Raw genomic sequence first — 112,077 nt, forward strand, 5'->3', positions numbered from 1 at the left:
GCTCGTCACCGGCATGAAGAGCCAGGGCATCGCGCTGGTCGGCGCGACCTACGACCTGAAGCTCGTGAAGCTGTTCGGCCAGTACATGTATACGAAGAACGACCAGGTCGCGGGCAGCTGGCACGTGAACACCGCGCAGGGCGGCGTGTCGGTGCCGCTCGGCGTGGGCAACGCGATGGCGTCGTACGCGTATTCGCGCGATGCCGGCGGCCTCGACCAGACGCGCCAGACCTGGGCCGTCGGCTACGACTATCCGCTGTCCAAGCGCACGGACGTCTACGCCGCGTACATGAACGACCACATCAGCGGCCTGTCGACCGGCAACACGTTCGGCGCAGGTATCCGCGCGAAGTTCTGACGCGCACGCGCGATCGGTGCGCCGGCCGCGCGCGAAAATCGCGTGTTCCGGCTGCATGTTTTCCCGCCCGAAACGGCGCCGCCACCCGCGGCGCCGTTTTGTCTTTGCGTTTTGCCTTTGTTGACCTTTCTGTTTCCTCGCCTTTGTTACCCTATCTCGTAATTGGACCATTCCCCCGTCATTACGAGCTAGTTCGATGGATACCCTCGTCAGCATGAATGTGTTTCGCTACGTCGTCGAAGTGGGCAGCTTCGTCGGCGCGGCCGAGCGCATGCAGATGTCGGCTGCGATGGCGAGCAAGCACGTGATGCATCTCGAGCAGCAGCTCGGCGCGCGGCTGCTGCATCGCACGACACGACGTGTCGCCCCTACCGAGGCGGGACGCGAATATTACGAGCGCCTCGTGCAGGCGCTGTCGGAACTCGACGAAGCCGGGCAGGCTGTCGGCGCCGCGAGCGTGGTGCCGCAGGGCCGCCTGCGCGTGACGTCGTTGTCCGCGTTCGGGCTGCGGCATGTGATGCAGGCAGTCACGGATTACGCGGGCCGGTTCCCGGACGTGACAGTCGACATGACGCTGTCCGATCGCGTGGTCGACCTGATCGAGGAAGGCTACGACGTCGCGGTGCGCGCGGCGCCGAACGGATTGAAATCGTCGTCGCTGGTCGCACGGCAGATCGCGACCGCGCACATCCTGCTCGTCGCGTCGCCCGAATATCTCGACAAGCACGGCACGCCCGAAACGATCGCCGATCTCGCGCGCCACAACTACCTGCGGCGCGACTCGAATTCGACGATGCTCGACTCGCTCGTGATCGATGCGGCAGCGGCGTCGCGCGTGACCCTCAACGGCAACCTGATCGTGAACCATCTCGAAGGGCTGCGAGCGGCCGTGCTCGCGGGCGCGGGCATCGCGCTGCTCGGCACCGAGGTGGTCGGCGACGACATCGAATCCGGCCGGCTGGTGCCGGTGCTCCTCGATGTGGTGCCGCCGCACGAGGCGCCGATCTATGCGGTCTACGCGAGCCGCCGTCACGTGTCCGCGAAGGTGCGTTCGTTCGTCGATTTCCTCGCGGCGCGTTTCGAAGGGCAGTCGCTGTGCCCGTCGATCGAATCGCGCCTGCGCGTGCTGCCGATCACGCGGATCAAGCGCGCGGGCTGAGCCGCGTGTCCCGTCCGGCGGGGCGATGAAAAAAAAGCGCGGGCCGCATGCGGTTCGCGCTTTTTGTTTTGTCCGACGGAATTTGCGTCGGCGGTGGCGAGTGCGGCGGCTGTGACCGCCGCATCCGTCAGCGTGCGATGCCGAGCCGCTCCTTTGCTGCGTCGTACTCGCCCTTCAGCCGCTCGACGAGTGCGCCCACGCTCGGCAGGTCGTCCATCAGGCCGACGCCCTGGCCGGCACCCCAGATGTCCTTCCACGCCTTCGTCTTGTCACTGCCGAAATTCATCTTCGTCTTGTCGGATTCCGGCAGCGCTTCCGGATCGAGGCCGGCTTTCTCGATGCTCTCGCGGATGTAGTTGCCGTGCACGCCGGTGAAGAGGTTCGTGTAGATGATGTCCGAGGATTTCGCGTTGACGATCGCGCGCTTGTAGTCCTCGACCGCGTGCGCCTCCTGCGTCGCGATGAAGCGCGTGCCCATGTACGCGAAATCGGCGCCCATCGCCTGCGCGGCGAGGATCGAGCCGCCGTTCGCGATCGAGCCGGACAGCACGATCGGGCCGTCGAAGATCTTGCGGACTTCGCCGACGAGCGCGAACGGCGACGTCGTGCCCGCGTGGCCGCCCGCGCCGGCCGCGACGAGGATCAGCCCGTCGACGCCGGCTTCGAGCGCCTTCTGCGCGTGGCGCAGGTTGATCACGTCGTGCAGCACGATGCCGCCGTAGCTGTGCACCGCGTCGACGATCTCGCGTGCCGGCGCGCGCAGGCTCGTGATGAAGATCGGTACCTTGTGCTCGACGCATACGCGCACGTCGTGCTCGAGCCGCGCGTTCGACTGGTGGACGATCTGGTTGACCGCGATCGGGCCGATCACCGCATCGGGGTGCTTCGCCTTGTGGTCGGCGAGTTCGGACTGGATCTGCGTGAGCCACTCGTCGAGCAGTTCGGCCGGACGGGCGTTGAGCGCGGGGAACGAACCGACGATGCCCGCCTTGCATTGCGCGAGCACGAGTTCGGGGTAGCTGACGATGAACATCGGCGACGCGATGACAGGCAACGTCAGGTTCTGCAGGACAGTGGGCAATGCCATGTGATGTCTCCAGTCTCCAGGGGGCGGCCGGCGCCGGCGCGGTCGCGCCGATACCGGCACCATGCTTTGCGGTCGAACGGTGATTCGAGTGTAGCTGTGGACGAAGTCGTTCGTCGATATTAATACGAACGGTCGTGCGATTCTACGCGAGCTTAACAAAATGCGCGGTGTGGCGGCAATCGAGTGAGTGTTCTCTTTCTACGGAATCTGGCTGTTGCCCCGCTGTGCAGACGCGCGAGCGCTCCTAAAATAGCCGCCATAACAAACCAACGAGAAATAAACCATGTCGTTTGAGGCGTTTGCACCGTTTCGCGTGATGGTGCAGGACACCGACATCTTCGGTGTCAAAGGAGGCGCGGGCCCGCCGCTCCTGTTGCTGCACGGGCATCCGCAAACCCACATGATCTGGCATCGCGTTGCCGCGACGCTCGCGAATCACTTCACGGTGATCGCCACCGACCTGCGCGGCTACGGCGCATCGGGCCGGCCGCCGAGCGACGCGCAGCACGTGCCGTATTCGAAACGGGCGATGGCGGCCGACCAGGTCGCCGTGATGCGGCATTTCGGTTTCGAGCACTTCCATGTGTGCGCGCACGATCGCGGCGCGCGCGTCGCGCACCGGCTCGCGCTCGATCACCCGGACGCCGTCGAGCGGATGATGCTGCTCGACATCGCGCCGACGCTCGCGATGTACGAGAAAACCGACCGCGCGTTCGCGACCGCGTATTTCCACTGGTTCTTCCTGATCCAGCCGGAGCCGCTGCCCGAGACGCTGATCGGCGCGCATACCGATGCGTACATCGAGCGCGTGATGGGCAACCGGTCCGCCGGGCTCGCGCCGTTCGCGCCCGAGGCGCTCGACGCGTACCGTGCCGCGCTCGCGCAGCCGGGCGCCGTGCATGCGATGTGCGAGGACTACCGCGCATCGGCGACGATCGACCTCGAGCACGACCGTGCGGATCTCGAGCGCGGCAACAAGGTCGCGTGCCCGCTGCGCGTGCTGTGGGGCGAGCACGGGATCGTCGGGCGCTGCTTCGATCCGCTCGACGAATGGCGTCGCGTCGCGCGCGATGTCAGCGGCCGAGCGCTCGAATGCGGGCACTACATTCCGGAAGAGGCACCCGTCGCGCTGATCGACGAACTGCTCGCGTTCTTCGAGGCGCGCGACCCGTCCGCATGAGGGCGCGCGCGGGCGGCGCGGGCCGGCCGCTCAGCGGTGCACGCTGTCGTCGTCGGCGAGCGGCGGCAGGCGGCGCGGCACGGGCGTCGATTTCACGATCGCGGTGCTCGTCTCCGCGCGCTCCGTCACCTTCGACAGGATGTCGTCGAGGTGCGCGATCGTGCGCAGGTAGAGCCGGCAGATGAAGCAGTCTTCGCCGGTCACCTTGTCGCATTCGACGAATTCGGGGATCCGCCGCAGCAACTCCTCGACCAGATGCAACTGGCCCGGCAGCGGCTTCACGCGGACGATTGCCTGCAGCGTATAGCCGAGCGCGCGCGGATCGAGCTCGACGGTGAACGCGGCGATCACGCCTTGCGCCTCGAGCCGCCGCACGCGGTCGGCGGTCGCGGGCGCCGACAGCCCGATCTGCCGCGCGAGTTCGCTGGTCGCGATGCGCGCGTCGTCGGCCAGCGCCGCGAGGATCGCGCGGTCGGTCGCGTCGAGCGACGCGACGGCGGGTGGGGGAAGGCGTTTCGGCATGATCGCTTTGCTTTCGAAGGTGAATCGGCTGATTCGCTTCAGTTTAGCCATGGTTGCGGCGAAAGCAAGTTTCTAGAATCGAAGTCATCACTCTCATCAACGGAGTTCATGATGGCCTCGAATGAAATGCGCCGCGGTGCCGCCGAAATGGTCGTCGCGATGATGATGTCCGGCACGATCGGCTGGCTCGTGATGTCGTCGCGGCAGCCGCTGACGAACGTCGTGTTCTTCCGCTGCCTGTTCGGCGCCGCGACGCTCGCGATCGTCTGCGCGGCGTTCGGCTTCCTGCGCCGCTCGCTGTTCTCGCCGCGGATGCTCGCGCTCGCGACGCTCGGCAGCGTCGCGATCGTCGCGAACTGGCTGCTGCTGTTCGCCGCCTATTCGCGCGCGTCGATCTCGATGGCGACCGCCGTCTACAACACGCAGCCGTTCATGCTCGTCGCGCTCGGCGCCATCGTGTTCCGCGAGCGGGTCACCGCGTCGACGGTCGCGTGGCTCGCGCTCGCGTTCGCCGGGCTCGTCTTCGTGGTGCGCGTCGAGCCGGCCGTGCTCGCGGTGCCGGGCGAATATCTGGAAGGCGTCGCGCTGTCGCTCGGCGCGGCCTTCCTGTATGCGATCTCGTCGATCGTCACGAAGCACCTGAAGGGCACGCCGCCGCATCTGCTCGCGCTGCTGCAGGCCGGCCTCGGCATCGTGCTGCTCGCGCCGTTCGCGCACTTCGATACGCTGCCCGCGACTGCCGGGCAATGGCTCGACCTCGTCGTGCTCGGCGTCGTGAACACGGGCCTGATGTATGTGCTGCTGTACGGCGCGATCCAGAAGCTGCCGACCGCGATGACCGGCGCGCTGTCGTTCGTCTATCCGGTCGTCGCGATCCTCGTCGATCACGTTGCGTTCGGGCAGACGCTCGCGTGGACGCAGGTGTTCGGCGCGCTGCTGATCCTGCTCGCGGCGGCCGGCGTGAATCTCGGCTGGCGCATCGTGCCCGCGCGTCGCGCGGCGGTCGGCAACTGAAACGGTCGTATGATTCGACGCCGCTGCGGGGCGCCGCAGCGGCTCGCCGGGTGCGGATTTCGGGCACGAGGTTTGCGCACGAAAAGGGCCCGCACGCACGCGCGAAAGACGCTGTAAGAAGTTGTAGGGAAACACCCGATGCGATGCGGCCGCGTCGCTCGTATGATGCGGGCTGTGACGTTGATCACGTTCACAGGATTCCGATCTCGACGCCGTTCGCCCGTGAGGCTGAACGGCTTTTTTTTATGTGCCGCTCCCGGCGAGCATGCGCCGCCGCGCATCGAGCCGTGCGAGCAGCGCGCGCCTCGCGTCGTCGTCCGACGCACGCCAGCCCTTGATCTCGTCGCGCGTGCGCAGGCAGCCCGCGCACCAGTCGGTGCGCGGATCGATCCTGCAGACGTCCGTGCACGGCGATGCGACCGTGCCGACCGGCACCGACACCGGCACGTCGCTCATGCGTTGTCCCGCAATGCGACGTCCGCGACCGGCGCGCCGGTCAGCGACACGAGTTCGTGCGGCGACAGGTTGAACACCGCGTGCGGATGGCCGGCGGCCGCCCACAGGCTGTCGAGCTCGAGCAGGTCGGCGTCGATCAGCGTGACGGGTTCGACGAGATGGCCGATCGGGCAGACGCCGCCGATCGCATAGCCGGTGTTGTCGCGCACGAACTTCGCGTCCGCGCGGCCCACCGCGCCGACCTGCGCGGCGACCTTCTTTTCGTCGACGCGGTTGACGCCGCTTGCGACCACGAGCACGGGCGCGCCGTCCGACTGCCGGCGAAACAGGATCGACTTCGCGATCTGCGCGACCGAGCAGCCGAGCCCGGCTGCCGCCTCGGCCGACGTCTTGCCGGTGTCGGCGAGCATCACGATGCCTTTTGCATGGCCGCGCTCGCGCAGCAGCAGCGCGACGCGTCGTGCGGAATCGGGGAGGGAATCGAATGAAGCAGGTGTCGTCATGTCGGGGAATCCATGGAATGCCGGGGTCAGACGCAGGTCGCGGCGTCGTCCGCGCTCTGCGCCTTGGCGAGCAGCGCGCGACCGGCGCGCGACACGTTCGTGCGGCCGATTGCGCTCGAGATGAAGTCGCCGGCGGCGACGACCTGCGCGAGATCGACGCCGGTGTCGATGCCGAGGCCCTGCATCAGGTACAGCACGTCCTCGGTCGCGACGTTGCCGGTCGCGCCCTTCGCGTACGGGCAGCCGCCGAGGCCCGCGACCGACGCGTGGAAGATCTCGATCCCTTCGAACAGCGCCGCGTAGATGTTCGCGAGCGCCTGGCCGTAGGTGTCGTGGAAGTGGCCCGACAGGCGTTCGTGCGGGAACACGCGCGTGACGGCCGAGAGTACCTCGCGCGTGCGCTTCGGCGTGCCGACGCCGATCGTATCGGCGATGTCGATCTCGTCGCAGCCGAGCGCCGCGAAGCGTTCGACGACGTCGACGACCGACGCGACCGGCACCTCGCCCTGGTACGGGCAGCCGAGCGTGCACGACACGCTGCCGCGCAGCCGCAGGCCCGCGTCCTTCGCGGCCTTCGCGACGGGCTCGAAGCGCGCGATGCTCTCGGCGATGCTGCAGTTGATGTTCCGCTGCGAGAATGCCTCGCTCGCCGCGCCGAAGATCACGACTTCGTCGGCGCGTGCGGCGAGCGCGTTCTCGAAGCCCTTCAGGTTCGGCGTGAGCACCGAGTACACGGTGCCCGCGCGACGCTCGATGCCGGCCATGACTTCGGCGCCGTCTGCCATCTGCGGCACCCATTTCGGCGAGACGAACGACGCGGCCTCGATGTTGCGGAAGCCGGCGCGCGACAGCCGGTCGACGAGCGCGATCTTCACGTCGGTCGGCACGAAGGTCTTCTCGTTCTGCAGCCCGTCGCGCGGGCCGACTTCGACGATCTTGACGGCGGTGGGGAACGTCATGGTTGTCTCCTGGTATCTGTGTAGGGCTGAACTCAATAGCCGCGCGCGTAGTCGACGATGCCGCCGACGCGTTCGCCACGTTCGAACGCGCGGATCTTGCCGGCGATCTGCTCGGCGGCCTCCGCACGCAGCGTTTCGGCCGAGCTGTGCGGCGTGATCGTGATGCGCGGCGCGCGCCAGAACGGATGATCGTCCGGCAGCGGTTCGTGCCGGAACACGTCGAGCGTCGCCGCGGCGATCCGGCCGCTCGCGAGCGCGTCGAGCAGGTCGGCCTCGACGAGATGCGCGCCGCGCGCGACGTTGACGACGTACGCGCCGGGCGCGAGCCGCGCGAACGCACGCGACGACAGGATGCCGTCGGTGTCGGGCGTGCTCGGCAACAGGTTGACGAGCACCTTCGCGCCGTCGATGCACGCGTCGAACGCGCCGTCGCCGGCGAAGGTCGCGATGCCGTCGAGCTGCTTCGCGCTGCGACTGTAGCCGCGCACCGGCAGGCCGAGCGCGGCGAGCGCGCGCGCGACCTGCGCGCCGAGCACGCCGAGGCCGAGCACGGCGACGGTGAACGTTGCACGCGGATGCGGTTCGAGCGGGTGCCAGCGGCGCTCGCGCTGCTGCGCGTCGTATTCGTCGAAACGGCGCAGGTAGCGCAGCACCGCGTGCGTCACGTATTCGACCATCTGCTGCGCCATGCCCGAATCCTCGAGCCGCACGAGCGGCACGCGCGCGGGCAGCGTGCCCGGATGCGCGCGGTCGAGCGCGAGCAGCGCGTCGACGCCCGCGCCGAGGTTGAAGATCGCGCGCAGGCCGTCGCGCGGCGCGAAGAACTCGCGCGGCGCGCGCCACACGAGCGCGTAGTCGGCGGCGGCCGTGTCGCCCGGCTGCCATGCGCGCAGTTCGGCTTCCGGCAGCGCGTGCGCGATCTCGTCGCGCCACGCGCCGGCTTCCTGGTGCGGGGAATAGAACAGGATCTTCATTGCGTGACTGCGCGCGCGCCGGCGAGGCTCGTCACGGGAACGGCGATAGGGACCGGGCGCAGCGCGCCGGCGGGCGTAGCGGACATCGGGCGTCTCCTGACGACCGGGCCCGGCGCGTCGGCGCCCAGCCCGGTTCCGTTTGAAGCTGACGGGAAGCCCACATTCTACGGTTTCGCGGCGCATTGCGCCGCCGCGCGGGCCGGCCGCCCGGCGCGGGCCGGAGCCGGGTCGCCGGCGCAATGCGGCCGGCCCGCGCAAAAGCAAAGCACAAAATATTGGTTCGGCCGCCGCGCGCCGCGCGCCACAATCGAACCCCGTCTTCAAGCAAGCGAGGGCAATCATGCGCGCATGCAGCAAATCGGCGTGGCCGCCGCGGCTCGTCACCGTTCCGGGCCTGCACGGCAGCGAGGGTGCTCACTGGCAGACCTGGCTCGAACGGCAGTTCCCGCGCTCGCTGCGGGTCGAGCAGGACGACTGGGACGCGCCCGATCTCGCGCGCTGGGCGCAGTCCGTGCGCGCGCTGCTCGATCGCGAGCGCGGCCCGTTCGTGCTCGCCGCGCACAGCTTCGGCTGCCTCGCGACCGCGCATGCGCTTGCGCAGGGGCCGCATACGGGCGATGTCGCGGGCGTGCTGTTGGTCGCGCCCGCCAGTCCGAAGAAATTCACGTTTGCCGGGCCGTTCGACGCGCGCCGGCTCGCGGTGCCGTCGATCGTGATCGGCAGCGAGACCGATCCGTGGATGCCGCTCGCCGATGCGCGCATGCTCGCGCAGCGCCTGGGCAGCGCGTTCGTGAACCTCGGCGACGCCGGGCACATCAATACGGCGGCCGGCTTCGGGCCGTGGCCGCGCGCGAAGTACTTCATCGACACGCTGGTCCATTGCGCGGCGCCGCTGCGCTTTCGCGAGGCGGACGACGGCTTCGAGGCCGCGCTCGTCGACCGCGCGCTCGCGCACGCGGTCTGACGGGCGCGGCGGGCGGCGAGGCGGCTGCCCCGCCACGCCGCGTTGTCGCGCTTACGACGCTGAGACGGGCTGCACCGCGGCCGGGTCCGAGTAGCTCGGCCGGCCGTTCTCGACGTGGCCGGCGAAACGGCGGGAGAACGTGCCGTTCGCACCGTCGCTGACCGTCACGTCATACCATTGGTGGCTCGACGCGAGCACCCACTGCTCGACCTGTTCGTCGCCAGCGTGTCCAGCCGGAAGGCAGCACAGGGCTGGTCGGATCGGCCTTCGACGGCGGGTACCGCACCGGTTTGCCGTTCGGCAGCGGGATCGGGAGGCGGTCGTTGTAGCCGCGCACGCCGCGCAGGTGTCCGAAGTAATGATCGAACGAGCGGTTTTCCTGCATGAACACGACGATGTGCTCGACATCCCGGATCGTGCCGGTGCCGCGCGCGGGCGGGAATTGCGAGTGCGCGGATCGATTCGGGAAAGGCGTTGAGCGCGACGACGGCGCCCGCGGATTGTGCAACGGTATGCAGGAAACGGCGGCTCGATGACCGCATGTTGTTCACCTCGGTTCTGCGGTCAGGGGGACGGAAACGTCGCGATCAGCTTGGCGAAGATGCAGCGGTGGCCGACGCGGCCGCGTTCGTCGCGGGCTTCGTGTCGTCGTCGTCGTCGGGCGGGTAGTGCACAACGGGCGGCGCGAGCGGCGCGGCATCGGACGCGGCGGCGTTCGCGGCGGCATCGTGGTTGAACGCGCTGGCCGAGCCGCTCGATGCGCCGGCTTGCTGCGAGGCGTCGGTCGCGTGCGCGTCGTGCGGCGCGTCGTCGCTGCAGGCGGCGACGAAAGCGGCGGCACAAAGAACGATGACGACGGAAACGCGACGCATGACTTCTCTCCTGGCAGGCTGATCGGGAAACGTTTTCGAGTATGCCGACGCGATGCGACGTTTCGGTGAATCGTTTGCGATCGGTGCGTGATCGCGAAATGCTTTCGTCACGCTAACGAATCGCTTTCGCGTGCGTGCGGCCATCGCCGACCGCCGCCTGTCAGCGCCGCGGTGTCCTGCGCCGCACCTCGCTGCGCAGCCAGTCGAGCCAGGTGCGGATCGCCGCTTCGTGCGGATGGCCGGGGCGCCACACGACGTAGTGCGCATACACGTCGGTCACGCGCACCGTCGAGACGCGCACGAGCGTGCCGGCCGCGAGTTCGGGCTCGATCAGCGAGCGGCGCGCAAGTGCGACGCCGCGTCCTTTCAGCGTCGCGTCGATCAGCGCGTTCGCATCGGTGAAGCGCGGCGCGCGTGCGGATTCGGTGAGGTCGAGCCGCGCGGCCTGGAACCACGGTTCCCACGGCTGCGCGGGATGGCGCAGCAGCGTTGCGCGCACGAGATCGGCCGGCGTGCGCGGCGCGATGCCGTCGCGATTGCGGTATGCGGGGCTCGCGACCGGAAAGATCGTCTCGTTCATCAGCTTCGCGGCGACGACGCCCGGCCACGTGCCGGGCCCGTAGCGCAGCGCGACGTCGATGCGGTCGCGCTTGCGCAGCGGCGCGAGCGCCGCGTCCGGGTGCAGCGCGATCGCGATGTGCGGATGCGCGGCCGAGAAGCGCGGCAGGCGCGGCGCGAGCCAGCGCTCGGCGACGCTCGGCAGCACGCTGACGTTCAGCGTGACGTCGCAGGTGCGCGGGCGGCTGCGCACGGCGAGCATCGGTTCGAATGCGCGTTCGAGCACGCTCAGGCCCTGGCGCACCTGCAGTGCGAGCGCGTGCGCGGCGTGCGTCGGTGTCGCGCCGTTGCGCTCGCGCGTGAAGAGCGGATAACCGAGCTGCGCCTCGAGCGTGCGGATGTGCTGGCTGACGGCGCCTTGCGTGAGCGCGAGTGCGTCGGCCGCGCGCGTGAAGCTCTGCAGCCGCACGGCGGTCTCGAACGCGCGCAGCGTCTGCAATGGAGGGAGGTGGATGCGTCGCATGCGGGTATTAGTAACACTAATGTCCGAGCACGACAATTCATCGTTTGCGGTGCCCGGCCACGCGTTCCTACACTCGGCTCCGTCTTCCACAGCCCCGTCGGGCCACACCATCATGAACGCATATCGTCTCTATCTTTCGCCGGGCTCCTGCTCGCTTGCCGCTCACATCGCGCTGGAGGAAACCGGCGCGCCGTTCGACGTCGAGATCGTCTCGGTGCAGAAACAGCAGAACCTCGAAGCGCGCTATCTCGCGATCAACGCGAAGGCGCGCGTGCCCGTGCTCGCGATTCCGGGCGAGCCGCGCGTGCTGACCGAAACGCCCGCGATCCTCACGTATCTCGCGCGCCGTTATCCGGACGCGCAATTGCTGCCGCTCGACGATCCGCTGTGCGAGGCGCGGTGCCACGAATGGCTCGCCTGGCTGGTTGGCTGGGTGCATGGCGTCGGCTACGGCGCGCTGTGGCGGCCGGGCCGCTTCGTCGGCGATCCGGCCCTGCACGGTGCGGTCAGCACGCATGGGCGCGGCACGATCGATGCCGCGAACGAGACGATCGAAGCCGCGCTCGCCGACGGCCGCACGTGGGCCGAACCGGGCGCGCATTCGATCGTCGATCCGTTCCTGCTCGTGCTGTATCGCTGGGGCGTCGCGATCGGCCTCGACATGACGCGGCATCCCGCGTGGACGGCCCATGCGCAGCGCGAAGCCGAGCGGCCGGCCGCGCGGCGTGCGCTGGCACGCGAGGCGTCCTGACGGACGCGCGGGCGTCGTTGTCTGCGCGGCGACGCCCGCGTCCAACGCGCGGCCGCTATCGCACCGCGAACAGCGGATAGGTCGCGCCGGCGATCAGCGCGGTCGCGAGCCAGACCACGCCCCACGAACTGACGGCGAGCAGCGGGGGAATCGCGAGCGGCGTCGCGAACAGCCCGAGGTAGACGATCGTGTTCGCCATCCCGAGCGCGGTGCCCGCGTGGTTCGCGCCCGCGAGCGTCGCGAGTTCCGTGTACGCGACGCCGTGCCACGCCGACACGCAGATGCCCGCGAACACGAGAATCGCGACGATTGCCGCGAGCGGCACGTGCGGGCTGCCGGCCGTCGCGGCTGCCAGCAGCGTGAACGATCCGGCCGCGACGAGCACCGAACCGCGCAGGTACGCACGGCGGTTGCCGTGCCGGTCGGTATGGCGGCCGCTCCAGACGCGCATCACCATCGCGCCGAGCTGCAGCGCGACCATCGCCGCGCTGATGCCGGCGAGGCCGAGCCGGCCGAAGTCGTGCAGGAACACCGTCGCGAACGTGAGCACCGCGAACTGCGGCGCGCACAGCAGGCCCATGCCGAGCACGATGCGCCACACGCGGCCGCTCGCGAGCGGGCTGCGCGTTTGCCGGGCGGGCTGCTGTTGCTGATGCTGCTCGACGGGACGATGCACTGCGCCGTGCTCGGCGGCCGGCGCGGCGGGCGGCTCGTGCAGCCAGCGCCAGGTCAGCGCGGCCGATCCCGCGCACAACAGCATCAGCGCACCGAACACCGCGGCGAAGCCCAGATGCGACGCGAGCGACGGCAGCAGCGCCGCGCCGACGCCGCCGCCGAGCGGCACGGCCGTCTGGCGGATGCTCATCGCGAGGCCGCGTTCGCGCTCGCCGAACCAGCGCATCACCGCGCGCCCGCTCGACCCGTTCACGCTGCCGCCGAGCAGGCCGACGCAGCTCATCGCCGCGACGACGCGCATCAGCGGCGGTACCGCGTGCGCGGTCGGGACGATCGTGCACACCATCAGCGCGAGCATCGCGGCCGTCGCGACGAGCCCGGTCAGCAGCACGTGGCGATCGCCGAAGCGGTCGGCGGCGATTCCCCACGGCAGCTCGGACAGCGCGACGCCGAAGCCGAGCGCGCCGAGCACGAGGCCGAGCGCGCCGTTGTCGAGGTGATAGGCCGTGCGCATCCACACCGCCGTGGTCGGAATGCCGGCGGCGGCGGCCGAAAAGCTCATGTTCGCGGCGATGCCGGCCGCCAGCACGCGCCAGCGATGGGCCGGGCCGCGCGCGTCGCGGGCGGGCGAGGAGGGGGAAGCGATGCAGGAGGTATCCATGGCGGCAGGCCCGGTTGGAAATTGACATCGACAGTCTGGCGGCCTACATTCATCCTGAAAATCGGAAAATTTTTGATAAATCGTTCGATAAAACAGGATGATTGACGTGCCCGGACAAGACCTTCCCCGTGGCGGCGGCGAGCCGCTCGCAATGGCCGATGCCGCAGTGGCCCGGCCCAACTTCGACGTGGCGGCGCTGCGCAGCCTCGTCGCGGGCGTGGATCTCGGCAGTTTCGCGAAGGCGGCCGACCGCGTCGCGCGTTCGTCGTCGGCGGTGAGCGCGCAGATCCGCAAGCTCGAGGAGCAGGCCGGCACGCCGCTGTTCGTGAAAGCCGGGCGCGGGCTCGCGCTGACCGACGCCGGCGACGCGATGCTGCGCTATGCGCGGCGGATGATCGAGCTGAACGACGAAGCGGCCGCGGCCGTGCGCGGCGTGAATCTCGACGGCTGGGTGCGCGTCGGGCTGCAGGAGGATTTCGGCGAGGCGATCCTGCCCGATGTGCTCGGGCGGTTTGCGCGCGCGCATCCGAAGGTGAGGATCGAGGCGCGCGTGGCGCGCAATGCCGATCTGCTCGACCGGCTCGATGCGAACCAGCTCGATCTCGCGCTCGTGTGGGGCGATCCGGTGTCGGCGGCGTTCGTGTCGCGGGCGGGGATCGACAGCGAGGCGATCGCGCAGGTGCCGATGCAATGGATCGGCGCGGTGGGCGCGGGCGGTTTCGGGATGCCGGACGGCGGCGGGGAGGCGGGCGCGGAAGACGGTGCGGGCGAAACGGGTGGCCGTGCCGTGCGCGCGGCGGGCGAGCCGCTGCCGCTCGTCGTGTTCGACCGGCCGTGCCGGTTCTTCGGCGCGGCGACCGATGCGCTCGACCGTGCGGGCGTGCCGTGGCGCGTCGCGTTCACGACGCCGAGTCTTGCCGGACTATGGGCCGCGGCGGCGGCCGGCCTCGGGCTGACGGTGCGCTCGCACTACGGGCTGCCCGCGTCGGTGCGCGTGCTCGACGCGGCGGCGTCCGGGCTGCCGGAACTGCCGAGCCTGCCGCTGATCCTGCTGCGGCGCACGTCGTCGGCGACGCCGACCGTCGACCGGCTCGCGCGGATCGTGACTCAGGCGGTGCGGGATGCGGCGGAGGGGGCGGTGGCGGCACTGGCGGCCTGATACCGGTCGATAGGCACGCCGTCGGCTGGACGTTCGGCCTATTGGAGCAACGGCGCGAATGTCGCGACAATAGTGATCACTCAATGGATGGAGCTCATCATGCAAGTCACAAACCTCCAGGAAGCTTCGCTCGATTTGCAGCGGCTGGTCGATGCCGCGATCGCCGGCGAACGCGTCGTGATCATGCAGGACGGCAAGCAGTCGGTCCGGCTCGTGCCGCTCACACCTATCCACAGGTATGGCGCTCTCGAAGGGCAGATATGGATCGCCGATGATTTCGACGCACCGCTTTCCGCCGAAGAGCTGGCTGCGTTCGAAGGGAAGTAATGCGGCTGCTGTTCGACACGCACATCTTTCTCTGGGCGGTGGCGAATGATCCGAAACTGAGTGTTCGTGCGCGCGGCTGATTGCCACTGCCGATGAAGTGTTCATCAGCAGTGCGAGCATCTGGGAATTGGCGATCAAGGCCGGCAAGGGAAAGCTGAACGTCGATGTGGATCGGCTGGTCGATGAGATCGAGGCGAACAAGTATCGGGAACTGCCGGTTCGGGCGACGCACGGCGCGGCCGTGCGCCATCTGCCTCATTATCATCTCGACCCGTTCGATCGGTTGCTGTTCGCGCAAGCGTGGTGCGAACCGCTGCTGCTTGTCACCGCGGACGGCCATCTTTCGCAGTATGGCGCGTCGCGGATTCTGACGGTCTGAAACAGTTTTCGGAGCGAAACCCTACGCTGCCGCGACAGCTTGCGCAGACGCTTCCAGTTCCGCACAGAGCTTGCCCAGCCGCTCCCGCACCCCCTCGCTCGCCGGCACGAACGGCAACCGCAACCCGTCCTCGCACCATCCTTGCGCGGCCAGCACGGCCTTCACCGGCGCCGGGTTCGGCTCCGCGAACAGCGCCGCGACGAGCGGCTGCAGCGCGACCGACAGGCGCCGCGCATCGGCGAGCCGCCCGTCGCGCAGCAGCGCATGGATGCGCACATGCCATTCGGGCAGCACGTGCGCGCTGCTCGCGATCGCGCCATGCGCGCCGGCGCACAGTGCCGCGAAGTTCTGGTTGTCGTCGCCGGACAGGATCGCGAGCGGCGTGTCGTGCACGAGCCGGCTCATCCGGTCGAGCGTGCCGCCGCATTCCTTGATGCCCACGACGCGCGGGTCGCGCGCGAGCGCCTGCAGCGTTTCCAGTTCGACGGTCACGCCGGTGCGGTACGGGATGTTGTAGACGAGCACCGGCAGGTCGGCCGCATCGACGATCGCCTCGACATGGCGGCGGATGCCGTCCTGCGTCGGCCGCAGATAGACGGGCGGCGTGACGAGCAGCCCGTCGGGCCGCAGCGCGGCGAGTTCGCGCGCACGTGCCGCCGCGAAATGCGTCGCGCTCGCGGTCAACCCGACGACGATCGGCAGGCCAGGCGCCGCGTCGCGCAGCGTCGCGAACACGGCGTCCTGTTCGCGCGCGTCGAGCAGCACGCCTTCACCGGTCGTCGCGCCCGCGACGAAGCCCGCGATGCCCGCTGCCGCATAGTGGCGCGCGAGCCGCGCGAGTGCCGCATGGTCGACTTCGCCGTGGTGGAACGGCGTGATGATCGGCAGCCAGATACCTTCGAAACGTGTGTTCATGCAAAGCCTCATGGTGGAAACGGAGTGGGAAGGAACCGTTCCGCCGGCGGAGTGCCGGAACGAGGCATGCGGGCAAGGAGAAAGAAACGACCTGCGGGCATCCCGTCCGGCATTCGCCTGACGGGACGCGACGTCCCCGTCAGTCGAGGAGTCGTTTTTTCAGTTTCAGCCCGGCCGCGCGCGCACCTGCCGCGACGGCGGCGAGGATCGAAAGCGAGCGCAGGGCAGCGGACATGGATGAACCGTGAAGTGGGCTGAACGGCGATCTTAACACCGGATCGGACGCGTGCGCGAGCGTCCGCCGCCGTTTAGCAGGATTCGAGATTTGCTTTCCACGACTGATTGGAAAGCGTGCCGCGCCCGGCCGCTAGAATGCCCGCTTACGTTTCGATGACAGCGCGTACGCGTGCCGTCACGCACATTCATCACCACTGGAAACGGGGCATATCACGATGGCAAGCATCAAGGAGATCGGCCGCTGGCTGCACACGGGCGCGGCGGCGGCGCTGGTCGTGGCGGCGACGGCTGCGCACGCGGACACGTCGATCCTGAACGTGTCGTACGACGTGACGCGCGAGCTGTACAAGGACATCAACACGAGCTTTGCCGCCGCCTACAAGCAGAAGACCGGCGAGACGGTCGCGCTCAAGCAGTCGCACGGCGCGTCGAGCGCGCAGGCGCTGTCGGTGCTGCAAGGGCTGCAGGCCGACGTCGTGACGATGAACCAGCCGAACGACATCGACCTGCTCGCCGAGCGCGGCCAACTGCTGCCGAAGGACTGGCGCGCGCGCTTCCCGGACAACAGCTCGCCGTATTCGACGACGATGGTGTTCCTGGTGCGCAAGGGCAACCCGAAGGCGATCAAGGACTGGAGCGATCTCGCGAAGCCCGGCGTCCAGGTGATCATCGCGAACCCGAAGACGTCGGGCAACGGCCGCTACGCGTATCTCGCCGCATGGGGCTTCCAGAAGCAGAAGGGCGCGACCGACCAGCAGGCGCTCGACTTCGAGAAGGCGATCTTCCGCAACGTGCCGGTGCTCGACTCGGGCGGCCGCGGCGCGACGACGACGTTCACGCAGCGCGGCATCGGCGACGTGCTGGTCACGTTCGAGAACGAGGTCGCGCTGATGGACACGGGCGTGTCGGGCGCGCAGTTCGACGCCGTGTATCCGTCGGCGAGCATCCTCGCGGAGCCGCCCGTCGCCGTCGTCGACAAGGTCGTCGACAAGAAGGGCACGCGCAAGGTCGCGCAGGCGTATCTCGAGTACCTGTACACGACGGAAGCGCAGGAGATCATCGCGCGGCACCATCTGCGCCCGCGCGACGCGAACGTGCTGAAGAAGCATGCGGCCGAGTTCAAGTCGCTGAAGACGTTCAGCGTCGAGCAGGTTTTCGGTAGCTGGGCCAACGCGCAGAAGACCCATTTCGCCGATGGCGGCACGTTCGACCAGGTGATCGTCGACCGGAAGTGATAGCGGCGCGTATCGCGCGCCTGTCCGCACGATGACGATGCAGCCGGCCGCCTTCATGCGGCCGGTTTTTTTTCGACGCTTTGCGGCCGCACGCGTCCGGCCGCGCGGCAAATTTCCATTCCGAATCGGCATGCATTCCCGGCCGCCGCCGCGCGTGCTACGCTCATCGCCTCCCTGCTTCCGGCACCGCGCGATGAACGTCGATTCGTCCTCCCCAGCCTCCCGCGGCCGTGGCCGCAAGATCTGGTCGGGCACCCGCCCGGTGATCGCGTACGGGATGCCGCCGCTCGGCTGGCGCGACTTCTATCACCGCGCGCTGACGGTGAGCTGGCCCGTGTTCTTCCTGTCGCTCGCGGTGCTGTTCCTGCTGCTCAACGGCGGCTTCGCGACGCTCTACCTGCTCGGCCACGAGCCGATCGCGAACCAGTCGCCGGCCGGGTTCGGCGGCGCGTTCTTCTTCAGCGTCGAAACGCTCGCGACCGTCGGTTACGGCGACATGCATCCGCAGACCATCTATGCGCACCTGGTCGCGACGTTCGAGATCTTCGTCGGGATGTCGGGCATCGCGCTGGCCACGGGGCTCGTGTTCGCGCGGTTTTCGCGGCCGCAGGCGAAGATCCTGTTTGCGCGCTACGCGATCGTGCGGCCGCTGAACGGCCGGATGACGCTGATGGTGCGCGCCGCGAATGCGCGCCAGAACGTGATTGCCGAGGCGCAGGCGAAATTGCGGCTGATGCGCGTCGAAGGCACGCACGAGGGCTACTCGCTGCGCAAGATCCACGACCTGCCGCTCGTGCGCAGCGAGCATCCGATTTTTCTGCTCGGCTGGAACCTGATGCACGTGATCGACGAATCGAGCGCACTGTTCGGCGAGACGCCCGAATCGCTCGCCGCGCGCGACGCGTCGTTGCTGATCACGATCGAGGGCTCGGACGAGACGACCGCGCAGGTCATGCAGGCGCGTCACTCATGGGCGCATGGGGAGATCCGCTGGCGTCACCGCTATGTCGACCTGATGCACGACGAAAACGGCATCACGCACATCGACTACACGCATTTTCACGAGGTCGTGCCGGTCGACGCCGACACCGACGAGCGCGGTTCGCCGGGCGTGGTGGTCGAAGCCGGCGCCGCGGTGCAGGGCCCGGCTGCGTAGGTGTGCTCGACGGGCGGCGGGCGCGTCCGGCCGGCGCCGCCGCGCACGCGTCACGCGTGCAGCAGGCGCGCCGCCTCGCGTTGTTCGATCGCGACCGCGCGGCGGAACGCGTCGCGGTCCTCGGCTCGCGCGACGTAGTCGCCGAGCACGCCTTCGTGCGGCAGCAGATGCGCGTCGAACGCGATCTTCAGCGTGCTGGCGAGCAGCAGGTCGGCCGCGGTGAAGTGGTCGCCGACGAGCCAGGGGCTATGGGCGAGCGCCTGCGCGAGCGCGCGCTGCACGCGCGTGATGTTGCCCCAGCCGAACGCGACCGGATTGCCCGACGCGCCCGTGAACTTCTCGGCCATCGCCGGTTCGAGGCAGGTCGGCGTGAAGAACATCCATTGGAGGAACCGGCCGCGCAACGGATCGTCGGGTGCAATGCCGAGCCCGGCGCCCGGGCAACGGTCGGCGAGATAGAGCAGCACGGCGCCCGATTCGGCGAACGGCACGCTGCCGTCGTCGAGTGCGGGCAGCTTGGCCATCGGGTTGACCTGCACGAACGCGTCGCTGCCCTGTTCGTGCGAGCGCAGGTCGATCGGCACGAGTTCGTACACCACGCCGATTTCCTCGAGCATCCACAACGCCCGGAATGCCCGGGTCTTCGGCCAGTAGTAGAGCTTCATCGCGCCTCCGCGTTCGGGTGCAGGTAGGGTCCGGTGGATGCTCAAGCGTACCCGAGCGCAGGAGGTTCGGACAGGGGCGCCCGGCTAGGGGCGCCCGGCCAGGGGCGGACCGCTGCGCGTGTCTCGTCCGGTGGGGTGTGGCGGACGTGAATCGGGCGGAGGGCCGGGCGAAGCCTGCTGGCGCTAGGATTTATTGAATAACTAGTCATATACAAACTAGTTATGAATGATATCGAAAAATTCCGATGTAAGCCTGCATCACTACAATGCACCGCCTGTCCTGCCGCACTCGCGCGCATGGCAGTGCAAGCATGCAGCCGCGATCGCCGATGCCGCGCGAAACGCGGAAATCTTCAAACCCGGTGCCGCCGTCGCGCGCCGACCGGCGGTTCGACCGTACAGGGAGACAAGCAACAAATGGCAAACGACGATCGCACCACGATCATTCCGCGAAGAACGCCGCAATCGGCGGCCATGGTGGCCGAGGTCAAGCGCGCGATGGCGATCACCGCGCGGCTCAATCGCCTGACGTTCGACGATGCGGCCGACGTGCGCGCATTGTTCAGCGAACTGATCGGCACGCAGGTGGACGACGGCTTCGTGCTGATCCCGCCGTTCCATGCAACGGGCGGTGCCGGCATGAAGATCGGGCGCAACGTGTTCGTCAACCAGAACTGCACGTTCTACGACCTGGGCGGGCTCGCGATCGGCGACGACGTGATGATCGGGCCGAACGTCAGCCTCATCACGTCCGGCCATCCGGTCGAACCTTCCCGCCGGCGCGATTTCGTTGTCGCGAAGCCGATCGTGATCGAAAGGAACGTGTGGATCGGCGCGGGTGCGACGATCATCGGCGGCGTGACGGTGGGCGAGCATTCGGTCGTCGCGGCCGGGGCCGTCGTCACGAAGGACGTTCCGCCGAATACGCTGGTCGGCGGCAATCCGGCAACGGTCATCCGTTCGATAGCCGAGTGAGGTCGCCCGGGAGCGTCTGCCGGCTTGAGAGAGCGCAATCGGACGGATGTGGACAACTCACCGCCAAGGCGACTCGAAACGCTGTGCATTTGAATGGTGAGGGTGCTGCCGAGTCCGTCTGGACAAGGCTTTCCGGCTATCGCCAGATTGTTGCAAGTTGATGTGAAGACCGCTTCCGCCGATGTGCCGATGAACGTTTCTTCGCGCGATCCGTTGTGGATATCTGCGCACCGAAACGACTCGCCGCCCTGTGTATTTCACAGGTGAGGATGACCGGATGCCGCGTCATGCATGAAGAGGGGTGTGGATAACCGACCCACTGAACGACGCGAAATGCTGTGAAATTCAGCGGTGAGTGTCGGCGCCCGATCGCGCGACGCGCCTGCTCCGGCGCGGCTTCCCGACCTCTGGTGTGATTCGGAGCGCCGCGCATTCTAGCCGAACGCGCGCATGCGTGACCGAGCCGCGAGTGCGTGGCGATGTGGATTCCGGCTCCGGAAGCCAATCGAAGGGCCGTGCATTTTAACGGTGAGCGCGGGCGTGCGGTCCGCAACGTGCAGATTTCATTGCGCGTACCAACCTTCTCAAGCGACTCGAAGCGCTGTGCAATTCAATGGTGAGCGTGAGTGCGCTGTCGGCGGGCAGCCGGTCAAGACGCGGCCGTTCGGCCGACAACGCTGTCTAAAGCGCCGCGTATTTCAGGCTCGCTTGAGAGCACGCGATCGAAGGCAACGCGGATTCCAGTGTGGATATCCGGCTAACGAAACGACTCGCGGCACTGTGTATTTCGAAGGTGAGTGTCGATGCCCGATCGGACAGCGGGCCGATGCGGGCGTGGACTCCCGGCCGTCGCGGCCCTCGGAAACGCACTTCCACGGCCGACCCACGGATTCTCGTCCATGTGGATATCCGCCTCTCCAAGCCACTCGAAGCGCTGTGTTTTTTGACGGTGAGGGTGTGCGCGAGACAGGACGGCAGCGCGGGGCAGGGCATGGACAACTGCCGCCGCAGCCACTCGAAGCGCAGTGGTTTTCAACGGTGAGGGTGCGCGTGTGGCTGGACGGCAGAGCCGGTTCGGGCGGTGGACAACTGCCGCCGCAGCCACTCGAAGCGCTGTGGTTTTCGACGGTGAGGGTGCGCGCGAGACAGGACGGCAGTGCCGGTTCGAGCGTGGACAACTGGCACCGCAGCCACTTGAAGCCCCGTGAATTTCAACGGTGAGTGCGGGCCTGCGATTGCGCAGCGTGCGTGTTCCTGTGTGAATATCCGGCCGGCGCACCCGCTCGCGATCCTGTGTATTCGATCGGTGAGGGTGAATCGCGGATTGACGAAATCAGCCGATCCGATGTGGATATCCACCGTCGAAATCCACTCGCCACGCTGTGAATTTCAACGGTGAGCGTAGGCGCCCGAGCGAATCGGATACCGATTACGGATGTGGGCATCCCGGCCCCGACGCCACTCGAAACGCTGTGCATTCCAATGGTGAGGGCGAACCGCCTGCAGCTGCCGAAACCCTTGTCACACGGGGCGCGAGCGCCCGCCGCCGCGCCGGCCGGTTGCCTGCGGACCCGCATCGGTTGTTCCGGCAAACCACCCGGCCGTCCCGACACCCCGCCCATCCCGCTCCGCCATCGTGCGCGAAAACTCTCTCAAATCCCGGTAAAAAGCTGCGCAGTTTTTCTCGCTACGGGCCAGTCCGAGCAAGATGAGAAAAAACATTCTCGCCTGCGCGCGAAAAAATAGAGCCATTCGCTGCCGCCGGTCACGCGTCGCCCGACGCCCCGCCGCGCAGCCCAGAACAGCACAATCAGGAGACATCCCCCATGACCGCCCGCTTGCCCGTCGACGGCCCGCCCGCCCTGTCCGACTACCGCCTGACCGACAACCTGACCGCGACGCGCGGCAGGATCTTCCTGACCGGCACGCAGGCGCTGGTCCGCCTGCTGCTGATGCAGCGCACGGTCGACGCAGAACAGGGGCTCAACACGGCCGGCTTCGTCAGCGGCTACCGCGGCTCGCCGCTCGGCATGGTCGACCAGCAGTTGTGGAAAGCGCAGAAACTGCTCGACGCCGGCGGCGTGCGCTTCCTGCCCGCGATCAACGAGGAACTCGGCGGCACGGCCGTGCTCGGCACGCAGCGTGTCGAGGCCGATCCCGAGCGCACGGTCGAGGGCGTGTATGCGATGTGGTACGGCAAGGGCCCGGGCGTCGATCGCGCCGGCGACGCGCTGAAGCACGGCAACGCATACGGTTCGTCGCCGCACGGCGGCGTGCTCGTCGTCGCGGGCGACGACCATGGCTGCGTGTCGTCGTCGATGCCGCACCAGAGCGACTTTGCGATGATCGCGTGGCACATGCCGGTCGTGAACCCGGCGAACATCGCCGACATGCTCGAATTCGGCCTGTACGGCTGGGCGCTGTCGCGCTACTCGGGCGCCTGGGTCGGCTTCAAGGCGATCTCGGAAACGGTCGAGTCGGGCTCGACCGTCGACCTCGACGCGCTGCAGACGCAGTGGCCGGCGCCGGCTGGCTTCACGCCGCCGGCGGGCGGCCTGCACAACCGCTGGCCCGACCTGCCGAGCCTCACGATCGAGGCGCGCCTCGCCGCGAAGCTCGACGCAGTGCGTCATTTCGCACGCACCAACAGCATCGACAAGTGGATCGCACCGAGCGCGCAGGCGAACGTCGGGATCGTCACGTGCGGCAAGGCGCACCTCGACCTGATGGAAGCGCTGCGCCGTCTCGACCTGACGGTGGCCGACCTCGACGCGGCCGGCGTGCGGATCTACAAGGTCGGCCTGTCGTATCCGCTCGAGATGACGCGCATCGAGACCTTCGTCGACGGCCTCGCCGAAGTGCTCGTGATCGAGGAGAAGGGCCCGGTCATCGAGCAGCAGATCAAGGACTACCTGTACAACCGCACGGAAGGCGCGCGGCCGCGCGTGCTCGGCAAGCACGACGCGCAAGGCGCCTGCCTGCTGTCCGAGCTCGGCGAACTGCGCCCGTCGCGCATCCTGCCGGTGTTCGCCGAATGGCTCGCGCGGCACAAGCCGGCGCTGGACCGCCGCGAACGCGTCGTCGATCTCGTCGCGCCGCAGATCCTGTCGAACGAGGCCGACGCGGTGAAGCGCACGCCGTACTTCTGCTCGGGCTGCCCGCACAACACGTCGACGAAGGTGCCGGAAGGCTCGATCGCGCAGGCCGGCATCGGCTGCCACTTCATGGCGTCGTGGATGGAGCGCGACACGACGGGGCTGATCCAGATGGGCGGCGAGGGCGTCGACTGGGCCGCGCACGCGATGTTCACGAACACGAAGCACGTGTTCCAGAACCTCGGCGACGGCACCTACTTCCACTCGGGCATCCTCGCGATCCGCCAGGCGGTCGCCGCGAAAGCGAACATCACGTACAAGATCCTCTACAACGATGCGGTCGCGATGACGGGCGGCCAGCCGGTCGACGGCAGCATCTCGGTGCCGCAGATCGCGCGGCAGGTCGAGGCGGAAGGCGTGTCGCGCTTCGTCGTCGTGTCCGACGAACCGGAGAAGTACGACGGCCATCACGGGCAGTTCCCGACGGGCACCACGTTCCATCACCGCAGCGAGCTCGACGCGGTGCAGCGCGAGTTGCGCGAGACGCCGGGCGTCACCGTGCTGATCTACGACCAGACCTGCGCGGCCGAGAAGCGCCGCCGCCGCAAGAAGGGCGAGTTCCCCGACCCGGACAAGCGCCTGTTCATCAACGATGCGGTGTGCGAAGGCTGCGGCGACTGCGGCGTGCAGTCGAACTGCCTGTCGGTCGAGCCGCTCGAGACGCCGCTCGGCCGCAAGCGACGCATCGACCAGTCGTCGTGCAACAAGGACTATTCGTGCGTGAACGGCTTCTGCCCGAGCTTCGTGACGGTCGAAGGCGCGGCGCTGAAGAAGGCCGCGGGTGCCGCGTTCGACGAAGCGGCGCTCGCCGCGCGCGTCGACGCGCTGCCGGTGCCCGCGACGCATCTCGATGCGGCGCCGTTCGACATGCTCGTGACGGGTGTCGGCGGCACGGGCGTCGTGACGGTCGGCGCGCTGATCAGCATGGCCGCGCACCTCGAAGGCAAGAGCGCATCGGTGCTCGACTTCATGGGCTTCGCGCAGAAGGGCGGCTCGGTGCTGTCGTTCGTGCGGATCGCCGCGAGCGACCGATGGCTGAACCAGGTGCGCATCGACACGCAGCAGGCCGACGTGCTGCTCGCGTGCGACATGGTCGTCGGCGCGAGTGCCGAAGCACTGCAGACGGTGCGTCACGAGCGTTCGCGGATCGTCGTCAACACGCACCGGATCCCGAACGCGTCGTTCGTGCAGAACCCCGACGCGAACCTGCATGCGGACGCGCTGCTCGAAAAGATGCACCACGCGGCCGGCGACGGCTACCTGTCGAGCTGCGACGCGCAGGCGCTCGCCGCGAAGTTCCTTGGCGATTCGATCGGCGCGAACATCCTGATGCTCGGCTACGCGTGGCAGCTCGGCCTCGTGCCGGTGTCGCTCGCCGCGATGATGCGCGCGATCGAGCTGAACAACGTCGCGGTGCCGATGAACAAGCTCGCGTTCTCGATCGGCCGGATGGCGGCCGGCGATGCGGCGGGCCTCGATGCGTTGTGGAATGCGCGTCACGCGGTGGCCACGCACGCCGCGCCGGAAACGCTTGCCGAACTGGTCGCCGATCGCGAAGCGCGTCTCGATGCGTACGGCGGCGCGCGCTACGTCGAGCGCTACCGTGCGCTCGTGAACGCAGCGGCCGCGAAGGGCGACGACGCGCTGACGCGTGCGGTCGCGACGACGTTCTACCGGCTGCTCGCGGTGAAGGACGAATACGAGGTCGCGCGGCTTTACACCGACGACGCATTCCGCACGGCGCTCGAAGCGCAGTTCGAAGGCGTGCCGGGCCACGCATATCGCGTGAAGTTCAACCTCGCGCCGCCGACGATCGCGAAGGCCGGCAGCGATGGCGGCGTGCCGAAGAAGCGCGTGTTCGGCCAGTGGATGTGGCTGGTGTTCGGCATGCTGGCGCGCGTGCGCAGCCTGCGCGGCACGTGGCTCGATCCGTTCGGCCGCACTGTCGAGCGCAGGATGGAGCGCGCACTCGCCGACGACTACGAGACGACGCTCGCACGTGCGCTCGCCGCGATGACGCCCGGCAATGCGGCGCAGGTCGCGCAACTGGCCGACCTGCACGCCCGTGTGCGCGGCTTCGGTCACGTGAAGGTGCGCAACCTGGCCGGCGTGAAGCGCGCGGAGCGCGAACTGGCGCTGCAGCTCGGCATCGACGCGGCGACGAGCGCGGCCGTGCAGCACGCGCTCGACGAGATGAAGGGGGCGGGCATGCTGAAGGGGATTCCGGTCGTCGTCGCGAAGTAACGCGAACGCGGGCGGATGTAAAAACGGCGATGCTGCGGCGTCGCCGTTTTTTTTTGGGCGGTTGCTTCCGGGCATCGAGCGCTCGTCAGAGAATGCCTTTCTTGCGCGTCGACAGCGCGGTTTCCGACAGGTCGATTTCGCGGATCAGCTTCGTCAGCGTCTCGTCGGAAATCTTGCTGTCGCTGCGCAGCCGGTACAGCACCGAGCGCTCCGCGCGGATCGCGGCGATCCGCATCTGCAGTTCCATCGTTTCGCTCTGCTTTGCTTCGGCGCGCGGCGTGGGGCCGTCCTCCGCGAGCGCGGCGAGCCGGCGGCGGTACTGGTCCATCACGCGCGCCGAGATGTCCGCGCAGCGCGCCGCGCCCGATTCGTCGAGATCGGCCGAGATCGCGTCGTGCGACAAGTCGATCGCGCGGATCGCGGCCTGCGCGGCGGCCGAGCGCGCGGTGCGCTCCTCGTCGGCGAGCGGGTTGCGCGACGAGCGCACGCCGCGCAGCAGCAGCGGCAGGCCGACCACCGCGACGATGAGCGAGCCGAGGATCACGGCTGACGCGACGAAGATCGCGGTGTCGCGCCCCGGCAGCGGCGCGCCGTCGGCGAGCGCGACCGGGATCGACAGCACGCCGGCGAGCGTGACCGCGCCGCGCACGCCGCCGACCGTCATCACCGCGATCGTGCGCACGCCGGCCATCGTGCCCGCGAGGCCGTGGCGCGCGGCGCGGCGGCTCGCGATCCAGCGCAGCAGCCAGACCCACAGGAAGCGGATCGCATACAGCGCGAGCATCATCGCACCTACGTTGAAGATCATCCGGCCGACGAGCGCGTCGCTCGTATGGTGCGCGTCGACGAGCGCGCGGCCGATGATGTGCGGCAACTGCAGCCCGAGCATGATGAACACCATGCCGTTGAACACGAACTCGATCATCGCCCACGTGCTTTCGGCGCGCACGCGCGACGCGACGGTGCTTTTGCGCGAAAAGCTCGTGTAATTCATCATCATCCCGGCCGACACGGCCGCGAGCACGCCCGACAGATCGAGGTGCTCGGCGAACAGGTAGGCCGCGAACGGCACGAGCAGCGTCATCACGATGCCGGGGGCCGGATCGCCTTCCTGCTCGGCGTTCAGGAAGCGGGTCGACAGCGCGCTGAACACCCACGACACGATCGCGCCCGTCGCGAGCCCGCCGGCGGCGACGATCACGAACGTGACCGACGCGGCGCGCAGCGAGAACATGCCGGTCAGCGCCGCCGCGATCGCGAACTTCAGCGCGACGAGGCCCGACGCGTCGTTCATCAGCGCCTCGCCTTCGAGGATGTGCATCAGTTGCGGCGGGATCCTGCCTTTGCCGGCGATGCCCGACAGCGCGACCGCGTCGGTCGGCGACAGCACGGCCGCGAGCGCGAACGCGATCGGCAGCGGCAACTCGGGAATCAGCCAATGCGCGAAGTAGCCCACTGCGAGTACCGTCATGAACACGAGCCCGAACGCGAGCATCAGGATCGCGCGGCGCTGCAGGTACAACTCGCGTTTCGGAATCCGCCAGCCGTCCGCGAACAGCAGCGGCGGGATGAACAGCAGCATGAAGATTTCGGGATCGAACGTGACGTGCAGGTTCAGCTTCGGCCACGCGAGCATCGCGCCGAACGCGATCTGCATCAGCGGCAGCGGCAGTTGCAATGGCAGGATGCGCGTGGCGGCGCCGGACAGCGCAACGGTCAGCAGCAGGATCAGGACTGTGAAAACGATTTCCATCGATACGGCGGATACGGGAAATGAAACGATCGTACGGAGTGTAGCGTGCTCGCGTGACGGGTGCGCTCGAGAGGCCGGTGCGCGCGCACGAAAATGGTGCGTCGGGCGTGTGCCACGGTGGTGCGGCGGCCCGGCGCGCCCGCGCGGCGCATGGGTTGTTCGCGCCTTGCACGGAGCTTGCTTGATGCTGGTCAGCCGTCCGGTACCGACCGGACAACCGAGGGTCCAACCATGACATTGCACGCGCCGTCCGTTTCGTCGGCCGCCGCGTTCGAGTGCTTCACCAGGAGGAAGGCATGACGACCGTGCAACAGGAGCGTCCGGCCGCCGCGTCGCCGTACCGTTTCGAGCGGGAGATGAGCTCCGGCCTCGAACGTCTGGCAACGCAGTATCGCGACCTGACGCTCACGAGCGTGTTCCAGCCGATATTCAGCCTGTCGCACCAGCGTGCGGTCGGCTACGAGGCGCTGCTGCGCGCGCACGATGCGCTCGACCGCGCCGTGTCGCCGCTCGACGTGTTCGGCGAAGCCGCGCGCCAGGGCGAACTGCTGCAGCTCGACCGGCTCGCGCAGGCGCTGCATCTCGAGAACTTCGCGCTGCTCGGCGCCGAGCGCGAGTGGCTGTTTCTCAACGTCCATCCGGGCGTGCTCACCGACCCGTTCCAGGCGGCCGCGCTGCTCGCGAACCTGAAGCGGCTCGGCATGCCGCCGCGCCGCGTCGTGCTCGAGGTGCTCGAACAGCGCGCGGACGACGTCGAGCGGCTCGCCGAGGCCGTGCGCGAATTCCGCACGCACGGCTTCCTGATCGCGCTCGACGATTTCGGTGCGGGTCACTCGAACCTCGAGCGGATCTGGCAGCTGAACCCGGACATCGTGAAGCTCGACCGGATCATGCTGTCGCACGCGGCGCACCGCACGGGGCTCACCGCAATCCTGCACGGGCTCGTGACGCTGCTGCACGAGGCCGGCAAGCTCGTGCTCGTCGAAGGGATCGAGACCGAGCACGAGGCGCAGATCGCGCTGTCGTGCGAGGCCGATTTCGTGCAGGGCTACTACTTCGGCCGCCCGGCGCCGGGGCTGCCCGACAGCGCGGCCGCGTCCGGCTGCATCGGCGAGCTGACCGAGCGTTTTCGTCTGCAGACCGAAGCGCGCGAGCGGCGTGACGCACAGCGGCTCGCGCCGTACCTGCGCGCGTTCGAGCGCGCGGCCGAGCGTCTCGCGGGCGGCGAGCCGCTCGACGAGGTGTGCTGGAATTTCCTCGCGCTGGATGCCGCCGCGCGCTGCTTCCTGCTTGACGCACACGGCCGGCAGTCGGGCCGCAACGTCGTGCTGCGCGCCGACCGCGCGCTGAGCGAGGCACGCTTCTCGCCGCTGGCGGACGCGCAGGGCGCGAACTGGCTGCGCCGGCCGTATTTCCGATCGGCGATCGCCGAGCCGGGGCGCGTGCAGGTCACGCGGCCGTACCTGTCGATCAACGAGGCGCAGCCGTGCGTGACGCTGTCGGTGGCCGTGCGCGTCGGCGATGCGCAGCGCGTGTTGTGCGGCGATATCGACTGGGTCGACGACGAAGCGGACGCCGGCTAGCGCTGCGGGCACCGCATGCGGCGGTTGCGACGATCCGGATGCGCCGGCACCGGCCGGCCCGCTGGCGCCCGTCGCGCCGCTCGGCTAGGATGCGCGAATTGTCCTGACGAATCGCGAGCCGCCGATGAACCGAAACGCCGCTTCTTCCGTCCTCCTCGAAGTGATCGCCACGACCGTTGGCGATGCGAAGGCCGCCGCCCGCTCGGGCGCCGACCGCCTCGAACTCGTGACCGCGATCACCGAAGGCGGGCTGACGCCGAGCGTCGGCCTGATCGAGGCCGTCGTGGCCGCCGTGCCGATTCCCGTCAACGTGATCGTGCGCCCGCACAGCCGGTCGTTCGTCTATGACGCCGACGATCTGCGCGTGATCGAACGCGATGTGCGCGCGGCCGTCGCGGCCGGCGCGAACGGCGTCGTGTTCGGCGCGCTCGATGCGCGCGGCGACGTCGATCTCGGCGCGCTGGGCCGCATCGCGGCGGCCGCGGATGGCCGCGCGCTGACGTTCCATCGCGCGTTCGACGTGTCGCGCGACCTCAACGCCGCGTTCGACGCGCTGCTGCGCGTGCCGGCCGTCACGTCGGTGCTGACGTCGGGCGGCCATCCGTCGGTGCTCGACGCGGCCGCGACGATCGCGCGGATGGTGCGGCACGCAGAAGGGTCGACGTGCACGGTGCTGGCCGGCTCGGGGCTCACCGTCGATGCGGTCGGCGATTTCGTCCGGGCCACCGGCGTGCGCGCGGTGCATTTCGGCTCGGGCGTGCGGCCGCGCGGCGAGGTGCTGGCACCCGTCGACGGACAGCTCGTCGAGCGGGTGCGCGCGGCGCTCGACGGCGCGGCGGCGCACGTGTGACACGCGTGTAACGCGCACGGCGGCCGCGGCCGCCGCACGCGCATGCACGACATACCAAGACACCATCCGGGAGAGAGGGCCGCATGACGGACGCAACACACGACACGCAGGACGGCGCGGGTGACGATGCCGCGCCGGGCTGGGATGCGATCGACGGCGCGCTCGCGCACCTCTATCCGGGCCAGGAGCCGAAGCACTACGGCACGCTGGTCAAGTGGCGGCTCGGCGGCCCCGATCCGCTCGACGGGATCAGCGTGTGGAAGCGCGCGGAGCCGGTGCCGCACTGGCATTTCGTCACGTACGGGCTGAGCGAACTGTATGCGAAGGAGTCGGACGATCCGGCCGTCAGCGGCTTCGGGTTCGAGCTGACGATTCGCGTCGCCTGCGGTGCCGACGACGAGCCGCCGCGTTGGGCGTTCAGCTTCCTGCAGAACCTCGCGCGCTACGTGTTCCAGAGCGGCAACGCATTCGACGACGGCCACTGGATGACGGCCAACGGCCCGATCGCGCTCGACACCGGCACGGCGCTCTGCTCGATGGGTTTCGCGTTCGATCCGGAACTGCCGGCGATCGACACGCCGCACGGCCGCCTGGCGTTCCTGCAGGTCGTCGGGCTGACGCTCGACGAGGAGCGCGCCGCGAAGCGCTGGCGCACGCGCGCGCTGCTCGACACGCTGCTGCCGCACCTGCCCCTGTGGGTGACCGATCTCGGCCGCGCGTCGCTGCTCGAGCGCGCGGACGTGCGTGAGCAGGTCGACGCCGGCACGCAGCGCGACGGCTCGTCGAGCGGCTACCTGTTCACCGACGTGCTGGGATGGGCAACGCGCAAGCGGCTGCTGCGCGCGCCGGTCGTCGAGATTACCGTCGGTGCACGGCAGGCCGAGGAACTCGTCGCGCTGCTGCCGTTGCGGCTGCCGTTCGACCGGCCGTTCCGCCTGGTCGGTCACGACGGCGCAGTGCGCTTCGTGCACGGCGACGCGAACGGCGTGACCGACGAAGACGGCACGCTGACGCTGCGGCTCACCGATGCGACGGTGCAGGCGTTGGCGCGCACGCTGAAGCCGCGCGCCGGCGAGTATGCGATCGACGGGCTCGACGGCGTGCGCTGGCGCGTCGAGAAGACCGTGATCCGCGACGCGCAGGGCAACGCGGTGCAGACGATCGGGTGAAAAAAGCCGGGGCATGCCCCGGCTTTTTCGTTCGCAGGCTGTGCCTGACGCTACGGCTTACGCGTTTTCCGACAGCGCGTCGGCCTGGCTCGCGCGGATGCCGAGGCGCTCGAACAGCGCGCGGTCGCGCTGCGTCTGCGGGTTGCTCGTCGTCAGCAACTGGTCGCCGTAGAACATCGAGTTCGCACCGGCGAGGAAGCACATCGCCTGCATCGCGTCGTCGAGCTGCTCGCGGCCGGCCGACAGGCGCACGACGGCCTTCGGCATCGTGATGCGCGCGACCGCGATGGTGCGCACGAACTCGAACGGGTCGAGCGGCGCGGTACCTTCGAGCGGCGTGCCTTCGATCGCCACGAGGTTGTTGATCGGCACCGATTCCGGATACGGGTTCAGGTTCGCGAGCTGCGAGATCAGGCCCGCGCGCTCGCGGCGCGACTCGCCCATCCCGATGATGCCGCCGCAGCACACGTTGATGCCTGCGTCGCGCACGCGGTCGAGCGTGTCGAGGCGGTCCTGGTACGTGCGCGTCGAGATCACCTGGCCGTAGAACTCCGGCGACGTGTCGAGGTTGTGGTTGTAGTAGTCGAGGCCCGCGTCGGCGAGTTGCTGCGCCTGTTCGTCCTCGAGCATGCCGAGCGTCATGCAGGTCTCGAGGCCGAGTTCCTTCACGCCGCGCACCATCTCGGTCAGCGCCGGCATGTGGCGCTCCTTCGGGTTGCGCCACGCGGCGCCCATGCAGAAGCGGCTCGCGCCGTTCGCCTTCGCCGCGCGCGCGGCGTCGAGCACCGTGTCGACGTCCATCAGCTTCTCGGCCTTCAGGCCCGTGTCGTGATGCGACGACTGCGAGCAGTAGCCGCAATCTTCCTCGCAGCCGCCCGTCTTGATCGACAGCAGCGTCGACAACTGCACCGCGTTCGCGTCGAAGTGCTCGCGATGCACCTGCTGCGCGCGGAAGATCAGGTCGTTGAACGGCAGTGCGAACAGCGCGACGACGTCGGCGACGCGCCAGCGCTGCGAGGCCGGTGCAGCCACGGGAATCGCGTCGGGTTGCACGGCGGCGGTCTGGGCTTGGGTCATTTCGTTTTCCTGTCCTGGGCGGGATTGGGGGATCGGTTGGGTCAATGCTGCGCGGTGCGCAGCGACTCGACGAGCGCGGCGATGTCGAGCATCGCCGCGGCGGATTCGGGGGCGGCCGGCGCCATGTGCGGGATGCGGCCGATGAGCGGCGCGCGGTGCTCGCGCGCGAGCCAGTCGCGGATCGTTGCGACGTTTTCGTCCGGATACGACATCGCCGGGTCGACGTGGTTCGCGACCCAGCCCGCGAGCGTGAGGCCGCGTTGGCGAATCCCGTCGGCGGTCAGCAGCGCGTGGCTGATGCAGCCGAGCCGAACGCCGACCACCAGCACGACCGGCACGCCGAGCGAGACCGCGAGGTCGGCCATGTCCTGCGTGTCGTTCAGCGGCACGCGAAACCCGCCGGCGCCTTCGACGACGACGATATCCGCGCGCGTCAGCGCCTCGCGGTGGCACGCGACGATCGTGCCGATGTCGAGCGTCACGCCTTCCTGCGCGGCGACGATGTGCGGCGCGGCAGGCGCCTTCAGCAGGAACGGTGTGCGCAGTTCGGGCGGCAGCACGACGTTCGCGGCCGCGTCGAGCTGGTCGGCGTCCTCGTTGTGCCAGACGCCGTCCCGTTCGTACGCGCCGGCCGCGACCGGCTTCAGCGCGGCCGCGCGCAATCCGTGCCGCGCGAAGCCGTGCAGCATCGCGGCCGACACGAAGGTCTTGCCGATTTCGGTGTCGGTGCCGGTGACGAAGAGCGAGAGCGGGGCTGTCATGCTGCTTTCCGCCGGGCCGCCCCAAGGGGCGTAGCGGGGAATTCGCGGAGCATCGCTCCGCGCCCGTGCAGCCGGTCGGCTTTGCAAAGCCGACCGTGGACGGCAGCCGCCCCCTCGGGGGGCAGCGAACGTGTCGATCCGGAGTAGCGCTTTAGCGCGTACTCCGGTCCCATGCAAAGCAAGTGAGCGTGGGGGTGGTTCATCTTGCTGCCTCGCTGGCCTCGATCAACGCGGTTTCGAGCCGCGCGAGATCGTCGAACGAATGCGCGGCCGACAGCGACACGCGCAGCCGCGACGTGCCGGCGGGCACCGTCGGCGGCCGGATCGCGGGCACCCACAGGCCGTGCGCGTCGAGCGCGCGCATCGCAGCAAGCGTCGCGTCGTTGCTGCCGATCACGAGCGGCTGAACGGCCGTGTGCGAATCGACCGGTTGCCAGCGCGTGTTGCGCAGCAGCGCGCGCGTGCGCTCGATCAGCGCGGCGAGGTGCGCGCGGCGTGCGTCGCCTTCGTCGCCCGCGATCACCTTCAGGCTGGCCGATACCGCATGCGCGACGGCCGGCGGCGCGGCCGTCGTGAAGATGTAGCTGCGCGCGCGCTGGATCAGCCATTCGATCACCGTCTCGTGCGCGATGACGAACGCGCCCGCGACGCCGGCCGCCTTGCCGAGCGTGCCGACGTAGACGAGATGCGGCGAACGCAGCGCGGCGGCCGCGAGCGCGCCGCGGCCCTGCGGGCCGAGCACGCCGAAGCCGTGCGCGTCGTCGACGACGAGCCAGGCGCCGTGGCGTTCGGCCAGCGCGACGAGTTCGGCGAGCGGCGCGACGTCGCCGTCCATGCTGAACACGGTGTCGCTGACGATCAGTTTCGTTTCGGCATCCGACGCTTCGAGCAGCGCGGCGAGCGCGGCCGTGTCCGCGTGCGGATAGACCTGCACGTTCGCGCGCGACAGCCGCATGCCGTCGATCAGCGATGCGTGGTTCAGCGCGTCGGAGAAGATCGTCGCGCCTTTGCCGGTGAGCGCCGTCATCGCGGCGAGGTTCGCCATGTAGCCGGTGCTGAAGTACAGTGCGCGCGGCGCGTCGGAGAAGCTGCCCGCGAAGCCCGCGAGTTCGTCCTCGAGCGTCGCGTGTGCGCGCGAATGGCCGCCGAGCAGGTGCGAGCCGCCGCTGCCCGAGCCATAGCGCTGCGCGCCTTCGCCGAATGCGGCGACGAGCGCGGGATGCGCGGCGAGACCCAGGTAGTCGTTGCTCGCGAAGCCGACGATCTCGCGGCCGTCGACGGTCATGCGCGCGTCGCACGCGGTGTCGGCGATGCGGCGCACGCGGCGCAGCCCTTGCGCGTCGAGATCGGCGAGGCCGCGCTGCAGGGTGTCGAGCAGGGGCGTCGTCGTCATGAGATCTCCGCGAGCGTTGCGTCGAGCGTGTCGCGCGTACGCTGCGCGAGCCACGCGATGTCGTCGTCGCCCATCACGTACGGCGGCATCAGGTACACGGTCGTGCCGATCGGACGCAGCAGCAGCTCGCGTTCGAGCGCGCGTTCGAAGAAGCGCCGCGAGAAGCCGCGTGCCGCATCGCCGTCGAGCGCGACGTCGAATGCGAACAGCGTGCCGCGTTCGCGCAGGTGGCGCACCTGCGGGTGCGCGTCGAGCGGCGCGAGCGCGGCGCGCATCGCGGCCGACTTGCGCGCGTTTTGCGCGAGCACGTCGTCGCGCGCGAACAGGTCGAGCGTCGCGACCGCCGCGCGGCATGCGAGCGGGTTGCCCGTGTACGAATGCGAGTGCAGGAAGCCGCGCGTCGTGTCGTCGTCGTAGAACGCCGCGAACACGTCGTCGCGCGTGAGCACGAGCGACAGCGGCAGGTAGCCGCCGCTGATGCCTTTCGACAGGCACAGGAAATCGGGCCAGACGCCGGCCTGCTCGCACGCGAAGAAGGTGCCGGTACGGCCGCAGCCGACCGCGATCTCGTCGGCGATCAGGTGCACGCCGAATTCGTCGCACAGCGCGCGCAGCCCGCGCACGTACGACGGATCGTGCATCGCCATGCCGGCCGCGCACTGCACCAGCGGCTCGACGATCAGCGCGGCGATCCGCTCGCCGCGTTCGACGAACAGGCGCCGCACGTCCGCGAGCGCGCGGCCCGCGACGTCGGCGGCCGTCTCGCCCGGCAGCGCGCCGCGCGCATCGGGCGACGCGACGACGTGCGCCTGGCGGATCAGCGGGTCGTACGCATCCTTGAACAGCGCGACGTCGGTCACGCCGAGCGCGCCGATCGTCTCGCCGTGATAGCTGTTCGCGACGCAGACGAATTCCTGCTTGTTCGCGCGGCCGCGGTTGCGCCACGCGTGGAAGCTCATCTTCAGCGCGATTTCGACGGCCGATGCGCCGTCCGACGCGAAGAACGCATGGCCGAGCGTGCGCTCGGTGAGCGCGTGCAGCCGCTCGGCGAGCTCGATCGCGCTCTCGTGCGTGCAACCGGCGAGCATCGCGTGCTCGAGCGTGTCGAGCTGGTCCTTCAGCGCCGCGTTGATGTCCGGGTTCGCATGGCCGAACAGGTTGACCCACCACGAGCTGATTGCGTCGAAGTAACGACGGCCGTCGCGGTCGTACAGCCACAGGCCCGCGCCGCGCGCGACCGGGATCAGCGGCAGGCGCTCGTGGTGCTTCATCTGGGTGCAGGGATGCCAGACCGCGCGCAGGCTGCGCGCGACCCAGTCGTCGGTGGCTGGCGTACTCAAGGCAACTCCGAAGGGTAAAACGGCCGCGCGGCATCGACGGGATGCCGCGCGGCAGATTCGAAAACGCGCTGAGATTAGCGTGTTCCGCGACACGTTGCACTAGCGGTTACAAACGCCGCAAAGCCTTGTCGGGCGGGAGTTCGGCGCAGATCGGAGCGGCTCGGGACGGTACGGTTCAGATGCCCGGATTTGAGCGCAGATGACGACGTTCGAGTGACCCCACCCGACAGAAAAAAATCGCGGGACGGGGCGCGGTGCGATCGCAAAAAATCGGGGGTCGAAGGAGGGCGCGGCGACGCGGAGCGATGCCGGGCGCGAACCGCGGCGGCGGAATGGTCTGCGGAATCCGGGATGAGATCGGGCTGCCCGAACGGCAGGCGATGGCGTGATGGCGTGAACGCGCGAATACGGCGACGCGCGATGCGATCGCGCGCGGAAGAAAGGGCGCGGAAGCGGGAAGGAAGTGAAACAGGCGCGGCGGGGGGGCCGCCGCGCGTCAGCGCGAAGCCAGCGCGCGCGCGTCGGTGTCGTGCGTGTTGCCGTCGCCGTTGTCGGCCGTCTGCGTCGTGTTTGTGTTCCACACGACGCGGTCGTTGACCGCATACAGCCGGCACGCGCCCGCGCCCTGTTTCGCGCAGTTGTCGAGCGCGAGCGCCATCGGGTCGTCGCCGCCTTCGGCCCACGACCACGCGCCTTCCGAGGACACCGCGAACGCGCGGCTCGGGTGCTGGTTCAGGAAGCGGCGATAGCCTTCGCGGCCGGCTTCGTCGACATACGGCACCGCGTTGACCGCGTCGATGGCCGCATAGCCGGTAGCCTTCGGCTCGTGCGGGTTGGCGACCGCGTAGCGCACCGAGGTCGGCAGGTTCAGCTTGTCGAGGAACGCGTTGACCGCCGGCCACCAGACCGGCACGCCGTCGCGATCGACGATCAGCCGGTGCGCGTCGTCCTTGTAGCGGCCGAAATCGATGAACTGGGCCTGCGTGCCGTGCGACACGTACGCGTCGTGCATTTGCGCGACGAGCCCGGGCGTCCACACCGAATCGTTGTCGCCGTACAGCCACAGCGACCGCACGGCCGTGTGCGCGCCGTACTGGTCGAAGGCGTCGACGAGGTTGCGCTGCCAGCCGTCGCACAGATCCTGGCGCAGCCCGCCGGAGAAGTTGATGATGCCGCGCACGCCCGGTGCGGCTTCGGTACCGTACGCGACCGACACGAGGCCGCCGTGCGACGTGCCGGCGACGACGATGCGCGATGCATCGACGTACGACTGGCGCGACATGTAGCGCACCGTCGCGTCGACGTCGCCGGCCTGTGCGAGACCGTTCTTGCCGACGTTGCAGCCTTCCTGCTGGTACGTGCCGCCCGAACCGGCGAAGCCCTGGCGGTTCGGTGCGATCACCGCATAGCCGCGGCGCACGAATTCGCGCGCGAACGCGAGCGGCCGGCTGCGCGGCTGCAGATGGAGATCGCCGGTGTTCTTGCCGTGGTTGAAGACGACGAGCGGGAACGGGCCGGGGCCGTCCGGCTTGAAGAGCGTCGCTTCGAGCGTGACGGAGCCCGAAGCATCGGCGGGAATGCGGAGGATTTGCTCGTTGAGGCCGGCCGCGACCTGCGGCAGGTTCGAATCGCCGTAGTCGAAGCGTTCGGCGTGGGCGAACGACCCGCTTGCGGGGCCGGTACCCGTATTTGCATTCGGCAGCGTACCGGCCTGAGCGGCCGACAGCGCACCGGCCGCCATCCATCCCACCAATACCTTGCTGAACGCCATTCGTAAGCCCTGCCATGCAACTTGACCAATTCGAGGTCATCGTAGCCCGACAAATTCGGGTTGTGCAATGCGGGAATTACCCGGCGTCTGACGCAGCAACTATTTGTCAGCGTTCACTTACTTCGCCGTCGACATAGCGCCAGAAACCGTGCTCGTCGCGCTCGAAACGGCTGGTCTCGTGGAGCCGGTAAGCGCGTCCGCCAACCTTGTAGCGGGCCACGAACTCGACCTCCGCGTGCCGTTCGTCGAGCGGCGCATGGCGTTTTACCGCGAGGCCGAGCCAGCGCGGCGCGTCGGGCGCTTCGGGGTCGGTGTCGAGATCGGGCGGGCAGGTGCGCGCGGCCCACGTCGCGCGCAGGTAGCCGGTCGCGCCGAGCACGTACGCGCTGTACCGCGAACGCATTAACTCGAGCGCGGTCGGCGCGGCTTCGCCGCCGTCGATGAAGCGGCCGCAGCAGGCCGCATAGCGCGGGGCCGGCGCTTTGCCGGCGGGGGCGGGGGACGCGCCGCCGCACGGGCACGCGTCAGGTCGGTTCAAAATCATGCGAAACGGGAATTAACGACGCCGGGTTGTCGGTTCGGCTTACCAGCTCAGCTCGATGCCGTCGTACTGGAAGAAACGGCCGTTCGCCTGCGACACGTCCGCGCCGGCTTCGGCGATCACGCGGCGCATGCCGGTCACGCTGGTTTCCGGATCGATCGCGGCCTGCGCGCCGCCCATGTCGGTGCGCACCCAGCCGGGATGCAGCGAGAGGCACGCGGCGTGGCGCGTCTGCAGCGACGCGATGCGCAGCACGTCGTTCAGCGCGGCCTTGCTCGCGCGGTACAGCCAGCCGGTCGTGCCGGTCGCCTCGGCGATGCTGCCCATCCGGCTCGACACGACGGCCAGCACGCCGCGCGCATCCTCGACGAGCGGCAGCAGGATCGGCAGCAACTGCATCGGCCCGCGCACGTTCGTGTGCATCACCGCGTCGAAATCCTCGGCGGTGATCGTCTCGACGCCTTCGGTGCGCGGCCCGTACACGCCCGACACGAGCACGGCTGCATCGAGCCGTTCGCCGTCGAGCTTCCAGCCGAGCGCCGCGATCTGCTCGGGCTGCGCGATGTCGAGCGCATGCGCTTGTGCGCCGAGCGCGCGCAGCGCGGCAAGCGACGCTTCGTCGCGCGCGGTGGCGATCACGTTCCAGCCGTCGCGCCGGTATTGCCGGACGAATTCGCGGCCGAGGCCGCGCGATGCGCCGACGATCAGTACGGTTTTCATGTTCGCCGCTCCTTTCGTTGGCACCGCCGTCGCGGCGGTGCCGGTATCAGATCCGTTCGATGCCTGTCGCGGTTGCGTGGCATCGCCGACGCCGTCGCAGGGGCTTCGGCGTTACTTTGCGTCGTCGCACGGCTTCAGCGTGCCGGCGACCGCCTGCGCGACGCCGTCGAGCTGCGCGGCGTCCGCTGCGACCATGTCGTTGTCGGGCGCGTGCTGGCCGCGTGCGGTGAGTGCGGCCACGCAGCGCTTGTAGGTTTCGTCGAGCGCGTCGAAGTTCGACACGGCCATCCCGAGGTTGCGCATCCGGCCGTCGTGCACGCCGTACACGAGCCCGTGCACGGTGAGCGACTGGCCGCGTGCCCATGCGTCGTTGACGATCGTCGTGCGGCACACGTTGACGACCTGCTCGATCGAATTCAACTCGATCAGGCGGCGATAGCGCGCTTCGCCGACCGGCCATTCGTCGAGCAGCGCGGCGTGGCGCTCGCGCACGTCCTGCACGTGATGCAGCCAGTTGTCCGCGAGGCCGACGCGGCGGTTGTGCAGCGCCGCGTTCACACCCGAGCAGCCGTAGTGGCCGACGACCATGATGTGCTTCACGCGCAGGATGTCGACCGCGAACTGGATCACCGACAGGCAGTTCAGGTCGCTGTGCACGACGACGTTCGCGATATTGCGGTGCACGAACACTTCGCCCGGCGGCAGGCCGATGATCTGGTTCGCCGGCACGCGCGAATCCGAGCAGCCGATCCACAGATATTCCGGCGCCTGCTGGTCGGCGAGGCGCGTGAAGAACTCGGGATCGTCGGCGAGCTTGCGCCTGACCCAGGCGTCGTTGTTGTCGAACAGGTGCGAGAGCGGGTTGACTGGGTTGTTCATCGGTGTGGATTCCGTTTTTCGGAAATCGGGTCGATATCGGGTTCGGTGTAACCGGCGTCAGGCGGCGCGCTGCGCGTCGCCTTCACCGTCGTTCTGGTCCGTCGCGCGGAAGCGCGCGGGGTAGCGCACGCAAAAACGCAGCGCCGCGTCGTACGGGTAAAAATCGGGCAATTCGCCCTGCAGCAGCTTGTCCTTGCTCGCCTGCCACAGCGCGGGATCGAAAAAGTCCGCGTGATGCTTCATGAACACGCCCCGCACGCGCGGGTCGCCGAGCAGGAACGGTCCGTAGGTTTCCGGAAAGATGTCGTGCGGGCCGACGGTATACCACGGTTCGCCGGACAGCTCGTCTTCCTCGTTGCGCGGCGGCGGCACGCGGCGCACGTTGCAGTCGGTCAGGTACTCGATCTCGTCGTAGTCGTAGAACACGACGCGGCCGTGGCGCGTGACGCCGAAGTTCTTGTACAGCATGTCGCCGGGGAAGATGTTCGCCTTCATCAGCTCCTTCACCGCATTGCCGTACTCCTTCACGCCGTGCTCGACGTCCGCGTCGGTGCCGTTCTGCAGGTACAGGTTCAGCGGCGTCATCCGGCGCTCGATGTACAGGTGCTTGATCACGAGATTGTCGTCCTCGTATTCGAGCAGCGACGGCACTTCCTTCTCCAGCTCGCGCACGAGCGCGTGGTCGAGCCGCGCGAGCGGCAGCGCGACGCTCGAATACTCGAGCGTGTCGGCCATCCGCCCGAGGCGGTCGTGGCGCTTCACGAGCTGGTACTTCTCCATGATCTGCGCGCGCGTCGTTTCCTTCGGCGGCGGGAAGTGATCCTTGATGATCTTGAACACGTACGGGAACGACGGCAGCGTGAACACGAGCATCACGAGGCCCTTGATCCCGGGCGCGATGATGAAGCGGTCGCTCGAATGCGACAGGTGGTGCAGCAGGTCGCGATAGAACAGGTTCTTGCCCTGCTTCTGCAGGCCGACCGACGTGTAGATCTCGGCCTTCGGCTTGCCGGGCATGATCGTGCACAGGAAGTCGACGTACGCCGACGGCACGTTCATGTCGACGAGGAAGTACGAGTGCGAGAAGCTGAAGATGATCTGCAGCAGGTCGCGGCGCAGCAGCACGGTATCGAGCGCGAGCAGGCCCGGGCGCACGTGGCGGATCGGCACCGCGAACGGCAGCAGGCGGTCGGCATTGATGATGCGGCCGACGATGTACGCGCTCTTGTTGCGGAAGAACAGCGACGACAGCACGTGGATCTGGAAATTCGGCGCTGCGTCGAAGTGGCCGAATTCGTCGTGGATCGCCTGCATCGCGCACGCGATGTCGCGCTCGAGATCCTCGAACGGCGGCTCGAGCTGGAAGTTCGTGACGATGCGCTCGAGCGTGACCGCGAGCCCGTCGGTGCCCGGGTAGTACGCACGGTAGGTCGGTTTCGCGGCCGGCTCGTCGTTCTCGAGATACTCGGTCGAGATCGCAGGGCGCACGAAGATGAAATCGTTGCTGAAATACGAGCGGTGCAGGATCTTGCAGCACACCGAATTGAAGAACGTCTCCGCGCATTCGGGCTGGCGATGCGACGTGAGCAGGCCGATGTAGTGCAGCTTGATCTGCTGCCAGACTTCGTCGTCGATGTTCTCCGCGTCGTATTCGTCTTCCAGCACCTCGACGCATTCCTGCACGCGATCGTCGTACGACGTGATCCGCTCGCGCGCGAGCCGCTGCAGCCCGTGCCAGTCGGTGTGCTCGAACAGCGTCTTGGCCTCGACGGCCGCTTCGCGGAAGATCCGGTAGTGGCGGTCGAAGTATTCGAGCATCGTCTGCGCGACGTCGAAACCGATCTGCGACGACAGCAGTTTGGGGAAGTGATTCATCGCGTGCAGGCTCGTTCAGGAGGGGCTGTAAGCACTCGTCATTTTAGCGCCCAAGCGGGCGATTCAAGGACTTTGCGGCGACGCGTGGCCGGCCGGCAAGCGGCGGGTTATCCGTCGTTGGGCGCCGTTCGGAGCATCTTCGCGTAAAGATACGGGTACGGGACCGATTCTGACACGAACTTTTTTTGACGGGCCGGCGGCCGCCGGGCACGCGTTTCGCGGGACGGCGATAGAATCGACGCAACGCCCGCCGCCGGCTGCCGCCGGCGCGCATTCGCACCGATAACGACGAGACGCCCCACCGATGAACGCACTGGAACACCAACTCGACTATCCCTTCGCCGACACGCTGCCTGCCGCTGGCGACACGTTCGAGGTCGCGCCCGGCGTGCGCTGGCTGCGCATGCCGCTGCCGTTCTCGCTCGACCACATCAACCTCTGGCTGCTGCGCGACGAGATCGACGGGCAGGCCGGCTGGACGATCGTCGATTGCGGGATCTCGTCGGACGCGATCCGCACGCACTGGGAGCAGATCTTCGACACGCATCTCGACGGCCTGCCGGTGCTGCGCGTGCTCGTCACGCACTGCCACCCCGATCACTTCGGCCTCGCGAACTGGCTGTGCGACGGCGGCGACCAGGGCCGCTGGAACGTGCGGCTGTGGATGACGCTCGGCGAATACCTGTTCGGCTGCCTGATGGCGGCCGGCAACGGCTCGAACGCGGGCGGCGCGGCCGCCGCCGATCATTTCGCGCGCCACGGGCTGACCGATCCGGCCGCGCTCGACAAGCTGCGCAACCGCCGCAGCTACTACTCGGATCTCGTGCCGGCCGTGCCGCCGCGCTACCGGCGCCTGCGCGAAGGCGACGCGGTGACGATCGGCACGCGCACGTGGCGCGTCGTCACCGGCTACGGCCATTCGCCTGAACATTGCGCGCTGCACAGCGAAGCGGACGGCGTGCTGATCTCCGGCGACATGGTGCTGCCGCGCATCTCGACGAACGTGTCCGTGTTCGACCTCGAGCCGGAAGCGAACCCGCTCGCGCTGTACCTGCAGTCGCTCGGCCGCTACGAGACGATGGCGCCCGACACGCTCGTGCTGCCGTCGCACGGCAAGCCGTTCCGCGGCGTGCGCACGCGCATCGCGCAACTGCGCGAACACCACGACGCACGGCTCGACGAAGTGCGCGTCGCGTGCGCGGAGCAGCCGATGAGCGCGGCCGACATCGTGCCGATCATGTTCCGCCGCCGCGAGCTCGACATCCACCAGATGACGTTCGCGCTCGGCGAGGCGCTCGCGCATTTGAACCTGCTGTGGCTCGCCGGCGAACTCGTGCGCGAGCAGGGCGACGACGGCGTGCTGCGGTTCGCGCGCCGTTGAGCGGGGTATCGATGAAAGTGTCCGTGGCGCTTTTTGTAGAATCGTCGGCGTCAACCTGAATATCCGTCATGAATCATGCCGCATAGCGTTTCTCTTGCCGATGTCATTACGCTTGCGTCAATCCGCGAGCTGGCCGACCCGAAATCCTTCGCACGTGGCGAGGCTTATTACCACGATGGCGTCGTTTCGCGACTGACCGAGCGCGACGGCTCGGTATCGGCGACCGTGCGCGGCACATACCGCTATCACGTCGAACTGGCGGCGGACGACGACGGCACGCTGGATTATTCGTGCAATTGCCCGGTCGGCGAAGACGAGCTGTTCTGCAAGCATGCGGTAGCCGTTGCGTTGTCGTGGCTCGAAAACAGCGGCGAGGAAGTCTTTCATCGCGACACACCTGAGACGGTGCGCCCGAGACGAAAGCGCAAGACCCATGCGGAACTGATTCATGAGTATCTGGCGACGCTGGACGCTGATGCGTTGCGGAACTGGTTGCTCGACGCGGCCGAACGCGACAGGTCCTTGCGCGACAGGCTGTTGTTCGAGGCCCGCGCCGCGAATGCCGACGACATCTCGAGCCTGAAGGCTGCGGTCCGCCAGTTGGCGCGCGTCGCACGGCCGCTCGGCTGGGACGAAGCGCACCTTTACGGAGAAAACCTGTTCGAGCTGGCCGGCATGTTGCGCCGGCAACTCGACGGTCCGCATGCCGCGCACGTGGTCGAGCTGACCGAACTCGCGATCGCCGATGCGGAGGCGAGCCTCGAACAGATCGACGACTCGGACGGCAGCGTGGCGCCCGGCATCGGCGAACTGGCCGGTGTGCATCTCGATGCGTGCATCCGGACGCGGCCGGAGCCGGTGAAACTGGCCGAACGCCTGTTCCGGCTGCAGGTCGACGGGCAGTGGGATACGTTCCGCGGCGTGCTGCCGGCCTATGCGGAACCGCTGGGCGACGCGGGATTGAGCCGCTATCGGGAACTGGTCGAGCATCAATGGGCCGCGCTGCCCCCGCTGCCGGCGGGGCGGGACGATCGGCGCTCGTACGATTCGGTACGCTTGAATCTCGAGCATGCGGTGGAATCGCTGGCGAGGCACGACGGCGATATCGACGCGCTGGTTCGCATCTGGTCGAAGGATCTGTCGGCGTCGTACCGATTCGCGCAGATCGCGGAATTGTGCGTGGAGCATGGCCGTTTCGGCGAAGGGCTGGCATGGGCCGAGCGCGGGTTGCGCGAAGCGGGCGATCGTCGCGATGTGCGTCTTCTGGGCTTCTGTATCGACGAATACTTGCGTCGCCGCGAATTCGATCGGGCCGATGAACTCGCGTGGCAGCGTTTCGACGACCATCCAACGGCGGAAGCATTCTCGGCGTTGATGAAGGTCGCAAAGGTGACGAAGCGACGCGATGCCGTGCGGGAGCGCGCGGTTTCGCATCTGCTGTCTCTCGCGCGGAGCCAGGAAGCGCCGACCCGGGCCGGTAACGCGCGCCGGGGCTGGCAGCCTTTGGCGCGCACCGAACTCGTCAAGCTGCTGCTGGCGGAAAAGGACGATGCAGCGGCGTGGGACGCGTTTGGCGGCGGGCCGGTCGAGACCGGCGTATGGCCGGCGATGGCGGCCGCACGCGCGAAGACGCATCCTGCCGATGCGATCGCGCTGTATCACCGATTGTTGCCGATCGCCGTCGAACGCGGGACCGGCGGTGCGCGTTACGACGAGGCGTTTCGCGTCGTGCAGGCGATCGGTGCGCTACGGGCGGCGCAGCGACAGCAGGCGGAATTCGACATGGAACTCGATGCTGTCCGGAAGACGTATCGCGCGAAGCGCAACTTCATCAAGTTGCTCGCGACGCTCGACGTGTAGCGCGTGCGACCGGCTCGATCGGGTATCGGGATGGAAATTGTATGGAAATCGACACGGCAGCAATCGATGACGCAGTCCTTGCGCTGCTCCAGTTGACTCTGCACGACCACAACCGCGCATGGAAGGGGCTCGATTGGGACGTGTTGAATCGCCTGCACGCGCGCGGTTTGATCGGCGACCCCGTGAACAACGCGAAATCCGTGGTCCTGACTGACGAGGGTTTGCGCGAATCCAGACGCTTGTTCGAACTGCTTTTCGTCGACCCGGGCAGTCGCGGTGAACCGTGACGCCCCTGCGCTTCACCACGCGAAGGGTTCGTAGCGCCACCCGTCGCGATGCCATTGCATCGTGTGCGTCGGCTCGAGCGCCGCGAGAAATGCGATATCGTGCGACGCGACCACGATCGCGCGCACCGATTCGAGATCGAGGTGATGGGTCGGCTCGTCGAGCAGCAGCAGTTGCGCGGGGGAGCTGCGCCACCACGCGCACGCAAGCGAGCGGCGCGAACGCCGTCGCTCGCGCGCCACGCGCGGTTACTGCACGGCGACCGTCGCGAAGTTCTGTCGTCCGAACGGACTCACGCGATAACCGCTCACGTTCGTGCGCGTGAGCGCCGCCGCGGTCGGGTAGCCGAGCGGGATCCACAGCGCCTGGTCGTGGATGATCTTCTGCGCGGCTTCATACAGCTTCGCGCGCTTGGCCTGATCGGCGGTCGACTTGCCGTCGGCGATCAGCTTGTCGAGCTGCGCGTCGCAGAAGCGCGCGAAGTTGATGCCCGACTTCACCGCGTTGCAACTGAACAGCGGCGACAGGTAGTTGTCCGGATCGCCGTTGTCGCCTGCCCAGCCCATGAACAGCATGTCATGCTGGCCGAGCTTCGCCTGCTTGATCAGCTCGCCCCATTCGATCACCTTCACGTCGGCTTTCACGCCGATCTTCGCGAGGTCGGCCTGCAGCAACTCCGCGCCGACCTTCGGGTTCGGGTTCAGCACGCTGCCGGTCGGGCGCGTCCAGATCGTCGTCGAAAAGCCGTTCGGGAAGCCGGCCTGCGCGAGCAACTGCTTCGCCTTCGCGGGATCGTACGCATACGGCGCGACATCCTTCGCGTAGCTCCACGTGTTCGGCGGGTACGGGTTGTTCGCGGCCGTCGCGGTGTTGTCGAACACGACCTTCAGGTAGGTCGCGCGGTCGAACGCGAGGTTCAGCGCCTCGCGCACCTTGTCGTTGTCGAGCGGCTTCTTCTGCGTGTTCAGCGCGACGAACGCGGTCATGAACGCGGGCGTCTGCACGACCTTCAGCGCGCTTTCGCCCTTCGCGGCGAGCACGTCCTGCGGCTTCGGCGACAGCGCGATCTGGCATTCGCCTGCCTTCACCTTCTGCAGGCGCACCGACGGGTCGGGCGTGATCGCGTAGATCAGCCGGTCGACCTTCGGCTTCGTGCCCCAGTACGTCGGGTTCACGTCGTAGCGGATCAGCGCGTCCTTCGTATAGCTCTTCAGCACGAACGGGCCCGTGCCGACCGGCTTCGCATTCAGGTCGGCCTGCTTGCCGGCCTTCAGCAACTGGTCCGCGTATTCGGCCGAGTAGATCGACGCGAAGCCCATCGTCAGGATCGGCACGAAGGTCGCGTTCGGCTCGTTCAGCACGAACTTCACCGTGCTGTCGTCGACCTTCGTGACCGACTTCACGAGCTTCACGAGGCCCATCGACTGCGCGTGCGGGAAGCCGCTCGCGCCGGCCACCTTGTGCCACGGGTTCGAATCGTCGAGCATCCGCGCGAACGTGAACACGACGTCGTCCGCGTCGAGCGCGCGGCCCGGCTTGAAATAGTCGGTGGTCTGGAATGCGACGTTCGGGCGCAGGTGGAACGTGTAGGTGAGGCCGTCGGCGCTCGCATCCCATTTGTCGGCGAGCGCGGGCACGACCTTTTTCGCGGCTTCGTCGTACGACACGAGCGTGTTGAAGATCACGTCGGCCGACGCGTTGGTCGTGACGAGCGAGTTGTACTGCACGACGTCGAAACCGTCCGGGCTCGATTCCGTGCAGACGGTGAGCGGCTTGGCGGCGGCGAGGCCGGGGGCGGCGAGTGCGGCGGCGACCGCGGCCGCGGCGAGCAGCTTGACGTGCATAGGATCTCCCACGTGGCTTGTGCTTGTTTGCTTGGTGACGGGATGCGGGCGCGGCCCGGAAGCGGGCGGGGCCGGCGCGGCTGGCGAATAGCATACCGGCAAAGCGCGCGGCGCGTGAAAAAAGGCGCCGGAACGCGGCGAATTGACCGAAAAACGGCTGCGTTCGCGACGGAACGGGTGTTGGGGCGCCGTGAAAGGGGCTGGCCGGACGCGTGCGCGCGGATGACGCGGCGGAACCGGCGAACGGGGATCGTGGGGCCCGCAGGCGAATCAGGTCCGGCGGTGAACGCGAGGTGGGGCGGGCGGGATGCCCGGGATGAACCGACGGGATGATGGTGCGCCGAGGACGGCAACGAGCCTGTACAACCGAAACCGGAGCGCCGCCGCGACGACCGAACTGACGCGCGGCGGGCCGGAAACCCGTCAGTGCGCGCCGGCCTTCGGCTTGCGCGGCGCCTTCTCGAACAGTCGATCGTACAGCCAGCGCGGCAGCACGTGCAGCACCTTCGCGACGACGCCCATCTGCCACGGAATCACGCGGAACGCGTGCTGCTTTGCGATCGCGCGCGCCGCGCGTGCGGCGAAGCGGTCGGCGTCCATCAGGAACGGCATCCGGTACGGGTTGTGCGCGGTCATCGGCGTACGGATGTAGCCGGGCGCGATTGTCACGACGCCGACGCCGGCCGCGCGCAGCTCGACGCGCAGCGATTCGAGATACTTGATCGCGGCCGATTTCGACGCGCTGTACGCGCCGGAGCCGGGCAGGCCGCGCACGCCGGCGACGCTCGCGACGCCGACCAGCGTGCCGTGGCGTGCTGCCGTCATCGGGCCGACGAACGGCTCGAACGTCGCGACCATCCCGTAGTAGTTGATGTCCATCACGTCGCGGAACGTCGCGAGATCGCCCTGGCCCGTGACGGCGCCCTGGCTGATGCCCGCGTTCGCGATCACGACGTCGGGACAGCCGTGCGTCGCGATGAACGACGCGGCGGCCGTCGCGAGCGCGTCGGCATCGCGCACGTCGGCGGAATAGACGGAGATGGTCAGCTTGGGGAAACGCCGCGCGAACGCATCGAGCGCATCGGTGCGTCGCGCGACCAGCGCGAGCGTGGCGCCCTGGCGGGCGTATTCCTCGGCCATCGCGAGGCCGAGGCCGCTCGACGCGCCGGTGATGAAGACCTTCAGCGGAGTAGTCATGCCGGCGCGTAGGCGGGGATCAGAGCTTCTTGTCCTGAACCTGCTTCACGAGATAGTCCAGCGCCTGCGCGGTGCCAGGGATGCTGTTCGTGTAAGCCGGGCCCGTCTTGTACTTGCCCTGGACGACGACCGTCGGCACGCCGTCGATCGCGTAGTTCTTCAGCAGCTCGGCCGACTGCTTCACCTGGCCTTGCACGCTGAACGAGTTGTACGCGTCCATGAACTGCTTCTTGTCGACGCCCTGCGTGGCCAGGAAGTCGGCCTGCGCCTGCGGCGTCAGCAGGTAGTTCTTCTGCTTGTGGATCGCGTTGAAGATCGCCGGCGTGACCTTCTCGGAGATGCCGAGCGCGGACACCGCGTAGAACAGCTTCGAGTGCGGGACGAAATCGTCGCGGAAGGCGACCGGCACGCGCTTGAAGTCGATGTTGTTGCCCTGCTTCTTCACCCAGGCCTCGATCGTCGGCTCGAATTCGTAGCAGTGCGGGCAGCCGTACCAGAAGAACTCGATCACTTCGACCTTGCCGGCCGGCGCGGACACCGGCTGCGGCGACTTCATCACCTCGAAGTCCTTGCCGGAAACCGGCGCGGCAGGCGTTGCCTGGGCGAAGCCGGCCACGAGGCCCAGGGAAAGAAGGAGCGTGCTAAGCAGTTTTTTCATGTTGTGAACGTCGAATCAGTTGCTCGGGTAACGAAACGTAACGGGTTCTGCGCGGGTTCGGCCGGCTGCTTACTGCTTCGTGAAGCGGATCACCGCCGTGTCGACACCTGCATCGGACAAGCGCTGACGGGCCGAGTTCATATCCTCGAACTTCGAGAACGGGCCGACGCGCACGCGGAAATAGGTCACGCCGCTGACATCGCGCTTCGACACCTTCGACTCGAAGCCCTGGAAGCCGAGGCGCGCGCGCTGCTGCTCGGCGTCACTTTCCGTCTTGTACGCGCCGACCTGCAGGAAGTAGCCGGTATTCGCGTCGCTCGCGGTCGGCGGCTTCGCTGCCGCGGCGGCGGTGGCCGACGACGTCGGTTTCGGCGTGTTCGCGGCCAGTTGCTGTTGCTGCTGCTTTTGCGCGGCGGCTTGCTGTGCCTGCTTCTGCGCGGCGAAGCGCGCGAGATCGTCCTCGCCCGCCTGCTGCTGCGGCGGCGGCTGCGTCTTCTTCGGCGGCGTGGTGTCGGCCGGCTTCGGCGCGACGGCGACGCCGTTACCCGACGACGTATTGTTCGACGCGGTCGTGTTGTTCGAACTGCCGGTGTTGTTCGAGCCGCTCGACCCGTTGGCCGACGGCGGCACTTCGACGATCTGCGGCTCGGGCAGCAGGCCGCCCTGGGTCTGGTTCGCGGCCTGGCCGGGTGCGGTGTTGGGCGGCGCGGGCTGCGCGGCCTGCGGCACCGGCTGGCCGGGCGTCTTGCCCTGCAGCGCGCGGTTCGGGTCGAACTGCTGCGGCTGGCTCGCGCCGTTGTCGGCCGGCGGCGGTGCGACCTTCGACACGAACGGCGACGGCGAACGCGTGATGTAGAGCGCCACCACCACGGCGATCGCGAGGCCGACGATCAGGCCCAGCACGATTCCAAGAAATGTTCCTCCGGCTTGTTTCGATTGCTTCGAAGTTCGGCGTGGTTGTGCCATTGCTTGAGTCACCTGCAAAAAGAATCGTGAAAAGGCCGCGGCAGGCGCTCCTGCGGCGGGCGCTGCCGCGGCCATTCGCTGCCCGGTTCGGGCCGCTTGCGTCCTTACATCTTGGCGGGCGCGGACACGCCGAGCACCGCCAGACCGTTCTCGAGCACCTGCCGGGTCGCGGCGAGGAGCGCGGCGCGCGCATTGCGCGGCGCTTCGTCGTCGACCAGCACGCGCTCAGCATTGTAGAACGAGTGGAATTCGCCAGCGAGATCGCGCAGGTAGAACGCGACCGCGTGCGGCGCCAGCTCGTTCGCCGCGTGCGTGAGCATGTCCGGATACTCGGCGAGCTTCTGCATCAGCGACGCGGCCTGCGCGCTCGTGAGCTGCGACAGGTCGGCGCCCGGCAGTTGCGCGGCGTCGACGTTGTAGCGCAACTTCAATTCGTTGAGCACCGAGCAGATCCGCGCATGCGCGTACTGGACGTAATAGACCGGGTTTTCGTCGCTCTGTTTCAGCGCGAGATCGATGTCGAACACGAACTCGGTATCGGCCTTGCGCGAGATCAGGAAGAAACGCACCGCGTCGCGGCCGCGCGTGATGGTCGCCTCGTCGATCAGGTCGGGCGCCGCTTCCTGGCCTGCCGCCGCGCCGCCCGACCATTCGATCAGGTCGCGCACCGTCACGTAGCTGCCCGCGCGCTTCGAGATCTTCACTTCCTGGCCGTCGCGCATCACGGTGACCATCTTGTGCAGCACGTAGTCGGGATAGCCCTTCGGGATCCCGACGTGCAGCCCCTGCAGGCCCGCGCGCACGCGCGCAATCGTGCCGTGGTGGTCCGAGCCCTGGATGTTGATCACCTTCGTGAAGCCGCGCTCCCACTTCGCCACGTGGTACGCGACGTCCGGCACGAAGTACGTGTACGTGCCGTCCGACTTGCGCATCACGCGATCCTTGTCGTCGCCTTCGTCGGTCGTGCGCAGCCACAGCGCGCCGTCCTGTTCGTAGGTCATGCCGGCCTTGATCAGCGCGTCGACCGTCTGTTCGACACGGCCTTCGCTGTACAGCGACGACTCGAGGTAGTACTGGTCGAACTTCACGCCGAACGCCTGCAGGTCCATGTCCTGTTCGCGACGCAGGTACGTGACCGCGAACTTGCGGATCGCGTCGAGATCCTCGACGTCGCCCGAGCCCTTGACCGGCTCGCCGTCCGACGCGGCGACCGTTTCGCCGTTCAGGTAGTCGCGTGCGATGTCGGCGATGTATTCGCCGTTGTACGCGGCTTCCGGCCAACCCGCGTCGCCCGGCTTCAGGCCGCGCGCGCGCGCCTGCGTCGAGATCGCGAGGTTGCCGATCTGCACGCCCGCGTCGTTGTAGTAGAACTCGCGGTGCACCGCGTAGCCCTGGCTCGCGATCACGTTCGCGAGCACGTCGCCGAGCGCGGCCTGGCGGCCGTGGCCGACGTGCAGCGGGCCGGTCGGGTTCGCCGACACGAATTCGAGCAGCACCTGCTTGCCTTTCTCGCGATCCGACGTGCCGAACGCGCGGCCCTGGTCGAACACGGCGGCGATCACCGCCTGCTTCGCGGCGGCCGACAGGCGCAGGTTGATGAAGCCGGGGCCGGCGATCTCGGCGGCTTCGACGAGCCCTTGCGCGGCCGGCTGCGCGGTGAGCGCGGCGACGATCTGCTCGGCGAGCTGGCGCGGGTTCGCGCCGAGCGGCTTGGCGAGCTGCATCGCGACGTTGCACGCGACGTCGCCGTGCGCGGCGACCTTCGGGCGCTCCAGCGTGATGGCGGGGGCGACGAACGCCGCGTCGGCGCCTTTCAGCGCGTGTGCGACCTGCTTGACGCTATCCGCGAGCAGGGCTTCGAGGGTCTGTTTGTGTGCTGGCAGCATGCTGGTAGAAGGCTTCGTTGGTGGCGACCGGAAACGCCGGCCCGCCGGCGCGCTTTTTAAGCGCGCGTTTCAGGGATCGCAGAATTTTAACAGGTGCTAATATGCCGCTCAGGCGGCCCGCGTCCGCGAGGCCGGACGCCGGTCTGCCGGCGTTCCCCAACCTCGCCGCGCAGGCACAACAAGATGAAAAGGGAATTGTCATGATTACGTTCAAGAGCAAGGCGGCACAGGATCTCGACGTGCTGAAGGATTTCGCCGTGTATGTGCTGGGCCTCGTCGGCAAGCAACTCGGCGAGCGCGGTGTGATTACGCACGACGAACTGGACCACGCGATCGCGAAGCTGGAAGGCGCGGTCGCGCAGGCGAAGCAGGAGCGCGCCGAGCACGCCGGCCATTTCCACGAGGACGAAGCCGACCACGCGCACCACGAAGTGCCGCCGAGCCTGGCCCAGCGCGTCGCGCCGTTCCTCACGATGCTGCGCGAGGCGAAAGCCGGCGAAGCCGACGTGCACTGGGGCTTCTGAGCTTCCTTGCCCGGTAGTACGAAAGGTTAGTAAGGCAAGAAAAAACCCGCTTCCGAGCGGGTTTTCTTTTTGTCTGACCAAATGGGCGGTCGGCCGCCCGTTCGCATCGATCAGAGCTGCGGCGCGAGCGCGCGGCGCGCGTCGTCGAGCGACAGCGCCATGCGCTGCGCGTAGTCCTCGAGCTGATCCTGTCCGATTTTGCCGACCGAGAAATAGCGGCTGTCCGGATGCGCGAGGTAGAAGCCCGACACGCTCGCAGCCGGCAGCATCGCCATCGAGTCGGTCACGCTCATGCCGATCTCGTCCGCATGCAGCACGTCGAACATGTCGCGCTTCACGAGGTGGTCGGGGCAGGCCGGGTAGCCGGGCGCCGGGCGGATGCCCGCGTACTTTTCGGCGATCAGCGCGTCGTTGTCGAGCGTCTCGCCGCTCGCGTAACCCCACAGCTCGCGTCGTACGCGTGCATGCATCGCCTCCGCGAACGCTTCCGCGAAACGGTCGGCGAGCGCCTTCAGCATGATCGCGCTGTAGTCGTCGTGGTCGGCTTCGAACTGCTTTTCCTTCACGTCGACGCCGAGGCCGGCCGTCACCGCGAACATCCCGATGTAGTCGGCGACGCCCGATTCCTTCGGCGCGATGAAGTCGGCGAGCGAGCGGTTCGGCCGCATCACGCCGTCGACCACCGGGCGCACGCTCTGCTGACGCAGGTTGCGCCACGTGAGCAGCACTTCCGAGCGCGACTCGTCGCTGTAGATCTCGATGTCGTCGCCGTTGACCGTGTTCGCCGGCAACAGCGCGATCACGCCGTTCGCGGTCAGCCAGCGGCCCTGGATCAGGCGCGCGAGCATCGATTTCGCGTCGGAGAACACGCGCCGCGCCGATTCGCCGACGATCTCGTCGTTCAGGATCGCCGGGTACGGGCCCGCGAGGTCCCACGTCTGGAAGAACGGGCCCCAGTCGATGTAGTTCGCAAGCTCGTTCAGGTCGTAGTTCTTGAACACGCGGCGGCCGATGAACTTCGGTTTCACCGGCGTGTAGCCGGCCCAGTCGATCTTCGTCCTGTTCGCACGCGCTTCGGCGAGCGTGACCATCGGCTGCGCCTTGCGGTTCGCGTGCTGGTCGCGGATGCGTTCGTAATCGGACTTCAGTTCGTCGAGGTACTTTGTCGCGCCTTCGTCGGACAGCAGGCTCGACGCGACCGACACCGAGCGCGACGCGTCGGGTACATAGACGACCGGGCCCTCGTAGTGCGGCGCGATCTTCACGGCCGTGTGCACGCGCGACGTCGTCGCACCGCCGATCAGGAGCGGGATCTTCTTCACGCGGAAGTAGTCGTCGCGCTGCATTTCGGACGCGACGTACGCCATTTCCTCGAGGCTCGGCGTGATGAGGCCCGACAGCCCGATGATGTCCGCGCCCTCGACCTTCGCCTTCGCGAGGATCTCGTTGCACGGGACCATCACGCCCATGTTGACCACTTCGAAGTTGTTGCACTGGAGCACGACCGACACGATGTTCTTGCCGATGTCGTGCACGTCGCCCTTCACGGTCGCGATGACGATCTTGCCCTTGGCGCGCACGTCGCCGCCCGCTTCCGCGAGCAGCCGCTTTTCCTCCTCGATGAACGGGATCAGGTGCGCGACGGCCTGCTTCATCACGCGCGCCGATTTCACGACCTGCGGCAGGAACATCTTGCCCTGGCCGAACAGGTCGCCGACGATGTTCATCCCGTCCATCAGCGGGCCTTCGATCACGTTGATCGGACGGCCGCCGGCCGCGTCGATCTTCGCGCGCACTTCTTCGGTATCCTCGACGATGAAGGTCGTGATGCCGTGCACGAGCGCATGCGAGAGCCGCTTCTCGACCGGCTGGTTGCGCCACTCGAGGTTCTCTTCCTTCTTCGCGCCCCCCGCCTTGAACTTGTCGGCGATTTCGAGGAGCCGGTCGGTCGAATCCGCGCGGCGGTTCAGGATCACGTCCTCGACGCGCTCGCGCAGCTCGGCGTCGAGCTCGGCGTACACGCCGAGCTGGCCGGCATTCACGATGCCCATGTCCATCCCGGCCTGGATCGCGTGGTACAGGAACACGGTGTGGATCGCCTCGCGCACCGGGTCGTTGCCGCGGAACGAGAACGACACGTTCGACACGCCGCCGCTCACCTTCGCGTACGGCAGGTTCTGCTTGATCCAGCGGGTCGCCTCGATGAAGTCGACCGCGTAGTTGTTGTGCTCCTCGATGCCGGTCGCGACCGCGAAGATGTTCGGATCGAAGATGATGTCTTCCGGCGGGAAGCCGACTTCGTTCACGAGGAAGTCGTACGAGCGCTTGCAGATCTCGGTCTTGCGCTCGAACGTATCGGCCTGGCCCGTCTCGTCGAATGCCATCACGACGGCTGCCGCGCCGTAGCGGCGGATCAGGTTCGCGTGGTGGCGGAACGCTTCCTCGCCTTCCTTCAGCGAGATCGAGTTCACGATCGCCTTGCCCTGCACGCACTTGAGGCCGGCCTCGATCACCTCCCACTTCGACGAGTCGATCATGATCGGTACGCGCGCGATGTCCGGCTCCGACGCGATCAAATTCAGGAAGCGCATCATCGCCGCCTTCGAATCGAGCATCGCCTCGTCCATGTTGATGTCGATCACCTGCGCGCCGTTCTCGACCTGCTGGCGCGCGACGGCGAGCGCCTCGTCGAACTGGCCGTTGAGGATCATCCGCGCGAACGCCTTCGAGCCGGTGACGTTGGTGCGTTCGCCGACGTTGATGAAGAGCGTCCCGGGCGTGACGTTGAACGGCTCGAGGCCGGCAAGGCGCATCATGTGATCGGTCATGGCGGTGCGAATTCTGGTGATGAAGGGCGTGGGGCGGTCGGGTCAGGCGTTGTCGCTGTACTGGTTCGGCCAGCGGCGCGGCTTCACGTCGGCGAGCGCCTTCGCGATCTCGGCGATGTGCTCGGGCGTCGTGCCGCAGCAGCCGCCCGCGAGGTTCACGAGCCCGGCCTGCGCGAATTCCTTCAGGAGGCCCGACGTGACGTCCGGCGTTTCGTCGAAGCCGGTGTCGCTCATCGGGTTCGGCAGGCCCGCGTTCGGATAGCACGACACGTAGGTGTCGCACAGCTTCGCGAGCTCGGCGATGTACGGGCGCATCAGCGCCGCGCCGAGCGCGCAGTTCAGGCCGAACGTGAGCGGCTTCGCGTGGCGCAGCGAATTCCAGAACGCCTCGACCGTCTGGCCCGACAGGATCCGGCCCGACGCATCCGTGACGGTGCCCGAGATCATGATCGGCAGGCGCTCGCCGGTATCTTCGAACAGCTCGTCGAGCGCGAACAGCGCGGCTTTCGCGTTCAGCGTGTCGAAGATCGTCTCGACGAGGAACAGGTCGACGCCGCCGTCAAGCAGGGCCTTCGCCTGCCGGTAGTACGCGTCGCGCAGTTCGTCGAACGTGACGTTGCGTGCGCCCGGATCGTTGACGTCCGGCGAGATGCTCGCCGTTTTCGGCGTCGGCCCGATCGCGCCCGCGACGAAGCGCGGTTTGTCGGGCGTCGCGTATTTCGCGGCCGATTCGCGCGCGAGCTTCGCCGATTCGACGTTCATCTCGACGACGAGATCTTCCATCCCGTAGTCGGCCTGCGCGACCGTCGTCGCGCCGAACGTGTTGGTTTCGACGATGTCGGCGCCGGCCGCGAAGTACTGGTCGTGGATCTCGCGGATGATCTGCGGCTGCGTGAGCGACAGCAGTTCGTTGTTGCCCTTGATGTCGCGCGGGAAATCCTTGAAGCGCTCGCCGCGATACGCGGCTTCGTCGAGCTTGTAGCGCTGGATCATCGTGCCCATCGCGCCGTCGAGGATCAGGATGCGCGATTTCAGCAGCGCGGGCAGTGCGGCGCCGCGCGTGTAGGGCGCGTCGAGCGGGACGGAAGCGGCGAGAGGGGTCGCAGACATGGGCGGAAGACCGGCGAAGACGGGAAAACCGTCATTGTAGCCGGTGCGCCTGGCCGCCGCCCGGCCTCGCGCCGGCCGGGGCGCCCGCCAAACGAAAGCCCCCGCCGGCGAACCGGACGGGGGCATGATCGGAGTGCTCGCGGCGCCGCGTCGGTGCGCGGCGAATGGCCCGGCCGCACGAGGCGCCGGGCCGCGGGTCGTCAGTGCAGCACGACGGGCATCATCATCAGGCTGTCGAATTGCCCGAGGAATTCGTCGACTTCGTCGAGCGACGGTTCATCCTCGATCAACTGCTTCACGTGCGCGCGGAATCGTTCGGCAAGTTCGCCGTCGATGAAGATCTCGCGCTGCGCGTTCTTGTCGACGATCTCGTATCCGCCGGCATTCATCAGATGATGTCCGGCCTGCGGCGCAAATTCGACGACGCAGTAGTTGGGGCTGTTGTAGATCATTTGCATGGCGGCACTCCTCTTCGCAGTGGCATCTGGCCTTGTTGTCCCCTAGGTGGGGCGAGCCTTGCCGGTTTCAAGGGGCTTGCGCTGCACACCCTGTTCCCGTTGTGTAGGGTGTATCGGTTAGAAGCCGATGTCTATGAAACGTTTCTCATTGTCTGCCGGTGTACGGAAATAGTTGTTAAAGAGTGTCATCGGCCATTTCGCGGAAATCTGTAATCGGTCGAAATTGCCGACCCCTGCGCGTTCACTGTGTGACAGGCGACGACGCCGGCGGTGCGGCCGGTTGCGCAGGCGGTTGCACGGTGGCGGGCGGCGCGGGTTGTGCCGGCTCCGCGGACGGTGCGGCCGATGCATCGGGCGTCGATGCGCCGGCGGGCGCGTTCGTTGCGCCACCTGCCGGCGCGGCATCGGACGGCGTGGCCGGCGCCGCGAGCCGGCCGTGCCACAGCAGCTCGATCTGCGCGCCGTTCGGTTCGCTCTGCACGAGCCGCGCGGGCAGCCAGCCGAGCGACGGCGCGAGCCACATGTCGATGCGGCGCGTGTCGCCGTCGCGGCGCGGCAGGCGCATGAAGTGCCGCGCGTCGATGATGCCGGCCTGCGTCTGCACCTGCTCGTCGCCGATCACCGTGATCGGCCAGGTCTCGCCGCTGTTGTTGTCGATCACGAAGAACTGCTGCGTGACGCCGGGCTTGTACGCGGACGGGTTGCCGCGCAAGAGCCCCGACAACTGCATCAGCATGCTGAAGCGGTCCTGCACGCCGTCGGGCAGCGGCGCGTTGTTCGGCGTGCGCGTGAACACGACCTGCCGGATCTCGCGGTTGAAGATCGCGATGTCTTCCGGCCGCTTGCCGCGCTTCTCGACGTAACGGTCGGGCGCGACGCCGAACGCGTCGATGCGGCCTTCGCTGCGATAGGTGAACGGGCCGACGAACGGCACGGGCATCGATACCGACAGATCGTAGGTGTGCCCGTCGGTGCGCCAGTGGATCGTGCCGATCATGTTCTGCATCCCGTTGTAGAACGTGTCGTACTGCAGGTCGCCGGACGGCGGCGCGGCGAACTTCACGCCGCTCGTCGCGGGGCCCGGCGTCGCGGCACTGCCGGCGCCGGCGGCCGATGCGGCGTGCGCGCCCGATGCGGCCGATGCGCCCGGGACGCCGCTCGCCGCGGACGCGGCGGCCGGCGGCGGCTCGCCGTGCTCGGCCGTCTGCGTCGAAGTGAGGACCGGCTCAGGTGACGGTGCGGGCTTCGGTGCGGCGGCCTTGGGCGCGGCCGGTGCGGGTGCGGCCGGATGCTCGACCGGCTTCGGCGCGGGCGGCACGGGCTGGCGCTCGATCGGTTGCGGCTTCAGCAGCTCGATCTGCACGGGGATGTCGGCGGGCGCGGGCGGCGTGAACGATTCGCGATTGCGCATCAGCCAGATCGCGGCGAGCGCGTGCAGCACCAGCACGACGACGAGCGCGACGCCCACGCGCAGCCAGCGGCGGGGCAGGGCGTGACTCGGGCGGATGTCGGCAGGCTGCATGGGCATCGGAACAGGGGCGGGGTGGTCGCGTGACGTCGGGCGCGCAACGCGCGCCACAGGAGTCCGACCGCCGGAGGCGCCGCGCGTTCGCGGTGCGTGGCGTGTACCGCGTACCGCGCGCGTCAGGCGTCGCGTGCGTCGGGACTATAGCCGAGTTCGTAAGACAGTTTCTGTGCGCACGCGCGCAGCGCGGTGTCGATCTCGCCGCCCCACGCGATGTCGAACGAGCCTTCCTGGCCGAGCGCGACGATCGCGAGCGCGAGCTCGCCGACCGCGTCGAACACGGGCATGCAGAACGCATGGATCGTCGGCAGCAGCATCCCCTCGACGCGCGCGGCTTCGTGCTTGCGCACGTCGGCCAGCACCGCGTCGACCTCGTCGAGCGTGCGCGGGCCGCCGTGATGCGGCGAGCGGCGCGTATCGGCGAGTTCGCGCTCGAGCATCGCGGCGGTCTTGCTGCGCGGCAGGTACGCGGCGAACAGCAGCCCCGTCGCGGAGCCGAGCAGCGGCATCACGTCGCCGAGCTTCAGCGACGCCTTCGCCGGATGGCTCGATTCCATCCAGTGCACGATCGTCGGCCCCTGGTTGCCCCACACCGCGATGCCGACCGTCTGGTCGAGGCGGTCGCGGAACTCGGTCAGCGCGATCCGCGCGAGCTTCACGCCGTCGACCCGCGCGAGCCGCGCGAGCCCCATCTGCAGCGCGAAGCCGCCGAGCTCGTAGCGACCCGATACAGGATCCTGCGACACGACGCCGAGCCGCGAGAAGCTGACCAGGTAGCGGTGTGCCTTCGCAGGGCTCATGCCCGCGCGCTGCGCGAGGTCGCGCAGCATCATCGCGCGCGGCTCGCTCGTCAGCACGTCGAGCAGGCGGAAGCCGACCTCGATCGACTGGATGCCGGAACGGACCTTCTCGCCGTGCTCGCCGGAGGCTGCATCGTCGGTGTCGGAGTCGGCGAGGTCGTCGTCGGGAAGCGGGCTGGCGGGCATGGGCAACGGGTGCGCGAAAATGCGGCAGGAATCGGGGCGAACACGGCATGCGCGATCGTCGCGCGCCGCATGGATTCACCATCGTAAAATAGATTCCTTCCATCGTCACTACAACGGCAGATTCCCCTTATGAAACTTGCTTCGCTGAAGGACGGCACGCGCGACGGCCAGCTGATCGTCGTGTCGCGCGACCTGCACACCGCGGCGATCGCCGACGCGATCGCGCCGACGCTGCAGCGCGTCCTCGACGACTGGGCGTTCTACGCGCCGCAGCTGCGCGACCTGTACGACGCGCTGAACCACGGCCGCGCGCGCAACGCGTTCGCGTTCGATCCGGCCAACTGCATGGCGCCGCTGCCGCGCGCGTTCCAGTGGGCCGACGGCTCCGCGTACGTGAACCACGTCGAGCTCGTGCGCCGCGCGCGCGGCGCGGAGATGCCGCCCGAGTTCTGGACCGATCCGCTGATGTACCAGGGCGGCAGCGACGATTTCCTGGGGCCCCGCGACGACGTCGTGTGCCCGTCCGAGGAATGGGGCATCGATTTCGAGGCGGAAGTCGCGGTGATCACCGGCGACGTGCCGATGAGTGCATCGCCCGACGATGCGCTGAAGGCCGTGCGGCTCGTCACGCTCGTGAACGACGTGTCGCTGCGCAACCTGATCCCGGCCGAGCTCGCGAAGGGCTTCGGTTTCTTCCAGAGCAAGCCGGCCACCGCGTTCGCGCCGGTCGCGGTGACGCCCGACGAGCTCGGCGACGAATGGCGCGAAGGCCGCGTGCACCGACCGATGATCGTCCACTGGAACGGCAAGAAGGTCGGCCAGCCCGATGCGGGCACCGACATGGTGTTCCACTTCGGCCAACTGGTCGCGCACGCGGCGAAGACGCGCAACCTGCGCGCCGGTTCGATCGTCGGCTCGGGCACCGTGTCGAACAAGGACGCGAAGCGCGGCTACTGCTGCATCGCCGAGAAGCGCTGCCTCGAGACGATCGAGCACGGCGCGCCGCAGACCGAATTCATGCGCTACGGCGACACCGTGCGCATCGAGATGTTCGACGCGGCCGGCAAGTCGATCTTCGGCGCGATCGAGCAGTCGGTCGCACCGCCCGACGGCGCGGCGTAAGGCACGCAGGGCACGCAACGCCCGCGCGCCGGGTTTCGCCTGATGTTTGCCCGCGCGGGCTTGGCTACACTCGATTCATGACTCCAGGAGCAGCGCATGCCTGATCTCGCCGCGTACGGCGGTTACGAAGCACTGAAGGTGACGCGCCGCGACCATGGCGTGCTCGATATCGTGATGAGCGGCGAGGGTGCGAACCGCAGCGGTCTCGCGACCGCGAACGCGCGCATGCATCGCGAGCTCGCCGATATCTGGCGCGACGTCGACCGCGATCCCGACACGCGCGTCGCGGTGATCCGCGGCGAAGGCAAGGGCTTCTCGGCGGGCGGCGACCTCGCGCTCGTCGAGGAGATGGCGAGCGACTTCGACGTGCGCGCCCGCGTGTGGCGCGAGGCGCGCGATCTCGTCTACAACGTGATCAACTGCAGCAAGCCGATCGTGTCGGCGATGCACGGCCCGGCCGTCGGCGCGGGGCTCGTCGCCGGGCTGCTCGCCGATATCTCGATCGCCGCGAAGGATGCGCGCATCATCGACGGCCATACGCGGCTCGGCGTCGCGGCCGGCGACCACGCGGCGATCGTGTGGCCGCTGCTGTGCGGGATGGCGAAGGCGAAGTACTACCTGCTGCTGTGCGAACCCGTGAGCGGCGCGGAAGCCGAGCGGATCGGCCTGGTGTCGCTCGCGGTCGAGCCGGCCGACCTGCTGCCGAAGGCGTACGAAGTGGCCGAGCGGCTCGCGCACGGTTCGCAATCGGCGATCCGCTGGACCAAGTACGCGCTGAACAACTGGCTGCGCACGGCCGGGCCGACCTTCGATACGTCGCTCGCGCTCGAATTCATGGGCTTCTCGGGGCCCGACGTGCAGGAGGGCATCCGTTCGCTGCGCGAGCGGCGCCCGCCCGACTTCCCCGGTGACGCGCCGTTCTGACGCGCTATGATCGAACCACGCGCGGCTGCGCGACGCACGGCGGCCGCCTCGCTCCCCCAGTCAACCAGGACGCCCGTATGACGACCGATGCCTCCGGCTCCAACCCTTTCGCCGGCTTCGCCGGCTTCAAGCCCGCCGACATGATGGACCGGATGTGGGACATGATGCGGATGTCGCCGTTCGGCGGGATCACGCCGTTTCCGGGCGCCACGCAAGGGCTGCCGCCGTCGCTGTCGAGCATGTCCGACATGATGGCGCCGCTCACGAGCGTCGAGGAACTCGACAAGCGGATCACCGATCTGCGCGCGGTCGAGCAGTGGCTGAAGCTCAATCTCGGGATGCTGCAGTCCGCGATCCAGGCGCTTGAAGTGCAGCGCGCGACGCTCGCGACGCTGCGTGCGTTCGGCGCGTTCGCGCAAAGCTCGATGTCGGCGGCCGAGGAGGCGGCCGTCGCGGCGGCGCATGCGGCGAAAGCCGCGTCGGCGTCGCCGGACGGCGCGGCTTCCGCGTTCGCCACGGATGCGCCGCCGGAAGGCGACGCCGCGCAGCAGGCCTTCGACCCGGCCGGCTGGTGGAACCTGCTGCAGTCGCAGTTCAACCAGCTCGCGAGCCTCGCGATGGCGCAGCCGGGCATGCAGCCCGCGGCGCCGGCCGACGCGCCGCCGGATGCGGCCGCACCGCCGGAGCAGGCCGCGAAGCCTGCGCCGGCCGCCGCCGCGCCGCGCAAGCCCGCGGCGAAGCGCGCGAAGCCGGCCGATTCGGCCGCGGCGCGCGCGGCGGCCGCCTCGTCGCCCGCAACCCGTCCGCCGAAGCGCTCGACGTGACGCGGCACAGGTAGCAGGTCGATCATGCGGCTCGCGCTCGTTCTGATGGGAGGCGGCGCGCGTGCCGCCTATCAGGTCGGCGTGCTGAAGGCGCTGGCCGAGATCGCGCGCGAGGCCGATCCGAACCGGCACACGTTGCCGTTCGCGGTCGTGTGCGGCTCATCGGCCGGCGCGATCAACGCGACGTCGATCGCGAGCCACGCGGACGACTTTTCGCACGGCGTGCGGCGCCTGCTCGAATTCTGGGAGCCGCTGCGCGCCGACTACGTGTATCGCACCGACTGGCTCGGCGTCGCGGCCGCCGGCGCGCGCTGGCTCGCGGCGATGACGTTCGGCTGGGCGTCCCGCCGTTCACCGCGCGGGCTGCTCGACAACACGCCGCTCGCGCACCTGCTGCACCGCGAACTGAGCTTCCACCGGATCGAGCAGATGCTCGAGGCGCGCCTGCTGCACGCGCTCGCGGTGACGGCGCTCAGCTATTCGAGCGGCCGGCACCTCACGTTCTACCAGGCGGCCGAGCCGATCCAGGCGTGGCGGCGCGCGCAGCGCACCGCGCGGCTCGTCGACCTGTCGGCGTCGCACCTGCTCGCGTCGTCGGCCATTCCGTTCGTGTTTCCGGCCGTGCCGCTCGTGCTCGACGGGCAGATCGAGTACTTCGGCGACGGTTCGATCCGGCAGATCGCGCCGCTGTCGCCGGCGATCCACTTCGGCGCGGACCGGATCGTCGTCGTCGGCGCGGCCGACCCGCGGCCCGAGATTCCGGCCGCGAACGGCGCCGGGCTGGTGCGCGGCTATCCGACGCTCGCGCAGATCGGCCAGCAGGTACTCGCGAGCGTGTTCCTCGACTCGATCGGCTCGGACATCGAACGGATCGAGCACATCAACCGGATGATCGAGCACCTGCCGCACCAGGTCGAGGTGGACAGCGGCTGGCGGCATGTCGACGTGCTCGCGATCGCGCCGTCCGAGCGCATCGAGCTGATCGCCGCGAAGCACCTGAAGCAGATGCCGGCGGCGATGCGCGGGCTGCTCGGCGCGGTCGGCGGCAGCCAGCCGGCCGGCGCGTCGTTCGCGAGCTACCTGTTGTTCGAGGAGGCGTTCACGCGCGAACTCATCGAGCTCGGCTACGGCGACGGGCGCGCGCAGCGCGACACGCTCGCCGGCTGGATCGCGCAGGCGGACGGCGGCAGCGCGCCGGCAGCCGGCACGCCGCCGGAAGACGGCCTGGCGACGGGCGAAATACGGGTCTGATGCGCGTGGATGGCGCGAGGTTGCACGGGGTTGCGTTTTTGCGACGGTTGGCCGCGACCGATCGCCGCACCGCGATGGGCGGCGCGCGGCCCGGCAGGCGTCTCGGAACCGTCATGCACGCGTGATATCATGGCCGCCGCCGTATACACCATATCGAGCAACCCGCCGATCCGGCATCCGCACGGGAACCCTTCCGGGGGCCCGCCTGGGGCAGGGGACGGGCTCGCCAACGAGCCGGCCAGCGCCGGCCCCCAACTCAGGCAAGCGCGGCCGGTTCCGTTGAACGGAGCGTGGCTGCGGCATGTCGCAACGGCGGCGGCGCGGCCGCCCGGCTGCCGGACGTGGAATCCGCGTCCGGAGGGTCGGTTTCACGCGTAAAATTACAGTCTTGGCTGCAAAAAGCGCGCTTGGTGCGCTTTCGCGGCAACAGTCACGTTTAGAGAAGTCGCATTGCGCAGAACAGGGGTGGGACCATCATGAACACGATGCTTTATCCGGAACTTTACAGGTCGCTCGAAGCCGTCCGCTGGGACATGGAGAAGGACATTCCGTGGGACAAGTTCGACGCTTCGCTGCTCACCGACGAGCAGGCGAAGACGATCAAGATGAACGCGATCACCGAATGGTCGGCGCTGCCCGCGACGGAAATGTTCCTGCGCGACAACCAGCACGACAGCGACTTTTCCGCGTTCATGAGCGTGTGGTTCTTCGAGGAGCAGAAGCATTCGCTCGTGCTGATGGAATACCTGCGCCGCTTCAAACCGGAAATGGTGCCGACCGAAGAGGAACTGCACGCGGTGCGCTTCCAGTTCGATCCGGCGCCGCCGCTCGAGACGCTGATGCTGCACTTCTGCGGCGAGATCCGCCTGAATCACTGGTACCGCTGCGCGGCCGACTGGCATACCGAGCCCGTCATCAAGCAGATCTACGAAACGATTTCGCGCGATGAAGCGCGCCACGGCGGCGCGTACCTGCGCTACATGAAGAAGGCGCTGAACAACTGCGGCGACGTCGCGCGTGCCGCGTTCGCGAAGATCGGCGTGCTGATGGCGTCGGCGCGCCGCACCGAGAAGCCGCTGCACCCGACCAACCTGCACGTGAACCAGGCGCTGTTCCCGCGCGACACCGTGCAGTCGCGCCTGCCCGATCCGGAATGGCTCGAACGCTGGCTCGACGAGCAGATCCGTTTCGACGGCGAGTGGGAAAAGAAGGTTGTCGAGCGCATCCTGCACAACCTGTCGATCCTGTTCGAACGCACGTTCGCGACCGCGCAGGAGCTGAATCGCTATCGCAAGGAAGTCACCGGCCGCCTGCAGGCCGAAAGCGGCCCGTCGTCGGCCGCGCAGCCGGCCTGAGGCCGGCAGGCGCCACCGCCGGCGTGAATCGCGCCGGCCGCGTTGCGCCGTTCCGCGTCCGTTGCATGAAGCCCGCCCGGCCGGTCCGGCGGGCTTTTTATCTGGCGCCGCCGCCGGATCCTGCCGCCGGGTCTGCCGCACGCGCCATCGTTCATTCCGTCCGATCTCCATCATGTCCGCCACCTTCGAACGCAAGCTGATTACCCGTGATGCCCTCGTCGCCCTGCGCGCGTCGCTGCCGTCGCCCGTCGTGTTCACCAACGGCGTATTCGACATCCTGCATCGCGGCCACGTCACGTATCTCGCCGACGCGAAAGCGCTCGGCGCGTGCCTGATCGTCGGCGTGAACTGCGACGCGTCGGTGCGCATGCTCGGCAAGGGCGACGACCGGCCGATCAACCGCGAGGACGACCGCGCGGCGCTGCTCGCGGCGCTGGAAAGCGTCGACTGGGTCGTGAAGTTCGAGGAACAGACGCCGGTGTCGCTGATCGAGGCCATCCGTCCGGACATCCTCGTGAAGGGCGGCGACTACGACATGGATGCGCTGCCGGAATCGGCGCTCGTGCGCGGCTGGGGCGGCCGCGCGCTGGCGATTCCGTTCGAGCACGATCGCTCGACCACCGCGTTGCTGAAGAAGGTGCGCGCGCAGCAGTCCTGAGCGCGGGCCGGTGCCGTCAGGGCGCGGATGCCGCGAGCGGCTCGGCCGTGACGGCCGCCGGCGCGATCGGGCCGCCGACGGCGGGCTGGTCGGTCGCCTGCGCCAGCGGCGTCACGTGCAGCGCATCGGGGCGCACCTGCCGCGACAGCACGCCCGGTTCGCGCGGGCCGGCCGCCGGCAGCGGCCCGAACACGCCGCGCGCCACTACGAACGCGAGCATGTTGGCGAGAAAGAGAACAGCGATCAGCCAGCGCAGCATCGTCGAAACTCCTTTTCGTTGTTCAGTCGTTCACTCGGATCGGCCGCATGGCCGGCCTTTTCATGGTTTCCGTGACTGTTCGCAATAGTCAGGCAACGCACCTGCGACCTTAGCCGCGCGGACGGCCTGCCGTCTGTATCGCCGTGGCGGCGCGCACTTCCCTACCGTCACCGCGACGCAGTCCTGCATGGACATTCGTCGAGACCACCGCCGCGACGGCGAAGCCGGCAAATTTCTGTCAACCCTGCGCGATTGCTTCCGCGGCGATCAGCGCGAGCCCGGACAGGATCAACGCGTCGTGCCGCGTATGCGGGACCGTCAGCGCACGCGCGACGTCGTCCGCCGCGCCGCCGGCCAGCACGAGCCGTACGGGCGCCTGCCACGCGGCGGCGAGATCGCGCCACGCGCGTTCGATCAGCCCGGCCTGCGCGTACAGGCAGCCGGCCGACAGCGAGCGCGGCGTATCGACCTGGAACGGCTCGGCCTGCGCGCCCGCGAGCAGCCCGCTCGCGATGTCGGTGGTCAGCGTCGGCAACTGCGCGGTGTGCGTGCCGAGCGCGCGCATCATCAGTGCCCAGCCCGGCGCGATCAGCCCGCCCGTGAAGCGGCCGTCCGCGCGCAGCGCCTCGAGCGTCGTCGCGGTACCGAACGTCGCGATCAGCAGGTGCTCGCCCGGAAAGGCCGCGCGCGCGCCGATCAGGCCGGCCCAGCGGTCGCTGCCGAGTTGTTCGGGCGTCGTATAGCCGTTCGTCACGCCGCATTGCGTGTGATGCGAGCGTATCGTCGTGCGCGGCAGGTCCGGCCAGTGCGCATCGAGCAGCGCGTCGAGCCGCGCGGCCACGTCGGCGCCCGCGACGTTCGAGATCCATGCGCCGCGTGGACGCGGCAGGTTCGACCAGTCGGGATCGGCGCCGCCGTCGCGCGTGTGGCCGAACGCGCCCGTGTCGACGAGCGTGCGCCGCGCATCGGCGAGCGCCCACTTGATCCGGCTGTTGCCGGCGTCGATCAGCAGGTGCGGCTCGCTCATTGCGCTTCGCGCAGCGACACGTCGCCGGCCGCGATCGCCTGCACGCCGTTCGGCGTGTCGAGCAGCAACTGGCCGGTCGCATCGATGCCGGTCGCGATGCCGCGCGCGCGTTCGACACCCTGTTCGAGCAGTACGACTTCGCGCCCCGCGTACGCGTGCAGCGCGTGCCAGCGCGGCAGGAACGGCGCGAGCCCGTCGGCGCCGAACTGTGCGAGCGCGGGCGTGAGCGCGTTCAGCGACGCAGCGAGCGTATCGGTGAGGTTCGCCGATGCACACGCGATCGACAGCGCGGCCGGCGGCAGCCCGCTCGCGAGCGTCGCATCGCGCGCGCGCAGCGCGTCGACCTGCGCGGCGACGGCTTCCGCGCCGCGCACGTTGATGCCAAAGCCGATCACGACGGCGGTCGCGTCGGCGGTGGTCCAGACGGTTTCGATCAGGATCCCGGCGAGCTTGCCGACGATGCGCGGCGTGCCGTCGTCGGTGGCCGTCAGCAGCAGGTCGTTCGGCCATTTGAGCGCGACGCGCGTACGGGCGTCGAGCGGCAGCGTGGCCAGCCCTTCGGCGAGCGCGACGCCGATCGCGATGCTGAGGCCGCCGAGCGCGTCGACGGGGCGCGGCACGATGCAGCCGACCGAGCACAGCAGCGCGTTGCCGGGCTGCGCGAACCACGGGCGGCCCTGCCGGCCACGGCCGGCGGTCTGCTCGAACGCAACGCGAACGAGCGGCGCGGGCAACGCGTTCGCGCTGCGCGGCAGCGCCTTGAGCCGTGTCGCGACGTCGGCGTTGGTCGAGCCGGTGGCGGCGACGATGTCGAGCGGCCACGCACGCGGCGCGGCGTCCAGGTGCGCGTCGAGCCGGTTGCGCGCGATGTGCGCGTCGCCGGAATCGGGCGTGTCGGAGGAGGTGGGGGCGTTCATGGTGACTATTGTAGCGACAGGGGGCGGGGGCGCGTCGGGAAGCGGGCAAGTCTGTTGGATTATCGCGCGCGACTGTCGTGACGCGTTTGGCTCGCATTTTGTGTCCGCTGGCTTGGACGCGGAGGATCTGTGTGGACGTGCATTGCCGAAGTCCTGGAAATCCTATCTGGATCCATAGTATTGTCAAAACATAATCGACTTATGCCAGTTGATTAGGATTTCGAATTCGTCTTATTGATTCTCGTTGTTCGATGGCGCATTTTTATACGGCGAGATCCTCGCAACATCAATGACGAAAGGAAATCCAGACGATGAATAGTCGCAGGCAACGGTTACCAGCGTCCTCCTCATTCGCTATCGCTTGGTTGGCCGTGCATGGCGAGAGTGGCGTCCAGATCCGGACGGGACAATTCGCCGGACGCGGAGCGGCCCACTGCCGTGCCGGCGCGAACCACTGGAGCGCGACGTATCGCGGTACGCCCGCATGATCCGCTATTTCCTCGCCAGGGGCGACAAGGGAGGCGGTGCCACGATTACCGAAGGCCTGGAATTCGTCACCTGTTCCAATCCGCCGCCGCGCGTGCAGATTGCGACGCTCTACATGAGAACCTACTGTACGGCTTGCAAGCAGGAAGGGTTCATCGCGCCAAAAGGGCCACGATTGCCGGGTAGGGGACCCAATGGCCAGCCTTGGGCACTGAGCGGAGATATCAATGCATGTGGTTGCCATCCGCCTCCTGTCTTCTATGCCGAACGCGGTATGCGTATGGTTATCGGCAACGAGTATCTGGCCGCGCAGAAGGGGCAAGGCAGCGGCAATTTTCAATCGACGGCCGATGATGCGGGATACGACGAGCAGTATGTATTGAGAAGTGAACGGACCGGAAGCCCCTTGGCACGTGTGCCATACCGAATACATACCAGTTCAGGGAAGTTCTTCAGCGGCGTGACTGATAGTGCGGGATGCACGCAACGCGTTGCCACAAGCCGTGCAGAGAACTTGAGAATCGAAATAGTCGAGAACAACGATGCCTCATAATGACTACGAGTACGTGACTGTTGATGACACAGCCGTGACGAACACCAAACGAGACTCGCGAGTGGATCTGTTTTTGACGGTCGACGGGCCGCCGATCTGCGAAAATATGACCGATGCGGAGTTTCGAAAGAAAGTCCTGGCTTTACGTGACGACGCGGTAAAAATAGTCGCGCAGCGACTTCATGAATTAAGCGCCTGGAAAGCGCACGCACGGGCACGAGTCAGGGAGTGGTTCGGGAGTGACGACGAGTCCACTCGAGGTGTGCTGAGCGAAGGATTGGCGGCCTTGGTGATCGTTATGCAAGGGCTGACGGCAAGAAATTTCGTCCGTTCCGATCCCGAATTAGATAGGGCTTTGGGGTGTACACCGAACACCAAAAATTTAGCTGGTGAAGTCGCGCACGTTTGTGGCCCGGATACCGCAACGCATACGATATCTATCACGCCCAAGTTCTGTGAACTACCGGACACAAGTGCTGGTACGTTTGACTCGATGCAACTCACCATTGTTCACGAGTGTGTGCATTTTATGGACACGTTCGGTGCGCTCGATTACAAGAACACCTATGGACAATTTCTCAGCAGACGCCTCGCAAAAGAAGAACCAGCAATGGCGATCAGGAATGCGGACAATCTTGCTTGGTATATCTTGTGCGTTGATTAGCCTTTCGGCGTTGTGTGCTTCGAGTGCGACGTTTGCTTGTAGTTTTGCTTTGCAATATGAGAGCAAGCTTGAGCGCGATGTTGTGTCCATTTCAAATGCCGACCGGATCGCGCTCGCCAGTTTGTTGATTACCGTTCGAAGTAGCGTCGCAAACGATGGTCCTGTCGTGATCTACGGCTATTCGGACGAGCGCGAACGCAACGCGATTGTAGTCGCTCTCAGTCGAGCAAATGCTGTTAGGGCGTATCTGCTCGATCTCGGTGTTTCAAAAGACCGAATTCATGTCGAATCGAAAATCTGGCGACGGGATTCCGCTGTTCCTGCCGGTAAGCGCAATCAGATAGAGGTCGAATTTATTCCTGCATGCTCGCCGGGCGCCTGCGAGAATCCGTGTGGTATCGCGTTGCCGGTACAGGAGCAATGATGGCGAAACGCGCGCATGTGAGACACCCCTTGTGGAGCGCCTACTTCTTTGCGAAGGGGGCAGCGGAAATGGCGGCGGTGCCGACGGCGGCTCGAAGCCAGGACAGGCGATCGGACATGGATGCAGATCTCTCAGGTTTTGTTGTGAGGCTGCATGTTAAGGCATCGCCGATCGACCGACGCGGATCGACCGGATGGTGGTATGGCGCCCGGCGCGCTCGCCCGTGCCCCGCGATCGATTCCGCCTGAAGGCGATCGATTGCGGGGCGTCAGGTCATGTGCGTCAGGCAGCCGTTGTTCCATCGGCTCGCGCCAGCACTCGCGCGAGCCGGAGAACCATCACATCACGGCGCGACAACCGGATGCTTCAGCGCATGCGCGGTCTCGATCCACTGCGCGTGGAATTCGTCCGCGTCGGGCCGGAGCCCCAGCTCGCCGTTGCGATAGGCCATCGCGAGCGTCTGCACGGCTTCCGGCAACTCGTGTTCGGCGGCCCGGCGATACAGCGCGAGCGCGCGCGCCTCGTCGCGCGGCACGCCGCTGCCGTCGCGGTACGCGTTTGCGAGCATGAAGTCCGCGGCCGGGATGTCCGCGCGCGACGCGACGTCGAACCAGTGCGCGGCCTGCACCGGATCGGCGGCGATGCCGTAACCGCTGCGATAGATCAGCCCGAGGTAATACGCGGCGGCCGGGTCGCCCTGTTCGGCCGCTTCGCCGAGCAGCGCGCGTGCGCGTGCGTAGTCCTTCGGGGTGTCGCCGCTGCCGAGCAGCAGTGCCTTGCCGAGCGCGAGTTGCGCGCGCCGCGCGGCCGGCGCGTCAGCCTTGCCGACCGCCTGTGCAGCGGTTTCCAGCCAGCCGCGCCCCTCGTCGCGCAGCCCCGGCTCGCGCGCGTCGACGAGCGCGATGCCGAGCGCCGCTTGCGCGGCGCCCGACCCGCGCCGCGCGAGCGTGCGCAATTGCGCGAGCGCGTGCGGCTCGGTGGCCTGCGTGACCATCGCCTGCCACTCGTCGAGCTGCGCGGCGCTCGGCGCGGGGCCGGCACCGCGCAGGCCGGTCGCCGCGACGACGGCCGCGACGGTCACGGCCGCCGCCGCGAGCAGCGCGGCCGGCGGGAGTTTCGCGCGCAGCAGGCGCCGCGCGGCGGCGGCGAAGCCGGTTTCGGCTGGCCGCATCGTCCGGATCGGTTGCATCGCGTGTCTCATTGCGTGAGGTCGATCTCGTAGGTGGCGAGGTTCTTGCCCGAGCCGTCGTCGGCCGCGACCTGCGTGATGCCGGTCAGGCCGGCAGCCGCCGCATCGCCGAGGCGGTTCGGCGCGGACGCGAACTGCACGTGCGCGACCGAGCTCGCGAGCTTCGTGAAGCGCCAGCTGCGCTGCGCGCCGTCCGCCGCGCGCGTGATCGCGCCGCGCTTCTTGATGAACGCGATCAGCACGTCGCGGTTCGCGTCCGGCGACGCGAAGATCGTCTTGCTGCCGTCGAGGCCCGGGAAGTTGCCGCCGCCGCTCGCGCGGTAGTTGTTGGTCGCGACGATGAGCTGCGCGTTCGGGTCGAGCGGCGCGCCCTTGTACGTCAGGTTCCTGATCCGGCTGCCGAGCGGCTGCGTGACGTCGATTTCGTACGCGAGATCGGCCGACGTGAACATGTCGAAGTTGTAGCCGGGGAAACTGCTGACGAGCGGCTGCACGGTCGCCTTGGTCGGGTCGATCCGGTTGAAGCGCTTCGCGGCGGTTTCGAGCCAGTTCTTCACGTCGGCGCCGCTCACCTTCACCGCGTACACGGTGTTCGGATACAGGTACAGGTCGGCCGCGTTGTTGATCGCGAGCGAGCCCGGCGCGACGTCGGTGTAGTCGCTTCCGCCGCCGAAGCCGCTCTTGAACGGCGCGCTGACCGACAGCACCGGCAGCGACGCGTATTGCGGCAGGTTCGCCTGCACGTAGGTCTTCACGTAGTCGGCCTGCGCCTCGTTGACGATCTGGATCGCGCCCGGGTCGCCGACATCGGCGAAGTAAGAGTTCATCCGGTAGTCGGTCGAGCCGATCGGCGTCTTCACGTAGTCGATCGTCGCCTGGTGCTCGGCCGCGATCGCGGCGGATACCGCCGGGTCGGCCGCGACGTAGGTCTTGTCGGCGTTCTGGATCGGCCGCGCCTCGACGGTCGTCTGCGACTTGTCGACGCTCCACGTCTTGCCGTCGAATTTCAGGCCGAGCTTGATCACGCCGAGGTGCTTGCCCCAGTAGTTGGCCATCACGGTCGGCACGCCGTTGACGGTGCCCTTGACCTTGTCGACGCCCGGCAGGTTGAACTGCGACACGGTGCTGTTCGCGTCCGGGAACACCTGGTGCGAGTGGCCGATCAGCATCGCGTCGATGCCGGAGACGGTCGACAGCCACCAGCTCCCGTTTTCCATCGTCGGCGAATACGCGGAATTGTCGAGGCCGCCGTGCGAGATCGCGACGACGAGATCGGCGCCCTTCGCGCGCATCTCGGGAATGTACTTCTCGGCGGCTTCCTTCAGGCCGGTCGTGTAGACCTTGCCGTCGAGCCAGCGCTTGTCCCAGTTCATGATCGCGGGCGGCGTGAAGCCGATGATGCCGACCTTCACCGGCGCGCTGACCGTCTTGCCGTCCGGCGTCGTCGCCGTCACCGTGCGGGTCAGGATCGTGTACGGCGTGAACAGCGGCGCGTTGGTCTTCGCGCTGATCACGTTCGCGAGCACCTGCGGGAAGTTCGGGCCCGCGCACTTCTTCTGCTGGGCCGGGGCCGGCAGGCCGTCGACCTCGAACGTGTTGCCGGTCACCTGCGACAGGTACGGCAGCCCGTAGTTGAATTCGTGATTGCCGATCCCGCCGCCGTCGAATTTCGCGGCGTTCATCACCTTGTAGATCGCGAGCGTCTGGTCGCAGCCGATCGGCTTCACGAGCGCCTGGTAGTCCGACAGCGCGGTGCCCTGGATCGTGTCGCCGTTGTCGAGCAGCAGCGTGTTCGGGTACTGCGCGCGCGCCTGCGCGATCAGCGTCGACACGCGCTCGAAACCGAGCGAATTGTCGGCGGCGAGCTTGAAATAGTCATACGACAGCACGTTGGTGTGCAGGTCGGTCGTCTCGAGCAGCGCGAGCGTGGCCGTCGTGCCGACGGGCGCCTGGGCCTGCGTCTGCGACGGCGGCGGGGCGGTGACGTCGTCGCCGCCGCAGCCGGCGAGGGCAAAGGCGAGGCTGGCGAGCGCGGCGGCGGCCGGTACGCGGCGGCGGGAAAGCGGGGGGAAACGCATCGGTTGTCCTGTTCGGTGTTCTGTTCTGTGAAATGCGGGGTGCGCAACGAAATGGCGGCGCGGGGCGCCGACGGCCTGATGTGCGACGCGTGAGAGTATCGAAAGGAAACGTGACGGAAGAATGAAAGGTGGCGACGCCGGCAACGGGCCGCGGTATGCGGCGGTCTCCGGGCCGACCCGGGCCGGGCGCCGCCGGCCAGGCGCCCCCAGCCAGGCGCCTCCACGGAAATCCTCACGTCGCTGCGCCGGGCGGTTCGCTACAATGGCCGCTGTCATCCTTTTGCAAACAACCTGCCCTTGGACTTCGAGACTCCTCCCGGCCTGTCGGTCGACGCCGGCGGCCAGGGCCAGACGGTGCGCCTGACCGGCCAGTGGACCGCAATCGCGCTCGCGCGCAATCGCGGCGCGGTTGCGCGCCGTGTCGCGAGCATCGGGTCCGGGCGCGTGAGCGAGTGGGATCTGTCCGGTATCGAGCGGCTCGACCACGTCGGCGGCCAGGCGCTGTGGCGCGTGTGGGGCCGCAAGCTGCCGGCCGGTGTCGAGTTGAGCGCCACGCAGCGCACGATCTTCGAGCGCATCGAGCGGCTCGACAGCGGGCGCGAGGCGCCCGAGCGCATCGTGCGCTTCGATCCCGTCACGCGGCTCGGCCAGGCGATCTTCTCGTTCGGCGAACACCTGCAGGGCGGCATCGCGATGTTCGGCCGCGTGATCCTCGATGCGCTGTCGGTGCTGCGCCGCCCGAAGACCATGCCGTGGAAGGAAACCTCGGCGAACATCTACAGCGCCGGCGCGCAAGCGCTGCCGATCACCGCGCTCGTCGCGTTCCTGATCGGCATCGTGCTGAGCTACCTGTCCGCGCAGCAGCTGCAGATGTTCGGCGCGAACCGCTACATCGTGAACATCCTCGGGCTGTCGGTGATTCGCGAGCTCGGCCCCGTGCTGTCGGCGATCCTCGTCGCGGGCCGCTCGGGCTCGGCGATCACCGCGCAGATCGGCGTGATGCGCGTGACCGAGGAGCTCGACGCGATGCGCGTGATGGGCATCCCGCACGGGCTGCGGCTGATCCTGCCGCGCGTGCTCGCGCTCGGCGTCGCGATGCCGCTGCTCGTGATGTGGACCAACATCATCGCGCTGACGGGCGGCGCGCTCGCCGCGAAGCTCGTGCTCGGGATCGACGTCAACTATTTCGTGCGCTCGCTGCCGGGCGTCGTGCCGATCGCGAACCTGTACATCGGCGTCGGCAAGGGCGTCGTGTTCGGCATGCTGATCGCGCTGGTCGCCTGCCATTTCGGCTTCCGGATCAAGGCGAACTCGCAGAGCCTCGGCGAAGGCACGACCACGTCGGTCGTGTCGTCGATCACGGTCGTGATCCTCGCCGACGCGGTGTTCGCGATCCTGTTCCAGAACGTGGGGCTCGGATGAACGCATCGAACGAAACGCCGGCCGACGCCGCGGCAGTCGGCGTCGCGTCGGTCGGCACACAGTCGGCCGCGGCGGATGGCGGCGACCTCGTGATCGAGGTGCGCAACCTGACCAAGCGCTACGGGCGCAACATCATTCACCAGAAGCTCGACTTCGACGTGCGGCGCGGCGAGATCGTGTCGATCGTCGGCGGCTCGGGCTCCGGCAAGACGACGCTCGTGCGGCAGATCCTCGGCCTCGAGCGGCCGACGTCGGGCACGATCAAGGTGTTCGGCGAAGATACGGCGACGATCGACGCCGCGACCGCGCGGATGATGCGCACCCGCTCCGGGATGCTGTTCCAGCAGGGCGCGCTGTTCTCGTCGATGACGGTATTCGACAACGTCGCGCAGCCGCTGCGCGAGCTCGGCCGCGTGCCGCCGGACCTGCTGCACGACATCGTGATGCTGAAGCTCGAGATGGTCGGGCTGCCGTGCAAGCACGCGTCGAAGATGCCGGCCGCGCTGTCGGGCGGGATGGTGAAGCGGGTCGGCATCGCGCGCGCGATCGCGCTCGAGCCCGAGCTGCTGTTTCTCGACGAACCGACGGCCGGCCTCGATCCGCAGGCGTCCGACGAATTCGTCGAGCTGATCGCGACGCTGCACCGCACGCTCGGGCTGACCGTCGTGATGGTGACGCACGATCTCGACACGATGGTCGCGCTGTCGACGCGCGTCGCGGTGCTGGCCGACCGCAAGGTGCTGGTCGCCGCGCCGGTCGAGGAGGTCGCGAACGTCGACCATCCGTTCATCCACGAATATTTCCTGGGGCTGCGCGGGCGCCGCGCATTGCAGGCGCTGCCGCCCGAGCGGCGCGCGAAGTTGCCGAAGGCGGCCCTGGAACCGGCGCTGTCGAGCGTCGAGCTGTAGCAAGCAGGCAAGGACAAGGAACCCCCTGATGGAAAACAAATCACATGCGTTCTGGGCCGGCCTGTTCACGATCGCGCTGACGCTCGCGATCGCGGGCACCGTGTTCTGGTTCAACGTCGACCGTACCGTGCGCGTGCCGTACGACCTGCTCGCGCGCACCAACGTGACGGGGCTGTTCCCGGACGCGGCCGTGCGCTTTCGCGGCCTCGACGTCGGCAAGGTGCAGTCGATCGGCTTCGATCGCACGCACCCCGGCCAGATCCGGATCCGGATTCTCGTCGACCACGACGCGCCGATCACGCAGTCGACCTACGGCAGCCTCGGCTTCCAGGGCGTGACGGGCATCGCGTTCGTGCAGCTCGAGGATACGGGCCGCGACCTGGCGCCGCTGCCGTCGTCGCAGAAGGCGATCGCGCAGATCCCGATGCGGCCGAGCCTGTTCGACCAGATCCAGGAGCGCGGCGACGTGCTGCTGCGGCAGCTCGAACTGGCCGCGAAAAGCGCGAACGCGCTGATGTCGCCCGAGATGCGCGAGCAGTTGCGCGCGACGGCCGAAAGCCTGCAGCACGCGGCCGATGGCGCGACGACGCTGTCGAAGCAACTTGCCCCGGCCGTCGCCGCGCTGCCGCAGACGATGCACGAGGTGAACCGCACGATGGCGTCGGCGAACACGCTGCTGCAGCCGAACGGGCCGCTCGTGTCGAACCTGAACAAGGCCGGCACGGCCGCCGAGCAGGTCGGCGTCGCGCTGAACGATCTCAACGCGCGCGTGCAGTACGACACGCTGCCGCGCTTCAATGCGCTGGCCGGCAGCGTCGGCGACGCGTCGCGGCAATTGAAGGACGTCGCCGGTGAACTCGGCCGCAACCCGCGCAGTCTGCTGTTCGGTTCGCCCGGCACGGCGCCGGGGCCCGGCGAAGCGGGCTTCGTCTGGCCGGGTGCGACGGCCGCGAAGTGAAGCGGGCCGGAAACCCATCGATCGTCCGGCCGGAAACGGCCGGGCAGTGACGCCCATCGAAACCGGAAACATCATGCAGGAACACGCCATGCCACGAATCCTTGACCGCGCGCTGCGTCCGGCCGCGACCGCGCTCGCCGTGCTGACGCTCGCGCTCGCGGCCGGCTGCGCCGGCAACAGCGCGGCGCTGACGAATGTCCGCTACGACCTCGGGCCGGCCGCGTCGGTCGCGACCGCCAGTTCGGGCCCGGCGCTGAAGGTGCTCGATATCGCCGCGCCCGACGCGCTCGATTCGGACAAGTTCGCGTACCGCCTCGCGTATGCGGATGCGCAGCACGTGGCCGTCTATCGCGACAGCCGCTGGACCGCGCCGCCCGCGCAACTGCTCACGCAGCGGCTGCGCGGCGCGCTGTCGTCGCGCGGTGCGGTGCTCGAAGGGTCCGACGGCGTGCGCGCGCCGACCCTCAAGGTCGACCTGAACGAATTCGAGCAGGTGTTCGACGGGGAGTCGCAGAGCCACGGCGCCGTCACCGCGCGCGCGACGCTGACGCTGGACGGCAAGGTGCTCGGCCAGCGCACGTTCGTCGCGCGCGCGCCGTCGAGCACGCCCGACGCCGCCGGCGGCGCGCGTGCGCTCGCGGCGGCGAGCGACGAGCTCGTGTCGCAGATCGCCGCGTGGGTCGGCATGCAGGCGTACGCGGGCACGCCGTGACGCGCGCCGCGCAGCCGCGATGAACGCGACCGGCACGCATCGCACATCGCCGCTCGCGCGGCAGGCCTTTGCCGCTTACGCGGCGCTCATCGTCTACGCGTCGCTGTATCCGTTCGAAGGCTGGGTGTCGCTCGGCATCGGGCCGTTCGACTACCTGTTCGCGCCGATGCAGCGCTATGTGACCGCGTTCGACGTGGTCACGAACGTGCTTGGCTATTTGCCGTTCGGCGCGCTTGGCGTGCTCGCGCTGCACCCGCGCTGGCGCGGGGTTGCCGCGACGCTGATCGCGGGCGCGCTCGGCGTGCTGCTGTCGGGCTCGATGGAGGCGCTGCAGACCTACCTGCCGACGCGCGTCGCGTCGAATCTCGATCTTGCGGCCAACGCGCTCGGCGCGCTGCTGGGCGCGGCGCTCGTCGCGCCGGCCACCGGGGCGCTGCTCGATCGCGGCGCGCTGCGCCGGCTGCGCTTCGCGTGGTTCGAGGCCGACGGCGCGACGCCGCTCCTGCTCGCCGCGCTGTGGCCGTTCGCGATCCTGTTTCCGTCGCCGTTCCTGTTCGGCATCGGCGACTGGCCGGCCGCGCTGTGGGAGCGCGCCGACGCGTCGATGCAGGACACGCTGCTCGCGTGGCTGCCGGCCGCGTGGCGCGTGAGCGAATGGCCCGAACGCGTCGACGGCTGGCTGTCCGACTCGGCGTGGGAGGCTGCGCTCGGCGGGCTGATGCTGTTCGCCGCGCTGGCGATCGCGTCGCTCGCGATGCGGCCGCGCGCACCGCGCATCCGGCTGCTGATCGCACTCGTCGCCGCGACGCTCGTGCTGAAGGCGGCCGCGACGTTCATGCAGTCGGCCACGGGTCTCGTCGTCGTGTGGGCGACGCCCGGCGCGCGGCTCGGCATCGAGCTCGGTTTCGCGGCCGCACTCGTCGCGCTGCGCGTGCCGGCGACCTGGCGCGCGACGCTCGCGGCGCTCGCGCTGCTGGCCGGTGTGGCGCTCGTCAACCTGCTGCCGGTCAATCCGTTCTTCGACTTCACGCTGTCGGGCTGGCGGCAGGGCCGCTACGTGCACTTCAACAGCATCGCGCGCTGGCTCGCGTGGATCTGGCCCTACGCGGCGCTGATCTGGCTCGGCCAGCGCGTCGAGCGCGCGTGGCTGCCGGCCGCGGTGCGGCGCTGACGCGGCGATCCGGGCAGGGCCGCCGCCGCGCTGTCGCGGCGCGGGCAGCGGCGCGCGCCGGTCGCTATAATCGTCCGCAACATCATCCGTTGCACCGCGCAACGGCAATCGCTCCTCTTTCCGCACGGCATCGCGCCGGGCCGCTCGTCACCATCATGGATTCCTACTACCAGCACCACGTCTTCTTCTGCCTGAACCAGCGCGAACCGGGCGCCGAACGGCCGAGCTGCGCGCAATGCGACGCGCAGACCATGCAGGAATACGCGAAAAAGCGCGTGAAGGAACTCGGCCTCGCGGGGCCCGGCAAGGTTCGCATCAACAAGGCCGGCTGCCTCGACCGCTGCGAGGAAGGGCCCGTGATGGTCGTGTATCCGGAAGGCACGTGGTACACGTACGTCGACCAGGCCGACATCGACGAGATCGTCGAGTCGCACCTGCGCGACGGCAAGGTCGTCGATCGCCTGAAGATCTGAGCGGGCCGGCCGAATGAACGTTCATACGCAGAAATCGCTGATCGCGGGCCCGGTCGGGCAGATCGAAATCGCGGTCGACCTGCCCGACGCGGTGCGCGAAGGCGGCGCCGCGCCGCGCGGCATCGCGCTCGTCGCGCATCCGCATCCGCTGTTCGGCGGCACGATGGACAACAAGGTCGCGCAGACCCTGGCGCGCACGCTCGTCCAGCTCGACTACGTCGTCTACCGGTCGAACTTCCGCGGCGTTGGCGCGACCGAAGGCGTGCACGACAACGGCACCGGCGAGGCCGACGATCTGCTCGCGGTGCTCGCGCACATGCGCGCGCAGCCCGCGTATGCGGACCTGCCGCTCGTGCTCGCGGGTTTCTCGTTCGGCACCTTCGTGCTGTCGCATGTCGCGAAGCGGCTGCGCGACGCGGGCGAGTCGATCGAGCGGATGGTGTTCGTCGGCACGGCCGCGAGCCGCTGGCAGGTCGCCGACGTGCCGGAGAACACGCTCGTGATCCACGGCGAAACCGACGACACGGTGCCGATCGCATCGGTGTACGACTGGGCGCGACCGCAGGAGCTGCCGGTCGTCGTGATCCCCGGCGCCGAGCATTTCCTCCATCGCAAGCTGCATGTGCTGAAGCGCATCATCGTCGACGCATGGCGCTAGCCGGCACGCGGGCGCCGGCGTAACGGCCGGCGGCCCGCGTCGCGCACCGGCACCCGGCCGGATGCGCGAGTGACCACGCGACATCGCGCCGCACGGCGCTACCCGACTTGCACGCCGCCTGCGCGCGCCTTTCGCGCGGCTTCGAGCGCGCTTGCCTACAGCGTGCACGCGCTATTCTGCTGAAGCCGGTGGCGGCCGTCCTGCGATCGCGCCGTGTTCGACGCCAATCGGCACTGGTGTGCCGCGCCTTCGCGCCGGTGGCGGCGTGGCAATTCCTCGCGATGCCGCTGCACATCGCCGCGGTTTGCGCGTTGCCGCGAGCACGAATCCGCCGGCACATCGGCACCGCCCGGCACCGGACACGACACCCGGTTCGCGAAAACGCCGTTCGCAGCCACGTATAATGGCCGCATTTCGCGTCGCCCGCGGCCCGGCTGGGCCCATGCGGCGCTCGTTTCGCCGCCTGTCCGACCGCTCGCGACGGCCGCGAACCGAACGCGTCCGCACGAGTCCAACCGGCGCGTTTCGCGTCGCCCGACGATGTCGGGCGAATGCCCGAAACGCCCGCCGCCTTGCCGTTCAACCCTGCGCGTTTCGCACCGCACTTTCTGCCATCAGCCTGAATCGATCATGCGTCTGTCTCCCCAAGGCCTCAAGTCCCTCGCTTCCTCCATCGCCTTCGGCACCGCCGCGCGCAACGTCGCGCTCGGCGTGATGCTGCCCGTCGCGCTCGCGTCGACGATCGTCGTCGCCGAGGCGAAGCCGGCCGCCAAGACCCGGGCCGCGCATGCGGCGCCGGCCGCCGCTGCCGAGCAGTTCACCGGCGCGCCCGCGGTCTACATGCCGGGCGCGGTGCCGCCGCCGGGCGTGAATGCGCGTTCGTGGGTGCTCGTCGATGCGACGAGCAACACGGTGCTCGCATCGGGCAATGCGGACGAGCGCGTCGAGCCCGCATCGCTGACGAAGCTGATGACGGCCTACCTCGTGTTCGAGGCGCTCGACAAGAAGAAGATCTCGATGGAGCAGATCGTCACGCCGAGCGAAGCGGTGCGCCGCGTCGGCCGTGACGAGTCGCGCATGTTCATCGAGGCGAACAAGCCGGTGTCCGTGCATGACCTCGTGTACGGGATGATCATCCAGTCGGGCAACGACGCGGCGATCGCGCTGGCCGAGCTCGTCGGCGGCAGCGAAGGGCAGTTCGTCACGCTGATGAACGACGAGGCGCAGCGCCTCGGCATGAAGGGCACGCACTTCGCCGACGTGAACGGCATGCCCGACCCGAACCACTACACGACGGCCGGCGACCTCGCGAAGCTGTCCGCGCACCTGATCCGCGATTTTCCGCAGTACTACAGCATCTTCTCGGAGAAGGAATTCAAGTACAACAACATCCGCCAGGGCAACCGCAACCGTCTGCTGTGGCTCGACCCGACGGTCGACGGCCTGAAGACGGGCCATACGCAGGCGGCCGGCTACTGCCTGATCGCGTCGGCGAAGCGCGCGATTCCGGGCGTCGACGGCCAGCGTCGCCTGGTGTCGGTGATGATGGGCGAGCAGAAGGAAGGCGAGCGCACGCAGGACAGCATGAAGATGCTGAACTACGGCTATAGCGCGTTCGATTCGGTGCGCCTGTTCAAGGGCGGCCAGGCGATCTCGACGCCGCGCATCTACAAGGGCAAGGACAACACCGTGCAGGTCGGCGTGAAGGGTGACCAGTGGGCAACCGTGCCGCGCGGCCTCGGCGACAAGGTCAAGACGGAAGTCGACGTCAACGCGCCGCTGATCGCGCCGCTCGCGGAAGGCCAGCAGGTCGGCACCGTGAAGATCGTCGCCGACGGCAAGACGCTGTCCGAATTCCCGGTCGTCGCGCTGAAGGCGGTGCCGGAAGCGGGTATCTTCGGGCGTATCTGGGACTCGATCCTGCTGATGTTCAGCAAGAAGAAGTAAGCGCGACGGGCCTTTGTTTTTACGACTTCATCCCCATCTGTCATAGCCATGAGCCAAACCGAATTCGAACCGATCGTCTACCTCAGCGTCTCGTCGCAGGAGGAGCTGGTGCCGCTGTCCGAAGCCCGTGTCCCGGTGCTCGACCGCGGGTTCATCTTCGGCGACGGCGTGTATGAAGTCGTGCCCGTCTATGCGCACGACGGCGCGCACGTGCCGTTCCGGATCGAGCAGCATCTGGAACGGCTCGCGCGCAGCCTGAAGAAGATCGGCATCGACAACCCGCACGATGCGGCCGGCTGGCGCGCGCTGATCGAGCGCGTCGTCGCGGCGAATGCCGATGGCCTCGGCGATGGCAACGCGCTCGTCTACCTGCAGGTGACGCGCGGCGTCGCGAAGCGCGGCCATGCGTTCCCGGCGAACGTGGTGCCGACGGTGTTCGCGATGACGAGCCCGCTGCGCCTGCCGTCGGAAGAAGAGCGCGCGAAAGGCGTGCGCTGCGTGACGGCCGAGGATCGCCGCTGGCTGCATTGCGACATCAAGTCGATCTCGCTGCTCGGCAACGTGCTGATGGCGCAGCATGCGGCGGAACACGATGCGTTCGAGACGCTGCAATTGCGCGACGGTTACCTGACCGAAGGCTCGTCGTCGAACGTGTGGATCGTGAAGAACGGCGTGCTGATCGCGCCGCCGCGCAGCAACAAGATCCTCGAAGGGATCCGCTACGCGCTGGTCGAGGAGCTGGCCGATGAATGCAGGATCCCGTTCGTCGCGCGCGAGATCAGCGAAGTGGAGTTGCGCGCGGCCGACGAAATCATGATCACGTCGGCCACGAAGGAAGTGCTGCCCGTCACGTGGCTCGACGATCTGCCCGTCCAGGGCGGCAAGCCGGGCCCCGTGTTCGCGGCGCTGTATGACGCGTACCAGCGTGCGAAGGCACGCGAGTTTGAACAGTTTGACCTAACCCGGAGAAAATGATGAGCGAACCGACCAAAACCGTCGAGGTCACCGGCGCGATCGAGACCCGGAAGGAGTCGCTGCTGGAGTTCCCGTGCGATTTCCCGATCAAGATCATGGGCAAGGCGCACCCCGAGTTCAAGGACACGATCTTCAAGGTCGTCGCCGTTCACGACAACGAGATCGATGTCGAGAAGATCGAGGAGCGCGCGTCGAGCGGCGGCAATTACACGGGCCTCACGATCACCGTGCGCGCAACGAGCCAGGAACAGCTCGACAACATCTACCGCGCACTGACCGGCCATCCGATGGTCAAGGTCGTACTCTAAGCGCCTTCCATCCTCCTTCCTGCGCGCACTCGGCGGGGGTCTTCCTCGCCGCGCGCCGCGCGTCCAGCTCGTCGCACAGCCGCTTGAATTCGGCGACTTCGTCGAGCAGCCAGGCCCTGAACGCCTGCACCCGCGGCGTGTTCAGCAGCGGCGGCGGACACACGAAAAAATAGTGCCACGGGCTCGGCCCGTCGATGTCGAACAGGCGCACGATGCGCCCGTCCAGCAGGTCGTGCACCGCGAGCGAGCGGCGCACCAGCGCGATGCCCTGGCCGTCGATCGCGGCCAGCAGCAGGTTCGACGAATCCTGGTACAGAATCCCCCGCTTCGGCTCGGTCAGCGTATCGAGCCCGGCCGCGTCGAACCACGGCCGCCACAGCTCGTCGTCCGAGCGCAGCAGGTTGTAGTGCACGAGATCGGCGGGCGTCTGCGGCAGCTTGCCGCCGTTCAGCGTCGGCGCGCACGCCGGAAAAAACACTTCCTCGAACAGCGGCTCGACATGCAGCCCCGGATAGCTGCCGAAGCCGAAGCGGATCGCGAGATCGACGTCGTCGCGCGCGAAATCGGTGAGCGAGTTGGTCGACTGCAGTTCGACGTCGATTTCCGGATGCCGCTCGATGAACGTGCCGATGCGCGGCGTGATGAAGCGCGCGGCGAACGACGACAGCATCGACACCACGAGCCGCCGGTCGCGGTCGCTCGCGCGCACGTCGCGCGTCGCGTCGGCGATCACCATCAGCGCGGTGCGGATCTGCTGCGCGTAGCGCATGCCGGCGTCGGTCAGGCACAGCCGCTTGCCGTTGCGCGTGAAAAGCTGCACGCCGAGCTCCTCCTCGAGCGCGCGCACCTGGTGGCTGACCGCGCCGTGCGTGACGTACAGCTCGTCGGCGGCGCGCGAGAAATTCTCGTGACGGGCGGCGGCTTCGAACGCGCGAATCGCGTTCAGTGCAGGTAGCTGGCGGAGGTCCATTTGCTAATTTTCCTCACATCGACGTGAAAATTGGTCGTTTGGTCGGACGCCTTGAAGTGACTACGATTGTAGCCATCGAAGCATTTATTGGCGGAGTCGATCATGCAAGAAATTTCTTCAAGCATCACGTTCGAAATCCCCGTGGGCGAAACCGTGCCGATGAAGGTGCAACGCAGCACGCGGCTGATTGTCCAGTGCGGGCCGGTCTGGGCCACGCGCAGCAACGACGTCGACGACTACTTCCTGGTCGACGGCGAGACGCTGAAGCTGCGCCGCGGCGAGCGGCTGTGGCTCAGCGCGGAAGGCCGGGAGGGCGCGTGCGTCGCGTTCTCGGTGTCGCGGCCGCCCAAGGAAGTCGCGCTCGGCGGGCTGGCACGGCTGCGCGAACGCGTTTCCGCGCTGCTCCACGACGGATGGCGCACGGTCTGACGATCATTTCCTCCGACGGATACTGACGATCCGTCCCTTTCCCGGGCCGGCGAGACCCATGGGTTTTCGGTAAACTACCGCCCATGTCCGTTTCGCCGGTTTCCATCGTGTCCACGCCTGTCGCCGTTTCCGCATCGCCCGCCGAATCGCCGGTTCAGCCGGTCACCGTGCGCTGGCGGGGCGTCGAGACCTACGAGACCAGTTTCGACGCGATGCGCGCGTTCACCGACACGCGCACGGCCGACACCGGCGACGAGATCTGGCTGGTCGAGCATCTGCCCGTCTACACGCTCGGCCAGGCGGGCGACCCGGCCCACCTGCTGGTGGCCGACAGCGGCGTGCCGCTCGTGAAGGTCGACCGCGGCGGGCAAATCACTTATCACGGCCCCGGCCAGATCGTCGCCTACCTGCTGCTGGACCTGCGCCGGCGCAAGCTGATGGTGCGCACGCTCGTCACGAAGATCGAGGAGGCCGTGATCGAAACCCTCGCGGCGTATAATCTCGCCTCGGTCCGCAAGGCGGGCGCGCCCGGGATCTACGTGGCATCCGGCGTGCACGAAGGCGCGAAAATCGCGGCCCTCGGCCTGAAGATCCGCAACGGCTGCAGCTATCACGGGCTGAGCCTGAACGTGAAGATGGATCTGCGCCCGTTTCTTGCGATCAACCCGTGCGGCTATGCCGGACTGGAAACTGTCGACATGGCGAGCCTCGAGGTTGCCGCCGACTGGAACGACGTCGCCCACACGCTGGTGCGCCGTCTGATCGCCAACCTCGACGGCGCATCCGCGGCCGCCGACAAGCCGCAGGCACTGGAACAATCGAATGACTGACGTTACCGCTTCTCCCGCACCGGCCGATTCGGCCTCGACCCCGGCCTACGATCCGACCGCCAAGCAGAAGGCGCAGGCGAAGACGGCGCGCATCCCGATCAAGGTCATTCCGATCGAGAAACTGAAGAAGCCCGAGTGGATTCGCGTGAAGGCGGCCACCGGCAGCTCGCGTTTCAACGAGATCAAGACGATCCTGCGCGAGCACAACCTGCATACGGTGTGCGAGGAAGCGAGCTGCCCGAACATCGGCGAATGCTTCGGCAAGGGCACCGCGACGTTCATGATCATGGGCGACAAGTGCACGCGCCGCTGCCCGTTCTGCGACGTCGGCCACGGCCGTCCCGATCCGCTCGACACCGACGAGCCGAAGAACCTCGCGCGCACGATCGCCGCGCTGAAGCTCAAGTACGTGGTGATCACGAGCGTCGACCGCGACGACCTGCGCGACGGCGGTGCCGCCCACTTCGTCGAATGCATCCGCGAAACGCGCGCGCAGTCGCCGGACACGCGCATCGAGATCCTGACGCCGGATTTCCGCGGCCGTCTTGACCGCGCGATCTCGATCCTGAACGCCGCGCCGCCCGACGTGATGAACCACAACCTCGAAACGGTGCCGCGCCTGTACAAGGAAGCGCGCCCGGGTTCGGACTACGCGCACTCGCTGAAGCTGCTGAAGGACTTCAAGGCACTGCATCCGGACGTCGCGACGAAGTCGGGCCTGATGGTCGGCCTCGGCGAAACGGAAGAGGAAATCCTGCAGGTGATGCGCGACCTGCGCGCGCACGACGTCGACATGCTGACGATCGGCCAGTACCTGCAGCCGTCCGAGCACCACCTGCCGGTGCGCGCATACGTGCATCCGGATACGTTCAAGATGTACGAGGAAGAAGCGTACAAGATGGGCTTCACGCACGCGGCCGTCGGCGCGATGGTGCGTTCGAGCTATCACGCCGATCTGCAGGCACATGGGGCCGGGGTGGTTTGAGCGCCGCGTTAGCGTTACTGCAGCCTTCACGCAGTCGAAAAAGCCCGCAGCGATGCGGGCTTTTTTGTTGGTGCGGCCGCGATCACTGCATTCGCACGGCAATCGCCACCCGACCGGATGCGCGATCCAGTCGAGCATGGAAAGCAAAGCTGAAACGGCATCGATAGCTTCGCAGGATAAGTTCGCTCCCGCCGCGCGCAAAGCTCCTATAGTCGGCTCTCCCGCAGCAAGGCCCGCATTCCGAAGGAGAGCCGCATGTCCCGTTTCAGCTTCATTCGCCGCGCCGTCGTCGCGCTGACCGCCTTTGCCGCGCTCGGCGCGGCGCACGCCGAATCGCGCGAAGTCGTGATCGCGTACCAGGACATGGTCGTGCCGTGGCGCTACGCGCAGGCAAGCGGTGAAGTCGAAAAGGCGACCGGCTACAAGGTCAGGTTCCGCAAGCTCGACAGCGGCGCTGACGTGATTCGCGCGCTCGCGTCGGGCTCCGTGCAGCTCGGCGAAGCCGGGTCGAGCCCGATCGCGGCCGGCCTGTCGCAAGGGCTCGACATCTCGCTGTTCTGGGTACTCGACAACATCAACGACGCGGAGGCGCTCGTCGCGCGTAACGGCTCGGGCGTTACGAGCGTCGCGGCGTTGAAGGGCAGGAAGATCGGCGTGCCGTTCGTGTCGACGTCGCATTTCCATACGCTCGTCGCGCTGCAGGCCGCGGGCGTCAACCCGAACGACGTGAAGATCGTCAACCTGCGTCCGCCCGAAGTCGCGGCCGCCTGGGCGCGCGGCGACATCGACGCGACCTATATCTGGGATCCCGTGCTGGCGAAGGTCAAGCAGTCGGGCACCGTGCTGACGACGTCGGGCCAGGTTGCGAAAGAAAGCGGCAAGGCGACCTTCGACGGCTTCGTCGTGAGCCGCAAGTTCGCGCGCGAGAACCCCGAGTTCGTCACGCGCTTCGTGAAGGTGCTCGCAGCTGCCGATGCCGACTACCGCGCCCATGCGGCCGCGTGGAAGGCCGGCTCGCCGCAAGTCGCGGCCGTGGCGAAGGTATCGGGCGCGAACGCGCAGGATGTGCCGGCCAGCCTCGCGCTCTACGCATTCCCGACGGCAGCCGAGCAGGCGTCGCCGACGTGGCTCGGCGGCGGCGCGCAATCGGGCGCCGCGAAGTCGCTCGCGGCCACCGCCACGTTCCTCAAATCGCAGGGCACGATCCAGACCGTGCTGTCCGACTATTCGGCCGGCGTCGATCCGCAGTTCGTGCAGAAGGCCGCGCGCTGAGCGCGGTGATTTATTGCGGAGCCCTCGATCATGAGCACGCTGGAAGTTCGTCAGGTATCGGTTGCCTATCCCGGCGAGCGCGGACGGCCGACGACGCAGGCGCTCGCGCGCGTCGACCTGCGCATCGATGCCGGTGAATTCGTCGTCGCGCTCGGCGCATCCGGGTGCGGAAAGACGACGCTGCTGAACTGCATGGCCGGCTTCGTCGCGCCGACGACCGGCGACGTGCGCGTCGACGGCGTGCCGGTCACGGGCCCCGGTGCCGATCGCGGCGTCGTGTTCCAGAAATATGCGCTGTTGCCGTGGCTGGACGTGCTCGACAACGTCGCGCTCGGGCTGCGTTTCGCGCGCGTGTCGAAGGCCGAGCGCGAAGCGCGGGCGCGCGAAATGCTCGCGCTGGTCGGGCTCGACAAGCATGCGCATGCGCGCGTGTACGAGCTGTCGGGCGGGATGCAGCAGCGTGTCGGCATCGCGCGTGCGCTCGCGAGCGACCCGCGCGTGCTGCTGATGGACGAGCCGATGGGCGCGCTCGACGCGATGACGCGCGGCACGATGCAGGCGCTCGTGCTCGACGTCTGGGCGCGCACCGGCAAGACGGTGTTCTTCATCACGCACGACGTCGAGGAGGCGCTGTTCCTCGCGACGCGTCTCGTCGTGATGACGCCGGGCCCCGGCCGGATCGCGGAAACCTTCGAATTGCCGTTCGCGCGCCGCTACGTCGAATCGCGCGATGCGCGCGCCGTGAAGTCGTCGTCGGACTTCATCGCGTGGCGTGAGCGGCTGATCGCGTACCTGCATCGCGACGAGGCGGTCGCGGAGCCCGCGTGATGCGCGAGTTCGCGCGGCAGGGCGTGGCCGTCGGGCGCGGCCGGAACAGCACTTTGACCAGGCAGGACAACATGAGCACGCAGGATTCGTGGGCGGCCGATCGTACGGCCGCGGGTTTCGAGCCGGAAGAGCGCACGACGCGGCGCCAGGCGGCCGCACGCGTCGTGCGCGCCCCTCGTCCATCGCACCGTTACCGGTTGCCGGGGCAGGGGAAGACGGCCGGGCTGAGCGCGGCGACGGTCGCGTCGCTGGCCGTGCTGTGGTGGGTCGCGACGCATCGCCAGTGGCTGCCGCCGCTGTTCCTGCCCGCGCCGGAGGCCGTGTGGGCGGCGTTCGTCGACGCGTGGCACGGCCGCATCCAGGGCGGCCTGCCGCTGTCCGAGCATCTGCTGTGGAGTGCCGCGCGCGTGTTCGGTGCGTTCCTGCTCGCGACCGCGATCGGCGTGCCGGCCGGCATCCTGATGGGCGTGAGCCGCATCGCGCGCGGCGTGTTCGATCCGCTGCTGGAGTTCTACCGGCCGCTGCCGCCGCTCGCGTACCTGCCGCTCGTCGTGATCTGGTTCGGCATCGACGAAACCGCGAAGCTCGTCGTGATCTTCCTCGCGTGCTTCGCGCCGATCGCGATGGCTGCACGCGCCGGCGTGCGTGCGGCGACGGTCGAGCAGATCAACGCCGCGTATTCGCTCGGCGGCAGCTTCGCGCAGATCGTGCGCCATGTCGTGCTGCCCGCCGCGCTGCCGGAAATTCTCACGGGGCTGCGGATCGCGATCGGGTTCGGCTGGACGACGCTCGTCGCGGCCGAGATGGTCGCCGCGACGGCCGGGCTCGGGCAGATGGTGCTGAATGCGTCGAGCTTCCTGCGCACGGATATCGTCGTGATGGGCATCCTGATCATCGGCGCGATCGCGTGGCTGTTCGATCTCGCGATGCGGTGGGTCGAGCGGCGGGTGGCGCCGTGGAAGGGGAGAGGATAGGGGCGGCACGGCGCGCGGGTAGTGTACGCAGGGTGTATGGCGCGGGGCGTGACGTCGATGAGCGGACAGGGGGCGCGAACGGAACGGGCCAGGTTTCGTGTCGATCGAAACCCGGCCCGTTCTGAATGATGCTGTCGGCAATGCCGCAACGGCTTACCAGCGATAGCCTGCGCCGGCGCCGACTGCCACGGTGCCTCGTGTATTGGTCGACCCGGACGCCTTGACGACCCAGCGACCGTTTCGGGTAGCGGTCGACAGACCGAACGCGACGGCCGACTGACCGCTGTACGTGCCGCCGGCAATCGATACCATGCTTTCGCCCGCCAGCGACGCCTGCGGCAGGTTCGCGATCGCGACGGCGGACGCGATGCCGCCGCTCGCGTCGCGCCGGTAGTGATCGATGTCGGATCTAACGCTGCTGATCTGGTCGTTCAACTGCTGCACGTTCACGGCATCGGTCGGCGCGGTGCCGGCCTTGACGTTGGTGATCTGCCGTTCCTGCCCAGGCGCGCCGACGGACACCGTATCGTCGCGATCGGCGACGGAATTCGCGCCGAGCGCGACCGAATTATTGCCCGATGCCTTCGCATTGTTCCCGATCGCGACACCGCCATTGCCGGATGCGGTCGAGTTCTGGCCGAGTGCCATCGAATTCGATCCGGTCGCTCCGGAGCCGTCGCCGAGCTGTGCCAACTGGTTGCCATGCTCGCCCGTTGGCGGTTTGACGCCGGTGCCGTTCTGCTCGACATTCGTCAGACGAGAATTCAGTGAATCGACGCTGTTCTGGAATTTCTGCTCCATCGCAAAGAGTTGCCCACCGTTGACGGCCTGCATGCTGCCCGCTGCAATTGCGCCTCCCCTGACGTTGTTGAGCAAGGTGCCGCCGACACCGCCGAGCGTCGCGCTACCGAGCGTCAGGTCGTCGTACACGATCGCGCCGAGCGGCTTGCCATTCGGGTCGATCAGGCCGGCCGCCTTGAGCTGCGCGACCGTCACGGCGTCGGTATCGCCGGTGCCGTTCGACAGCCCGGTCAGCGTGCGCGTGCCGTTCGCGCCGGCGACGCTGACGGACGTGCCGCCTTTGTCGGCGCCGATCGAGATCGCGAGACTCGCCGGGTCCTGCCGAACGAGGCCGGTCGTGCCGTTGTCGAGCCGTGTGCCTAGATCGTTGACGTCGTAGCGGATCGACTTGACGTCGGTTTCGGTCGTCGAGACGCGCCCGTCGAGGTTCGTCAGCGCGCTGCCGACATTGGTGAAGGTCTGGCCGTCGATCTTGTAGCTCGGGCCGCGCACGGACCCGTCCGCGTTGATCGTGGCGTCGCCGCCAAGCGCCTCGACGACGGGCTTGAGTTGCGACAGGTTGGTCGCATCGGTGTCGCGCGTGCCGGCGCGGAGATTGACGAGCTGGCGCTCGTTGCCTGTTTTTCCGATCGACACGGTGTTCGCCCGATCGGCGGTGCTGCCCTGCCCCAGCGCGACCGCGTCGTGTGCGGTGACCGTCGCGTCCGCTCCGAGCGCGAGGGCGCGGTTCGCGTTGACGTTCGACGAGACGCCGAGCGCGCTCGAGCGATCGCCGTGAACGTTCGCTCGTTCGCCGACGGCGACGGTGGACCGCCCGTCGGCGACGGACTGCGCGCCGATCGCGATCGCCGAGTAGTCGCCGCCGGTCTCGCCGTTCGCCTTCGCGCCGGGCCCGATGGCGATCGAGCCGGCACCCGATGCGGTCGGATTATCGCCGATGCTGCTTTTGATGATCAGGTAGTCGAGAACGAGATCGGCGGCATGGCTGTAGCCGGGCAAGAACGCGGCGGTCGAGAGGGCCAGCACGGACAGGCGGGCGGACACCCGGCGTTGCCGTTTTGTCGAACTGTGCGGGCGTGCGTTGCCGGAGGGTATGGCAAGGAGGTGAATCATGAATCGTAGTCCTGAATGATTGATTTTATGCATTCGGACGGTCAATGCCGATGTGCTTCATCGGCAACGGGACGTTGTACCGTTGCCTGCGAACTGCACGCCGGGATCGAATGACCGAGACGTGAGTCAGCGACTATACGGAGCGGCTGATGTCCCGTCGATCAGACAGTTACGAAATTGAAGTTGGTGGTATGGGACAGGACATCACGTATCGATCGAGATGTCGTCATTGGACAAGACGCGTAAACAGGAAGCGGCCGACGCGCGTCGGCCGAGTCAAAATGTCGTCGCGCCGTCGCGCATGGACTCGCTCAATCCCCCATCGCGATCCCTTCGCGCCGCGGATCCGCGCCGCCGAACCACACCGTCTGCCCCTGCACGTTCAGACGCTGGATCCCCTGCAGCCCCGAGTTCATTTCGACGACCTGCACGTCGTGCCCGCGGCCCTTCAGCCCTTCGGCGAGCGCGTCCGACACGCGGCCGCGCTCGAGCTGCGTCGGCCCGTTCGTCGACCCGAAGTTCGGCAGCGCGATCGCCTGCTGCATCGTCATCCCCCAGTCGAGCACGCCGACCAGCGTCTTCGCGACGTGATTGATGATCGCGGGGCCGCCGGCCGAGCCGACGATCATCGTCACCTGCTTCGTCTTCTTGTCGAACACGAGCTCCGGCGACATCGCCGAGCGCGGCCGCTTGCCGGGCTGCACGCGGTTCGCGACCGGCCGGCCGTTGTCGTTCGACACGAACGAGAAATCGGTGAGCTGGTTGTTCAGCATGAAGCCGCGCACCATCAGCCGCGAGCCGAACGCATCCTCGATGCTCGTCGTCATCGACAGCGCCTGCCCGTAGCGGTCGACGATCGCGATGTCTGACGTCGACGGCAATTCGGGGCTGCGGTCGTCGGCCATCGCGAGCGTCGTGCCCTGCGGCGTGCCGGCCTGCGCGACGCCCATGCTGTTGTCGCCGATCAGCCGCGCGCGCTGCGCGAGATAGGTCTTGTCGGTGAGGCTTGCCCAGTTGCCGCCCGGCAGCGGCACGAAATCGGGATCGGCGACATAGCGCGCGCGGTCCGCATACGCGAGGCGCCCGGCTTCGCTGAACAGGTGCGCGGCGAACGGTGTCGGCTCGTAGCCGACGTCGTTGCGCACCGGCTTCTGCGCGCCGATCTGCTGCCAGTCGGGCATCGCTTCGAGGATGCCGAGCATCTGCGCGATCGCGAGGCCGCCCGACGACGGCGGCGGCATCCCGCAGACGACCGAGCGCCGGTAGTCGGCGCACAGCGGCGTGCGCACCTTCGCCTTGTAGCGCGCGAGATCCTGGAGCGACAGCAGGCCCGGATTGGTCGGGTGCTTGCGCACCTTCGTGACGATGTCGCGCGCGATCGCGCCGGTATAGAACGCGTTCGCGCCGTGCTCGGCGACCTGGCGCAGCACGGTCGCGAGCGCCGGGTTCTTCAGCACCGTGCCGGCCGCCTTCGGCGTGCCGTCCGGGTTGTAGAAGTACGCGCGTGCGGCCGGGTCGTTCTTCAGGTACTTGTCGTTCGCGATCAGCATCGCGAGCCGCGGGCTGATCGTGAAGCCGTGCTCGGCGAGCCGGATCGCCGGCTGGAACAGCCGGCGCCACGGCAGCTTGCCGTGCGCGCGGTGCGCGGCGTCGAGCATGCGCAGCACGCCCGGCGCGCCGACCGAGCGACCGCCGACGACGCCTTCATAGAAGCCCATCGGCTGGCCGGTCGGCCCGTAGAACAGGCGGTCGGTCGCGGCGGCCGGCGCGGTTTCGCGGCCGTCGTACGCCTGCGCCGCCTTGCCGTCGAAGTACAGCATGAACGCGCCGCCGCCGATCCCCGACGATTGCGGCTCGACGAGCGCGAGCACCATCTGCGTCGCGATCGCGGCGTCGATCGCGGTGCCGCCGGCCTTCAGCATCTCGTAGCCGGCCTGCGTCGCGAGCGGGTTTGCGGCCGCGATCATGCTGTGCTGCGAGGTCCAGCCCGGCTTGTCGACCCAGCCGGACGACAGCTCGGGCGCATGGAAGCCGGGCAGCGGCACGGCGGCACCCGACGCGGCGGCCACCGGGACGACGGCGCCCGACGGCGTGGACGGGGACGTGCAGCCGGCGTTGAACGCGACGAGCGCGATGGCGGCGAGCAGCGTCCAGGGACGCGAATGCGGACGAATCCGGTCGAACATTGAACCCTCGGCAGAGCAGTGAATTCGAAGGAGGCGGCGGCGTTGGCGCGGGCGCAACGGGGCTGCCGGCCCCGGCGCGCTATTGTCGCCGCGCGGCCGGCGGATTGTCACCCGACAGGAAACCCTGACGCATCCCGCCGGGCCCGCCCCGGCCGGTCTTTCCGGCCTGTTCGAGGATGAACTCTATGAACGTCGACGTCGCGCGCGTGTGGTGCCGGTTCGGCATGTAGAGCATGTACATGTGCGTGCCGAAGATGCTGAGCCGGTATGCGTCGAGCGACGTGACGACGGCGCCGCGCCGCATGTCGTCCTGCATCACGTAGTCGGGCACGATGCCGACGCCGATCCCCGCGAGGATCGCCTGGCGCAGGAACAGGAAGTTCTCCGAAATCAGCGTGGGTTCGAGCAACACCTCGTGGCGTTCGTCGCCGAGATACGCGGCGATCCTGAGCTGGCGGCCCATCACCGTCGCGGTGACGACCGGCGCGGCGGCCAGCGCGCCGAGGCTCGCGGGCATCCCGTGCGCGGCCGCGAATGCGGCCGACGCGCACGCAACGTAGCGCACCGCGCCCATGTCGCGTGCGACGAGGTTCTGCGGCGGCTCGGGCATCACGCGCACCGCGATGTCGATCTCGTCGCGCATCAGGTCTTCCACGCGATTCTCGAATACGACGTCGAGCACGATGCCCGGGTGCAGCCGCTTGAACGCGAGCAGCCATTCGGACATCACCATCTGCCCATAGCCGCTCGGCACCGACAGCCGCACGCGGCCCTGCAGGTCCTGGCCGAGCGTCGTCACCGATTCCTCCGCGGCGAGCAGTTCGTTGCGGATGCGCCGGCCGTGCTCGTACAGCTTCAGCCCGATCTCGGTCGGCTCGATGCGCCGCGTCGTGCGCCGCACGAGCTGCTGGCCGATCGAGCGCTCGAGCTGGTTCAGCCGGTAGCTGACGTTCGCGCGGCTCATCTTGAGCCGCTGCGCGGCCTTGCTGAGATTGCCGGCGTCGAGGATTTCGACGAGCAGCGTCAGCGCGTTCAGGTCCATGCGTTCGCTCATGATCCGTCCCGTTTAACGGTTGGAAAGCATTCAGTGTCAAGTCAGACTTGACAGCTTGTAAAGGCGAGAGGGAATTGTCAATGAATCTCGATCAATCGAGAATCGGGGGCATGCCCGGCGTAATGCCGGATTGTTTCCCGCGCGGCGCGGGACCGGCGTCGCAGCAGGCGCCGGCCGCCCGGCGGACAGACCGCAACGCATGCGGCCCGCATACGCGCCCACGCATGCGCCCGGGCCGACAGGAGACACGATGAATTCACCCACCACCTCTACTTCTCCCGCAACCCCCGCCGGCACGGTCACGCGCGAGCGACGCGACAAGGTGCTCGTCGTCACGATCGACCACCCGCCCGTCAACGCGTTGTCGGCCGACGTGCGCCGTGGCCTGGCCGACGCGCTCGACGCCGCGCAGGCCGACGACGCGATCCGCGCGGTGCTGATCGTCGGCGCCGGCCGCAACTTCATCGCGGGCGCCGACATCCGCGAATTCGGCAAGCCGCCGGTGCCGCCGTCGCTGCCCGATGTGTGCGAGCGGATCGAATCGGGCACGAAGCCGGTCGTGGTCGCGCTGCACGGCGCGACGCTCGGCGGCGGGCTCGAAGTCGCGCTGGCCGCACATTACCGGCTTGCGGTGCCTGGCGCGAAGCTCGGGCTGCCCGAAGTCACGCTCGGCCTGCTGCCCGGCGCGGGCGGCACGCAGCGCGCGCCGCGCCTGATCGGCGCGAAGGCCGCGCTCGACCTGATGCTGACGGGCCGTCACGCGAGCGCCGAAGAAGCGCTCGCGCTCGGCCTCGTCGACCGCGTCGCGCACAGCGACGACACGCTCGCCGAAGGTCTCGCGTATGCGCAGGAACTCGTGTCGCTCGGCGCACCGGTGCGCCGCACGCGCGATGCGCAGGGGCTCGCCGATCGCGCGGCCGCGCAGGCCGCGATCGACGCGGCGCGCGCGGAACTGCCGAAGAAGTCGCGCGGGCTGTTCTCGCCGGCGAAGATCGTCGAAGCGGTCGAGGCCGCGCTCACGCAGTCGTTCGATGCGGGGATGAAGCTCGAGCGCAGCCTGTTCCTGCAGTGCATCGACAGCCCGCAGCGTGCGGGCCTCGTGCATGCGTTCTTCGCGGAGCGCGAAGCGGCGAAGGCGCCCGAGGCGCGGCGCGCGAGCGCGCGGCCGGTCGAGCGGATCGGCGTGGTCGGCGGCGGCACGATGGGCGCGGGCATCGCGGTCGCGGCGCTCGACGCCGGGCTGCCGGTGACGATGATCGAACGCGACGAAGCGTCGCTCGCGCGCGGTCGCGCGCACGTCGAGAAGGTGTACGACGGCCTCGTCGCGAAAGGGCGGATGACGCCGGCCGCGCACGCGGCGCGGCTCGCACGCTTCAAGGGCAGCACGTCGTACGACGCGCTTGCGCAGGCCGACGTGGTGATCGAGGCCGTGTTCGAGGACATGGCCGTGAAGAAGGCCGTGTTCGCCGAGCTGGCGCGTGTCTGCAAACCGGGCGCGGTGCTGGCGACCAACACGTCGTATCTCGACATCGACGAACTGGCCGCGAGCATCGACCGGCCGGCCGACGTGATCGGCCTGCATTTCTTCTCGCCGGCCAACGTGATGAAGCTGCTCGAGATCGTCGTGCCGGCGCGCGTGAGCGCGGATGTCGTCGCGACCGCGTTCGCGCTGGCCAGGCAGTTGAAGAAGACACCGGTGCGCGCGGGCGTATGCGACGGCTTCATTGGCAACCGGATCCTCGCCGTCTATCGCACGGCCGCCGACTACCTGATGGAAGACGGCGCGTCGCCGTACCGGATCGATCACGCGGTGCGCGAATTCGGCTTCCCGATGGGGCCGTTCCAGGTCGTCGATCTCGCGGGCGGCGACATCGGCTGGGCGACCCGCAAGCGCCGCGCGGCGACGCGCGATCCGCGCGCGCGCTACGTGGAGATTTCCGACCGGCTGTGCGAGCGCGGCTGGTTCGGGCAGAAGACGTCGCGCGGCTACTACCTGTATCCGGACGGCGCGCGCGTCGGCACGCCGGACCCGGAAGTCGAAGCGATCGTTTCGGAAGAGCGCGCGAAGAAGGGCATTACGCCGCGCACGTTCACCGACGACGAGATCCTGCGCCGCTACCTCGCCGCGATGATCAACGAAGGCGCGAACGTCGTGCACGAGAAGATCGCGCTGCGCCCGCTCGATGTCGACGCGGTGTTCCTGTACGGCTACGGCTTTCCGCGCTATCGCGGCGGCCCGATGCACTACGCGGACACGGTCGGCCTCGCGAACGTGCTCGCCGATATCCGCGCGTTCGCGAAGGAGGATCCGCTGTTCTGGAAACCGTCGCCGCTGATCGTCGAACTCGTCGCGCGGGGCGCGGATTTCGCGAGCCTGAACCGCATCGACTGAACGCCAACCGCATTCGCAACGGACCGAAGATGGACCTCGATTTCACTCCCGAAGAGGAAGCCTTCCGCACGCAAGTGCAGCGCTTCCTGCAAGCCGAACTGCCCGAGCGCATCGCGCGCAAGGTGAAGGGCGGCCTGCACCTCACGCGCGACGACATGCGCGAATGGCACGCGACACTCAACGCGCGCGGCTGGCTCGCGAGCCACTGGCCGCGCGAATACGGCGGCCCCGGCTGGAGCGTCGCGCAGAAGTTCCTGTTCGACAACGAATGCGCGCTCGCCGGTGCGCCGCGCATCGTGCCGTTCGGCGTGAACATGCTCGGCCCCGTGCTGATCAAGTACGGCAACGAAGCGCAAAAGCGCCGCTGGCTGCCGCGCATCCTCGACGGCACCGACTGGTGGTGCCAGGGCTACTCGGAGCCGGGCGCCGGTTCCGATCTCGCAGCGGTGAAGACGAGCGCGGTGCGCGGAATCGACGCGCAGGGCGAGCACTACATCGTGAACGGCCAGAAGACGTGGACCACGCTCGGCCACTACGCGAACATGATCTTCTGCCTCGTGCGCACCGCGACCGACGTGCGCAAGCAGGAAGGCATCAGCTTCCTGCTGATCGACATGAACACGCCGGGCGTCGACGTGCGCCCGATCATCACGCTCGACGGCGAGCACGAGGTGAACGAGGTGTTCTTTACCGACGTGCGCGTGCCGGCGGAAAACCTCGTCGGCGAGGAGAACCGCGGCTGGACCTACGCGAAATTCCTGCTCACGTACGAGCGCACCAACATCGCCGGGATCGGCTTCTCGACGGCCGCGCTCGACCGGTTGCGCGCGGTCGCCGCGAAGGTGACGAAGAACGGCAAGCCGCTCGCGGACGATCCGCTCTTCGCGGCGCGCGTCGCGCGCGTCGAGATCGAGCTCGAGAACATGCGCACGACCAACCTGCGCGTGCTGGCCGCGGTCGCGGGCGGCGGCGCGCCGGGCGCGGAAAGTTCGATGCTGAAGATCCGCGGCACGCAGATCCGCCAGGAGATCGCGTCGCTGATGCGGCGCGCAATGGGGCCGTACGCGCAGCCGTTCGTCGACGAAGCGCTCGATGCGGACTACGACGGCGAACCGGTCGGCCCGGACGAAGCCGCGAGCGCCGCGCAGCAGTACTTCAACAACCGCAAGCTGTCGATCTTCGGCGGCTCGAACGAGATCCAGAAGAACATCATCGCGAAGATGATGCTCGGGCTGTAACGAGGGACGCGACGATGGATTTCCAGCACACAGAAGACCGCCGGATGCTGGCGGACACGTTGAACCGCTTCATCGCCGAACAGTACGCGTTCCCGGTGCGCGATCGCATCGCGCAGTCGGCCGAAGGCTTCGATCGCGCGATGTGGCAGCGCTTCGCTGAACTCGGCACGGTCGGCGCGCTGTTTCCCGAGGCCGACGGCGGCTTCGGCGGCGCGGGCTTCGACATTGCCGTGGTGTTCGAATGCCTCGGGCGCGGGCTCGTCGTCGAGCCGTTCCTCGGCGCGCTGCTCGCGGGCCGCGCGCTGTCGCTCGCCGGTGGCGATGCGCATCGCGAGAAGCTCGCGGCGCTGATCGACGGCAGCGCGAGCGCCGCGTTCGCGCACGACGAGCCGGGCTCGCACTACGAACTGACGACCGTGCGCACGCGTGCCGAACGCTCGGGCGACGGCTGGGTGCTGACCGGCGCGAAGGGCGTCGTCGACCAGGCCGCGCAGGCGGCGTTCTTCGTCGTCAGCGCACGCACGTCCGGTCACGACGACGATGCGGCCGGCATCGGCCTGTTCGTCGTGCCGGCCGATGCGCCGGGCGTATCGCTGCGCGACTACAGGAAGATCGATGGCGGCCGCGCGGCCGAGGTGCGCTTCGATCGCGTCGCGCTGCCGGCCGATGCCGCGCTCGGCGAGGCGGGCGGCGATCACGACGGCGAAGCGGGCGCGGCGCTGCTCGAACGCGTGCTCGGCTACGGGCTGCTCGCGCTGTCGGCGGAGGCGCTCGGCGCGATGGACGTCGCGAAGGAACACACGCTCGAATACCTGCGCACGCGCAAGCAGTTCGGTATGCCGATCGGGAGTTTCCAGGCGCTGCAGCACCGGATGGCCGACCTGCTGCTCGAAGTCGAGCAGGCGCGCTCGGCCGTGATCAACGCGGCCGCGCAGCTCGATGCGCCGCGCGCGGTGCGCGAACGCGCGCTCGCGGCGGCGAAGGTCAGCATCGGCCGGATCGGCACGCTCGTCGCCGAGGAGAGCATCCAGTTGCACGGCGGGATCGGGATGACGTGGGAGCTGCCGCTGTCGCATTACGCGAAGCGCCTCGTGATGATCGATCACCAGCTCGGCGACGAGGATCACCATCTCGCGCGCTACATCGCGCTGTCGAAACAGTAAAAGCGCATAGCGCGAATGGAGGAGACAAGGATGACGAACGAACCGCGCGCATTGCCGCTGGCCGGCGTGAAGGTGCTCGATTTCTCGCGCGTGCTCGCGGGCCCGTGGTGCGCGATGGTGCTCGCCGATTTCGGCGCGGAAGTGATCAAGGTCGAGCATCCGGCGCGCGGCGACGACACGCGCGACTGGGGGCTGCGGATCGGCAATACCGAGACGACCTACTTCAACAGTGTGAATCGCAGCAAGCGTTCGATCTGCCTGGACCTGCAGACCGAGGCCGGGCAGCGCATCGCGCGCGAGCTGGCCGCGCAGGCCGACGTGGTGATCCACAACTTCAAGTTCGGCGGCGCGGAAAAGCTCGGCCTCGGCTGCGACGCGCTGGCCGAACTGAACCCGCGCCTCGTGCACTGCGCGATCTCGGGCTACGACCGTTCGGGCGCCGAGGCCGCGCGGCCCGGCTACGACCTCGTCGTGCAGGGCGAGGCCGGGCTGATGGCACTGAACGGCGAAGCCGGCCAGCCGCCGCTGAAGTTCGGCGTCGCGGCGGTCGACCTGTTCACCGGCATGTATTCGGCGCAGGCGATCCTCGCCGCGCTGTACGAGCGCCATGCGACCGGGCGCGGGCGGCGCATCGAGATGGCGCTGTTCGACTGCGGGCTGATGATCACCGCGTACTACGGGCTCGACGCGCTGCTGATGGGCGAGGACCCGCCGCGCTACGGCAACGCGCATCCGTCGATCGTGCCGTACGGCGTGTTCGACGCGGCCGACGGCCCGCTCGTGATCACGGTCGGCAACAACACGCAGTTCGCGCGCTTTTGCGATGTGATCGAGCGGCCCGACCTCGCCGCCGACGCGCGCTACAAGACCAATCTCGGCCGCTCGGAGAATCGCGCCGATCTGCTGCCCGAGATTCGCCGCGAACTCGCACGCCGGTCGCGCGCGACGCTGCTTGCCGTGCTTGCGGACGAGGGCATTCCGTGCGGCGAAGTGCTCGGACTGCACGAAGCGCTGACGTCCGAGCGGGCGACCAGCGCGGGGCTCGTCACGCGGCAGCCGCATCCGGTCGCGGGCGACGTCGACGTGCTCGCGCCGCCGTATCGCTTCGACGGCGCGCGGCTGCCGGTGCGCGGCGCGCCGCCCGTGCTGGGCGCGGATACGGACGCGGTGCTCGGCGGCTGGCTCGGGATGTCGGCCGACGAGGTCGCGCGGCTGCGTGCGGATCGCATCGTGTAACGCGGTTTTTGCCGCCGCGGCGCGGGCGGATGGGATCACGCGCCGGCCATCCACAAGACACTTCTCGCGAAACGACGAGGAGATTGCCCTGCGGGGACTGGAGTAAGCGCTGAAGCGCCAACTCGGGTCGACCGCGAAGCATGGGACCCGAGTAACCGCTAAAGCGCTAACTCTGGTCGACCGCAAAGCATGGGACCCGAGTAACCGCTAAAGCGCTAACTCTGGTCGACAGGAGACACCATGGAGCTTTCCGTCATCGAATCGGTCACGGCGCGCCGCGACTACCAGCAACTCGTGCGCGCGCGGCGCCGCTTCAGCTTCACGCTGACGGCGCTGATGATCGCCACGTACTACGGCTTCATCCTGCTCGTCGCGCTCGCGCCGCATGTGCTCGCGACGCCGCTGTACCGCGGCGCGACGACGACGGTCGGGATCGCCGCGGGCGTCGCGATCATCCTGGTCGCAATCGGCCTGACCGCGTGCTACGTGCTGCGCGCGAATCGTGCGTTCGACCGCCGGGTCGACGCGATCCTGCAAAGTTCGTGACGGAGGCCGACATGCGACGCACATCGATCGCGCTCGGCGCGCTTGCCGTTCTCGTTTCCTCCGCCGCCCACGCGGTATCCGTCGCGGGCCCGATGCCCGACAAGGTCGAACTGAACCCGGTCGCGATCGGGATGTTCTTCGCGTTCGTGTTCGCGACGCTCGCGCTCACGCGCTGGGCCGCGCGCCGCACGCGCTCGACACGCGACTTCTACACGGCCGGCGGCGGCATCACCGGGCTGCAGAACGGGCTCGCGATCGCGGGCGACTACATGTCGGCCGCGTCGTTCCTCGGGCTGTCCGGGATGGTGTTCATGTTCGGCTTCGACGGGCTCATCTATTCGATCGGCTTTCTCGTCGGCTGGCCGTTCGTGATGTTCCTGATCGCCGAACCGCTGCGCAACCTCGGCAAGTTCACGTTCGTCGACGTCGTCGCGTACCGCTTCGCGCAGCGGCCGATCCGGCTGCTGACCTCCGCGAACGCGCTGACGATCGTCGTGCTGTACCTCGTCGTGCAGATGGTCGGCGCGGGCAAGCTGATCCAGCTTTTGTTCGGGCTGTCGTACGGCACGGCCGAGCTGATCGTCGGCGTGCTGATGGTCGTCTACGTGTTCTTCGGCGGGATGACCGCGACCACCTGGGTGCAGGTGATCAAGGCCGTGCTGCTGCTGTGCGGCGCGACGTTGCTCGTGCTGCTCGCGCTCGGCGAATTCGGCTTCAGCATCGACGAGATGTTCCGCCGCGCGGTGGCCGTGCATCCGGGCGCGCTCGGCATCATGGGGCCCGGCAAGCTGATCCGCGATCCGGCCAACGCGCTGTCGCTCGGCATCGCGCTGATGTTCGGCACGGCCGGTTTCCCGCACATCCTGATGCGCTTCTTCACGGTGCCGAACGCGAAGGAGGCGCGCAAGTCGGTGCTCTACGCGACCGGCTTCATCGGCTACTTCTACCTGCTGACCTTCGTGATCGGCTTCTCGGCGATCGTGCTGCTCGCGCAGCATCCCGAGTTCTTCAAGCTCGGCGCCAACGGCACGTTCAACCTGACTCACGACCTGCTCGGCGGCTCGAACATGGTCGCGGTGAAGCTCGCGCAGGCGGTCGGCGGGAACTGGTTCTACGGCTTTATCGCGGCCGTCACGTTCGCGACGATCCTCGCGGTGGTCGCGGGCCTGACGCTCGCCGGCGCAACGACGATCTCGCACGACCTGTATGCGCAGATGTGGGCGCGCGGCAAGCCCGACGAGCGCCTGGAGATGCGCATCTCGCGCGCGGCGACGATCGTGCTGTCGGCCGTCGCGATCGGGCTGTCGATCCTGTTCGAGCACGTGAACGTCGCGTTCATGGTCGGGCTCGTCGCGGCGGTGGCCGCGAGCGCGAATTTCCCGGTGCTCGCGATGTCGATCTTCTGGCGCGGGATGACGACGCGCGGCGCGGTGCTCGGCGGCGGCCTCGGTCTCGTGTCGGCGGTGGCGCTCACGGTGCTGTCGAAGTCGGTGTGGGTCGACGTGCTGCACCACGCGCACGCGCCGGTGTTCCTCGACAACCCGGCGCTCGTGTCGGTGCCGCTCGCGTTCATCGGGATCGTCGTCGGCTCGCTCGCGGATCGCGGCGAGCGCGCGCGGCGCGAGCGCGACGCGTTCGCGCAGCAGGAGTTCTACGCGCAGACGGGCCTGCTGGCCGGTGAGGCCGTGCAGCACTGATTCGTCTGATCAAAGCACGCATCCGTCCGGATCGCCGGACGGATATTTTCCGGAAATCCGGAATCCCGGATTTCCTTGCCTGCCGCATTATGAGAAATACAATGAAAACAATGGTTTGAGGGGTCACGGAAACCTGGCATCGACCTTGCGATATAAAGCGCACGGCCGCCCACTCGGCCTGACTATTAAACCAAGGAGACAATCGATGACCACTGCCTTCCTCCCCTTCCGGATGTCCTGAGGCATCGCTTGTTGCGGCACGGCAGCCGCGCGGGCGAATGCTTTTCCCCTGACATTCGCCCGCGCGCGTGACGCCGTTTCCACCGGCTCATCTACTTCAGCAGGAACCATCGTGAAGAAGAAACCCTTCTACAAAGTGCTCTATGTGCAGGTGATCTTCGCCATCATCGTCGGCGTGATCCTCGGCCACTACTACCCGGCGCTCGCCACCGACATGAAGCCGCTCGGCGACGGGTTCATCAAGCTGATCAAGATGGTGATCGGTCCGATCATCTTCTGTACGGTCGTCACCGGCATCGCCGGCATGGAGGACATGAAGAAGGTGGGCCGCGTCGGCGGCAAGGCGCTGCTGTACTTCGAGATCGTGTCGACCTTCGCGCTGCTGCTCGGCCTCGCGGCCACGCACATCCTGCGTCCGGGCGTCGGCTTCAACATCGATCCGGCGACGCTGAACGGCAAGGAAGTCGCGTCGTACGCGGCGAAGGCGCACGGGCAGTCGACGGTCGACTTCCTGATGCACATCATCCCGAACACGATGGTCGATGCGTTCGCGCAGGGCGAAATCCTGCAGATCCTGCTGATCGCGCTGCTGTTCGGCAGCGTGCTCGCGCACCTCGGCGAGCGCGGCAAGGTCGTTACCGACTTCATCGACGGGCTCACGCGCGTGCTGTTCGGCATCGTGCACATCGTCACGAAGCTGGCACCGATCGGCGCGTTCGGCGCGATGGCGTTCACGATCGGCAAGTACGGCGTCGGCTCGCTGGTTCCGCTGCTCAAGCTGATCGGCACGTTCTACCTGACGTCGGTCGTGTTCGTGCTCGTCGTGCTCGGCGCGATCGCGCGCTTCACGGGCTTCTCGATCATCCGCTTCGTGTCCTACATCAAGGAAGAGCTGCTGATCGTGCTCGGCACGAGCTCGTCGGAAGCCGCGCTGCCGCAGCTGATGGAAAAGCTCGAGAAGGCCGGCTGCTCGCGTTCGGTCGTCGGGCTCGTCGTGCCGACCGGCTATTCGTTCAACCTCGACGGCACCAACATCTACATGACGATGGCCGTGCTGTTCATCGCACAGGCGACCAACATCGAACTGACGTGGATGCAGCAGCTCACGCTGCTCGCGGTCGCGATGCTGACGTCGAAGGGCGCGAGCGGCGTGACGGGCGCGGGCTTCATCACGCTCGCCGCGACGCTGGCCGTCGTGCCGACGATCCCGCTGTCGGGCATGGTGCTGATCCTCGGCATCGACCGTTTCATGAGCGAATGCCGCGCGCTGACCAACATCGTCGGCAACGGCGTCGCGACGGTCGTCGTGTCCGCGTGGGAGAAGGAGCTGGACCGCAACAAGCTGCGCCAGGCGCTGAAGGGCGGCGGCGAGGTCGCGGCGACCGAGACGGCCGGCGTCTGACATCATGAAGGAGCAGGCGGCGGCACCGCCCGCCGGCGGCGCGGCACGCGGCGGCAATCCGGAGGCCTATGACACAATAGGCGATCCGCATCGCCAGGAAGCCTCGACCGTGACGCGCCGCCTGCTCATCCTCGTCGTGCTTGCCGCCGCGCTCGTCGCGGCGTGCGCGCTGACGTGGACGATTACCTGGCAACGCGGCGTCGCCGAGCTGCAGCGCAACGCCGCGGTGCGCGTCGACCGCACCACCAACGCGCTCAAGAGCACCCTCGACCGCTACGAATCGCTGCCTTATCTGCTCGGCAGCCATCCGTATGTGCAGGACCTGCTCGCCGAGCCGAAGCGCGGCGACTACACCGCGCGCGTCAACCGCTATCTCGAAGATCTCAACGAACACGCGCACGCGACCGTCACCTACGTGATCGGCGCGGACGGCCTGTGCGTCGCCGCCAGCAACTGGCGCGCGCCCGACAGCTTCGTCGGGATCGAATACCGTTTCCGCCCGTATTTCCTCGACGCGATGAATGGCCAGGTCGGCCGCTTCTTCGGGATCGGCACGATCTCGCGCGATCCCGGCTACTACATCTCGCAGCCCGTGTGGCGCGACGGCAAGATCGCGGGCGTCGTCGTCGTGAAGCTCAATCTCGAATGGTTCCAGGGCGCCGATGCGTCCGAGCCGCTCGTCGTCGCGGACGATCACGGCGTCGTGTTCCTGTCGTCGGTGCCCGCGTGGAAGTACCACACGCTGCGGCCGTTGACCGGGCCCGTTGCCGCGTCGATCTACGAGACGCGCCAGTACGCGCAGCAGCCCGTCACGCCGCTGCCGCTGCGCATCGAGCAGACGCTCGGCGCCGATGCGGAGATCGTGCGGCTCGGCCCGGGCCGGCGCGCGCCGCGCTTCCTGGCCAGCAAGCGGCGGATCGGCGAGCCCGACTGGCTGCTCGTCACGCTCGCGCCGATCGCGCCCGTCGACACCGATGCGCGCAACGCGACGATCGTCACGGGCTTCGGTTTCGTGTCGGTCGCGCTGCTCGCGTTCTACTGGCGGATGCGCCGCGCGCGCGTGCGCGAAATGATCCGCGGCCGCGCGCTGCTGCAGCAGGCGTACGCGGAGCTGAACCGGCGCGTCGAGGAGCGCACGGCCGACCTGTCGGAAGCGAACGAGCAATTGCAGAAGGAGGTCGGCGACCGGATCCGCGCGGAGCAGGATTTGCGCGCCGCGCACGACGAATTGATCCAGGCGAGCAAGCTCGCCGCGCTCGGCCAGATGGCGGCCGGCATCACGCACGAACTGAACCAGCCGCTCGCGGCGCTGCGCAGCTTCTCGGACAACACGCGCGTGCTGCTCGATCGCGGCGAGCAGGCGGCCGCGCGCGAGAACCTCGAGGCGATCGCCGCGCTCACCGAGCGGATGGGCAAGATCACGAACCAGTTGAAGCTGTTCGTCGGCCGGGCGAAGCCGCGCAACGAGCGGGCGCTCGTCGTGCGTGCGCTGCGCAGCGTGCTGGCGCTGCTCGGCGATCGCCTGCGCGGCGTCGCGCTCACGCTGACGCTGACGCTGCAGGACGCGACCGTATCGCCCGCGCACGACGACCAACGGAGGTCGCAGCGGGACACGCCGCTCGACCTGGCGCGCGACTATCCCGAGCTCGTCGCGCGTTGCGAGGACCTGCGCCTCGAGCAGGTGCTGATCAACCTGCTCGGCAACGCGCTCGACGCGGTCGCGGGCATCGCGGCGCCTGCCATCGAAGTGACGATCGCGGTATCGGCCGCGACGCTCGCGGTCGAGGTGCGCGACAACGGCCCCGGCATCGCGCCCGACCTGTTGCCGCGCCTGTTCGAGCCGTTCTTCACGACCAAGGAAATGGGGCGCGGGCTCGGGCTCGGCCTCGCGATCTCGTCGTCGATCGCGAGCGACGCGGGCGGTGCGCTGACCGCGCGCAACGCACCGTCGGGCGGCGCGCTGTTCGTCTTGACGCTGCGGCGCGCGCGCACGCATCATCCGGACTCCGTGTCCGAGCCGGCGGGCTCGCATTAGCCCGCCGCAGGCCCGGTCGGCGAACGACCGGCATCAACGCCGCCGTGCGCGACAGCGCCGCGCGGCCCGTCAGGAGCAAGTGAGTACGATGGCCAACCGGCTGCAAGTGATCTATATCGAAGACGATGCGCTCGTTCGCCGGGCGAGCGTGCAGAGCCTTCAACTGGCAGGCTTCGACGTCGCCGGCTTCGAGTCGGCCGAAGCGGCGGAGAAGGCAATCGTCGCGGATACCGCGGGCGCGATCGTCAGCGACATCCGGCTGCCCGGCGCGAGCGGGCTCGACGTGCTCGCGCAGTGCCGCGAGCGCGTGCCCGACGTGCCCGTGATCCTCGTCACCGGGCACGGCGACATCTCGATGGCCGTGCAGGCGATGCGCGACGGCGCGTACGACTTCATCGAAAAGCCGTTCGCGGCCGAGCGCCTGATCGAGACGGTGCGCCGCGCGCTCGAGCGGCGCGAACTCGTGCTCGAGAACCATGCGCTGCGACGCGAATTGGCTGGGCAGAACATCGTTGCGCCGCGCATCATCGGCCGCAGCCCCGCGATCGAGCAGGTGCGCAAGCTGATCGCGAATGTCGCGCCGACCGATGCGTCGGTGCTGATCAACGGCGACACGGGCGCCGGCAAGGAACTGATCGCGCGCAGCCTGCACGAGCTGTCGCCGCGTCGCGACAAGCCGTTCATCGCGGTGAATTGCGGCGCGCTGCCCGAGCCGATGTTCGAGTCGGAAATGTTCGGCTACGAGCCCGGCGCGTTCACCGGTGCCGCGAAGCGGCGCGTCGGCAAGCTTGAATACGCGTCCGGCGGCACGCTGTTCCTCGACGAAATCGAAAGCATGCCGCTTGCGCTGCAGGTGAAGCTGCTGCGCGTGCTGCAGGACGGCGTGCTGGAGCGGCTCGGCTCGAACCAGCCGATCCGCGTGAACTGCCGCGTCGTCGCGGCCGCGAAGGGCGACATGAGCGAGCTCGTCGCGGCCGGCACCTTCCGGCGCGACCTGCTGTACCGGCTCAACGTCGTGACGATCGCGCTGCCGCCGCTCGCGGAGCGCCGCGAGGACATCGTGCCGCTGTTCGAGCACTTCATGCTCGATGCGGCCGTGCGCTACGGGCGGCCCGCGCCCGTGCTGACCGACCGGCAGCGCGCGAGCCTGATGCAGCGCGACTGGCCCGGCAACGTGCGCGAGCTGCACAACGCGGCCGACCGCTTCGTGCTCGGCGTGGCCGACATGCCGCAGGAAGCGGGCACCGGCGGCGACGCTGCCGACAGCGAGCAGACGCTGAAGGAGCGCATCGAGCAGTTCGAGCGCGCGGTGATCGCCGAGGCGTTGAACCAGACGGGCGGCGCGGTCGCCGCGACGGCCGATCGGCTGCATGTCGGCAAGGCGACGCTGTACGAGAAGATGAAGCGTTACGGGCTATCGGCGAAGGGCGAAACCGAGCGCTGAAAAGCAAACGGACCGCGGAACCGGGGTAGTCGGTCGTGCGGTCCGTTTTCTGGAGAAGGGCGTTGACGGCGGCCCTTCGATCCGGATCCGGCGGCGCTCAGGCCGCGTTGCTGTCGAGCGCCTTCTTGAGCAGCGCGTCGAGTTCCGCGAACTGCGGGGCGCCGACGTAGCGCTTCAGGATCTTGCCGTTCTTGTCGACGACGAACGTCGTCGGCGTGAGCTGCACGTTGCCGAACTGCTTCGCGACGCTGCCGTCGTCGAGTGCGACCTTGAACGGCAACTGGCGCGTCTGCGCGTAGTTCGCGACGTACATCGGCGGATCGTAGTTCATCGCGACCGCGACGAATTCCAGCCCCTGACCCTTGAAGCGGTTATAGGTATCGACCATCTGCGGCATTTCCTGCATGCAGGTCGCGCAGCTCGTCGCCCAGAAGTTCACGAGATAGACCTTGCCCTTCAGGTCGCCGGCGGTCGAGACTTTCTGGCCCGACAGCAGCGTGAACGTCGCGTCCGGCACGCTGGACTTGCCGTTGAACGCGAAGAAGCCGGCTACGGCGATGGCCGCGACAACGACGGCCGCGACGATGTAGCGAACGGGGCCGGCGCTGCGGCGGGCGGGAGGCGTGGTGTTCATCTGCGGTGCTCTCGGAGTCGGTCGATGACGCGGATCGATGCAAAGGACGTCGAAATTCGTCGCCCATTTTAGCGCGAATGCAGCGCGCGCACCGACCGCGGCCCCGCATCCCGGTTTTCACGTTCGGCGGATAATGCCAGTTTTGCCTGCCCGATCCACGCCATGCCGAAGGAAGTCATCGATTCGTTGCGCCCCCTTTTTCTTCCGCTGCGACACTTCGCCGCGCTCGCCTGCGTGAGCGCCGCGCTGGCCGCGTGCTCGCCGTCGTATGACTGGCGCACGCTGCACAACGACGCCGGCTACACGGTCGACCTGCCCGCGAAGCCGACCGTCGAGGAGCAGCCGGTTGCGATCGGCGGCACGTCGATGCCGATGCGGATGCAGGCCGCGCACGTCGACGGCGCGGTGTTCGCGGTCGGCACGCTGACGCTGCCCGACGACCGCGACGACACGCGCCGCGCGGCGCTCGAGTTCCTGCGCGCCGGGCTGTCCCGCAATCTCGAAGGCGCGCCGCAGACGGCTTCGGTGCCCGTGCCGCTCGCGGCCGGCGGCGCGGTGAACGGGCTCGAACTGCGCGTCGCGGGCGCGGCCGCAGGCGGCGATCGCGCGCGCAAGACGATCGTCGCGCGGCTCGCCGCGCGCGGCCGGCACGCGTACCAGGCCGTCGTGATCGCGGACGGGCCGCTTGCGCAGGAGCAGTTCGACCAGTTTTTCGGCTCGTTCAAGCTCGACTGACGACGGTCGGCGAGGGCGACCCGACATCGTGTGACAACTGAAAGTTCATTCGCAGCTTTCGACGCTAATCGCCGGATTTTGCGAGGGTTTTTCGGCTATCCACAGCGCATGTGGATAACTTTGTTGAAAAGTTGGCCGGATTTCCCGCTGAGCCGCTCCGGACGGCCCTCCCGCCCGTTTTGCGGCTCGCTCTCGTATTGAGAAAAATCAATAAAAACAACGGGATATGGATTCCGCGCCGGAGATGCCCTGGCGAGCTGCAATCCGGGGCCGGATTCGCGAAATTGTGCATAAGTCAAGTCTTGACAGCCGGATTTTGTCCTCCGGGAGACCGGGGCGCGGCATTCAGCGGGGTGCGCCGGGTGGGCCGCCGGGGGCGGCGGCCCGTGCGGCGGCCGCCGGCGCTCGCGATCGAGGCCAGATTCGGGGGCCGGACAAGCGTGCGTCGTCATTTTTCTTTCCGTGTCGCCGGCCACCGCATCGATCCCTCCGCTTATCCGTTCACGCGACGCGCGCGAGCCCCGAGCCGCCGATCGCGCGCGCGGTTTCGATCACCTGCGGGCCGATTTCCGCGATCGCGCTTTCCAGCGTCCAGCGGCTCGACGGCGCCGACACGTTGACTGCGCCGATCGGCATGCCGTTCGGCGCGAGTATCGCCGCGCTGATGTTGATGTCGCCGTTGTAGTACTCGCCGTTCGCCCACGCGAACCCGTTCGCCCGCGCGTCGGCTAGCAGCGTTTCGAGGCGCTCGGGATCCGTGATCGTCTCGGGCGTGTACGCGACGCGATCGCACGCTGCGATCAGCTCCGACGCATGTTGCTTCGGCAGTTTCGACAGCATCGCGCGCCCGGACGCGGTGCAGTACACCGGCAGCCGCATCCCGATCGGCATGTTGACGAACATTTCGCGTTGCGTCGGGAAGCGGGCGATGTAGACGACGTCGGTGCCGTCGAGTTCCGCGAGCACGCAGGTTTCGAGGCAGGTCCGGTTCAGCGAATGGAGATACGGGTTCGCATTCTTGACCAGCTGGCTCGTCTGCAGATAGCGCAACCCTACTTCGAGCGAGCGCGGCGCGAGCGAATACGATTTCGTGACGCCGTTCTTGCGCAGATAGCCGAGTGCGACGAGCGTATACGTAAAACGTTGCGCCGCGCTCTTCGTCATGCCGGCCGCGTCGGCCAGTTCCGCGAGCTTCATCGACGGGCGGTCCTCGCGGAACGCGGCCAGCAATTGCAGGCCCCGCGCGAGGGACGTGATGTAGAGGGGGGAGGCTTCGGCTTGCTCGTTCGGATTCATTTCACTTCGGGATAAAGAGGTGTTGGGTGACCGTCACGCGACGAGCTGGCCGAGGAATTCACGTGCGCGCGCGGTTTGCGGCGCGCTGAAGAAACGATTCGGCTCACAGGTCTCGACGATTTCGCCGCGATCCATGAACACGATGCGGTCGCCTACCTCGCGCGCGAAACCCATCTCGTGCGTGACGCACACCATCGTCATGCCGTCGCGCGCCAGTTGCATCATCGTGTCGAGCACTTCCTTCACCATTTCCGGATCGAGCGCGGACGTCGGTTCGTCGAACAGCATGATCTTCGGCTCCATGCACAGGCTGCGCGCGATCGCGACGCGCTGTTTCTGTCCGCCCGACAACTGGCCGGGATACTTGTTCGCATGCTGCTCGATCCGGACCCGTTCGAGATAGTGGAGCGCGATTGCCTCTGCATCGCGCGCGCCCATTTTCTTCACGAGCCGCGGCGCGACCGTGCAATTCTGCATGACAGTCAGGTGCGGGAAAAGATTGAAATGCTGAAACACCATCCCGACGTCCTCGCGCACGCGGCGAATGTTCGCCGGCGCGGCGTTCAGCTCGACTCCGTTCACGACGATATGCCCCTGCTGATGTTCCTCGAGGCGATTCAGCAGCCGGATCGTGGTCGACTTGCCCGAGCCGGACGGGCCGCAGAGGATCAGCTTCTCGCCCCCGTCGACCTGCAGGTCGACGTGGTTCAGCACCTTGAATTCTCCGTACCACTTCGATACGGCCTGCATGGAGATGACCGGGTTCATCGCGCGGCTCCGTGTCAGATCTTTGCGGCGGGGTTGTGGTCGGATGCGCCGTCCCAGTAGCCGGGTACGGAGAGGCTTTTCTCGGCGCGCCGGAACAGGTGCGACAGCACCGCGCACATCGCGAAATATATTGCGCCGACGAGCGAGTACACCAGTAGCGACCGGAACGTCGCGCCGGCGAGCATTTGCCCCGCGCGCATCAATTCGTAGACGCTGATGACGGCCACGAGCGACGTGTCCTTCACGAGCACCAGCGCGTAGTTGCCGAGCGCCGGGAAGATCATGCGCAGCGCCTGCGGGATCACGATCACGCGCATCCGCTGCGCGCTGCTCAGGCCGAGCGCGCGCGATGCTTCGAACTGGCCGCCGTCGACCGCCTGGACGCCGCCCCGGAACAGCTCCGCCAGGTACGCGCCGAAGTTCAGCATCAGGCCCAGCACGCCCGCCATGAAGCCGGGCATCACGATGCCGAGTTCGGGCAGCCCGTAATAGATGAAGAACAGTTGCACCAGCAATGGCGTGCCGCGCACGATTTCGATATACGTCTTCGCGGCCGAGCGCAGCGCCGGCCGCGACGACATCCGGCAGAAGCAGACGCCGAGCCCGACCGCGACGGACAACACGGCCGACACGACGAACAGTGCGATCGTCCACAGCGCGCCGTCGAACAGCGGCTCGAGATAGGTTTTCAGAATGTCGAGGGTCATATCCACTCCCGGTTCGCGTCGGATGACGCCGCTGGTTCAGCGCGCCTGCAGATCGGCCACGCCCCATTTCGCGAGAATCGCGTGCAGCGTGCCGTCCTGCTGCATTTTCGCGATTGCGTTGTTGACGGCTGCGAGCAGCGCTGCGTTGCCCTTCTGGAGCGCGCCGGCGACCATCCATTGCTTGTCGGGGCGATAGTCCGGGTCGAGTTTCACGCCGGGGATCGACTTCAGGCGGATCTGGTAGAGCACGCTCGGCGGATCGACCACGCCGAGATCGATGCGCCCGACGCGCACGTCGGCGAGCAGCGAGAAGTAGTCCGGATACGTCATCACCTGCGTGTCGGGCAGGGCCTTGATCATCTTGTACTGCGTGCTGTCGACCAGCGTGCCGACCTTGGTTCCCTTGAAGTCGGCGAGTGTCCGGTAATGGCGCGATTGCCCGTCGCGGATCACCACGCCTTCGCCCCAGCCGTACAGCGGCGCGGTGAAGTCGACAACCTTCGCGCGGTCGTCGGTGATGAACAGCGGCGCCGACATCAGGTCGGCGCGCCCCGACGTGAGCGTCGGGATCAGCCCGTCGAACGGCACGTCGGTCAGCTTCACCGCGACGCCCAGCCGTGCGCCGATCGCTTGCGCGACATCGACCATCACGCCCTGCAGCTTGTTGGATGCCGCTTCGAGAAAGCCGTGCGGCGGGCTGGAAGCCGTCGTCACGACGTTCAGCGTCCGGGTTCGCATCACGTCGTCGAGCGTACGGGCGTGCGTCACGGAAGCGAGCAGGCTCGCGGCGGCGACGAGCACCGTCATCCGGTATTTCGGTTGTTTCATGATGAAGACTCCCGGTGTGGGGAAACGGTCGAGGAAGTCGTCGCCGATGCATTACGCGGTGAGCGACGCGTGCGTCAGCGACGGCGACTGTGCCGCCAGTGAACAGCACTCCTGAATGACGGTGGCGG

Annotated in this window: 101 protein-coding genes and 3 pseudogenes (2 of these 104 cut by a window edge); 55 read left to right on the top strand and 49 right to left on the bottom strand. The window is 68.0% G+C overall.

The features are described from left to right. A protein-coding gene (locus tag JYG32_RS15675; protein WP_213264028.1) for a porin crosses the window boundary here: on the top strand, window positions 1-358 show its 3' end. 719 nt of this gene lie to the left of the window's left edge; only the last 358 of its 1,077 coding nucleotides appear in the window; its start codon lies off the left edge, out of view; it ends in the stop codon at window positions 356-358. A gap of 196 nt (window positions 359-554) precedes the next feature. After that, window positions 555-1,517 (top strand): LysR family transcriptional regulator, encoded by a 963-nt coding sequence (locus JYG32_RS15680; RefSeq protein WP_174383836.1) that lies wholly within the window; start codon window positions 555-557, stop codon window positions 1,515-1,517. 127 nt (window positions 1,518-1,644) lie between these two features. On the opposite strand, the gene JYG32_RS15685 is transcribed toward JYG32_RS15680, so the two are convergent. Further along, window positions 1,645-2,604: an NAD(P)H-dependent flavin oxidoreductase gene (locus tag JYG32_RS15685; protein WP_213264029.1), complete on the bottom strand. Its 960-nt coding sequence runs from the start codon at window positions 2,602-2,604 to the stop codon at window positions 1,645-1,647. A gap of 283 nt (window positions 2,605-2,887) precedes the next feature. Between JYG32_RS15685 and JYG32_RS15690 the strand changes: the two genes are divergently transcribed. Further along, window positions 2,888-3,784 (top strand): alpha/beta fold hydrolase, encoded by an 897-nt coding sequence (locus JYG32_RS15690; RefSeq protein WP_213264030.1) that lies wholly within the window; start codon window positions 2,888-2,890, stop codon window positions 3,782-3,784. A 30-nt stretch (window positions 3,785-3,814) separates the two neighbouring features. Here the strand turns inward: JYG32_RS15690 and JYG32_RS15695 are convergent, their stop codons facing one another. Next, on the bottom strand, window positions 3,815-4,306 hold the full coding sequence (locus tag JYG32_RS15695; RefSeq protein ID WP_213264031.1) for an Lrp/AsnC family transcriptional regulator: 492 nt from the start codon (window positions 4,304-4,306) through the stop codon (window positions 3,815-3,817). A 111-nt stretch (window positions 4,307-4,417) separates the two neighbouring features. Between JYG32_RS15695 and JYG32_RS15700 the strand changes: the two genes are divergently transcribed. Beyond that, window positions 4,418-5,320 (top strand): DMT family transporter, encoded by a 903-nt coding sequence (locus JYG32_RS15700; RefSeq protein WP_213264032.1) that lies wholly within the window; start codon window positions 4,418-4,420, stop codon window positions 5,318-5,320. 243 nt (window positions 5,321-5,563) lie between these two features. On the opposite strand, the gene JYG32_RS15705 is transcribed toward JYG32_RS15700, so the two are convergent. From JYG32_RS15705 to JYG32_RS15720, 4 genes are read right to left on the bottom strand one after another with little or no spacing between them, the layout of a single operon-like run. After that, complete coding sequence (locus tag JYG32_RS15705; RefSeq protein ID WP_072437453.1) at window positions 5,564-5,776, bottom strand: DUF1289 domain-containing protein; 213 nt, start codon at window positions 5,774-5,776, stop codon at window positions 5,564-5,566. Further along, window positions 5,773-6,279: a YbaK/EbsC family protein gene (locus JYG32_RS15710; protein WP_213264033.1), complete on the bottom strand. Its 507-nt coding sequence runs from the start codon at window positions 6,277-6,279 to the stop codon at window positions 5,773-5,775. Before JYG32_RS15710 ends, JYG32_RS15705 begins: the two co-directional genes overlap by 4 nt. Before the next feature lie 26 nt (window positions 6,280-6,305). Further along, the gene (locus JYG32_RS15715; RefSeq protein WP_213264034.1) at window positions 6,306-7,238 is read right to left on the bottom strand and encodes a hydroxymethylglutaryl-CoA lyase; all 933 of its coding nucleotides are present in this window, start codon (window positions 7,236-7,238) and stop codon (window positions 6,306-6,308) included. 32 nt (window positions 7,239-7,270) lie between these two features. Beyond that, window positions 7,271-8,212 (bottom strand): 2-hydroxyacid dehydrogenase, encoded by a 942-nt coding sequence (locus JYG32_RS15720; protein WP_213264035.1) that lies wholly within the window; start codon window positions 8,210-8,212, stop codon window positions 7,271-7,273. A gap of 340 nt (window positions 8,213-8,552) precedes the next feature. Here JYG32_RS15720 and JYG32_RS15725 point away from each other — a divergent pair, with 340 nt between their 5' ends. Continuing rightward, window positions 8,553-9,176 carry an RBBP9/YdeN family alpha/beta hydrolase gene (locus tag JYG32_RS15725; protein WP_213264036.1) on the top strand — a complete coding sequence of 208 codons (624 nt, stop codon included), beginning with the start codon at window positions 8,553-8,555 and terminating at the stop codon, window positions 9,174-9,176. A gap of 51 nt (window positions 9,177-9,227) precedes the next feature. Here the strand turns inward: JYG32_RS15725 and JYG32_RS39705 are convergent, their stop codons facing one another. The 4 genes and pseudogenes from JYG32_RS39705 to JYG32_RS15745 all read right to left on the bottom strand — a co-directional run bounded on the left by JYG32_RS39705 (window position 9,228) and on the right by JYG32_RS15745 (window position 11,129). Beyond that, window positions 9,228-9,374, bottom strand: a complete 147-nt coding sequence (locus JYG32_RS39705) for a phospholipase domain-containing protein (protein ID WP_174384297.1) — start codon at window positions 9,372-9,374, stop codon at window positions 9,228-9,230. Next, window positions 9,374-9,718 (bottom strand): annotated as a pseudogene (locus JYG32_RS15735) (alkaline phosphatase family protein); the annotation flags it as partial. The gene JYG32_RS39705 and the pseudogene JYG32_RS15735, both read right to left, overlap by 1 nt. 45 nt (window positions 9,719-9,763) lie before the next feature. Next, on the bottom strand, window positions 9,764-10,048 hold the full coding sequence (locus JYG32_RS15740) for a hypothetical protein (RefSeq protein WP_213264037.1): 285 nt from the start codon (window positions 10,046-10,048) through the stop codon (window positions 9,764-9,766). Window positions 10,049-10,208: 160 nt separating this feature from the next. Further along, complete coding sequence (locus JYG32_RS15745) at window positions 10,209-11,129, bottom strand: LysR substrate-binding domain-containing protein (protein WP_213264038.1); 921 nt, start codon at window positions 11,127-11,129, stop codon at window positions 10,209-10,211. A gap of 112 nt (window positions 11,130-11,241) precedes the next feature. On the opposite strand from JYG32_RS15745, the gene JYG32_RS15750 reads away from it, so the two are divergent. Beyond that, window positions 11,242-11,880: a glutathione S-transferase family protein gene (locus JYG32_RS15750; RefSeq protein ID WP_213264039.1), complete on the top strand. Its 639-nt coding sequence runs from the start codon at window positions 11,242-11,244 to the stop codon at window positions 11,878-11,880. A 55-nt stretch (window positions 11,881-11,935) separates the two neighbouring features. Here JYG32_RS15750 and JYG32_RS15755 read toward each other — a convergent pair whose 3' ends face one another. Next, window positions 11,936-13,216: an MFS transporter gene (locus JYG32_RS15755; protein WP_213264040.1), complete on the bottom strand. Its 1,281-nt coding sequence runs from the start codon at window positions 13,214-13,216 to the stop codon at window positions 11,936-11,938. A 106-nt stretch (window positions 13,217-13,322) separates the two neighbouring features. Here JYG32_RS15755 and JYG32_RS15760 point away from each other — a divergent pair, with 106 nt between their 5' ends. From JYG32_RS15760 to JYG32_RS15770, 3 genes and pseudogenes are all read left to right on the top strand, one after another. Then, window positions 13,323-14,375, top strand: a complete 1,053-nt coding sequence (locus tag JYG32_RS15760; protein ID WP_433960830.1) for a LysR substrate-binding domain-containing protein — start codon at window positions 13,323-13,325, stop codon at window positions 14,373-14,375. 87 nt (window positions 14,376-14,462) lie between these two features. Continuing rightward, the gene (locus JYG32_RS15765) at window positions 14,463-14,702 is read left to right on the top strand and encodes a type II toxin-antitoxin system Phd/YefM family antitoxin (RefSeq protein WP_213264042.1); all 240 of its coding nucleotides are present in this window, start codon (window positions 14,463-14,465) and stop codon (window positions 14,700-14,702) included. After that, window positions 14,702-15,081: pseudogene (locus JYG32_RS15770) on the top strand (type II toxin-antitoxin system VapC family toxin). The gene JYG32_RS15765 and the pseudogene JYG32_RS15770 overlap by 1 nt, the downstream one beginning before the upstream one ends. Before the next feature lie 21 nt (window positions 15,082-15,102). On the opposite strand, the gene dapA reads toward JYG32_RS15770, so the two are convergent. Next, on the bottom strand, window positions 15,103-15,996 hold the full coding sequence (gene dapA, locus JYG32_RS15775; RefSeq protein ID WP_213264043.1) for a 4-hydroxy-tetrahydrodipicolinate synthase: 894 nt from the start codon (window positions 15,994-15,996) through the stop codon (window positions 15,103-15,105). Between the two features lie 452 nt (window positions 15,997-16,448). Between dapA and JYG32_RS15780 the strand changes: the two genes are divergently transcribed. Both JYG32_RS15780 and JYG32_RS15785 read left to right on the top strand, forming a co-directional pair. Continuing rightward, on the top strand, window positions 16,449-17,468 hold the full coding sequence (locus tag JYG32_RS15780) for a sulfate ABC transporter substrate-binding protein (protein WP_174384422.1): 1,020 nt from the start codon (window positions 16,449-16,451) through the stop codon (window positions 17,466-17,468). A 193-nt stretch (window positions 17,469-17,661) separates the two neighbouring features. Further along, a complete protein-coding gene (locus JYG32_RS15785) occupies window positions 17,662-18,624 on the top strand; it encodes an ion channel (RefSeq protein ID WP_174384423.1) in 963 nt (320 codons plus the stop codon). Between the two features lie 50 nt (window positions 18,625-18,674). Here the strand turns inward: JYG32_RS15785 and JYG32_RS15790 are convergent, their stop codons facing one another. Continuing rightward, complete coding sequence (locus tag JYG32_RS15790; RefSeq protein ID WP_213264044.1) at window positions 18,675-19,289, bottom strand: glutathione S-transferase family protein; 615 nt, start codon at window positions 19,287-19,289, stop codon at window positions 18,675-18,677. A gap of 417 nt (window positions 19,290-19,706) precedes the next feature. Here JYG32_RS15790 and JYG32_RS15795 point away from each other — a divergent pair, with 417 nt between their 5' ends. Both JYG32_RS15795 and JYG32_RS15800 read left to right on the top strand, forming a co-directional pair. Further along, window positions 19,707-20,264: a sugar O-acetyltransferase gene (locus JYG32_RS15795; RefSeq protein WP_213264045.1), complete on the top strand. Its 558-nt coding sequence runs from the start codon at window positions 19,707-19,709 to the stop codon at window positions 20,262-20,264. A gap of 1,826 nt (window positions 20,265-22,090) precedes the next feature. After that, the gene (locus JYG32_RS15800; protein WP_213264046.1) at window positions 22,091-25,663 is read left to right on the top strand and encodes an indolepyruvate ferredoxin oxidoreductase family protein; all 3,573 of its coding nucleotides are present in this window, start codon (window positions 22,091-22,093) and stop codon (window positions 25,661-25,663) included. An 85-nt stretch (window positions 25,664-25,748) separates the two neighbouring features. On the opposite strand, the gene JYG32_RS15805 is transcribed toward JYG32_RS15800, so the two are convergent. Further along, window positions 25,749-27,416, bottom strand: a complete 1,668-nt coding sequence (locus JYG32_RS15805) for a Na+/H+ antiporter (protein ID WP_213264047.1) — start codon at window positions 27,414-27,416, stop codon at window positions 25,749-25,751. Window positions 27,417-27,712: 296 nt separating this feature from the next. On the opposite strand from JYG32_RS15805, the gene JYG32_RS15810 reads away from it, so the two are divergent. From JYG32_RS15810 to JYG32_RS15820, 3 genes are all read left to right on the top strand, one after another. Then, a complete protein-coding gene (locus JYG32_RS15810; protein ID WP_174384391.1) occupies window positions 27,713-28,999 on the top strand; it encodes a sensor domain-containing phosphodiesterase in 1,287 nt (428 codons plus the stop codon). Window positions 29,000-29,123: 124 nt separating this feature from the next. Continuing rightward, window positions 29,124-29,849: a copper homeostasis protein CutC gene (locus tag JYG32_RS15815; protein ID WP_213264048.1), complete on the top strand. Its 726-nt coding sequence runs from the start codon at window positions 29,124-29,126 to the stop codon at window positions 29,847-29,849. A gap of 83 nt (window positions 29,850-29,932) precedes the next feature. Beyond that, on the top strand, window positions 29,933-31,018 hold the full coding sequence (locus JYG32_RS15820; RefSeq protein WP_213264049.1) for a suppressor of fused domain protein: 1,086 nt from the start codon (window positions 29,933-29,935) through the stop codon (window positions 31,016-31,018). 57 nt (window positions 31,019-31,075) lie between these two features. On the opposite strand, the gene bioB is transcribed toward JYG32_RS15820, so the two are convergent. From bioB to aceK, 9 genes are all read right to left on the bottom strand, one after another. Continuing rightward, the gene (bioB, locus tag JYG32_RS15825; RefSeq protein WP_174382650.1) at window positions 31,076-32,095 is read right to left on the bottom strand and encodes a biotin synthase BioB; all 1,020 of its coding nucleotides are present in this window, start codon (window positions 32,093-32,095) and stop codon (window positions 31,076-31,078) included. Between the two features lie 41 nt (window positions 32,096-32,136). Next, a complete protein-coding gene (bioD, locus tag JYG32_RS15830) occupies window positions 32,137-32,856 on the bottom strand; it encodes a dethiobiotin synthase (RefSeq protein WP_213264050.1) in 720 nt (239 codons plus the stop codon). Between the two features lie 199 nt (window positions 32,857-33,055). Further along, window positions 33,056-34,249, bottom strand: a complete 1,194-nt coding sequence (gene bioF, locus JYG32_RS15835) for an 8-amino-7-oxononanoate synthase (protein WP_213264051.1) — start codon at window positions 34,247-34,249, stop codon at window positions 33,056-33,058. Continuing rightward, on the bottom strand, window positions 34,246-35,589 hold the full coding sequence (gene bioA / locus JYG32_RS15840; RefSeq protein ID WP_213264052.1) for an adenosylmethionine--8-amino-7-oxononanoate transaminase: 1,344 nt from the start codon (window positions 35,587-35,589) through the stop codon (window positions 34,246-34,248). The genes bioF and bioA overlap by 4 nt, the downstream gene beginning before the upstream one ends. A gap of 496 nt (window positions 35,590-36,085) precedes the next feature. After that, the gene (locus JYG32_RS15845; RefSeq protein ID WP_213264053.1) at window positions 36,086-37,360 is read right to left on the bottom strand and encodes a dienelactone hydrolase family protein; all 1,275 of its coding nucleotides are present in this window, start codon (window positions 37,358-37,360) and stop codon (window positions 36,086-36,088) included. 106 nt (window positions 37,361-37,466) lie between these two features. Continuing rightward, window positions 37,467-37,904, bottom strand: a complete 438-nt coding sequence (locus JYG32_RS15850) for a YchJ family protein (protein WP_174382646.1) — start codon at window positions 37,902-37,904, stop codon at window positions 37,467-37,469. A gap of 39 nt (window positions 37,905-37,943) precedes the next feature. Beyond that, complete coding sequence (locus JYG32_RS15855) at window positions 37,944-38,621, bottom strand: SDR family oxidoreductase (RefSeq protein WP_174382645.1); 678 nt, start codon at window positions 38,619-38,621, stop codon at window positions 37,944-37,946. A gap of 111 nt (window positions 38,622-38,732) precedes the next feature. Further along, a complete protein-coding gene (can, locus tag JYG32_RS15860) occupies window positions 38,733-39,500 on the bottom strand; it encodes a carbonate dehydratase (protein WP_174382644.1) in 768 nt (255 codons plus the stop codon). A 57-nt stretch (window positions 39,501-39,557) separates the two neighbouring features. Further along, window positions 39,558-41,375 (bottom strand): bifunctional isocitrate dehydrogenase kinase/phosphatase, encoded by a 1,818-nt coding sequence (gene aceK / locus JYG32_RS15865; RefSeq protein WP_174382643.1) that lies wholly within the window; start codon window positions 41,373-41,375, stop codon window positions 39,558-39,560. Between the two features lie 304 nt (window positions 41,376-41,679). Between aceK and JYG32_RS15870 the strand changes: the two genes are divergently transcribed. From JYG32_RS15870 to JYG32_RS15880, 3 genes are all read left to right on the top strand, one after another. Beyond that, window positions 41,680-42,756 (top strand): MBL fold metallo-hydrolase, encoded by a 1,077-nt coding sequence (locus JYG32_RS15870; RefSeq protein ID WP_213264054.1) that lies wholly within the window; start codon window positions 41,680-41,682, stop codon window positions 42,754-42,756. Window positions 42,757-42,831: 75 nt separating this feature from the next. After that, window positions 42,832-44,616: an SWIM zinc finger family protein gene (locus JYG32_RS15875; RefSeq protein ID WP_213264055.1), complete on the top strand. Its 1,785-nt coding sequence runs from the start codon at window positions 42,832-42,834 to the stop codon at window positions 44,614-44,616. A gap of 41 nt (window positions 44,617-44,657) precedes the next feature. Continuing rightward, window positions 44,658-44,903 (top strand): DUF6429 family protein, encoded by a 246-nt coding sequence (locus JYG32_RS15880; RefSeq protein ID WP_213264056.1) that lies wholly within the window; start codon window positions 44,658-44,660, stop codon window positions 44,901-44,903. Window positions 44,904-44,915: 12 nt separating this feature from the next. On the opposite strand, the pseudogene JYG32_RS15885 reads toward JYG32_RS15880, so the two are convergent. The 6 genes and pseudogenes from JYG32_RS15885 to argS all read right to left on the bottom strand — a co-directional run. Then, window positions 44,916-45,125: pseudogene (locus JYG32_RS15885) on the bottom strand (ABC transporter ATP-binding protein); the annotation flags it as partial. A gap of 24 nt (window positions 45,126-45,149) precedes the next feature. Beyond that, window positions 45,150-46,745: an ABC transporter substrate-binding protein gene (locus JYG32_RS15890; RefSeq protein ID WP_213264057.1), complete on the bottom strand. Its 1,596-nt coding sequence runs from the start codon at window positions 46,743-46,745 to the stop codon at window positions 45,150-45,152. A gap of 423 nt (window positions 46,746-47,168) precedes the next feature. Next, on the bottom strand, window positions 47,169-47,942 hold the full coding sequence (locus JYG32_RS15895; RefSeq protein WP_174382638.1) for an SDR family oxidoreductase: 774 nt from the start codon (window positions 47,940-47,942) through the stop codon (window positions 47,169-47,171). Between the two features lie 19 nt (window positions 47,943-47,961). Beyond that, a complete protein-coding gene (locus JYG32_RS15900; RefSeq protein WP_174382637.1) occupies window positions 47,962-48,600 on the bottom strand; it encodes a thiol:disulfide interchange protein DsbA/DsbL in 639 nt (212 codons plus the stop codon). Window positions 48,601-48,669: 69 nt separating this feature from the next. Further along, window positions 48,670-49,566, bottom strand: a complete 897-nt coding sequence (locus JYG32_RS15905; protein ID WP_213264058.1) for an SPOR domain-containing protein — start codon at window positions 49,564-49,566, stop codon at window positions 48,670-48,672. Between the two features lie 104 nt (window positions 49,567-49,670). After that, complete coding sequence (argS, locus tag JYG32_RS15910) at window positions 49,671-51,452, bottom strand: arginine--tRNA ligase (RefSeq protein WP_213264059.1); 1,782 nt, start codon at window positions 51,450-51,452, stop codon at window positions 49,671-49,673. A gap of 200 nt (window positions 51,453-51,652) precedes the next feature. Between argS and JYG32_RS15915 the strand changes: the two genes are divergently transcribed. Then, on the top strand, window positions 51,653-51,976 hold the full coding sequence (locus tag JYG32_RS15915; protein ID WP_011353361.1) for a DUF1840 domain-containing protein: 324 nt from the start codon (window positions 51,653-51,655) through the stop codon (window positions 51,974-51,976). Between the two features lie 110 nt (window positions 51,977-52,086). Here JYG32_RS15915 and metH read toward each other — a convergent pair whose 3' ends face one another. The 5 genes from metH to JYG32_RS15940 all read right to left on the bottom strand — a co-directional run bounded on the left by metH (window position 52,087) and on the right by JYG32_RS15940 (window position 58,883). Continuing rightward, on the bottom strand, window positions 52,087-54,804 hold the full coding sequence (gene metH / locus JYG32_RS15920; RefSeq protein WP_213264060.1) for a methionine synthase: 2,718 nt from the start codon (window positions 54,802-54,804) through the stop codon (window positions 52,087-52,089). 42 nt (window positions 54,805-54,846) lie between these two features. Continuing rightward, entirely contained in the window at window positions 54,847-55,914 is a 1,068-nt protein-coding gene (locus JYG32_RS15925; protein ID WP_213264061.1) for a homocysteine S-methyltransferase family protein, read from the bottom strand. Between the two features lie 200 nt (window positions 55,915-56,114). Next, entirely contained in the window at window positions 56,115-56,372 is a 258-nt protein-coding gene (locus JYG32_RS15930; RefSeq protein ID WP_006477667.1) for a BTH_I0359 family protein, read from the bottom strand. A 241-nt stretch (window positions 56,373-56,613) separates the two neighbouring features. Beyond that, window positions 56,614-57,900 carry a DUF3108 domain-containing protein gene (locus JYG32_RS15935; RefSeq protein ID WP_213264062.1) on the bottom strand — a complete coding sequence of 429 codons (1,287 nt, stop codon included), beginning with the start codon at window positions 57,898-57,900 and terminating at the stop codon, window positions 56,614-56,616. 116 nt (window positions 57,901-58,016) lie between these two features. Then, on the bottom strand, window positions 58,017-58,883 hold the full coding sequence (locus JYG32_RS15940; protein ID WP_174384467.1) for an IclR family transcriptional regulator: 867 nt from the start codon (window positions 58,881-58,883) through the stop codon (window positions 58,017-58,019). A 129-nt stretch (window positions 58,884-59,012) separates the two neighbouring features. Here JYG32_RS15940 and JYG32_RS15945 point away from each other — a divergent pair, with 129 nt between their 5' ends. The 6 genes from JYG32_RS15945 (at window position 59,013) to rfaE2 (ending at window position 65,017) form a co-directional block, all read left to right on the top strand. Then, window positions 59,013-60,005, top strand: a complete 993-nt coding sequence (locus JYG32_RS15945; protein WP_213264063.1) for a fumarylacetoacetate hydrolase family protein — start codon at window positions 59,013-59,015, stop codon at window positions 60,003-60,005. A 96-nt stretch (window positions 60,006-60,101) separates the two neighbouring features. Then, the gene (locus JYG32_RS15950; RefSeq protein WP_174384465.1) at window positions 60,102-60,929 is read left to right on the top strand and encodes an enoyl-CoA hydratase/isomerase family protein; all 828 of its coding nucleotides are present in this window, start codon (window positions 60,102-60,104) and stop codon (window positions 60,927-60,929) included. Window positions 60,930-61,006: 77 nt separating this feature from the next. Next, on the top strand, window positions 61,007-61,753 hold the full coding sequence (locus JYG32_RS15955) for a PhaM family polyhydroxyalkanoate granule multifunctional regulatory protein (RefSeq protein WP_213264064.1): 747 nt from the start codon (window positions 61,007-61,009) through the stop codon (window positions 61,751-61,753). Window positions 61,754-61,777: 24 nt separating this feature from the next. Beyond that, complete coding sequence (locus tag JYG32_RS15960; RefSeq protein ID WP_174384503.1) at window positions 61,778-63,004, top strand: patatin-like phospholipase family protein; 1,227 nt, start codon at window positions 61,778-61,780, stop codon at window positions 63,002-63,004. Between the two features lie 476 nt (window positions 63,005-63,480). Then, on the top strand, window positions 63,481-64,359 hold the full coding sequence (locus tag JYG32_RS15965) for a diiron oxygenase (protein WP_011353352.1): 879 nt from the start codon (window positions 63,481-63,483) through the stop codon (window positions 64,357-64,359). Window positions 64,360-64,531: 172 nt separating this feature from the next. Beyond that, window positions 64,532-65,017 (top strand): D-glycero-beta-D-manno-heptose 1-phosphate adenylyltransferase, encoded by a 486-nt coding sequence (rfaE2, locus tag JYG32_RS15970; RefSeq protein ID WP_072437326.1) that lies wholly within the window; start codon window positions 64,532-64,534, stop codon window positions 65,015-65,017. 16 nt (window positions 65,018-65,033) lie between these two features. On the opposite strand, the gene JYG32_RS15975 is transcribed toward rfaE2, so the two are convergent. From JYG32_RS15975 to JYG32_RS15985, 3 genes are all read right to left on the bottom strand, one after another. After that, a complete protein-coding gene (locus JYG32_RS15975) occupies window positions 65,034-65,276 on the bottom strand; it encodes a hypothetical protein (protein ID WP_213264065.1) in 243 nt (80 codons plus the stop codon). A gap of 238 nt (window positions 65,277-65,514) precedes the next feature. Beyond that, window positions 65,515-66,303: a type III pantothenate kinase gene (locus JYG32_RS15980; protein ID WP_213264066.1), complete on the bottom strand. Its 789-nt coding sequence runs from the start codon at window positions 66,301-66,303 to the stop codon at window positions 65,515-65,517. Then, window positions 66,300-67,220: a biotin--[acetyl-CoA-carboxylase] ligase gene (locus JYG32_RS15985; RefSeq protein WP_213264067.1), complete on the bottom strand. Its 921-nt coding sequence runs from the start codon at window positions 67,218-67,220 to the stop codon at window positions 66,300-66,302. The genes JYG32_RS15980 and JYG32_RS15985 overlap by 4 nt, the downstream gene beginning before the upstream one ends. 484 nt (window positions 67,221-67,704) lie before the next feature. Between JYG32_RS15985 and JYG32_RS15990 the strand changes: the two genes are divergently transcribed. From JYG32_RS15990 to JYG32_RS16000, 3 genes are all read left to right on the top strand, one after another. Then, on the top strand, window positions 67,705-68,259 hold the full coding sequence (locus tag JYG32_RS15990; protein ID WP_174384363.1) for a hypothetical protein: 555 nt from the start codon (window positions 67,705-67,707) through the stop codon (window positions 68,257-68,259). 61 nt (window positions 68,260-68,320) lie between these two features. Continuing rightward, window positions 68,321-68,923, top strand: a complete 603-nt coding sequence (locus tag JYG32_RS15995) for a M35 family metallo-endopeptidase (protein ID WP_249744558.1) — start codon at window positions 68,321-68,323, stop codon at window positions 68,921-68,923. After that, the gene (locus JYG32_RS16000) at window positions 68,883-69,347 is read left to right on the top strand and encodes an OmpA family protein (RefSeq protein ID WP_174384361.1); all 465 of its coding nucleotides are present in this window, start codon (window positions 68,883-68,885) and stop codon (window positions 69,345-69,347) included. Before JYG32_RS15995 ends, JYG32_RS16000 begins: the two co-directional genes overlap by 41 nt. Before the next feature lie 343 nt (window positions 69,348-69,690). On the opposite strand, the gene JYG32_RS16005 is transcribed toward JYG32_RS16000, so the two are convergent. Further along, the gene (locus tag JYG32_RS16005; protein WP_213264069.1) at window positions 69,691-70,536 is read right to left on the bottom strand and encodes a tetratricopeptide repeat protein; all 846 of its coding nucleotides are present in this window, start codon (window positions 70,534-70,536) and stop codon (window positions 69,691-69,693) included. An 8-nt stretch (window positions 70,537-70,544) separates the two neighbouring features. Further along, window positions 70,545-72,614 (bottom strand): bifunctional 2',3'-cyclic-nucleotide 2'-phosphodiesterase/3'-nucleotidase, encoded by a 2,070-nt coding sequence (locus JYG32_RS16010; RefSeq protein ID WP_213264070.1) that lies wholly within the window; start codon window positions 72,612-72,614, stop codon window positions 70,545-70,547. A gap of 297 nt (window positions 72,615-72,911) precedes the next feature. Here JYG32_RS16010 and JYG32_RS16015 point away from each other — a divergent pair, with 297 nt between their 5' ends. The 10 genes from JYG32_RS16015 (at window position 72,912) to JYG32_RS16060 (ending at window position 82,146) form a co-directional block, all read left to right on the top strand. After that, the gene (locus tag JYG32_RS16015; protein ID WP_174384282.1) at window positions 72,912-74,036 is read left to right on the top strand and encodes an MlaE family ABC transporter permease; all 1,125 of its coding nucleotides are present in this window, start codon (window positions 72,912-72,914) and stop codon (window positions 74,034-74,036) included. After that, window positions 74,033-74,944 (top strand): ABC transporter ATP-binding protein, encoded by a 912-nt coding sequence (locus tag JYG32_RS16020; protein ID WP_174384283.1) that lies wholly within the window; start codon window positions 74,033-74,035, stop codon window positions 74,942-74,944. Before JYG32_RS16015 ends, JYG32_RS16020 begins: the two co-directional genes overlap by 4 nt. Window positions 74,945-74,972: 28 nt before the next feature. Beyond that, window positions 74,973-75,902, top strand: a complete 930-nt coding sequence (locus JYG32_RS16025; RefSeq protein WP_174384284.1) for an MlaD family protein — start codon at window positions 74,973-74,975, stop codon at window positions 75,900-75,902. A gap of 88 nt (window positions 75,903-75,990) precedes the next feature. Next, entirely contained in the window at window positions 75,991-76,614 is a 624-nt protein-coding gene (locus JYG32_RS16030; protein WP_213264071.1) for an ABC-type transport auxiliary lipoprotein family protein, read from the top strand. A 19-nt stretch (window positions 76,615-76,633) separates the two neighbouring features. Next, window positions 76,634-77,785 (top strand): VanZ family protein, encoded by a 1,152-nt coding sequence (locus tag JYG32_RS16035; RefSeq protein WP_174383533.1) that lies wholly within the window; start codon window positions 76,634-76,636, stop codon window positions 77,783-77,785. Window positions 77,786-77,940: 155 nt separating this feature from the next. Beyond that, window positions 77,941-78,258 (top strand): (2Fe-2S) ferredoxin domain-containing protein, encoded by a 318-nt coding sequence (locus JYG32_RS16040; RefSeq protein WP_011694422.1) that lies wholly within the window; start codon window positions 77,941-77,943, stop codon window positions 78,256-78,258. A gap of 13 nt (window positions 78,259-78,271) precedes the next feature. Further along, entirely contained in the window at window positions 78,272-78,916 is a 645-nt protein-coding gene (locus JYG32_RS16045) for an alpha/beta hydrolase (RefSeq protein ID WP_047899129.1), read from the top strand. A 630-nt stretch (window positions 78,917-79,546) separates the two neighbouring features. Next, window positions 79,547-80,863 carry a D-alanyl-D-alanine carboxypeptidase family protein gene (locus JYG32_RS16050; protein ID WP_174383534.1) on the top strand — a complete coding sequence of 439 codons (1,317 nt, stop codon included), beginning with the start codon at window positions 79,547-79,549 and terminating at the stop codon, window positions 80,861-80,863. Between the two features lie 48 nt (window positions 80,864-80,911). Further along, a complete protein-coding gene (locus JYG32_RS16055; protein WP_213264072.1) occupies window positions 80,912-81,838 on the top strand; it encodes a D-amino acid aminotransferase in 927 nt (308 codons plus the stop codon). Continuing rightward, complete coding sequence (locus JYG32_RS16060) at window positions 81,838-82,146, top strand: HP0495 family protein (protein WP_011546305.1); 309 nt, start codon at window positions 81,838-81,840, stop codon at window positions 82,144-82,146. Before JYG32_RS16055 ends, JYG32_RS16060 begins: the two co-directional genes overlap by 1 nt. Here JYG32_RS16060 and JYG32_RS16065 read toward each other — a convergent pair. Continuing rightward, on the bottom strand, window positions 82,130-83,116 hold the full coding sequence (locus JYG32_RS16065) for a transcriptional regulator GcvA (protein WP_213264073.1): 987 nt from the start codon (window positions 83,114-83,116) through the stop codon (window positions 82,130-82,132). The genes JYG32_RS16060 and JYG32_RS16065 overlap by 17 nt on opposite strands. A 102-nt stretch (window positions 83,117-83,218) precedes the next feature. Here JYG32_RS16065 and JYG32_RS16070 point away from each other — a divergent pair, with 102 nt between their 5' ends. From JYG32_RS16070 to JYG32_RS16095, 6 genes are all read left to right on the top strand, one after another. Continuing rightward, the gene (locus JYG32_RS16070; RefSeq protein WP_213264074.1) at window positions 83,219-83,545 is read left to right on the top strand and encodes a DUF2917 domain-containing protein; all 327 of its coding nucleotides are present in this window, start codon (window positions 83,219-83,221) and stop codon (window positions 83,543-83,545) included. 83 nt (window positions 83,546-83,628) lie between these two features. Continuing rightward, window positions 83,629-84,375, top strand: coding sequence for a lipoyl(octanoyl) transferase LipB (lipB, locus tag JYG32_RS16075; protein ID WP_213264075.1), 747 nt, complete (start codon window positions 83,629-83,631; stop codon window positions 84,373-84,375). Beyond that, window positions 84,368-85,360: a lipoyl synthase gene (gene lipA / locus JYG32_RS16080; protein ID WP_213264076.1), complete on the top strand. Its 993-nt coding sequence runs from the start codon at window positions 84,368-84,370 to the stop codon at window positions 85,358-85,360. Before lipB ends, lipA begins: the two co-directional genes overlap by 8 nt. A 255-nt stretch (window positions 85,361-85,615) precedes the next feature. Continuing rightward, on the top strand, window positions 85,616-86,632 hold the full coding sequence (gene tauA / locus JYG32_RS16085) for a taurine ABC transporter substrate-binding protein (RefSeq protein WP_213264077.1): 1,017 nt from the start codon (window positions 85,616-85,618) through the stop codon (window positions 86,630-86,632). A gap of 30 nt (window positions 86,633-86,662) precedes the next feature. Then, a complete protein-coding gene (locus tag JYG32_RS16090; protein WP_213264078.1) occupies window positions 86,663-87,460 on the top strand; it encodes a taurine ABC transporter ATP-binding protein in 798 nt (265 codons plus the stop codon). Beyond that, window positions 87,460-88,434 carry an ABC transporter permease subunit gene (locus tag JYG32_RS16095; protein ID WP_213265441.1) on the top strand — a complete coding sequence of 325 codons (975 nt, stop codon included), beginning with the start codon at window positions 87,460-87,462 and terminating at the stop codon, window positions 88,432-88,434. Before JYG32_RS16090 ends, JYG32_RS16095 begins: the two co-directional genes overlap by 1 nt. A gap of 153 nt (window positions 88,435-88,587) precedes the next feature. Here JYG32_RS16095 and JYG32_RS16100 read toward each other — a convergent pair whose 3' ends face one another. The 3 genes from JYG32_RS16100 to JYG32_RS16110 form a co-directional block, all read right to left on the bottom strand. After that, a complete protein-coding gene (locus tag JYG32_RS16100; protein ID WP_213264079.1) occupies window positions 88,588-90,348 on the bottom strand; it encodes a YadA family autotransporter adhesin in 1,761 nt (586 codons plus the stop codon). Between the two features lie 311 nt (window positions 90,349-90,659). Next, complete coding sequence (gene ggt / locus JYG32_RS16105) at window positions 90,660-92,534, bottom strand: gamma-glutamyltransferase (protein WP_213264080.1); 1,875 nt, start codon at window positions 92,532-92,534, stop codon at window positions 90,660-90,662. Between the two features lie 79 nt (window positions 92,535-92,613). After that, complete coding sequence (locus tag JYG32_RS16110) at window positions 92,614-93,576, bottom strand: LysR family transcriptional regulator (RefSeq protein ID WP_047899118.1); 963 nt, start codon at window positions 93,574-93,576, stop codon at window positions 92,614-92,616. 262 nt (window positions 93,577-93,838) lie between these two features. On the opposite strand from JYG32_RS16110, the gene JYG32_RS16115 reads away from it, so the two are divergent. From JYG32_RS16115 to JYG32_RS16155, 9 genes are all read left to right on the top strand, one after another. Continuing rightward, window positions 93,839-95,980, top strand: coding sequence for a 3-hydroxyacyl-CoA dehydrogenase NAD-binding domain-containing protein (locus tag JYG32_RS16115; RefSeq protein WP_213264081.1), 2,142 nt, complete (start codon window positions 93,839-93,841; stop codon window positions 95,978-95,980). Window positions 95,981-96,009: 29 nt separating this feature from the next. Further along, window positions 96,010-97,218, top strand: a complete 1,209-nt coding sequence (locus JYG32_RS16120; RefSeq protein ID WP_213264082.1) for an acyl-CoA dehydrogenase family protein — start codon at window positions 96,010-96,012, stop codon at window positions 97,216-97,218. Window positions 97,219-97,232: 14 nt separating this feature from the next. Continuing rightward, the gene (locus tag JYG32_RS16125) at window positions 97,233-98,381 is read left to right on the top strand and encodes an acyl-CoA dehydrogenase family protein (protein ID WP_174383711.1); all 1,149 of its coding nucleotides are present in this window, start codon (window positions 97,233-97,235) and stop codon (window positions 98,379-98,381) included. Window positions 98,382-98,411: 30 nt separating this feature from the next. Next, on the top strand, window positions 98,412-99,617 hold the full coding sequence (locus tag JYG32_RS16130) for a CaiB/BaiF CoA transferase family protein (RefSeq protein ID WP_213264083.1): 1,206 nt from the start codon (window positions 98,412-98,414) through the stop codon (window positions 99,615-99,617). 240 nt (window positions 99,618-99,857) lie between these two features. After that, window positions 99,858-100,163, top strand: a complete 306-nt coding sequence (locus JYG32_RS16135) for a DUF485 domain-containing protein (protein WP_174383709.1) — start codon at window positions 99,858-99,860, stop codon at window positions 100,161-100,163. An 11-nt stretch (window positions 100,164-100,174) separates the two neighbouring features. After that, a complete protein-coding gene (locus JYG32_RS16140; RefSeq protein WP_213264084.1) occupies window positions 100,175-101,860 on the top strand; it encodes a cation acetate symporter in 1,686 nt (561 codons plus the stop codon). A 352-nt stretch (window positions 101,861-102,212) separates the two neighbouring features. Further along, complete coding sequence (locus tag JYG32_RS16145; protein ID WP_213264085.1) at window positions 102,213-103,502, top strand: dicarboxylate/amino acid:cation symporter; 1,290 nt, start codon at window positions 102,213-102,215, stop codon at window positions 103,500-103,502. 4 nt (window positions 103,503-103,506) lie between these two features. Then, complete coding sequence (locus JYG32_RS16150) at window positions 103,507-105,537, top strand: sensor histidine kinase (RefSeq protein ID WP_213264086.1); 2,031 nt, start codon at window positions 103,507-103,509, stop codon at window positions 105,535-105,537. Window positions 105,538-105,625: 88 nt separating this feature from the next. After that, on the top strand, window positions 105,626-106,981 hold the full coding sequence (locus JYG32_RS16155) for a sigma-54-dependent transcriptional regulator (protein ID WP_174383705.1): 1,356 nt from the start codon (window positions 105,626-105,628) through the stop codon (window positions 106,979-106,981). Between the two features lie 97 nt (window positions 106,982-107,078). Here the strand turns inward: JYG32_RS16155 and JYG32_RS16160 are convergent, their stop codons facing one another. Next, on the bottom strand, window positions 107,079-107,615 hold the full coding sequence (locus tag JYG32_RS16160; protein WP_174383704.1) for a TlpA disulfide reductase family protein: 537 nt from the start codon (window positions 107,613-107,615) through the stop codon (window positions 107,079-107,081). Window positions 107,616-107,777: 162 nt separating this feature from the next. Between JYG32_RS16160 and JYG32_RS16165 the strand changes: the two genes are divergently transcribed. Further along, the gene (locus JYG32_RS16165; RefSeq protein WP_213264087.1) at window positions 107,778-108,350 is read left to right on the top strand and encodes a hypothetical protein; all 573 of its coding nucleotides are present in this window, start codon (window positions 107,778-107,780) and stop codon (window positions 108,348-108,350) included. Window positions 108,351-108,851: 501 nt separating this feature from the next. Here JYG32_RS16165 and JYG32_RS16170 read toward each other — a convergent pair. The 5 genes in view from JYG32_RS16170 to JYG32_RS16190 are tightly spaced (at most 51 nt apart) and all read right to left on the bottom strand, a layout consistent with a single transcriptional unit that may run on beyond the window. Then, complete coding sequence (locus JYG32_RS16170) at window positions 108,852-109,646, bottom strand: IclR family transcriptional regulator (RefSeq protein ID WP_213264088.1); 795 nt, start codon at window positions 109,644-109,646, stop codon at window positions 108,852-108,854. A 33-nt stretch (window positions 109,647-109,679) separates the two neighbouring features. Beyond that, window positions 109,680-110,414 carry an amino acid ABC transporter ATP-binding protein gene (locus tag JYG32_RS16175; protein ID WP_213264089.1) on the bottom strand — a complete coding sequence of 245 codons (735 nt, stop codon included), beginning with the start codon at window positions 110,412-110,414 and terminating at the stop codon, window positions 109,680-109,682. Between the two features lie 14 nt (window positions 110,415-110,428). Next, window positions 110,429-111,121, bottom strand: coding sequence for an amino acid ABC transporter permease (locus tag JYG32_RS16180; RefSeq protein ID WP_213264090.1), 693 nt, complete (start codon window positions 111,119-111,121; stop codon window positions 110,429-110,431). Window positions 111,122-111,157: 36 nt separating this feature from the next. Further along, window positions 111,158-111,949 carry an ABC transporter substrate-binding protein gene (locus tag JYG32_RS16185; protein ID WP_213264091.1) on the bottom strand — a complete coding sequence of 264 codons (792 nt, stop codon included), beginning with the start codon at window positions 111,947-111,949 and terminating at the stop codon, window positions 111,158-111,160. A 51-nt stretch (window positions 111,950-112,000) separates the two neighbouring features. Next, on the bottom strand, window positions 112,001-112,077 hold the 3' end of the coding sequence (locus JYG32_RS16190; RefSeq protein ID WP_213265442.1) for an arginase family protein. The gene runs 832 nt beyond the window's last position; the window shows 77 of its 909 coding nt (coding positions 833-909); its start codon lies off the right edge, out of view; the stop codon is at window positions 112,001-112,003.

It is taken from the genome of Burkholderia pyrrocinia, assembly GCF_018417535.1.
GTDB classification, from domain to species: domain Bacteria; phylum Pseudomonadota; class Gammaproteobacteria; order Burkholderiales; family Burkholderiaceae; genus Burkholderia; species Burkholderia pyrrocinia_E.

What these genes read in the sequence shown, in the direction of transcription:
- JYG32_RS15680 (WP_174383836.1), top strand. Translation starts at nt 555, where the DNA reads ATGGATACCCTCGTCAGCATGAATGTGTTTCGCTACGTCGTCGAAGTG.
- JYG32_RS15685 (WP_213264029.1), bottom strand. Translation starts at nt 2,604, where the DNA reads ATGGCATTGCCCACTGTCCTGCAGAACCTGACGTTGCCTGTCATCGCG.
- JYG32_RS15690 (WP_213264030.1), top strand. Translation starts at nt 2,888, where the DNA reads ATGTCGTTTGAGGCGTTTGCACCGTTTCGCGTGATGGTGCAGGACACC.
- JYG32_RS15695 (WP_213264031.1), bottom strand. Translation starts at nt 4,306, where the DNA reads ATGCCGAAACGCCTTCCCCCACCCGCCGTCGCGTCGCTCGACGCGACC.
- JYG32_RS15700 (WP_213264032.1), top strand. Translation starts at nt 4,418, where the DNA reads ATGGCCTCGAATGAAATGCGCCGCGGTGCCGCCGAAATGGTCGTCGCG.
- JYG32_RS15705 (WP_072437453.1), bottom strand. Translation starts at nt 5,776, where the DNA reads ATGAGCGACGTGCCGGTGTCGGTGCCGGTCGGCACGGTCGCATCGCCG.
- JYG32_RS15710 (WP_213264033.1), bottom strand. Translation starts at nt 6,279, where the DNA reads ATGACGACACCTGCTTCATTCGATTCCCTCCCCGATTCCGCACGACGC.
- JYG32_RS15715 (WP_213264034.1), bottom strand. Translation starts at nt 7,238, where the DNA reads ATGACGTTCCCCACCGCCGTCAAGATCGTCGAAGTCGGCCCGCGCGAC.
- JYG32_RS15720 (WP_213264035.1), bottom strand. Translation starts at nt 8,212, where the DNA reads ATGAAGATCCTGTTCTATTCCCCGCACCAGGAAGCCGGCGCGTGGCGC.
- JYG32_RS15725 (WP_213264036.1), top strand. Translation starts at nt 8,553, where the DNA reads ATGCGCGCATGCAGCAAATCGGCGTGGCCGCCGCGGCTCGTCACCGTT.
- JYG32_RS15740 (WP_213264037.1), bottom strand. Translation starts at nt 10,048, where the DNA reads ATGCGTCGCGTTTCCGTCGTCATCGTTCTTTGTGCCGCCGCTTTCGTC.
- JYG32_RS15745 (WP_213264038.1), bottom strand. Translation starts at nt 11,129, where the DNA reads ATGCGACGCATCCACCTCCCTCCATTGCAGACGCTGCGCGCGTTCGAG.
- JYG32_RS15750 (WP_213264039.1), top strand. Translation starts at nt 11,242, where the DNA reads ATGAACGCATATCGTCTCTATCTTTCGCCGGGCTCCTGCTCGCTTGCC.
- JYG32_RS15755 (WP_213264040.1), bottom strand. Translation starts at nt 13,216, where the DNA reads ATGGATACCTCCTGCATCGCTTCCCCCTCCTCGCCCGCCCGCGACGCG.
- JYG32_RS15765 (WP_213264042.1), top strand. Translation starts at nt 14,463, where the DNA reads ATGGAGCTCATCATGCAAGTCACAAACCTCCAGGAAGCTTCGCTCGAT.
- dapA (WP_213264043.1), bottom strand. Translation starts at nt 15,996, where the DNA reads ATGAACACACGTTTCGAAGGTATCTGGCTGCCGATCATCACGCCGTTC.
- JYG32_RS15780 (WP_174384422.1), top strand. Translation starts at nt 16,449, where the DNA reads ATGGCAAGCATCAAGGAGATCGGCCGCTGGCTGCACACGGGCGCGGCG.
- JYG32_RS15785 (WP_174384423.1), top strand. Translation starts at nt 17,662, where the DNA reads ATGAACGTCGATTCGTCCTCCCCAGCCTCCCGCGGCCGTGGCCGCAAG.
- JYG32_RS15790 (WP_213264044.1), bottom strand. Translation starts at nt 19,289, where the DNA reads ATGAAGCTCTACTACTGGCCGAAGACCCGGGCATTCCGGGCGTTGTGG.
- JYG32_RS15795 (WP_213264045.1), top strand. Translation starts at nt 19,707, where the DNA reads ATGGCAAACGACGATCGCACCACGATCATTCCGCGAAGAACGCCGCAA.
- JYG32_RS15800 (WP_213264046.1), top strand. Translation starts at nt 22,091, where the DNA reads ATGACCGCCCGCTTGCCCGTCGACGGCCCGCCCGCCCTGTCCGACTAC.
- JYG32_RS15805 (WP_213264047.1), bottom strand. Translation starts at nt 27,416, where the DNA reads ATGGAAATCGTTTTCACAGTCCTGATCCTGCTGCTGACCGTTGCGCTG.
- JYG32_RS15810 (WP_174384391.1), top strand. Translation starts at nt 27,713, where the DNA reads ATGACGACCGTGCAACAGGAGCGTCCGGCCGCCGCGTCGCCGTACCGT.
- JYG32_RS15815 (WP_213264048.1), top strand. Translation starts at nt 29,124, where the DNA reads ATGAACCGAAACGCCGCTTCTTCCGTCCTCCTCGAAGTGATCGCCACG.
- JYG32_RS15820 (WP_213264049.1), top strand. Translation starts at nt 29,933, where the DNA reads ATGACGGACGCAACACACGACACGCAGGACGGCGCGGGTGACGATGCC.
- bioB (WP_174382650.1), bottom strand. Translation starts at nt 32,095, where the DNA reads ATGACCCAAGCCCAGACCGCCGCCGTGCAACCCGACGCGATTCCCGTG.
- bioD (WP_213264050.1), bottom strand. Translation starts at nt 32,856, where the DNA reads ATGACAGCCCCGCTCTCGCTCTTCGTCACCGGCACCGACACCGAAATC.
- bioF (WP_213264051.1), bottom strand. Translation starts at nt 34,249, where the DNA reads ATGACGACGACGCCCCTGCTCGACACCCTGCAGCGCGGCCTCGCCGAT.
- JYG32_RS15845 (WP_213264053.1), bottom strand. Translation starts at nt 37,360, where the DNA reads ATGGCGTTCAGCAAGGTATTGGTGGGATGGATGGCGGCCGGTGCGCTG.
- JYG32_RS15850 (WP_174382646.1), bottom strand. Translation starts at nt 37,904, where the DNA reads ATGATTTTGAACCGACCTGACGCGTGCCCGTGCGGCGGCGCGTCCCCC.
- JYG32_RS15855 (WP_174382645.1), bottom strand. Translation starts at nt 38,621, where the DNA reads ATGAAAACCGTACTGATCGTCGGCGCATCGCGCGGCCTCGGCCGCGAA.
- can (WP_174382644.1), bottom strand. Translation starts at nt 39,500, where the DNA reads ATGAACAACCCAGTCAACCCGCTCTCGCACCTGTTCGACAACAACGAC.
- aceK (WP_174382643.1), bottom strand. Translation starts at nt 41,375, where the DNA reads ATGAATCACTTCCCCAAACTGCTGTCGTCGCAGATCGGTTTCGACGTC.
- JYG32_RS15870 (WP_213264054.1), top strand. Translation starts at nt 41,680, where the DNA reads ATGAACGCACTGGAACACCAACTCGACTATCCCTTCGCCGACACGCTG.
- JYG32_RS15875 (WP_213264055.1), top strand. Translation starts at nt 42,832, where the DNA reads ATGCCGCATAGCGTTTCTCTTGCCGATGTCATTACGCTTGCGTCAATC.
- JYG32_RS15880 (WP_213264056.1), top strand. Translation starts at nt 44,658, where the DNA reads ATGGAAATCGACACGGCAGCAATCGATGACGCAGTCCTTGCGCTGCTC.
- JYG32_RS15890 (WP_213264057.1), bottom strand. Translation starts at nt 46,745, where the DNA reads ATGCACGTCAAGCTGCTCGCCGCGGCCGCGGTCGCCGCCGCACTCGCC.
- JYG32_RS15895 (WP_174382638.1), bottom strand. Translation starts at nt 47,942, where the DNA reads ATGACTACTCCGCTGAAGGTCTTCATCACCGGCGCGTCGAGCGGCCTC.
- JYG32_RS15900 (WP_174382637.1), bottom strand. Translation starts at nt 48,600, where the DNA reads ATGAAAAAACTGCTTAGCACGCTCCTTCTTTCCCTGGGCCTCGTGGCC.
- JYG32_RS15905 (WP_213264058.1), bottom strand. Translation starts at nt 49,566, where the DNA reads ATGGCACAACCACGCCGAACTTCGAAGCAATCGAAACAAGCCGGAGGA.
- argS (WP_213264059.1), bottom strand. Translation starts at nt 51,452, where the DNA reads ATGCTGCCAGCACACAAACAGACCCTCGAAGCCCTGCTCGCGGATAGC.
- JYG32_RS15915 (WP_011353361.1), top strand. Translation starts at nt 51,653, where the DNA reads ATGATTACGTTCAAGAGCAAGGCGGCACAGGATCTCGACGTGCTGAAG.
- metH (WP_213264060.1), bottom strand. Translation starts at nt 54,804, where the DNA reads ATGACCGATCACATGATGCGCCTTGCCGGCCTCGAGCCGTTCAACGTC.
- JYG32_RS15925 (WP_213264061.1), bottom strand. Translation starts at nt 55,914, where the DNA reads ATGTCTGCGACCCCTCTCGCCGCTTCCGTCCCGCTCGACGCGCCCTAC.
- JYG32_RS15930 (WP_006477667.1), bottom strand. Translation starts at nt 56,372, where the DNA reads ATGCAAATGATCTACAACAGCCCCAACTACTGCGTCGTCGAATTTGCG.
- JYG32_RS15935 (WP_213264062.1), bottom strand. Translation starts at nt 57,900, where the DNA reads ATGCCCATGCAGCCTGCCGACATCCGCCCGAGTCACGCCCTGCCCCGC.
- JYG32_RS15940 (WP_174384467.1), bottom strand. Translation starts at nt 58,883, where the DNA reads ATGCCCGCCAGCCCGCTTCCCGACGACGACCTCGCCGACTCCGACACC.
- JYG32_RS15945 (WP_213264063.1), top strand. Translation starts at nt 59,013, where the DNA reads ATGAAACTTGCTTCGCTGAAGGACGGCACGCGCGACGGCCAGCTGATC.
- JYG32_RS15950 (WP_174384465.1), top strand. Translation starts at nt 60,102, where the DNA reads ATGCCTGATCTCGCCGCGTACGGCGGTTACGAAGCACTGAAGGTGACG.
- JYG32_RS15955 (WP_213264064.1), top strand. Translation starts at nt 61,007, where the DNA reads ATGACGACCGATGCCTCCGGCTCCAACCCTTTCGCCGGCTTCGCCGGC.
- JYG32_RS15960 (WP_174384503.1), top strand. Translation starts at nt 61,778, where the DNA reads ATGCGGCTCGCGCTCGTTCTGATGGGAGGCGGCGCGCGTGCCGCCTAT.
- JYG32_RS15965 (WP_011353352.1), top strand. Translation starts at nt 63,481, where the DNA reads ATGAACACGATGCTTTATCCGGAACTTTACAGGTCGCTCGAAGCCGTC.
- rfaE2 (WP_072437326.1), top strand. Translation starts at nt 64,532, where the DNA reads ATGTCCGCCACCTTCGAACGCAAGCTGATTACCCGTGATGCCCTCGTC.
- JYG32_RS15975 (WP_213264065.1), bottom strand. Translation starts at nt 65,276, where the DNA reads ATGCTGCGCTGGCTGATCGCTGTTCTCTTTCTCGCCAACATGCTCGCG.
- JYG32_RS15980 (WP_213264066.1), bottom strand. Translation starts at nt 66,303, where the DNA reads ATGAGCGAGCCGCACCTGCTGATCGACGCCGGCAACAGCCGGATCAAG.
- JYG32_RS15985 (WP_213264067.1), bottom strand. Translation starts at nt 67,220, where the DNA reads ATGAACGCCCCCACCTCCTCCGACACGCCCGATTCCGGCGACGCGCAC.
- JYG32_RS15990 (WP_174384363.1), top strand. Translation starts at nt 67,705, where the DNA reads ATGATCCGCTATTTCCTCGCCAGGGGCGACAAGGGAGGCGGTGCCACG.
- JYG32_RS16000 (WP_174384361.1), top strand. Translation starts at nt 68,883, where the DNA reads ATGCGGACAATCTTGCTTGGTATATCTTGTGCGTTGATTAGCCTTTCG.
- JYG32_RS16005 (WP_213264069.1), bottom strand. Translation starts at nt 70,536, where the DNA reads ATGCAACCGATCCGGACGATGCGGCCAGCCGAAACCGGCTTCGCCGCC.
- JYG32_RS16010 (WP_213264070.1), bottom strand. Translation starts at nt 72,614, where the DNA reads ATGCGTTTCCCCCCGCTTTCCCGCCGCCGCGTACCGGCCGCCGCCGCG.
- JYG32_RS16020 (WP_174384283.1), top strand. Translation starts at nt 74,033, where the DNA reads ATGAACGCATCGAACGAAACGCCGGCCGACGCCGCGGCAGTCGGCGTC.
- JYG32_RS16025 (WP_174384284.1), top strand. Translation starts at nt 74,973, where the DNA reads ATGGAAAACAAATCACATGCGTTCTGGGCCGGCCTGTTCACGATCGCG.
- JYG32_RS16030 (WP_213264071.1), top strand. Translation starts at nt 75,991, where the DNA reads ATGCCACGAATCCTTGACCGCGCGCTGCGTCCGGCCGCGACCGCGCTC.
- JYG32_RS16035 (WP_174383533.1), top strand. Translation starts at nt 76,634, where the DNA reads ATGAACGCGACCGGCACGCATCGCACATCGCCGCTCGCGCGGCAGGCC.
- JYG32_RS16040 (WP_011694422.1), top strand. Translation starts at nt 77,941, where the DNA reads ATGGATTCCTACTACCAGCACCACGTCTTCTTCTGCCTGAACCAGCGC.
- JYG32_RS16045 (WP_047899129.1), top strand. Translation starts at nt 78,272, where the DNA reads ATGAACGTTCATACGCAGAAATCGCTGATCGCGGGCCCGGTCGGGCAG.
- JYG32_RS16050 (WP_174383534.1), top strand. Translation starts at nt 79,547, where the DNA reads ATGCGTCTGTCTCCCCAAGGCCTCAAGTCCCTCGCTTCCTCCATCGCC.
- JYG32_RS16055 (WP_213264072.1), top strand. Translation starts at nt 80,912, where the DNA reads ATGAGCCAAACCGAATTCGAACCGATCGTCTACCTCAGCGTCTCGTCG.
- JYG32_RS16060 (WP_011546305.1), top strand. Translation starts at nt 81,838, where the DNA reads ATGAGCGAACCGACCAAAACCGTCGAGGTCACCGGCGCGATCGAGACC.
- JYG32_RS16065 (WP_213264073.1), bottom strand. Translation starts at nt 83,116, where the DNA reads ATGGACCTCCGCCAGCTACCTGCACTGAACGCGATTCGCGCGTTCGAA.
- JYG32_RS16070 (WP_213264074.1), top strand. Translation starts at nt 83,219, where the DNA reads ATGCAAGAAATTTCTTCAAGCATCACGTTCGAAATCCCCGTGGGCGAA.
- lipB (WP_213264075.1), top strand. Translation starts at nt 83,629, where the DNA reads ATGTCCGTTTCGCCGGTTTCCATCGTGTCCACGCCTGTCGCCGTTTCC.
- lipA (WP_213264076.1), top strand. Translation starts at nt 84,368, where the DNA reads ATGACTGACGTTACCGCTTCTCCCGCACCGGCCGATTCGGCCTCGACC.
- tauA (WP_213264077.1), top strand. Translation starts at nt 85,616, where the DNA reads ATGTCCCGTTTCAGCTTCATTCGCCGCGCCGTCGTCGCGCTGACCGCC.
- JYG32_RS16090 (WP_213264078.1), top strand. Translation starts at nt 86,663, where the DNA reads ATGAGCACGCTGGAAGTTCGTCAGGTATCGGTTGCCTATCCCGGCGAG.
- JYG32_RS16095 (WP_213265441.1), top strand. Translation starts at nt 87,460, where the DNA reads ATGCGCGAGTTCGCGCGGCAGGGCGTGGCCGTCGGGCGCGGCCGGAAC.
- JYG32_RS16100 (WP_213264079.1), bottom strand. Translation starts at nt 90,348, where the DNA reads ATGATTCACCTCCTTGCCATACCCTCCGGCAACGCACGCCCGCACAGT.
- ggt (WP_213264080.1), bottom strand. Translation starts at nt 92,534, where the DNA reads ATGTTCGACCGGATTCGTCCGCATTCGCGTCCCTGGACGCTGCTCGCC.
- JYG32_RS16110 (WP_047899118.1), bottom strand. Translation starts at nt 93,576, where the DNA reads ATGGACCTGAACGCGCTGACGCTGCTCGTCGAAATCCTCGACGCCGGC.
- JYG32_RS16115 (WP_213264081.1), top strand. Translation starts at nt 93,839, where the DNA reads ATGAATTCACCCACCACCTCTACTTCTCCCGCAACCCCCGCCGGCACG.
- JYG32_RS16120 (WP_213264082.1), top strand. Translation starts at nt 96,010, where the DNA reads ATGGACCTCGATTTCACTCCCGAAGAGGAAGCCTTCCGCACGCAAGTG.
- JYG32_RS16125 (WP_174383711.1), top strand. Translation starts at nt 97,233, where the DNA reads ATGGATTTCCAGCACACAGAAGACCGCCGGATGCTGGCGGACACGTTG.
- JYG32_RS16130 (WP_213264083.1), top strand. Translation starts at nt 98,412, where the DNA reads ATGACGAACGAACCGCGCGCATTGCCGCTGGCCGGCGTGAAGGTGCTC.
- JYG32_RS16135 (WP_174383709.1), top strand. Translation starts at nt 99,858, where the DNA reads ATGGAGCTTTCCGTCATCGAATCGGTCACGGCGCGCCGCGACTACCAG.
- JYG32_RS16140 (WP_213264084.1), top strand. Translation starts at nt 100,175, where the DNA reads ATGCGACGCACATCGATCGCGCTCGGCGCGCTTGCCGTTCTCGTTTCC.
- JYG32_RS16150 (WP_213264086.1), top strand. Translation starts at nt 103,507, where the DNA reads ATGAAGGAGCAGGCGGCGGCACCGCCCGCCGGCGGCGCGGCACGCGGC.
- JYG32_RS16155 (WP_174383705.1), top strand. Translation starts at nt 105,626, where the DNA reads ATGGCCAACCGGCTGCAAGTGATCTATATCGAAGACGATGCGCTCGTT.
- JYG32_RS16160 (WP_174383704.1), bottom strand. Translation starts at nt 107,615, where the DNA reads ATGAACACCACGCCTCCCGCCCGCCGCAGCGCCGGCCCCGTTCGCTAC.
- JYG32_RS16165 (WP_213264087.1), top strand. Translation starts at nt 107,778, where the DNA reads ATGCCGAAGGAAGTCATCGATTCGTTGCGCCCCCTTTTTCTTCCGCTG.
- JYG32_RS16170 (WP_213264088.1), bottom strand. Translation starts at nt 109,646, where the DNA reads ATGAATCCGAACGAGCAAGCCGAAGCCTCCCCCCTCTACATCACGTCC.
- JYG32_RS16175 (WP_213264089.1), bottom strand. Translation starts at nt 110,414, where the DNA reads ATGAACCCGGTCATCTCCATGCAGGCCGTATCGAAGTGGTACGGAGAA.
- JYG32_RS16180 (WP_213264090.1), bottom strand. Translation starts at nt 111,121, where the DNA reads ATGACCCTCGACATTCTGAAAACCTATCTCGAGCCGCTGTTCGACGGC.
- JYG32_RS16185 (WP_213264091.1), bottom strand. Translation starts at nt 111,949, where the DNA reads ATGAAACAACCGAAATACCGGATGACGGTGCTCGTCGCCGCCGCGAGC.